At 32.7% G+C, this 115,343-nt stretch carries 92 protein-coding genes and 2 tRNA genes (1 of these 94 running past the window's edge); 37 read left to right on the top strand and 57 right to left on the bottom strand.

All coding sequences use genetic code 11. From position 1 onward, the window contains the following. On the top strand, window positions 1-388 hold the 3' portion of the coding sequence (locus LBP67_00470; protein ID MDR2083460.1) for an electron transport complex subunit E. Its footprint begins 194 nt before the window's first position; the window shows 388 of its 582 coding nt (coding positions 195-582); the start codon falls outside the window, past its left edge; the stop codon is at window positions 386-388. A 12-nt stretch (window positions 389-400) separates the two neighbouring features. Next, window positions 401-976 carry an electron transport complex subunit RsxA gene (rsxA, locus tag LBP67_00465; GenBank protein MDR2083459.1) on the top strand — a complete coding sequence of 192 codons (576 nt, stop codon included), beginning with the start codon at window positions 401-403 and terminating at the stop codon, window positions 974-976. 150 nt (window positions 977-1,126) lie between these two features. Here rsxA and LBP67_00460 read toward each other — a convergent pair whose 3' ends face one another. The 15 genes from LBP67_00460 to LBP67_00390 all read right to left on the bottom strand — a co-directional run bounded on the left by LBP67_00460 (window position 1,127) and on the right by LBP67_00390 (window position 16,719). Further along, window positions 1,127-1,738, bottom strand: a complete 612-nt coding sequence (locus tag LBP67_00460) for a lipoprotein signal peptidase (protein MDR2083458.1) — start codon at window positions 1,736-1,738, stop codon at window positions 1,127-1,129. 4 nt (window positions 1,739-1,742) lie between these two features. Continuing rightward, on the bottom strand, window positions 1,743-2,132 hold the full coding sequence (locus LBP67_00455) for a TraR/DksA C4-type zinc finger protein (protein ID MDR2083457.1): 390 nt from the start codon (window positions 2,130-2,132) through the stop codon (window positions 1,743-1,745). Between the two features lies 1 nt (window position 2,133). After that, a complete protein-coding gene (gene ileS, locus LBP67_00450; protein ID MDR2083456.1) occupies window positions 2,134-5,592 on the bottom strand; it encodes an isoleucine--tRNA ligase in 3,459 nt (1,152 codons plus the stop codon). 252 nt (window positions 5,593-5,844) lie between these two features. Further along, the gene (locus LBP67_00445) at window positions 5,845-6,741 is read right to left on the bottom strand and encodes a glycosyltransferase (GenBank protein ID MDR2083455.1); all 897 of its coding nucleotides are present in this window, start codon (window positions 6,739-6,741) and stop codon (window positions 5,845-5,847) included. Between the two features lie 200 nt (window positions 6,742-6,941). Further along, window positions 6,942-7,373, bottom strand: a complete 432-nt coding sequence (locus LBP67_00440) for a DUF3788 domain-containing protein (GenBank protein ID MDR2083454.1) — start codon at window positions 7,371-7,373, stop codon at window positions 6,942-6,944. Between the two features lie 64 nt (window positions 7,374-7,437). Beyond that, on the bottom strand, window positions 7,438-7,773 hold the full coding sequence (locus tag LBP67_00435) for a tRNA-binding protein (GenBank protein MDR2083453.1): 336 nt from the start codon (window positions 7,771-7,773) through the stop codon (window positions 7,438-7,440). 16 nt (window positions 7,774-7,789) lie between these two features. After that, a complete protein-coding gene (locus LBP67_00430) occupies window positions 7,790-8,191 on the bottom strand; it encodes a VOC family protein (protein MDR2083452.1) in 402 nt (133 codons plus the stop codon). 302 nt (window positions 8,192-8,493) lie between these two features. Next, window positions 8,494-9,594: an alpha/beta hydrolase gene (locus LBP67_00425; GenBank protein ID MDR2083451.1), complete on the bottom strand. Its 1,101-nt coding sequence runs from the start codon at window positions 9,592-9,594 to the stop codon at window positions 8,494-8,496. A gap of 115 nt (window positions 9,595-9,709) precedes the next feature. Further along, window positions 9,710-10,366 (bottom strand): hypothetical protein, encoded by a 657-nt coding sequence (locus LBP67_00420; GenBank protein MDR2083450.1) that lies wholly within the window; start codon window positions 10,364-10,366, stop codon window positions 9,710-9,712. A gap of 211 nt (window positions 10,367-10,577) precedes the next feature. Next, on the bottom strand, window positions 10,578-12,977 hold the full coding sequence (locus LBP67_00415; GenBank protein MDR2083449.1) for a hypothetical protein: 2,400 nt from the start codon (window positions 12,975-12,977) through the stop codon (window positions 10,578-10,580). A gap of 114 nt (window positions 12,978-13,091) precedes the next feature. Next, window positions 13,092-14,117, bottom strand: a complete 1,026-nt coding sequence (locus LBP67_00410; protein ID MDR2083448.1) for a hypothetical protein — start codon at window positions 14,115-14,117, stop codon at window positions 13,092-13,094. A gap of 141 nt (window positions 14,118-14,258) precedes the next feature. After that, window positions 14,259-14,720, bottom strand: coding sequence for a preQ(1) synthase (gene queF / locus LBP67_00405; protein MDR2083447.1), 462 nt, complete (start codon window positions 14,718-14,720; stop codon window positions 14,259-14,261). Between the two features lie 54 nt (window positions 14,721-14,774). Then, window positions 14,775-15,437 carry a 7-cyano-7-deazaguanine synthase QueC gene (gene queC / locus LBP67_00400; GenBank protein ID MDR2083446.1) on the bottom strand — a complete coding sequence of 221 codons (663 nt, stop codon included), beginning with the start codon at window positions 15,435-15,437 and terminating at the stop codon, window positions 14,775-14,777. A gap of 197 nt (window positions 15,438-15,634) precedes the next feature. After that, entirely contained in the window at window positions 15,635-15,799 is a 165-nt protein-coding gene (locus LBP67_00395) for an Arc family DNA-binding protein (protein ID MDR2083445.1), read from the bottom strand. 14 nt (window positions 15,800-15,813) lie between these two features. Further along, a complete protein-coding gene (locus LBP67_00390) occupies window positions 15,814-16,719 on the bottom strand; it encodes an SPFH domain-containing protein (protein ID MDR2083444.1) in 906 nt (301 codons plus the stop codon). A gap of 284 nt (window positions 16,720-17,003) precedes the next feature. On the opposite strand from LBP67_00390, the gene LBP67_00385 reads away from it, so the two are divergent. Then, complete coding sequence (locus tag LBP67_00385; GenBank protein ID MDR2083443.1) at window positions 17,004-19,532, top strand: T9SS type A sorting domain-containing protein; 2,529 nt, start codon at window positions 17,004-17,006, stop codon at window positions 19,530-19,532. Between the two features lie 180 nt (window positions 19,533-19,712). Here LBP67_00385 and LBP67_00380 read toward each other — a convergent pair whose 3' ends face one another. From LBP67_00380 to rbfA, 8 genes are all read right to left on the bottom strand, one after another. Beyond that, window positions 19,713-22,433 (bottom strand): DNA gyrase/topoisomerase IV subunit A, encoded by a 2,721-nt coding sequence (locus LBP67_00380; GenBank protein ID MDR2083442.1) that lies wholly within the window; start codon window positions 22,431-22,433, stop codon window positions 19,713-19,715. A gap of 39 nt (window positions 22,434-22,472) precedes the next feature. Then, window positions 22,473-24,512, bottom strand: a complete 2,040-nt coding sequence (locus LBP67_00375; protein MDR2083441.1) for a BatA domain-containing protein — start codon at window positions 24,510-24,512, stop codon at window positions 22,473-22,475. Window positions 24,513-24,526: 14 nt separating this feature from the next. Next, window positions 24,527-25,117 carry a ribosome biogenesis GTP-binding protein YihA/YsxC gene (yihA, locus tag LBP67_00370; GenBank protein MDR2083440.1) on the bottom strand — a complete coding sequence of 197 codons (591 nt, stop codon included), beginning with the start codon at window positions 25,115-25,117 and terminating at the stop codon, window positions 24,527-24,529. A gap of 16 nt (window positions 25,118-25,133) precedes the next feature. Then, window positions 25,134-26,060, bottom strand: a complete 927-nt coding sequence (locus LBP67_00365; GenBank protein MDR2083439.1) for a GNAT family N-acetyltransferase — start codon at window positions 26,058-26,060, stop codon at window positions 25,134-25,136. A gap of 147 nt (window positions 26,061-26,207) precedes the next feature. Next, window positions 26,208-27,077 carry a 1-acyl-sn-glycerol-3-phosphate acyltransferase gene (locus tag LBP67_00360; protein MDR2083438.1) on the bottom strand — a complete coding sequence of 290 codons (870 nt, stop codon included), beginning with the start codon at window positions 27,075-27,077 and terminating at the stop codon, window positions 26,208-26,210. Between the two features lie 210 nt (window positions 27,078-27,287). Then, a complete protein-coding gene (locus LBP67_00355) occupies window positions 27,288-29,117 on the bottom strand; it encodes an ABC transporter ATP-binding protein/permease (GenBank protein MDR2083437.1) in 1,830 nt (609 codons plus the stop codon). Between the two features lie 35 nt (window positions 29,118-29,152). Then, complete coding sequence (locus LBP67_00350; GenBank protein MDR2083436.1) at window positions 29,153-30,373, bottom strand: ABC transporter permease; 1,221 nt, start codon at window positions 30,371-30,373, stop codon at window positions 29,153-29,155. Further along, window positions 30,370-30,708 (bottom strand): 30S ribosome-binding factor RbfA, encoded by a 339-nt coding sequence (gene rbfA / locus LBP67_00345; GenBank protein MDR2083435.1) that lies wholly within the window; start codon window positions 30,706-30,708, stop codon window positions 30,370-30,372. Before rbfA ends, LBP67_00350 begins: the two co-directional genes overlap by 4 nt. A gap of 148 nt (window positions 30,709-30,856) precedes the next feature. Between rbfA and LBP67_00340 the strand changes: the two genes are divergently transcribed. From LBP67_00340 to LBP67_00300, 9 genes are all read left to right on the top strand, one after another. Next, window positions 30,857-32,980 (top strand): peptidylprolyl isomerase, encoded by a 2,124-nt coding sequence (locus tag LBP67_00340; protein ID MDR2083434.1) that lies wholly within the window; start codon window positions 30,857-30,859, stop codon window positions 32,978-32,980. A 206-nt stretch (window positions 32,981-33,186) separates the two neighbouring features. Further along, complete coding sequence (gene dapF / locus LBP67_00335; GenBank protein ID MDR2083433.1) at window positions 33,187-33,993, top strand: diaminopimelate epimerase; 807 nt, start codon at window positions 33,187-33,189, stop codon at window positions 33,991-33,993. Beyond that, a complete protein-coding gene (locus tag LBP67_00330; GenBank protein ID MDR2083432.1) occupies window positions 33,990-34,523 on the top strand; it encodes a GNAT family N-acetyltransferase in 534 nt (177 codons plus the stop codon). Before dapF ends, LBP67_00330 begins: the two co-directional genes overlap by 4 nt. Continuing rightward, window positions 34,507-35,553: an endolytic transglycosylase MltG gene (mltG, locus tag LBP67_00325; protein ID MDR2083431.1), complete on the top strand. Its 1,047-nt coding sequence runs from the start codon at window positions 34,507-34,509 to the stop codon at window positions 35,551-35,553. Before LBP67_00330 ends, mltG begins: the two co-directional genes overlap by 17 nt. A gap of 112 nt (window positions 35,554-35,665) precedes the next feature. Continuing rightward, on the top strand, window positions 35,666-37,036 hold the full coding sequence (locus tag LBP67_00320) for a trypsin-like peptidase domain-containing protein (GenBank protein ID MDR2083430.1): 1,371 nt from the start codon (window positions 35,666-35,668) through the stop codon (window positions 37,034-37,036). Window positions 37,037-37,166: 130 nt separating this feature from the next. Further along, entirely contained in the window at window positions 37,167-38,030 is an 864-nt protein-coding gene (locus LBP67_00315; protein ID MDR2083429.1) for an RNA polymerase sigma factor RpoD/SigA, read from the top strand. Between the two features lie 48 nt (window positions 38,031-38,078). Continuing rightward, complete coding sequence (locus tag LBP67_00310; protein ID MDR2083428.1) at window positions 38,079-39,683, top strand: CTP synthase; 1,605 nt, start codon at window positions 38,079-38,081, stop codon at window positions 39,681-39,683. 22 nt (window positions 39,684-39,705) lie between these two features. Continuing rightward, a complete protein-coding gene (gene yidC / locus LBP67_00305; GenBank protein ID MDR2083427.1) occupies window positions 39,706-41,655 on the top strand; it encodes a membrane protein insertase YidC in 1,950 nt (649 codons plus the stop codon). 55 nt (window positions 41,656-41,710) lie between these two features. Continuing rightward, entirely contained in the window at window positions 41,711-42,427 is a 717-nt protein-coding gene (locus LBP67_00300) for a DUF1573 domain-containing protein (protein MDR2083426.1), read from the top strand. A gap of 99 nt (window positions 42,428-42,526) precedes the next feature. Here LBP67_00300 and LBP67_00295 read toward each other — a convergent pair. From LBP67_00295 to LBP67_00285, 3 genes are all read right to left on the bottom strand, one after another. Beyond that, window positions 42,527-42,601 (bottom strand) — tRNA-Pro (locus tag LBP67_00295). 75 nt (window positions 42,602-42,676) lie between these two features. Beyond that, window positions 42,677-43,441 (bottom strand): hypothetical protein, encoded by a 765-nt coding sequence (locus tag LBP67_00290; GenBank protein MDR2083425.1) that lies wholly within the window; start codon window positions 43,439-43,441, stop codon window positions 42,677-42,679. Window positions 43,442-43,501: 60 nt separating this feature from the next. Then, a complete protein-coding gene (locus LBP67_00285; GenBank protein ID MDR2083424.1) occupies window positions 43,502-44,260 on the bottom strand; it encodes a hypothetical protein in 759 nt (252 codons plus the stop codon). Window positions 44,261-44,628: 368 nt separating this feature from the next. Here LBP67_00285 and LBP67_00280 point away from each other — a divergent pair, with 368 nt between their 5' ends. The 6 genes from LBP67_00280 (at window position 44,629) to LBP67_00255 (ending at window position 50,220) form a co-directional block, all read left to right on the top strand. Then, window positions 44,629-45,891 (top strand): U32 family peptidase, encoded by a 1,263-nt coding sequence (locus tag LBP67_00280; protein ID MDR2083423.1) that lies wholly within the window; start codon window positions 44,629-44,631, stop codon window positions 45,889-45,891. A 99-nt stretch (window positions 45,892-45,990) separates the two neighbouring features. After that, a complete protein-coding gene (mce, locus tag LBP67_00275) occupies window positions 45,991-46,401 on the top strand; it encodes a methylmalonyl-CoA epimerase (GenBank protein ID MDR2083422.1) in 411 nt (136 codons plus the stop codon). Between the two features lie 23 nt (window positions 46,402-46,424). Beyond that, window positions 46,425-47,984 carry an acyl-CoA carboxylase subunit beta gene (locus LBP67_00270; protein MDR2083421.1) on the top strand — a complete coding sequence of 520 codons (1,560 nt, stop codon included), beginning with the start codon at window positions 46,425-46,427 and terminating at the stop codon, window positions 47,982-47,984. Window positions 47,985-47,995: 11 nt separating this feature from the next. Beyond that, window positions 47,996-48,358, top strand: coding sequence for an OadG family protein (locus LBP67_00265; protein MDR2083420.1), 363 nt, complete (start codon window positions 47,996-47,998; stop codon window positions 48,356-48,358). A gap of 24 nt (window positions 48,359-48,382) precedes the next feature. Further along, a complete protein-coding gene (locus tag LBP67_00260; protein ID MDR2083419.1) occupies window positions 48,383-48,802 on the top strand; it encodes a biotin/lipoyl-binding protein in 420 nt (139 codons plus the stop codon). 218 nt (window positions 48,803-49,020) lie between these two features. Next, window positions 49,021-50,220 (top strand): sodium ion-translocating decarboxylase subunit beta, encoded by a 1,200-nt coding sequence (locus tag LBP67_00255; GenBank protein ID MDR2083418.1) that lies wholly within the window; start codon window positions 49,021-49,023, stop codon window positions 50,218-50,220. Between the two features lie 191 nt (window positions 50,221-50,411). Here the strand turns inward: LBP67_00255 and LBP67_00250 are convergent, their stop codons facing one another. The 3 genes from LBP67_00250 to LBP67_00240 all read right to left on the bottom strand — a co-directional run bounded on the left by LBP67_00250 (window position 50,412) and on the right by LBP67_00240 (window position 55,606). Continuing rightward, the gene (locus LBP67_00250) at window positions 50,412-53,294 is read right to left on the bottom strand and encodes an insulinase family protein (protein ID MDR2083417.1); all 2,883 of its coding nucleotides are present in this window, start codon (window positions 53,292-53,294) and stop codon (window positions 50,412-50,414) included. A 219-nt stretch (window positions 53,295-53,513) separates the two neighbouring features. Further along, window positions 53,514-54,047 (bottom strand): acetyl-CoA carboxylase biotin carboxyl carrier protein subunit, encoded by a 534-nt coding sequence (locus tag LBP67_00245; GenBank protein ID MDR2083416.1) that lies wholly within the window; start codon window positions 54,045-54,047, stop codon window positions 53,514-53,516. 11 nt (window positions 54,048-54,058) lie between these two features. Next, entirely contained in the window at window positions 54,059-55,606 is a 1,548-nt protein-coding gene (locus tag LBP67_00240) for an acyl-CoA carboxylase subunit beta (GenBank protein MDR2083415.1), read from the bottom strand. 477 nt (window positions 55,607-56,083) lie between these two features. On the opposite strand from LBP67_00240, the gene LBP67_00235 reads away from it, so the two are divergent. Then, window positions 56,084-58,750: a calcium-translocating P-type ATPase, PMCA-type gene (locus LBP67_00235; protein MDR2083414.1), complete on the top strand. Its 2,667-nt coding sequence runs from the start codon at window positions 56,084-56,086 to the stop codon at window positions 58,748-58,750. A 397-nt stretch (window positions 58,751-59,147) separates the two neighbouring features. On the opposite strand, the gene LBP67_00230 is transcribed toward LBP67_00235, so the two are convergent. The 4 genes from LBP67_00230 to LBP67_00215 form a co-directional block, all read right to left on the bottom strand. Beyond that, window positions 59,148-60,245 carry a Nif3-like dinuclear metal center hexameric protein gene (locus LBP67_00230; GenBank protein ID MDR2083413.1) on the bottom strand — a complete coding sequence of 366 codons (1,098 nt, stop codon included), beginning with the start codon at window positions 60,243-60,245 and terminating at the stop codon, window positions 59,148-59,150. 52 nt (window positions 60,246-60,297) lie between these two features. Further along, complete coding sequence (locus tag LBP67_00225) at window positions 60,298-62,754, bottom strand: AMP-binding protein (protein ID MDR2083412.1); 2,457 nt, start codon at window positions 62,752-62,754, stop codon at window positions 60,298-60,300. A gap of 151 nt (window positions 62,755-62,905) precedes the next feature. Beyond that, entirely contained in the window at window positions 62,906-68,887 is a 5,982-nt protein-coding gene (locus LBP67_00220; GenBank protein MDR2083411.1) for a hypothetical protein, read from the bottom strand. Window positions 68,888-68,947: 60 nt separating this feature from the next. Continuing rightward, the gene (locus tag LBP67_00215) at window positions 68,948-69,475 is read right to left on the bottom strand and encodes an SPOR domain-containing protein (GenBank protein ID MDR2083410.1); all 528 of its coding nucleotides are present in this window, start codon (window positions 69,473-69,475) and stop codon (window positions 68,948-68,950) included. Between the two features lie 227 nt (window positions 69,476-69,702). Between LBP67_00215 and LBP67_00210 the strand changes: the two genes are divergently transcribed. The 3 genes from LBP67_00210 (at window position 69,703) to LBP67_00200 (ending at window position 72,203) form a co-directional block, all read left to right on the top strand. Continuing rightward, window positions 69,703-70,905, top strand: a complete 1,203-nt coding sequence (locus LBP67_00210; protein ID MDR2083409.1) for an SUMF1/EgtB/PvdO family nonheme iron enzyme — start codon at window positions 69,703-69,705, stop codon at window positions 70,903-70,905. Window positions 70,906-71,013: 108 nt separating this feature from the next. Continuing rightward, window positions 71,014-72,039, top strand: coding sequence for a Holliday junction branch migration DNA helicase RuvB (ruvB, locus tag LBP67_00205; GenBank protein ID MDR2083408.1), 1,026 nt, complete (start codon window positions 71,014-71,016; stop codon window positions 72,037-72,039). 92 nt (window positions 72,040-72,131) lie between these two features. After that, window positions 72,132-72,203 (top strand) — tRNA-Arg (locus LBP67_00200). A 199-nt stretch (window positions 72,204-72,402) separates the two neighbouring features. Here LBP67_00200 and LBP67_00195 read toward each other — a convergent pair. The 10 genes from LBP67_00195 to LBP67_00150 all read right to left on the bottom strand — a co-directional run bounded on the left by LBP67_00195 (window position 72,403) and on the right by LBP67_00150 (window position 78,284). Beyond that, the gene (locus LBP67_00195) at window positions 72,403-72,765 is read right to left on the bottom strand and encodes a hypothetical protein (protein MDR2083407.1); all 363 of its coding nucleotides are present in this window, start codon (window positions 72,763-72,765) and stop codon (window positions 72,403-72,405) included. 6 nt (window positions 72,766-72,771) lie between these two features. Next, window positions 72,772-73,050, bottom strand: coding sequence for a hypothetical protein (locus LBP67_00190; GenBank protein MDR2083406.1), 279 nt, complete (start codon window positions 73,048-73,050; stop codon window positions 72,772-72,774). A 268-nt stretch (window positions 73,051-73,318) separates the two neighbouring features. After that, a complete protein-coding gene (locus tag LBP67_00185; protein MDR2083405.1) occupies window positions 73,319-73,576 on the bottom strand; it encodes a hypothetical protein in 258 nt (85 codons plus the stop codon). A 240-nt stretch (window positions 73,577-73,816) separates the two neighbouring features. Then, a complete protein-coding gene (locus LBP67_00180; protein MDR2083404.1) occupies window positions 73,817-74,332 on the bottom strand; it encodes an ImmA/IrrE family metallo-endopeptidase in 516 nt (171 codons plus the stop codon). Continuing rightward, a complete protein-coding gene (locus LBP67_00175; GenBank protein ID MDR2083403.1) occupies window positions 74,319-74,888 on the bottom strand; it encodes a hypothetical protein in 570 nt (189 codons plus the stop codon). Before LBP67_00175 ends, LBP67_00180 begins: the two co-directional genes overlap by 14 nt. 4 nt (window positions 74,889-74,892) lie before the next feature. After that, window positions 74,893-75,321, bottom strand: a complete 429-nt coding sequence (locus LBP67_00170; protein MDR2083402.1) for a hypothetical protein — start codon at window positions 75,319-75,321, stop codon at window positions 74,893-74,895. 307 nt (window positions 75,322-75,628) lie between these two features. Next, window positions 75,629-76,636 (bottom strand): hypothetical protein, encoded by a 1,008-nt coding sequence (locus tag LBP67_00165; protein MDR2083401.1) that lies wholly within the window; start codon window positions 76,634-76,636, stop codon window positions 75,629-75,631. A 106-nt stretch (window positions 76,637-76,742) separates the two neighbouring features. Next, window positions 76,743-77,114: a hypothetical protein gene (locus LBP67_00160; protein ID MDR2083400.1), complete on the bottom strand. Its 372-nt coding sequence runs from the start codon at window positions 77,112-77,114 to the stop codon at window positions 76,743-76,745. Between the two features lie 396 nt (window positions 77,115-77,510). Continuing rightward, on the bottom strand, window positions 77,511-77,897 hold the full coding sequence (locus LBP67_00155) for a hypothetical protein (protein MDR2083399.1): 387 nt from the start codon (window positions 77,895-77,897) through the stop codon (window positions 77,511-77,513). A 30-nt stretch (window positions 77,898-77,927) separates the two neighbouring features. Next, entirely contained in the window at window positions 77,928-78,284 is a 357-nt protein-coding gene (locus LBP67_00150; protein MDR2083398.1) for a hypothetical protein, read from the bottom strand. Window positions 78,285-78,819: 535 nt separating this feature from the next. Here LBP67_00150 and LBP67_00145 point away from each other — a divergent pair. Continuing rightward, complete coding sequence (locus LBP67_00145; protein MDR2083397.1) at window positions 78,820-79,776, top strand: alpha/beta hydrolase; 957 nt, start codon at window positions 78,820-78,822, stop codon at window positions 79,774-79,776. A gap of 165 nt (window positions 79,777-79,941) precedes the next feature. Here the strand turns inward: LBP67_00145 and trpS are convergent, their stop codons facing one another. The 3 genes from trpS to LBP67_00130 all read right to left on the bottom strand — a co-directional run bounded on the left by trpS (window position 79,942) and on the right by LBP67_00130 (window position 82,984). Further along, window positions 79,942-80,943, bottom strand: coding sequence for a tryptophan--tRNA ligase (gene trpS / locus LBP67_00140; GenBank protein MDR2083396.1), 1,002 nt, complete (start codon window positions 80,941-80,943; stop codon window positions 79,942-79,944). Window positions 80,944-80,945: 2 nt separating this feature from the next. Beyond that, window positions 80,946-82,505, bottom strand: a complete 1,560-nt coding sequence (locus LBP67_00135) for an Rne/Rng family ribonuclease (GenBank protein MDR2083395.1) — start codon at window positions 82,503-82,505, stop codon at window positions 80,946-80,948. Window positions 82,506-82,699: 194 nt separating this feature from the next. Beyond that, window positions 82,700-82,984: an integration host factor subunit beta gene (locus tag LBP67_00130; GenBank protein MDR2083394.1), complete on the bottom strand. Its 285-nt coding sequence runs from the start codon at window positions 82,982-82,984 to the stop codon at window positions 82,700-82,702. Between the two features lie 263 nt (window positions 82,985-83,247). On the opposite strand from LBP67_00130, the gene ssb reads away from it, so the two are divergent. Together ssb and LBP67_00120 are read left to right on the top strand one after the other, a co-directional pair. Continuing rightward, window positions 83,248-83,679 (top strand): single-stranded DNA-binding protein, encoded by a 432-nt coding sequence (gene ssb / locus LBP67_00125; GenBank protein MDR2083393.1) that lies wholly within the window; start codon window positions 83,248-83,250, stop codon window positions 83,677-83,679. Further along, the gene (locus LBP67_00120; protein ID MDR2083392.1) at window positions 83,660-84,256 is read left to right on the top strand and encodes a hypothetical protein; all 597 of its coding nucleotides are present in this window, start codon (window positions 83,660-83,662) and stop codon (window positions 84,254-84,256) included. The genes ssb and LBP67_00120 overlap by 20 nt, the downstream gene beginning before the upstream one ends. A 2-nt stretch (window positions 84,257-84,258) precedes the next feature. On the opposite strand, the gene LBP67_00115 is transcribed toward LBP67_00120, so the two are convergent. The 3 genes from LBP67_00115 to LBP67_00105 form a co-directional block, all read right to left on the bottom strand. After that, entirely contained in the window at window positions 84,259-85,350 is a 1,092-nt protein-coding gene (locus LBP67_00115; protein MDR2083391.1) for a bifunctional 3-deoxy-7-phosphoheptulonate synthase/chorismate mutase type II, read from the bottom strand. A 1-nt stretch (window position 85,351) separates the two neighbouring features. Next, on the bottom strand, window positions 85,352-86,272 hold the full coding sequence (locus tag LBP67_00110; GenBank protein MDR2083390.1) for a magnesium transporter CorA family protein: 921 nt from the start codon (window positions 86,270-86,272) through the stop codon (window positions 85,352-85,354). A 147-nt stretch (window positions 86,273-86,419) separates the two neighbouring features. Beyond that, window positions 86,420-87,010 carry a DUF308 domain-containing protein gene (locus LBP67_00105; GenBank protein ID MDR2083389.1) on the bottom strand — a complete coding sequence of 197 codons (591 nt, stop codon included), beginning with the start codon at window positions 87,008-87,010 and terminating at the stop codon, window positions 86,420-86,422. 194 nt (window positions 87,011-87,204) lie between these two features. Here LBP67_00105 and asnS point away from each other — a divergent pair, with 194 nt between their 5' ends. The 3 genes from asnS to LBP67_00090 are packed head-to-tail and all read left to right on the top strand — an operon-like array spanning window position 87,205 to window position 90,772. Continuing rightward, window positions 87,205-88,650, top strand: a complete 1,446-nt coding sequence (gene asnS, locus LBP67_00100) for an asparagine--tRNA ligase (protein ID MDR2083388.1) — start codon at window positions 87,205-87,207, stop codon at window positions 88,648-88,650. A 12-nt stretch (window positions 88,651-88,662) separates the two neighbouring features. Further along, window positions 88,663-90,147, top strand: coding sequence for an RNA polymerase factor sigma-54 (gene rpoN / locus LBP67_00095; protein MDR2083387.1), 1,485 nt, complete (start codon window positions 88,663-88,665; stop codon window positions 90,145-90,147). 1 nt (window position 90,148) lies between these two features. Further along, on the top strand, window positions 90,149-90,772 hold the full coding sequence (locus LBP67_00090) for a hypothetical protein (protein ID MDR2083386.1): 624 nt from the start codon (window positions 90,149-90,151) through the stop codon (window positions 90,770-90,772). 146 nt (window positions 90,773-90,918) lie between these two features. Here the strand turns inward: LBP67_00090 and LBP67_00085 are convergent, their stop codons facing one another. Next, window positions 90,919-91,632: a PorT family protein gene (locus LBP67_00085; GenBank protein ID MDR2083385.1), complete on the bottom strand. Its 714-nt coding sequence runs from the start codon at window positions 91,630-91,632 to the stop codon at window positions 90,919-90,921. Between the two features lie 140 nt (window positions 91,633-91,772). Between LBP67_00085 and LBP67_00080 the strand changes: the two genes are divergently transcribed. The 5 genes from LBP67_00080 (at window position 91,773) to LBP67_00060 (ending at window position 104,524) form a co-directional block, all read left to right on the top strand. Beyond that, complete coding sequence (locus tag LBP67_00080) at window positions 91,773-94,055, top strand: lamin tail domain-containing protein (protein MDR2083384.1); 2,283 nt, start codon at window positions 91,773-91,775, stop codon at window positions 94,053-94,055. Between the two features lie 128 nt (window positions 94,056-94,183). Then, a complete protein-coding gene (gene kbl, locus LBP67_00075; protein ID MDR2083383.1) occupies window positions 94,184-95,374 on the top strand; it encodes a glycine C-acetyltransferase in 1,191 nt (396 codons plus the stop codon). A 7-nt stretch (window positions 95,375-95,381) separates the two neighbouring features. Then, window positions 95,382-96,026, top strand: coding sequence for an isoprenoid biosynthesis glyoxalase ElbB (gene elbB / locus LBP67_00070; GenBank protein MDR2083382.1), 645 nt, complete (start codon window positions 95,382-95,384; stop codon window positions 96,024-96,026). A gap of 54 nt (window positions 96,027-96,080) precedes the next feature. Then, window positions 96,081-100,130: a C25 family cysteine peptidase gene (locus LBP67_00065; GenBank protein MDR2083381.1), complete on the top strand. Its 4,050-nt coding sequence runs from the start codon at window positions 96,081-96,083 to the stop codon at window positions 100,128-100,130. A 38-nt stretch (window positions 100,131-100,168) separates the two neighbouring features. Beyond that, on the top strand, window positions 100,169-104,524 hold the full coding sequence (locus LBP67_00060) for a C25 family cysteine peptidase (GenBank protein MDR2083380.1): 4,356 nt from the start codon (window positions 100,169-100,171) through the stop codon (window positions 104,522-104,524). Between the two features lie 11 nt (window positions 104,525-104,535). On the opposite strand, the gene LBP67_00055 is transcribed toward LBP67_00060, so the two are convergent. Then, complete coding sequence (locus LBP67_00055; protein ID MDR2083379.1) at window positions 104,536-105,078, bottom strand: CvpA family protein; 543 nt, start codon at window positions 105,076-105,078, stop codon at window positions 104,536-104,538. Between the two features lie 226 nt (window positions 105,079-105,304). Beyond that, window positions 105,305-107,059, bottom strand: a complete 1,755-nt coding sequence (recJ, locus tag LBP67_00050; protein MDR2083378.1) for a single-stranded-DNA-specific exonuclease RecJ — start codon at window positions 107,057-107,059, stop codon at window positions 105,305-105,307. A 200-nt stretch (window positions 107,060-107,259) separates the two neighbouring features. Here recJ and purH point away from each other — a divergent pair, with 200 nt between their 5' ends. The 4 genes from purH to mreD are packed head-to-tail and all read left to right on the top strand — an operon-like array spanning window position 107,260 to window position 111,183. Next, window positions 107,260-108,786 carry a bifunctional phosphoribosylaminoimidazolecarboxamide formyltransferase/IMP cyclohydrolase gene (gene purH, locus LBP67_00045; GenBank protein MDR2083377.1) on the top strand — a complete coding sequence of 509 codons (1,527 nt, stop codon included), beginning with the start codon at window positions 107,260-107,262 and terminating at the stop codon, window positions 108,784-108,786. 8 nt (window positions 108,787-108,794) lie between these two features. Further along, window positions 108,795-109,817, top strand: a complete 1,023-nt coding sequence (locus tag LBP67_00040) for a rod shape-determining protein (GenBank protein ID MDR2083376.1) — start codon at window positions 108,795-108,797, stop codon at window positions 109,815-109,817. A gap of 15 nt (window positions 109,818-109,832) precedes the next feature. Then, a complete protein-coding gene (gene mreC, locus LBP67_00035; GenBank protein ID MDR2083375.1) occupies window positions 109,833-110,675 on the top strand; it encodes a rod shape-determining protein MreC in 843 nt (280 codons plus the stop codon). Continuing rightward, window positions 110,668-111,183, top strand: a complete 516-nt coding sequence (gene mreD, locus LBP67_00030) for a rod shape-determining protein MreD (protein ID MDR2083374.1) — start codon at window positions 110,668-110,670, stop codon at window positions 111,181-111,183. Before mreC ends, mreD begins: the two co-directional genes overlap by 8 nt. Before the next feature lie 196 nt (window positions 111,184-111,379). On the opposite strand, the gene tsaB is transcribed toward mreD, so the two are convergent. The 5 genes from tsaB to LBP67_00005 all read right to left on the bottom strand — a co-directional run. Then, window positions 111,380-112,072 carry a tRNA (adenosine(37)-N6)-threonylcarbamoyltransferase complex dimerization subunit type 1 TsaB gene (gene tsaB, locus LBP67_00025; protein ID MDR2083373.1) on the bottom strand — a complete coding sequence of 231 codons (693 nt, stop codon included), beginning with the start codon at window positions 112,070-112,072 and terminating at the stop codon, window positions 111,380-111,382. Between the two features lie 171 nt (window positions 112,073-112,243). Then, a complete protein-coding gene (locus LBP67_00020; GenBank protein MDR2083372.1) occupies window positions 112,244-112,327 on the bottom strand; it encodes a T9SS type A sorting domain-containing protein in 84 nt (27 codons plus the stop codon). A 215-nt stretch (window positions 112,328-112,542) separates the two neighbouring features. Beyond that, window positions 112,543-113,238, bottom strand: a complete 696-nt coding sequence (locus LBP67_00015) for a hypothetical protein (protein ID MDR2083371.1) — start codon at window positions 113,236-113,238, stop codon at window positions 112,543-112,545. A gap of 83 nt (window positions 113,239-113,321) precedes the next feature. Next, on the bottom strand, window positions 113,322-114,848 hold the full coding sequence (locus LBP67_00010) for a T9SS type A sorting domain-containing protein (GenBank protein MDR2083370.1): 1,527 nt from the start codon (window positions 114,846-114,848) through the stop codon (window positions 113,322-113,324). A gap of 30 nt (window positions 114,849-114,878) precedes the next feature. Next, on the bottom strand, window positions 114,879-115,343 hold a 465-nt coding region (locus tag LBP67_00005; GenBank protein ID MDR2083369.1), incomplete at its 5' end, for a hypothetical protein.

The following is a 115,343-nucleotide window of genomic DNA, read 5'->3' as shown; positions in this document are numbered from 1 at the left end:
TATTAGAATTCCGGCGTACATTGTTGTTATTGCAACTTTCGTTACTGTGGTTGATTTAATGATGAAGGCATATATTCCTGATTTACACTCACAACTCGGATTATTTATTCCTCTTATTGTTGTAAACTGTATAGTTCTTGGCCGTGCCGAAGCATTTGCATCAAAGAACAATGTTCTTTCATCTGCGTTTGACGGTTTGGGAATGGGACTCGGATTTACTCTCGCACTTGTTGTTTTAGGTTCGATAAGAGAAATCTTAGGTTCGATGTCAATCTTCGGATGGAAATTTGCGGCCGGTGACGGTGCTTTATTATTCGTATTGGCTCCGGGAGCTTTCATTTGTCTTGGCTTTTTGATGGCATTAACAAATAAATTGGTTAAAAAGTAATTGTAAAATATTATGGAATATATAATTATAATAATAGCTGCAATCTTCGTTAATAACGTTGTTTTAGCACAGTTTTTAGGAATTTGCCCGTTTATAGGAGTTTCCCGCAAAGTTGAAACTGCTTTGGGCATGGGCATGGCGGTACTTTTCGTAATGACTTTAGCTACCATTGTTACATGGGTTATCAATACTTATGTATTAAAACCTTATGGCTTGGATGCTTTTCTACAAACTTTGAGTTTTATTCTTGTTATTGCCGCTTTGGTTCAAATGGTAGAAATCGTTTTAAAGAAAGTTGCTCCGGCTTTATATCAGGCACTCGGAATCTTTCTTCCTTTAATTACAACTAATTGCGCCGTACTTGGTGTTGCACTTTTAACCGTTCAAAAAGAATATACTTTGGGGCTCGGTGTAACTTATGCAGCAGCAACTGCAATAGGTTTTGCCTTAGCACTTGTAATTTTTGCCGGTATCAGAGAACAGCTTGATAAGTCTGAAGTTCCCGAAGGAATGAAAGGCACACCTATAGCCTTAGTTACGGCAGGATTGCTTGCAATGGCTTTTATGGGATTCTCCGGATTAGTTTAACAAGAGAAGTTTTATGAATTAGTATTTCCATGTTGTTAATAGTTTATTCAACAATATGGTGAGTTGATTGATCTAAATGAATAACGAATCCGTATAATGTTATTTAAAATCAATTAAATATTTTAATTCAGAAAAATATTGTATCCTATTCTATTCTTCTTCGTTTCTAGGAAAGAATCTTCTATAACCGATAAACAACCAAATGCATCCGATAGTTATTGCAGAATCGGCAATGTTGAATATAGGACGGAAAAATATAAAATTATCACCTCCGACAAACGGAAACCACTGTGGATAGGTACCCCGTAATATGGGACAATAAAACATATCTACAACTTTTCCGTGCATTAAAGAAGCATAACCGCCACCGTCAGGTAAGAAAGTTGCTGCTTGAAAAGGAGTACTTTCACTAAACAAAACTCCGTAAAAAACACTATCGAAAATATTTCCCATAGCACCGGCTATAATTAATGATAATGAAATTATTAATCCTATTTTTATCTTATTGTTTTTTGTGAGTTTATAAACCAAAACAAAAAGAAGTATCACCGCAACAATACGTACCAATGTTAAGATGAGCTTACCCCAGTCCCCTCCGAATTGCATGCCGAACGCCATGCCTTCATTTTCTATAAAGTAAAGCTGAATACGGTCGCCAATAATATTTATTGATTGACCCAGACGCATATTAAGCTTTACCCATATTTTTAATATTTGATCGGCTAAAACGACCAGAAATACTATTAAAATAGATTTTTTCATCAACTTATTTTGACCCTTGACTTTTTTTGGCTTCAATACTTAATGTAGCGTGAGGAACGCTTCTTAATCTATCTTTGGAAATTAGTTTTCCGGTTTCACGACAAATTCCGTAAGTGCCGTTTTCAATTCTTATCAAAGCCATCTCTAATGATTCTATGAACTTTTGTTGTCTGAGAGCCAATCTTCCGTTTTCTTCTTTTGAAAGAACCGATTGTCCTTCTTCCAAAACCTTGAAGGTAGGCGATGTATCGGCAGTGTCATTATCACTTGAACCGATAATAGCTTCTCTTAACATATCAAGGTCTTTTCTTGCTGTTTCAAGTTTCTCTTCAATGATGGTTTTGAATTCATCAAGCTCTTCTTTACTATAACGTTTTTTTTCAGTTTCTTCCATATTAAGCCTCCTGACTTCTTTTAATTAAAATGCTAATAATTAGTCCATTTGTTAAATCCAGCTCAATCTTATCATGATTTTCTATAGATTTAACAAATGTCAAACTATCTGTTAAAGTTTCCGAACAAATGTACGAATTATATTTATTATTTACAAGCTCAAAGGTATCCGAATTTTCAACAATAATTTGTATTCTGTCGGTAACATTGAAATCATTTTCTTTTCTAAGATTTTGTATTCTGTTAACAAACTCACGCGCATAACCTTCTAATAATAAATCTTCGGTAATGTTAATATCTAAGGCAACAATCAAAATACCTTCGCTGAGAACAACCCAGCCCGGAATATCTTCGGTAAGAATTATAACATCTTCTTTGTTCAATTCAATATTATTTCCGTCAATAACAAAATCAATGTTTTCTCCTTTTTCCAATTTGTTAATTTCATTTTGAGATAAAAGATTGATATTATCTGCAATTGACTTCATGTTTTTTCCGTATTTAGGACCTAAAACTTTGAAATCCGGTTTTACCTTTTTAGTTAAGATATTTTCATCGTCTTTAAGATAAATAATTTCTTTGATATTTATCTCGGAGAGTATCAAATCTTTAACCTTATCAATTTGCTCAATGAAATCTTCTGAAATTACCGGAAGCATGATTTTACTCAACGGCTGACGAACCCTGATGTTGGTACGTTTTCTTAACGATAAAGCCATTGACGAAATATTTTGAGCCATTTGCATTCGCTCTTCCAGTTTACTATCTATATAAGAATTATTTGCAACCGGAAAATCTGTTAAATGCACACTAATATAATTTTCAGCTCCGGAAATATTATTTAAATCGCAATAAAGTCTTTCTCCGAAGAAAGGGGCTATCGGACTAATCAGTTTCGCTACTGTAGATAAGCAAGTGTATAAAGTTTGATATGCCGATATCTTATCTTCATTATACTCACCTTTCCAGAATCTTCTTCTGCATAAGCGAACGTACCAATTTGAAAGATAGTCGCATACAAAAGTTTGAATTTCTCTTCCGACTTTTGTCGGCTCATAATCGGCATAACATTCGTCAACAAACTTTATTAATGAATTTAATTCCGATAAAATCCATCTATCAATTTCGGGACGGGAATTAAAATCAATATCTTTTTCTTTATAAGTAAAATTATCCAGATTGGCATATAAAGAAAAGAAAGAGTATGTATTATAGAGAGTTCCGAAGAATTTACGCTGAACTTCGGCGATACCGTCTATGTCAAATTTCAGATTATCCCAAGGCTGAGCGTTTGTTATCATGTACCAGCGAGTAGCATCGGGACCGTATTTTGCAATTGTTTCGAAAGGATCTACTCCGTTACCGAGGCGTTTAGACATTTTATTTCCGTTCTTGTCCAAAACTAACCCGTTTGATATACATGTTTTAAAGGAAACAGAATCGAAACACATTGTTGAAATAGCATGCAAAGTATAGAACCAGCCTCTTGTTTGATCAACGCCTTCTGCGATGAAATCGGCAGGATATGAACCTTTTAACGGTTCGATATCAGTTCCGAGAGGAGCCTTTTCAAAAGGATAATGATATTGAGCGAAAGGCATAGCTCCGGAATCAAACCAAACATCTATGAGATCGCTTTCCCGTTTCATCGGATTTCCACTTGGAGAAACCAAAATAATTTCATCGACATACGGACGGTGAAGATCAATTTTATCATAATTCTCATCAGAATAATCTCCCGGAACGAAATCTTTGTATGGATTTTCTTGCATAAATCCCGTTGCAATAGATTTGTTGATTTCATTGCAAAGATGTTCAACCGATGAAATACAGATACGTTCTTTACCGTCTTCAGTACTCCAAATCGGTAGGGGAGTGCCCCAATAACGGGATCTGCTGAGATTCCAATCTTGAAGATTTTCCAACCAATTACCGAAACGCCCTGTTCCGGTTGCTTTGGGTTTCCAATTTATTGTATCATTAAGTTCGATCAACCGATCTTTTACAGCGGTTGACTTGATAAACCAAGAATCCAAAGGATAATATAAAACAGGTTTGTCTGTACGCCAGCAATGCGGATAATTGTGAATATGTTTTTCTATTTTGAAAGCCTTGTTCTGCTGCTTCAACATGACGCAAATATCAACATCCACAGTCGGATCATTATCTGTCAAATTTTCCGAATACGAATTCTTTACATAACGTCCGGCAAAGCTCTTGTAAAGATCAACATTCACAAAATCTTTTACAAAATTATCATCAAGATCTTCAATTCTGTAGAAACGTCCGGATGTATCAACCATAGGGCGTTTATTTCCGTCTTTATCCATTAATAACAACGGAACTATTCCTGCGGATTGACCAACGCGGGCATCATCGGCACCGAAAGTAGGAGCAATATGAACGATACCTGTTCCGTCTTCAGTAGAAACATAATCACCGAGAATTACTCTGAAGGCATCGCCATTTGGCCTGATCCATGGGATAAGTTGTTCGTATCTAACACCTTCGAGCTCTTTTCCTGTGAAAGAATCAATTACTTTATAAGGAATAATCTTTTTCTCGGGATCGTAAGAATCTAATTCTAAACCTTCGCCGTTGGAGTTAAAATATTTCGGCAGCAAATCTTTACCTAAAATCAAACAAACTTTTTCTAAAGTATAAGGGTTTAGAGTTTCAACCTGATAATAAGTTATATTTGCACCGACGGCCAGAGCGGTATTGGAAGGCAGAGTCCACGGAGTTGTAGTCCAGGCCATAAAAGCAATCGGAAGACCTGTTTTGCCGAAAAGAAATTCCGATTTTTCGTTGCGGATAGCTTGGAATTGAACGGTTGCGGTAGTGTCTTTAACATCGCGGTAGCAACCGGGTTGATTAAGCTCGTGTGAACTCAATCCGGTGCCGGCAGCAGGAGAATACGGTTGAATGGTATATCCTTTGTAAAGATAACCTTTCTCATAAATCTTAGCGAGAAGATACCACAAGGTTTCAATATATTTACTTTTGAAAGTGATGTACGGATCATCAAGATCAACCCAATAGCCCATTTTGACTGTAAGGTCGTCCCACATGTCTTTATACTTCATCACTTCCTTACGGCACTCTTTATTGTAATCGGCAATACTTATTTTTTTGCCGATATCTTCCTTAGTAATACCGAGACTTTTCTCCACACTGATTTCCACAGGAAGCCCGTGCGTATCCCATCCGGCTTTACGTTTTACATAATATCCCTTTAATGTTTTATATCTGCAGAAAATATCTTTAATAGCCCGCGACATCACATGATGTATTCCCGGTTGTCCGTTTGCTGAAGGCGGTCCTTCGTAGAATACAAACGACTCTTTTCCTTCATTTTTTTTCAAAGATTGCTCAAAAACATTATTGTCTTTCCAGAAATCGAGTACGTTATCTGCGATATCTGTTAAGCTAAGATTTTTATATTCAGGATATTTCTTCATCGATTTGAATAATTTGTATAAAAATAAAATTAAGTGCAAAGTTAGTAATATTTAGCGGAATAGCAAAATTAGTTGAAGGTTGAAAATTGTAAATCGGAAGAGAAAAAGTTGAATATGATGAGTAGGTTGTTTCTTCGAAAATCTTAAGATTATTCGGTCGATAGATACTGATTGATATATAAGTGATTAGAAGGTAAAATGGATGAAATGGATGAAGTAAATCGAATCATTAGTGATAAGTGATAAATCTCATTAATGATGCTTGGTTTTCTGGAAACCGGCTCTTATTCTTTTTATTTTTTGTATTAATCTCTCTGTTTTTGACAGATGTTTCTCCGGCAAGATTTCCATGGCTTCTTTCCCGATGTGAAGATAATCTTTCATGAAGGTTTTTGAAGAAATACCCCATTTTAGTATAAACATTTGTCTGCCGTTATTTTTTTTAATTCGTTTCGTTGATTTACATCCGAAATGATAAACTACACTATTGCCTTTTCCTTTAAATATTTTTACACCTGTTTCCCATAATTTACGTGATAGATCGGGATCCGAGTACATTCCCGGACTGAATTCAATACTCATTCCTCCGATTAAATCCCATGAATCTATATGTAAAATGTTTGGTGGCCAAGTGCTTCCGCTCCAATCTTCTTTGTATAGAGTTTTATATTCCTTCAGCAATTCTTCCTCGCGAAAAGAGATAATATCAGTTCCGTAATCTGCAATAATTACGGCAGGATTATTACCTTTTGCTTCAATCATAGTGGCCGAAAGCATAAACTTGTTATGCCCGATTCCTTTTATCTCGTCAAATAAAACTTTATCCCAATCAGGAAGAAAATACATATCGTCATTTACATAAACAACGTATTCCGTTTTTATTAACTTTCGACAACTATTAAGTGCGTAACAAATACCAAGATTCTCATTTGAATAAATATAATCAATTTCTTTCTGATTTTCAATCCATTTCAAAGTTCCGTCACTTCCTTCATTTACTATAACAATTATTTGATGAGAAAAATGAGAATGCTTTTGAATACTTTTGATGCAAAGTTGTAAATAAGAAAGGTTATTCCATGATGGAATTAGAATTGAAAAGGTGTTATTAGCAGTATTTCGTTCGTGATATTCAATATTGTTAAGCATAGCTGTAATTATAGTTGCTTGATTTGCGAAGATAATATTTAATTTCAATCTGAAAAATCATGAGTAAGGATGGATAAAAATCAAGTAAGTTTTTACATATTTATAACAAATGTAATTTTTCGTTAAAATACTTATTATGAGAACTTTGTTTGCTTTGTGAGATAATCGATAATTTGTTATAAATAGAAAGAGTGATTATTTTATTTCAAACTCATTTTATATTTCACAATCACTTCAAAATCTTTCAACTGCTCCTTTTTATTAATATCAATAATTAAAGGAATTAGTTTTCCGATGGTTTTTACTTTGTTGAAATTTTCCTTGATTTCCTTGTTTATTGACAATTCGGAAATTCCTTGACGGTTTTTCTCTGTGAAATAAAAACTTGTTTTAATTAATCCTTCCCAAAGCGAAAGCCAGAAAACGGTTTTCTTTTTGTATGTTGCTTTGAAAAGCCATGACTTTCCGTCATTATAATATCTCCATTCGTACTGAATGTCAAGTTTTGAAATAGTATTGAGTATGTCTGTATAAATTTCGAAAATATTTTTTCCTAAAACATTTTCAATAACCTCATTTGTAGGTTCAATTTCGGGATTGCTCAGAAGTTTAATTTGATTTTCAGTGTTCATTGGTTAGAATATTTTCACAAAGGTAATGTTTATATTCATTTAAAGAATTGATGTAAGTGATATTTTATCCGATTCTTAATCCGTTTTTTACTTTTTTATCAGGGGTTAGCAATGTAACTTCATCTTCATTTACTGCACCGAGAATGAGGCATTCGCTTTTTATATTGGCAATTTGTTTTACAGGAAAATTTACTACTGCAATTACTTGCTTGCCTATTATTTCGTTCGGAGTGTAAAGTTTTGTTATTTGTGCCGAAGATTTACGTATCCCGAACTCACCAAAGTCGATAGTAATTTTGTAAGCAGATTTTTTTGCTTCTTTAAATATTTCCGCATTAATAATCGTTCCGACACGCATTTCGACTTTGGTGAAATCATCCCAATTAATTAAATTTTCCATTTGCTTAAATTTAGATTTATTCCGTAGCTAATGGCGTAAATAATTCAATTAAATTTTCTTCAGGGTCCCGCAAGTGAACGGTTCGCATTCCCCAATCCGGCATATCGGTTGGCGTATTAATAAAATCGACTCCTTTCTTCAGAAGAGTTTGATAGGCCTCATCAACATTATCTACTTCGAAAGAAACCATCATTTTTTCTCTATATCCTGTAGGTTGAGTTTTATCTGAATTACCTACAGCAGGAGCCATAAAATCAGAAAGAAACAAAGCAAATCCTTCAATGCCGTCAGCAACTTTGAAACTTGCGTAACAGTCGTCTTCATCTCCCCAAACAGGTTCTAAACCAATCTGTTCGGAATAAAATTTGAAACATTTCTTAAAATCTTTGACTAATAATCTTACATTACTAAAGCGCATATTAATATATTTATGGTTAATTATTTTTTACGTATGACTATGATTTGCAAATATAGTTTCTTTACTAAAATTAATCCATATTTTCAGATATAACTATATTATTTTTTCAATAAAATTTACATCATTTTTTACGGAAATGAATACGCTTTTACTCAGTTTTGATAATAATCGTTAAGATAATTATTATCATTTCTTTCAGTTCAAAACCAAATATAAGATTCAGAAGAGTGGGAAATATGTTATAAGAAAATTATTTTTTTCTTTTTCAATAATATGAAAAAAGATTCGCCTAATTGATCTGATTACTCTATTTTATTTTTTTCAAAGATTTCTCTTACTACTTCAACAAACTTTTCCGGTTCTTCTGTATTTGGCGAATGGGCAGAATTTTCAAAAGTGTATAATTCCCTGTCAGGTGCTTCAATAAAATTAATCCATTCTTTTGCCAATTTATATGAAACCTGATAGTCATATAATCCGTGAATTATATAAATAGGGACTTCAAAAAGTGTGGAAGATTCAAAAAGATTATCATTTATTACATAATAAAAAACATGTTTCAATGAAAATATGCTTCCTTTGGCGTATCTTACCTTTTCGGACAAAGTGTAACCTTTAAATTTTACAAGGTCTTTTACAAAAGTTCTCATGGAAAAATTGTTGTGTGTGATTCCGATTCCGTATTTGTTCATGCTGCTCGTTCGGGTGCTGATAAGATATTTCTGAGTCGGAAAATCCTTTGCGTTGGGATCATATTTGTTTAAGGCCTTAATAACTTTCTTATCGTTAATTGCTTTTGCATGTTCCATCATATAATGATACGCAAGTTGTTCGGAAAGATGTTGGTTTGTAACTTGTCCGATTCCGATGAAAGCATGATAATATTCCGGATATTTCTCTACAACCTTAATGCCCAGATAGGAACCCCAGGAATGTCCCATAATGTAAATCTTTTCTTTGCCGAAACGATTTATCAGGTATTCTGTTATCTCGCGAGTGTCTTCAACGAATTGAGAAACAGTAATGTCTGCAGTGTCTATATCTTTGCTGTAAGTCATTCCCGCTGCACGTTGATCCCAATAACAAACCGTGAAATATTTTTCAAGGCGATTGTTTTTTTCGCTAACTTCAATCATAGGTAACTCCGGACTTCCCGGTCCACCGTGTAGAAAAAGAATTACAGGATTATCGGGATTTTCACTTCTTATGAAAAATCCTTGTTTTATATGACCGATTTGTAACCCGTTTTTTTCAGTTAATGAACCTTCAATTACCTTTCCGTTATTATCCGTAAGAGGGTTTAATCTTCCCGGACTATTGATGCGGATTACAAAGATTAGAATTATGAATATTGATAGAATTATTCCTAATACTAACAGAATTATTTTTGTGACATTTTTCATATAAATATTGGTTTATATAAACATAAGTGTGTAATTGAGGTCAACCGGCTAAGAAAAACAATCTTTATCGTTGATGATAAAAATTAGTATTAATGATATTAGAATAAAATTTTTTTCATTTTTTAAAATTACTTGAAAGCACTTCTTCTATCTGAGTTTTAACACTTTTAGTAGTTGTTTCCATTCCGCTGTTTAAAGCGTGGAAATTATACAGATCATTTAAAAAAACGGATGTAATATCAAAATTATTACCAAAGATAAGTTTTTTATCTAATTTATATACTTCCTGAAATATCAATAATTTTGTGAATATGTATTGGTCATGTTCCTGTTTGAGTTCTTCCAACGATGAATAACATTTACTAATATCCAAAAGCAAATTGTTATTTGATAATATTTTTGTGCCGTCACTATTCACAAAAACTGTATATGCGTCTTTTTTATAATTGAAGCTTGCAGTAAATAGAGCAATGTCTTGATATTTTAGTATACTGTCTTTTGAAGTATGCTCGGGGTCAAGCATGTTTGAGTGTATATTTTTTCTTAACCGGCCAATCTGATCGTAATAATTTACAACTTCATCAACTTTTTTCAAATTTTCTTCTAATTCAAGATAAATTGCCGTTAATTGAAATTTAAGATCTTTCTTTACTTTTATATTACCGATTAAATTTCCGGCATATAACGTAACGGCAATGCCTATTATTACAATAGATAACTCTCGAAGATAATCTTTGAGTTTTGTTTTTTTTAAAGATCTCGGTTTACTCATTTTTTTAATATTTCGTTTTCAGCAAAATAAATAATGAATTCGTTTTATTTTTATTTTGCATTTTTAACAGAATGGGAAGATGAGGTTTATCTGGGTTAAAAAGGAATAAAATATCATTTTTGTCATTATCAGTGACTTATTCAGTTTTATTTATCTTATCCCATCAGCGGAAGTTTTATTAATCATTCGCAGTTTCGACAGCATTGAACAATTACTCCGTTTCCAGAATCTTAACCACGCCTGTAGTACCGTTTACCATGATTCTGTCGCCTGTTTTGATGATTAAGGTTGCTCCTTTTACATTGGAAACTAACGGCAGAGTGTATTCTCTGGCAACAACAGCACCGTGTGATAATACAGAACCAACTTCAGTAATCAAAGCTTCAATCTTGCAATAATACGGAGACCAGCCTATGTCTGTGAAAGCCGCAACCATGATTTCGCCTTTTTGTAATTTGTTGGCATCTTGTACTGATTTGACAACTCGCGCCTTACCTTCAGCCATACCTCTGCTTATAGGTGTTCCCTTCAGCTCGGTACCAGGAACTCCGCTAAGCAAGTCTATTATTTCCGGAACTGGGCGATCAAAATGAACATCGGTAAAAGTGAGATTTTTCTGTTCCTCATAAAGTCGCTTACGTTGTAATGCTAATTTTACCAATGTTGCATTACGTGTATTTGCTAATTCGGCTATTTCGTGATGTTGAAGGAAATAAATTAGTTCTTCATCCTGCAAAATTCCTTCTTTATTTAATAAATGAGCTAAATGACGATAACCCTTTTTGACTTCGTTTAAAATTTTTACTATTGACGATTTTGAGGATTCTCTATTGACAACGCCTACTCTCGCTTGGTTTACAAGATAACGGAAGATTTTACGTTTCGCACCTTTGTAACGAGTATCTATTTCTTTGTACTGGTTGTATTTATTGTTGCTTTTCGGAGGTTCTATTCCACCGGAAGAAAGTACTGTCGAAAGATAATCCATAAATCCCTTTTCATCGTCAGCCCAGCCTTTGCTGGACATTTCCGCTTCACGCACCGCACGATGCCCGTGTCTTTTTATAAAGTAGAGATAACTTTCATGAGCTTTATTATTGCTCGTTTTTAAATAATGCAGAATTTCCTCTTGAGATTTGTTTTCCCAGTCAGGCATTTCTTCAATCAGGTCTCTCGCAATTTTTCTTAAAGAACGTAGAATATCCACACTTTCAATTCCGTCAATATTTTCTAAGGCTTCGGCAATGATAGCCCTGACTTCTTCCGGCGGAATGTTCTGCGATAATGCAATATTAAGTGCGCTGCTCATTGCTCCCGAATGCGCTGAAGTTATATAATGATAAAGAAAAACTTCGTTAACAACGTCTTTAGCTTTTTCTAATGCCTCAACTTGTTTTTCGATAGTATTTTGATTTGTGAATTGATATTTACTTACTAAGTTTGTAAGTTTCTTTCTGGCTTTATTGCGTGAAAGAATGAAACCACCGTATTTAATACCGTTTATCATCCCTTTTAATGCTCCAACTTTACGCACCTGTTCTTTATAATCTTCCGGATGTTCGAGGATTCTTCCGCATAGACTTAATTCTATAGCGTCTGAACTGCAACCAATTACATGTTCGGAAAGCTGTCCAATAGTACTCAAATTTAAGAAAAGATGATTTCCTATGCTGAAAGCGGCTCTTCCTTCGGGAACATCCTCCAATCTTTTGTAAACACCGGAACTTACCATCATTTTACGTAAACCCCAGTCTATTGCATAAACGGATGTTGAAAGAGTCAACGGAGTTACGGCACCCGGCATCATTTCGCTAATATTACAAGTTGTCGTCAACTGTCCTTTGAAATCCCATTTCGGATCTAATTCGTGAATATCAGCTTCGTTTAATGTAGTGATCGGGCGGGCTTGCAACCAAAGCACTTTTCCGTTCTTGTCGATTGCCCATTCCAAATCCAGATGAGTATCAAAATGTTCGCTTGCTTTTAAGGATTCTTTTGCAATTTCCTTGAGTTCATGTTGGGAAAGTAATTCGTCTTCATTATAAGTGCAAATACTTTCCAAGTCGGTTTTATCCACAGTATATTGCTTGGCACTTTCATATCCCGACACTAAAGATTCTCCGACACCTTTTACCGCTTCAATAAGCAAAATATTTTCACCGCTGTTCGGGTCTATTGTAAAGCAAACTCCGGCTTTAGTTGCATTAACCATCTGCTGTACAACAACAGACATTTTGCTGCTTTTAGCCTGATTGAAAAATGCTGAGTAACTTTCCGCCTCAAAACTGTGCAGTGACGATAAGCATTCTAAAACGGATTTTTTAAATTCTTCTTCTCCCGAAACATTTAAAAAGGTTTTATATTGTCCGGCATTGGAGAAATCGCCTCCGTCTTCGGCATTTGCCGACGAACGAACCGCAACCGTGCTCAATCCGCTACTAAGATAATGTTGTGCGGCACTTTCCAAATCTTCACTGCTTTCTATATTCATCAAAACAAAACCTGGGGCAATATTTATTCCGGATTGAGCCATAAGGCATAATCCTTTTGCTTTTCCACCGACTTCGTTAAGTTTTTCTTTTGGTATCTCGTTAAGTTTGTATATTTCCATAAAATTAATTTAAAGTTTTATTAGTCAAAAGTTTTGATTCTGAGTCTCGGATTTTTAACTTACTGTATATTATCTCATAACTCATATCTTATAACTCATAACCTTTTTCAACTGTTACCGTGTCCAACGGTTCTTATCACCGTTATATCCTATTTCAATAATTCCGCGGCCCTTGATACCATCAACAGATAGTTTGCCAATGCCTTCGAAAATAGTATAAGCTCCGTTATCAAACGGGAAAGCAACTTCGATTTCCTTTTCGCAAATCATTTTCATATTTCTGCCGTCAACTAATTTGATTTCGCAAGTAAAGCTGTCGGGAGTTTTATCAGAAAGCGTTATTTTATCCATTTCCGTACAAGAGAACACATTAATATACTTTCCGTCTTTTTCATAGTAGCCGTGCTGCATTTCGAAGATAGCGGGATACCGTACCATGTTTACATTCATTACTTCACCGTTTTCCAGCAAAGCCATGAGCCAAATGTGTCTGTCCATATAATTCCAATCTCTTTTACCGAAAGAATGGTCGCGCATTGCACGCATATCAAAAGAAATATTTTTATCGTCCAATTGTAAAGTACCGCTGGCTTTTCCGGCTTGTTCGTAATGTACCTGATGATTTTCGGAAAGTTCTTTTAAGAATGCTTTACTTAATTTTTCCTTAGCCAATGCTTTTGCAGTAGCGCCTGAATCGGAATGTCTGGAAAATTCAAAAATAGGAGCTGTAGATGTAAAAGTAGCATTTAAACTTGCTTGTATAGGAGTTTTATTTTCGGAATTGACTTCAATTACTGGGCCATTGAATTGGAATTGCCATTCTTCGCCTACTTTCAAACATTTTACTGATGCCTTAGATTCGTTATTTGCCAAAGGATCTCTGTTGCGATAAGATTTTCCGTCAACATCATGATAAACCAGCCAGAGTTCGTCTCGATCTCCGCGTTTTGCCAATCTGAAAAGAATGCTTTTGCCTGTTAAATCATGTAAAGAAAAGTAGTAGCTGTTATTTGGATGATTTGTTGCACCTTCCGGAATTTCGTATTTTTCAGCATATTCGAAATCGAAAGGGCGATTTTTTTTACGTTTTTCTATTTGATTTTTAATGATTGAAAATTTGACTTTTTGAAATAAATTCATATTAAAAGGATATTTAAATTATTATTTTTCAGAGGTATAAATTTTGACTGCTTTTTGAAAGGCGTTTCAAAATTTGATGCAAAAATAATATTATTTATTTAATATGAAGAAAAAAATGATTTGATTTTATAGTAAGAGATATTATACCGTCTTGTAATTATGAACTCTCATCCTTGCCATTTGTTCATATTGAGTGTTTGGTTTTCCGTAATTACAGTAAGGGTAAATACTGATACCGCCGCGCGGAGTGAAAATTCCTTTAACTTCAATATATTTTGGATCCATCAGTTTTATTAAGTCTTTCATGATGATATTTACGCAGTCTTCATGAAAAGCTCCGTGATTTCTGAATCCGAAAAGGTATAATTTCAAACTTTTACTTTCAACCATTTTAACATCGGGGATATAATCAATATGAATTGTTGCAAAATCGGGTTGACCGGTGATCGGACATAGGCTTGTAAATTCGGGACAGTTGAAACTAACCCAGTAATCGTTTGCTTGATGTTGATTAATAAATGTTTCTAAAACTTCCGGTGTATAATCTTGTTTGTATTCGGTTTTGTTTCCTAATAACGTTAAGTTTTCAGTTTGTTTATTCATTTCAATTTTTATTTAATGATTGTCAATAAATATATTATTGATACAAAATATTTCTTAGAATTTTTTTGTTTCTTGAAATTTTTTCCATCCGGCATTCCTCAGAGTACAAGCCGGACAATTTCCGCATCCTTCGGCAATAATTCCTCTGTAACAAGTGAGGGTTTCGTTTTTAATGATATTCAAAATGTTTAATTCATCGGCTAAAGCCCAAATATCGGCTTTGTTCAAATGCATAAGAGGTGTGTGAATTGTGAAATGTTCATCCATTGCAAGATTCAGGGTTTCATTGGCGGATTTAATAAAGTTTTCTCTGCAGTCCGGATATCCGGAGTAATCTGCTTGAGAGACGCCTGTTATCAAATTGTGTATTCCGTGAGAGTGAGCTACTACGGCTCCTAAACTTAGAAAGAATAAATTTCGTCCCGGAACAAAAGTATTAGGGTAAGAATTTTTAGGTTTTTTGTTGTCCATAATAATTTCATCATTCGTCAAAGAACTTTCCGAAATCTTACCTATAAACGAAGCGTCCGTAATCCGAATCGGAATTTCCGCTGTTTGTGCAATTTTTTTTGCTATTTCTATTTCAATAGAATGTTTTTGTCCGTATGAAAAGCATAAAGCCATAACATTATCAAAATGCTTTTTTGCCCAAAACAAACAAGTTGTAGAATCTTGCCCTCCGGAAAACAATACAAGTGCGGAATGATTGGTTTTCATAATTCTCTGTTTTTAAAGTGGTTAATCTGAGATACACTATTTGCGATTGCAAAGTTAATATAAAAAATTACAATAAGTAGTTGGTGTTTATTTTTATTTGACATAGAGAATAAAAAATAAGCTATTCAAATCCGAATAGCTTATTTTCTCGTTAACTATTGCCATTACTTTAGATTTAGTAATTGTGTTTTCGTCTCTTACTTTTTTATCCTTTTTCCTTTTTTTAAAGCTTGATCAAGTATCCACAAAATCTGCCCATTAGTGCTGCGAAATTCATCTTGCGCCCACTTCTCAATAGCTGCTAATTTTTCTGCATCTATTCGCAATACAAATGCTTTTGTTTCGTTTTTCTTTTCAGACATTTTTGTAATTTCTATTAATACAAGGTTCCTGCGTTGATGATAGGTTGTGCGGCTTCATCTGCACATAAAACAACCATTAAATTACTTACCATACTCGCTTTTTTATCTTCATCAAGAGAGATTACATCTTTTTCCGATAATTTTTGTAATGCCATTTCAACCATGCTTACAGCACCTTCGACAATCTTTTCGCGAGCGGCTATAATTGCTGATGCTTGTTGACGGCGAAGCATTGCGCTGGCAATTTCAGAGGCATAAGCCAAATAATTGATTCGTGCTTCCACAACTTTTATTCCTGCCATTGCTAATCGGTCAATTAATTCAAGTTCCAATTTATCATTTACTTCATCGCTGCTGGAGCGTAATGTTGCAGAATGATCGTGTTCTTCGTCAAGATTATCGTAAGGATACATTCCGGCAACTCTTCTTAAGGCCGCATCACTCTGAACTTTAACAAATTGCTCATAAGCAAACCTGCTTTTACCGTCATTTTCAATATCAAACATAATCTTATAAGTATCTTCGATTTTCCAAACCAAAACCAATCCGATCATAATAGGATTTCCTATCTTATCATTGACTTTTATCGGGTCTGTATCAAGATTACAAATTCTCTGTGAGATTTTTTTCTTTTTGTATAAAGGATTTAACCAAAAAAATCCATTATTCTTAATAGTCCCTTTATAAACTCCGAAAAATAGAAGCACGCAGGCTTCATTAGGTTCAATTAAAACATAACCTAGAGTAAAAAAGAGGAATAAAAGAATTAATGCAAACCCCGGAATAAACCACAATTCGCTATTGCTTTTGTCAACTTGAATAAAACATACTATTGCTGCCACTAATAACAACAATTCGATGAATACCATTAATAATCCGTTAATAGTTACACCCTTGAATTTCATTTCTTTATCCATAATCATTAAAAATTTAATTTGATATTATTTTAATATTGCAAATATATCACTTTTTTTTTATATGGACAATATAAAAATGAAATTTTTTATTTAAAAATTTTCTTAAGAAAAATAATTTGAGATTCATAATTCGGATAACTTGATAAAGTTATTTATATTTGCAGAGTTTTGCATGGTCAATTGATTTCTCCGGCGGAGACAATTTTTATTATCATATAAAAATACAGTTAAAAAATATGGTAAAACGGTGGGTTAAGTCTGTAAAAATTAAAAATAAATTATAACATATGAAAAGTTTAATATCAAGATTATTTATTTTGACTAAATATTTATTAATGATTATGGGACATCCTATCTTAAAAAAAACAGTTTTCATATTTTTTGCGTTAGTTCTATCTAATTCACTTTTTGCGATAAAATATTATGTTAAACCTGCCGGAAATAATTCTAATGACGGATTAAGCTGGGCTACTGCGAAAGCCAATATTGCCGGTGCACTTACTCCTGCGATTAATGGAGATACTATATTTGTGGCTGTGGGAACCTATACTTCTTCTGCCGGTATTGCCATGAAGAACGGGGTTTCGGTATATGGAGGGTTTATTGGAATTGAATCGAGCCTTACTGAACGTCCAGCAATGAGTTATGGAGTAAATGATTATGGGCAATCTTCAATGTTGATTGGTTCTGCAAGTTATGTTGTAGATATGCAATTTAATTATAATAGCCTTGTTACTTTAGATGGTTTTACAATACAAGCCTTAGGTAGTTCGGGAATTATTTTTTCAAGTAATACAAAAGTATTTAATTGTACAATATTTGAAGCCAGTGTGTCTGGATTAAGGATTTATGATCCGGTTTCATCGATTGTAAATTGTACAATAGAAAATTGTATTATAAAAAATAATGGAACACGTACTAATAGTAATAGTTATAATGGAGGCGGTATTTACATGTATAATGCAACGGCAACATTTATAGATTGTATTATAAATGGTAATTATGGTCAGGCCGGAGCAGGTGTATTTGTAAATAATAGTTCTTCGGCTATTTTTAGAACATGTTCCATAATCAACAATGAGGGATATAGTAGCGGTGGAATAGAAATTTATGGCACAGTTAATTTAATAAACTGCTTCATTATGAATAATAGGGCTTGGCATAATTTGGCAAATTATCCTTCAGATGTTGTTGGAGGAATTTATAATGCCGGAAGTACTACGATTACGGGTTGCATTATAGCTAATAATACGGCTACAAGTACACATAGTACCGGAGCTAATGCTATCGGAGGAATATTTTGTACAAGCGAAGCAACTATACTGGATATTATTAATTCCAATATTGTTAATAATTTAGCGGAAACAAATTATAGTATTTATGCGGGTGGTATTTCTTGTTCCAATAAAACTTATTTAACAGATTGTATATTATGGGGCAATAAAAAAGATACTCAATTTTCGCAACTTTATAGTTCGCCGAGCATAGTAAATTATACAGCAATACAGGGAACGCTTTATACCGGTGTTGGTAATATTAACTTAATGGCTGATAATACCGGTAGTGAAACCGGTAGTTTTTACCCATATTTTATAACTCCATCTCCAATTGTGGGTTGCGGAGTCAATAGTGCCGATAGTTTACAAGTAATGCAATCAAATTGGTCTTTGTCAATTGGTTCTGCATGTATCAATATGGGAATACCGAATACTTCGGGATTAAATCTTCCGGAAACTGATATTTATTATAATCCTCGCATTTTTAACGAAAGAATCGATATTGGTGCTGCTGAATATTCTTATTTATCTCAATTAATTGAATGGGATCAAACTTTAAATTTTTCCGTAAATGATGGTAGTGCGGAATTAACTGCAACTGCTACCAGCGGATTGCCCGTGACTTATATGTCAAGCAATACTGATATTGCAACTGTAAGCAATAATATTTTAACTTTTCATAATGTTGGCGAGGCTATAATTACTGCTATACAGGGAGGTAATGAATTATACGAACCGGCACCGGATGTAAATAAGCCTCTTACGGTAACTAATTTGACAAGTCAAACGATTATTTGGAATCAGGATTTACAAGCTTTTGTAGGAGATACTCCGATAACGCTTACGGCAATGGCAACCAGCGGGCTTCCTGTGAGTTATAGTTCCGATAACACTGATGTGGGAATCATCAATGGAGATTTACTCTATATTGTAGGCACCGGAATAGCAACTATTACTGCTATACAGAGTGGAGATGCAAATTATAGTCCGGCACCGGAAGTAAATAAACCACTTACTGTAAGCAAGCAGGATCAGGTTATAATTTGGAATCAGGACCTGCAAGCTATTGTAGGAGATGCTCCGATAACGCTTACGGCAATGGCAACCAGCGGACTTTCTGTTAGTTATAGTTCGGATAACAATAGTGTTGGAATCGTTAATAATGATTTACTCTATATCGTAGGTCCCGGAATAGCAACTATTACTGCTATACAGAGCGGTAACGGCAACTATAACCCTGCTGCGGATATTGAAAAGGAATTGCTTGTAAATAATGTAGGCATAGAAGATTTTGATGCAAATATCGAAATCAACCTTTATCCGAATCCTACTGAAGGCGAATTGTACATCGAAAATCAAAAATTAAATATTAAGAATATTGATGTTTTTGATATTACAGGAAGAAAATTATCTTTTCATAATTATATTAATTCATCAACTTATTATAAAATTGATATCTCAGATCTAACTTCCGGTACTTATTTTATAAAAATAAGTACCGATTCGGGCGAAACAATAAAAAAAGTAGTGAAGAAATAGCAGAAGAAAAGGATAAACTTCCTAATTTATTCACAAAATGAAAAAGTTAGATTAAGGTTTTCGGATTTACAATGCATTTCTCTAATTAATTATGTGATTATTTTATAGAAATGTCCTAATGAAAGATAAATATAATTTTATCTTTTAGTTTGAAATGATATAAAATCCGGAGTCGAAAAATTAAAACAACGATAATTGTACATCATCATCTTCTTCTAAACCTTCGGGAGCAACTAATGGAGGCAAATTATCTCCATTATTATCACTAGAATTATTGATGTCCGTATTATTTTTCAAATTATCATCATTATCAGTGTTCTCCGTATTTTCAGAAGTTTCATCTTCAATATTATCTTCCTGATTTCCGGCAATAATATCTTCATTAAATATTGTTCTGTCGGGATAATAAGGTTTGAGTATTAAAATCTCTTCAAAGTCTTTGTCCGTCAATCTTTTCCCTTTGGCTGTGTAGCCTTTCGGTTCGATGAAAGTATCCAGTTCAACCATTTCATAGTAATGCGGAACTTTCTTGTTTTCAGGATAAACAAGTGCAATCCTCGGATGGTCTTCATAGAAGAAATTCAGTAATCTTGAGTCGGGATGGCCGTCGAGAAGCGAACCGAATACCTCAATATTTTCGAGCTGAAATCTCTTTACATAAGTTTTTCTTTTCTCTCCGGAGTAATAAATCACGGAGTAAATTCTCAAAGGATGATGCTTCTCTATATAAATAGGTATATCGTCAAAATGATTTGTTATATCGAAATTGATAATTCTGAAAGTGCCGTCGGCGAACGCGCACATAATTTTATCATCACCTTCAAAACCGCCTATAAAATTTCCTCTGCCATCCGTGTTAAGTCTTTTAACCGAATCATCAAACCAAACTTTCAAAGCTTCGAGAGTGGAAACGCCTTCATCTTTAATCTGAATTTTCTTGACACTGTGTTTGGTTAATATATTCCCTTTCGAATTTTTACCTTTGATTGCCAAATCTTTAAAATCATATTCAAAGTTGAGGTTTCTGAGTTTAGGTTTGGGACGGAGAGTGACTTTTATTGTCTCAGCTTCACCGTTCGGTCTAACATTGAGGTAAATGATTTTGGAATTGGATTTTCCGTTTGTGATGTAATATTCCTTATCGCGAGTAATTCCGGTAATCGGAAATCTTTTTACAAAATACGCTCCGTTTGGTCCGTCTTGATAAACGCAATTATAAATGGTACGATTATCATTCTTTCGGAATACGTTAACATAAATTACATCTTTACCCACGAAAAATTTATCACTGACTTTGGATACCTGATATGTTCCGTCTTTTCTGATATAAATAATATCGTCAATATCAGAGCAGTCGCAAACATATTCCGCCTTTTTCAATCCGGTTCCGGCGAAACCTTCTTCTATGTCAATATACAACTTGCAGGAAGTAGCTACAACTTTTACAGCATCAATGGAATCTATATTTTCAATCTCGGTTCTTCTATCTTTACCTTTGCCGTATTTTTCTTTTATCTTTTCAAAATATTTTATCGTATAAGGAATTATAGTCGCAAGATTTTTCTGTGTTTCTTTCAGGGCTTCCTGCATGTTTTTTATACGCTCTTCAACTTTGCTGATGTCGTATTTTGATATTTTCTTAATCTTTAATTCCGTCAGCCAAATGATATCGTCTTGAGTTATTTCTCTATAAAACTGTGCTTTGTACGGTTCCAATCCTTTGTCGATTGTTTCAATTACCGATTCCCAAGTTTTACATTCTTCGATCTTTCTATATATTTTGTTTTCAATAAAAATTCTTTCCAAAGAAGCATACAGCAACTGCTCCATCAATTCTGCCTGCTTTATTTCAAGTTCTTTTCTTAATAGTTCAACAGTGTTATCCGTAGAAATTTTAAGAATATCGGTAACACCCATAAAAACCGGTTTCTTGTTGTAAATCACACAAGAATTTGGAGAAATAGAAATCTGGCAGTCGGTGAAAGCATACAGAGCGTCGATTGTTTTATCCGGACTTACGCCGGTTGCAAGTTGAACAATGATCTCAGCTTTTTCCGCCGTATTATCGTCTATTTTTTTTATTTTGATTTTACCTTTATCGTTTGCAGCAATGATAGAATTGATAACTGTTTCTGTAGTTCTGCCGAAAGGAATTTCGGTAATTGCAATTGTTTTGTTATCTATTTTCGATAATTTTGCTCTTGAAATCACTTTTCCGCCGCGAAGTCCCTCGTTATATTTGGAGAAATCAGCTTTTCCGCCATTCGGAAAATCGGGATACAGTTCGAACTCTTCGCCTTTTAGATATGCCAGCGAAGCGTCGATCAGTTCATTGAAATTGTGCGGTAAAATTTTGCAAGCCAATCCAACAGCTATACCTTCAATTCCCTGTGCGAGCAATAAAGGAAATTTTACCGGCAATTTTACCGGCTCATTATTTCTGCCGTCGTAAGAAGGTGTCCATTCGGTTGTTTTGTGGTTAAACGCAATTTCCTTTGCAAAAGGAGTCAGTCGGGCTTCAATATAACGCGGCGCGGCGGCGCTGTCGCCGGTAATAGTATTTCCCCAGTTGCCCTGAGTGTCTATTAACAACTCTCTTTGTCCCAATTGTACAAGTGCGTCGCCGATGGAAGCATCGCCATGCGGATGGTATTTCATGGTTTGCCCGATAATATTTGCAACTTTGTTGTATCTGCCGTCGTCCATTTCATCCATTGTATGGAGAATTCTCCGTTGCACAGGCTTTAAACCGTCAATGACTTCAGGAATTGCACGCTCTAAAATAACGTAAGTAGCATAGTCGAGAAACCAATTTTCATACATCTCGGAAACTTGTAAAGTCGTATGTTTGTGAGTTTTCTCGTTCTTTTGCTCGTTGTCCAAATGCAAATCTTCTGTCATAAAAGTACCTTCTGAAAAATTTTTTGCAAAATTAGTTTTTTACTCCCATAAACGCAATAGTATCATTTCGGTAATTATTAACAAAATGCAAACTAATAAAAAGAGTTTCCATAAATTGCTCGCGTTTATTATTGCCGCCAGGTCTTTCTCGAATATATTATCGGAAGCACTTAATACAGTGCAGTTTTCGAGTTTATATTGTGATAAAAGCTCTTTGATTGTGCTTTGATCGTAAAATTTGAAAACTGATTCCTCACGACTGTTATTAATTGAAAATCCGTCGACAGAAATGTTGTTTTGGTTAACAATGTAATTGCTTGCGGGAGCTTCTAAATCGTCCTTAAATCTTAATAAAGTGTTATTATTGATAGCTTCAAAGACATAAGAAGCGAATGTCGAGTCGCTTCTGCAAATCAATTTTAAATTATCTACGGATTTTATTGAAGGATTTAGTCTGATGACTTTTTCGTTCTGAGAATAACTTGATATGCTTGCTCCAGATACAGTGAAGGCGGCTTTGTACATTATAGGCACGAAAAGCGCATTTATATGAATATCCGTATAATCTTTGTCGAAAGGAACAGCGAAAACGTAAAGAGTTGCATTGTCGAATTTCTTATAAGAGAAGATGTTGGAATTATTTGCCGAAAGTTTGATTAACGGAACAACATTTTCCTCTTTGTCAATCGGGAAATACAAATTGATTACAGGCAGTTCCAGGTTTTTATTCGACAGAGATTCTATATCGTAAAAAACATCGGTGAAGAATCCGGATTCAAAAGAAATGTTTGTATTTCTGTCGTTTGTATTTATCAAAGGATTTATTCTTCCAAATGAAAATTTATCAAGAAAAGCATTATAACTTTCTAAATCTAAAAAGTCATTATTCGGAATTAACATTATACTTTTTCCAAGTTCAATGTTTCTGAATAATTCTTGAGTCAAGCCGTCGGGAATTTCCGCTAAACCGTCTAATATTACGAGATCATAGAATGACAATTCGTCGTATTTAATAAACTTTCTGTCGGTTAGGCGGAAGTTAAAAATGCTGTCGCTTGAAAACAAAGTACGGATATATCTGTTTGGTGTGCCGTCGTAAATATTCAGTACCGAGATTTCATTTCTCAATTTGTAAGTAAAGTAAAAGATATTGTCGAAAGTAACGGAATTATCTTCGATTTGCACGTAAGCGCTCTTAATTCCCGCAATATTGTCGGGAAATGCTATCGGAAGCGTAATCGACGAATTTGCAGAAACATCAACAATTGTGGATGAAATGAGCTTGTCTTCAATGAAAAGGCTGACAGGAACTTTTTCAAAACCGAGATCCGATTTGGTTTCAATAATAACATCGATTTGATGCAAGTTTGAAATTACTGATGCGGGATTTGAAAATATTACGTTTTTAATATATAAGTTGTTGGCAAATTTACTTTCTACGGGAATGAAGAAAATAGTTTGATTATCAACTTTCAGGTTTTCAAAATCGGAACTTGTAATCTGGAAATCGGAAATATAATAACAGATGTTTTTTTCTTTTTCGTTACTGCTTTCAAAATTAAATGCGGCAACTATTGATGATAAGTTTCTGGTTATAAATGATATTTTGATATTGTCGATTGCTACTATCGCGTCATCTTTATTGAGTAATGGCGGATTTAAAGGCGAATTATTGGAATAAATTTTATATAAATTATTTGTTCCGTACATCATAACAATTTGTTTCGCTTTCTTTTTAGCATTATCAAGCAAGGAAATAGATTCCTGTTCTTCCATACTTGCCGAATTATCAATGTAAATATTAATGATATTAGACTTATTCGCCTCGCTTTGATATGTTTTAGGAATGTAAGGTTTTGCAAAAACGAAAACAAGGCAAGTTATGGCGAGTAGTCTCAGACAAAGGATTATCAATCGTCTTAAATTAGATATCCTTCTTTTTTCAATATTAATCTTTTTCAGTAATTCGACATTGGTAAAATATTCCGTTTTAAATTTTCTGAAACGGAAAAAATGAATGATAACCGGAATTATCAGAGCTAAAAGCAGCCAAAGAAATTGAGGATTATAGAATTTCATTATTTAGGATCTTTCTACTTTTCTGTTGCATTAAAAATATTTTCCAATAATTCTTCTTTTCCGAGACCGTTAGAAGAAGTTGTAATTATATCAAAATCGAGTTCGGGCGCAAATTCTGTGATTTTATTTTTGAACAATTCAATATGTTTTTTTTGTTTTGGTACCGAAATCTTGTCACATTTTGTAAGTACGAGTGCAAAATCAATATTTATATCATAAACATTCTCAATAAAAACAAGGTCGATATTCATTGGTTCGTGCCTTGAATCAACAAGAATGTAGAGTTTTTTAAGATTTTTATCATTGATGATAAAAGATGAGATCATCATTTCCAATTTTTCTCTTTCTTTCTTGCTGACTTTTGCGAAACCGTAACCGGGAAGATCTACAAAATAAATTGAGCTATTGATAATAAAATGATTTATCAATTTTGTTTTTCCCGGCGTTGATGAGGTTTTGCAAAGGTTTTTCTTGTTAACGAGCATGTTAATAAGAGAGGATTTCCCCACATTAGACCTGCCTATAAAAGCCACTTCCGGTAAGTTGTTGGGACTCTGGGAGATGTTTGTTGAACTGATTACGAATTCTGCTGTTTTTATTGTCATTTCTTACTATTAATTACTATGTTATTCTTCTTCGGAGTCCGTAACGTTCCAATTTTGCCGGAACAATTTCATCAATAGGAATTAAGATTCCTGTTTCTTCAACATTCCCGAAATGGTCGTTTATAGCTGTGCCGAAAACTTTCATGGAATGTGATAAGTTCATATAAGAATTTACAAGAGGAGGAATTATTTCTCCGTTTTCTTTAAGAACTCTAATTAGAGTTTTGTAATCTTCCTCGTAATTATTCCAAACGAAAGGTTTATTTAATTCTTCAATTGAATATTTTAGTTTAACCGGAATTCTCGGTTTACAGAGATTTTCATCTCCGGGAAAATATCTTTCAAGAAAATTTAAAAGTATATCTCGGGCGAAAGCATTGTATTCGGGATACATTGTAAATTTTCCGAAAGTATATTTAAGGAATTCATTTTCAAAAACTATAGAGCCAAGTCCCATCCAAAGATTTTCCAGTACGAAAATACCCTTTTTTATTTCGCCGCTTGCCTGATACTCCGGAATAACGAAAGATCTGCCTAATTCTATCATATACGGTGTAATTTCCTTGTGAAATTTGGCAGTACATTCAAAAAGTTTACCGGTAGGAGTGAGAAGTTTGTTATTTTCGATTTTAATTTTATCGCCGGTTAAATATCTGTAACCGCCCATAATTTCTTTTGTTTGCGGATTACATACAATTAGTTGTGTAAATTGATTTTCCCCGGTGTCATATTCGTCTATATCAACGCTTTCTCCTGTTCCGCCGCCGGCGTGCCTGAATGTTATTTCGCGCAATCTGCCGATTTCCCGCATAAGAATCGGGGATTTTTCATTAGTAAAAATATATATTTCATGATTGCCGTAGGGTGAAGTTTTAAACAATCTTACTTTTTCTAATTCATTTTTGATAATTTCTTTATCGTAAGCTTCAATAATTTGTTTCATGTTTATTTTGCGTAGAATCGTTTAATGATTTTGAGTTCTGTATTTTGATTTAATCATTACAAGGATGGTATTTAAAACGGCCGGTTGTTGAATTAATTCTTTTTTATTAGCTGTTTTGTTTCTATACTTTTTGTAATGACATCAGACTCATTTTTTATTCAATTTATCTATTTTATTAACATTGTCCATAAAAATCGCATTATTATTTTTTTGAAGTTCATATACGTGTTCTCTCAACAAACTCGCCCATTCGTTATCCGATTTAGATTTGTCGAATGTTTGCCATGGAATCGGTTTCCCGATTATTAATTCAATAGTTTTTCCTTTTTGTTTAAACATTTCGCTTGGTAGTAACATCATTTCAATATTGAACTTGATTTTGAAAAACTTTCTAAGATTAGCCGTATTATAGAACAAGTTGGAGTTTTTTCCGTTAATAAAAACGGGAACAATATCTCTTTGAGTAGCAACTGCTTGTTTTACAAATGTCTTTTTCCATTCAAGGTCAACAATCTTTCTCTTAATTTTTCTAGAACATAATCCTGCCGGAAACATCAATATAGTTCTATCCGATTCGAAAGCTTCCTGTATAAATTTTATTGCTTCTCGCGAATTCGAACCGACTTTGTTAACAGGAATAAAAAATTCATTGAAATTAGGAATGAAAGTAAGAAAGTCATTGACGGGAAAGGTAATATTTGGTCGTTTTTTATAGACAACATGTATAAAAGCCAATCCGTCTAAACCACCAAGCGGATGATTTGATGCAAAAACAAGTTTGCCGTTTTCAGGAATATTTTCTAATCCTGTAGTCTTTATTGTTGCTTGCGAAAGATCGAAAAGCACACTATCCACAAATTCAATCCCATACTCATGACCGTGTTTGTTGAGAAAAGCATTAATCTGCTTTACGCACAGAATCCTGTTTATCAATTTGAATATGAAATTCGGGATTTTCTTAGCTTTTTCAGGAGCTTTAGATTCAACAATATTTTTGATATTAATATATTCTTCCATTATTTTTGACCTCTAAACGAAACCAAGAAACAAAGATAATATAAATTATGTAGATTGGGGGGATTGAACTTGGATAAATTTTTATATTTTCAAGTCTTTATATTTTATAGTTATTATTATTTGTTCACTTTTTCAATCTTGTCTTCCAGATTATACACCATTCTGCGTCACTTAATTCAGGAGAAGTAAAAACGAACATTCTTTTTTACCTTATATCGTCTGCATATCACACAACTTTTTGTATAATCCGTTAAGTGCATATAATTCTGCATGTGTGCCTTCTTCTGCAATTTCTCCTTTATCAAGAACAATGATTCTATCGCAATTAGTTATGGTTGAAAGTCTGTGTGCAACAATGATTGATGTTCGTGATTGCATAAGCAACTCCAATGCTTCTTGGACCGCTTTTTCCGATTCTGTGTCAAGAGATGAAGTGGCTTCGTCGAGTAATAGTATAGGCGGATTTTTCAGTAAAGCCCGTGCAATACTGATCCTTTGTCTTTGTCCTCCGGAAAGCTTAGTGCCGCGATCGCCGATAATCGTATCATAACCATTAGGTAGTTCCATGATAAAATCGTGAGCATTAGCAATTTTCGCAGCCCTGATAATATCATTAATATTATAATTGTCGATACCAAAAGCTATATTTCCCGCAACGGTATCATTAAACAATATTGTATCCTGATTTACTAATCCGAATAAATTCCTCAAATTATCAATATTTAAATCGGGAATAGGAATATTATCAACACAAATTACACCGGAAGTGCAGTCGTAAAAACGGGGAATCAAATTGATGATAGATGTTTTTCCTGCACCTGACGGGCCCACAATAGCAATTTTTTTACCTTTTTCAATAGTGAAGGAAATATGTTTTAAAATATAAGCCTCTTCATATTTAAAAGAAACATCAATAAATTGAATATTGTTATCGAAACTTAATTTTGAAATTGCATCCGGTTTTTCGGTAATAACTTCTTCTGCTCTTAAAATAGCATCAATACGATCAAGTGAAGCCGCCCCTTTTTTTATGTCATAATATGATTGAGTAATATTTTTTATCGGAGGCAAAAGTTGCGAAAAAATTGCAATATATACAATTAATACTGGTGCGGAAAGTGAGCCGCCGGATAGAATAAGTTTTCCTCCGAACCAAATTGCTAAAACAACAACACATACACCAAGAAATTCACTTAATGGGGTAGCAAGATTTCTAATTCTGTAAATCTTATTCATCAATTTAGTATATTTCTGGTTTTCCTTTTCAAAGCTGGTTTGTGCATGATCAATTGCGTTGAAAGCCTTAATGACTCTTAGTCCGTCGATGCTTTCCTCAATAGATGAAATTAAATTTCCTAAATGAATTTGTCCGGTGTTAGCTGTTCTTTTAAGTGAACGACTAATTTTCCCGATTATAAATCCGCTTACCGGTAAAAGAATAAAAGAAAACAGTGTCATTTTCGGACTAAGTATAAGAAGTGTGGTAACATATAGTATCAATGTTACAGGTTCTCTGACCAACATAACCAATGAACCCATGACCGAAACTTCTATTTCTTGAATATCTGAGGTAAGTCGTGTTATAATATCGCCTTTTTTCCTTTCAGAATAAAATGATAATGGCAGTATTAACATTTTATTATATAACTCGTTTCGCATCCTTTGAACAACGCCGTTTCTTACAGGAGCAGTAAAAAACGATTCTAAATATCTGAAAAGATTTTTCAGAAAGAATAATAGTATAATAATAAGTACAATATATAGAAGCGCTTTTTGTGAGCCTACATTATCAATCATTGAATTTGAGTAATAATAAAAATTATCTTTCAGTGCCTGAATATTAAAAATATTATTAAAATTAATTGGGGCAGGTGATGCCGTCTCTATTGTTTTCGTTTTAAATAAAATTTCAAAAACGGGGATGAAAAAAGCAAAAGAACATAAGGAAAAGATTACGGATAATATTGTAAAAACGAAAACTAGAACTATGTTTAATTTGTAAAACCCTAAATAGCGTAAGATTCTCTTAAAATTTGTCATTTCTATTAAATATAAGTTGCGAAGATATAAAAAATCTACTTTCGATTATAATTAATATTAATTTTTATTTTCATTACGGGGATTAATGATGTTATAATACTAATGACTAAAACGGTAATAAATACTAAAGCAAAATCGCCGAAAACCATTGTTACTGGATAACTGTCAATTATAAACGAGCCGCCGTTGCCGAATTTTATTAAGTGAAAATGTTGTTGTAATAAACATAAAATAAATCCTAAAAATAATCCGATAATCGCACCGCTAAGCGATAAAAGCATACTTTCGTAAAAGAAAATTTTCTTTATGGTTTTAGTACTTGCTCCCATGCTGTGTAAAATTGTAATGTCTTTTTCTTTATTTATAATTAGCATTGATAAAGAGCTGATTATGTTGAAAGCGGCAATTAAGATGATAAACGACAATATAATATATACGGCAGTTTTTTCGGAACGCATTACTTTGTAAAGCGTTTCTTGAAGTTCATAATGATTTTTTACATAGAAATTATCCCCGACGATTTGTGAAATTTGCTTTTGAATGTCTTTGTATTTTAATTCGTTGTCAATTAAAACTTCTACGGCGCTTATCTCATCTTTATAATTCAATAATTCTTGAGCTAATGATATCGGAATAAATAAATATTTGTCGTCAAGTTCTTTTTGAATTGAAAAAATAGCGCAAATAGGAATTGTCTTTGTGTTGAAAGCGTTTAGCGGATTAAGAAGGTTAGAAGCGCTTCTCTTGGGAATCATTATTGTTAATGGCTGCGGGAAATTATTTGTATGAATATTAAGGTAATATGCAATTCCATATCCGATGACGGCCTGATTATGACGAATCCCGCTTTCATCACCGAAAACAATAAAATCATACAATCTTCCGGAGTCAAAATAATTTTCGTCAACACCCTTAATAGTTGCAATTAATTGTTGTTTATCGTTTTTCAATAAAACATTTTCCTCAATAATTTTATTTACCGCAATAACATTAGGAAGGTTTTCAATTTTATTGAAATCTATATCGCTTATAGAAATTGTTTTTCCTTTTTTAGGAATGATTTTTATATCGGGATCAAAGGATGAATACATTGAAGTAATTAATCCTTCCAGACCGTTAAAAACGGAAAGAACGATTATAAGAGCTGCAGTAGAAATACAAATACCTATTACCGATACCCATGATATAATATTTATTACATTATGGGTTTTCTTAGATTTTAAGTATCTGAAACTTATGAACAGCGGGAGATTCATTCTTTAAGAAGCTTGTCAATATTATCAATATAATCCAAAGAATCATCTAAAAAATATGCTAATTCAGGTATGATTCTCAATTGTTTTCCAATGCGCGACCCAAGTAGGTATCTTATTTCTTTTGAATGTTCTTTTATTATATTTAAGATTTTTTGGTTACTTTCTTTGCCAAAAATACTGACATAAACTTTTGCTACAGATAAATCTTTAGAAATAATAACCTTTGTAACTGTCAGCATCATTCCGGGAAACCATTCAGGGGTTTGCTTTCTGAAAAGTTCTCCAAGTTCTTGTTGAATAAGCGATTGTACTCGCTGTTGTCTTATTGTTTCCATGCCGCAAAAATAGTAAAAATGTATTGAAAATCATTGAAAATACACTAAAGAAATTTTATTTTCAAAAAACTTTTCAAAAAAAGTTTGATACTTCATCAATAAGTTGTAAATTTGCAGCCTCAATTTTTTAATAAATTTTTTAGAAAAAATGGCAGCAATTGGAAAAATAAGAAAGTACTATGTGCTTTGCATGATAGTAATTGGTGTAGCTCTTTTAGCATTTATTATCGGAGATTTTAGTCGTGGTAATACAGACCCGTCTGAAAGAGCGGTAGGTATTGTTGATGGAGAAAAAATCTCATGGTATGATTTCGCTAAAGAAGTGGATGTTCAAACTAACATGAGAGCTAATAATACAGATCCGCAGACTCTTTCTGGCATGGCATTCTCTATTAGAGAAACAGTTTGGAATGAGATGGTTAAGGAAATCATTCTGGGCAAGCAGGCCGATTATCTCGGATTAACAGTAACTACAAAAGAATTGAACGACCTTGTCAGAGGTGCTAATCCACATCAATATATTGTGTCGAACTTCACAAATCCTCAAACAGGTACTTTGGATCACGAACAATTGGATTATTTCCTTTTGAATCTTAATAATCCTAATGTTATTCCTGCCGAAATAAAAAATAATTATCTCTATATTGAATCTCTTATCAAAAAAGAAACTTTAGAATCAAAATTCAACAACCTGATTTCTAAAGGTTTTTATGTTCCGTCCGCACTTGCATTGAAGGAGCATAATGATAAATTCACTAAATATGATGTTGAATTTGTTGCAAAGAGATACAGAGACCTTCCGGATTCATTATATACTGTTACACAAGCCGAACTTCAAAAGTATTATAGTGAACATAAGGAAGAATATAAAGTTGATGAAATTCGCGAAGTTGAATATATTGAATATCAAGTTGTACCTACAAGAGAAGACAGAGAAAGAACAGTAGAGGATGTTAATAAATTGTTTCAACAATTTGAGACTACAACAGACGTTAGATCTTTCTTGACTTTTGAATCGGAAACTCCTTATAGCGATTTATGGCTAAAATCTGATGAAATTAGTCCTAATATGCTTGCAAGACTTAACGGTTTAAGCGAAGGTGATTTTGTTGCTCCGTTTGAAGAGGACGGACAATTATTGTTTGCTAAAGTTGAAGGAATCCAAAGTCGTGCGGATTCTCTTAAAGCTTCACATATTTTGTTATCATACCAAGGAGCATATAATGCTGCCGAAAGTATTACCCGCACAAAAGCAGAAGCCGAATCGGAAGCTAAAAGATTATTAGGATTAATAAAAGCTTCTCCAAGCCAATTCGGAGTTCTTGCTAAAGAATTTTCGGATGATCCGTCTAATTCCGGTAACAATGGTGAATTAGGTTGGTTTACAGATGGAATGATGGTTCCTGAGTTTAATGAATTTGTTGTCGAAAATAAAGTCGGAACTATTGATGTAGTTGAAACGGTTTTCGGTTACCATATTGTGAAGATAGAAGATAAAGCAGCATTTACACCGAAATATAAATTAGCATTATTTTCACGTTCAATAATTCCAAGTACAAATACACATACAGCTGCTTATTTTATGATGAGTGATTTTGCCGCTAATGTGAAGAATTATGACGATATGATTGCTGTAGCAAGAGAAAAAGGTTTAAATGTTAAGCCAACCAATTTTACAAAAAACTCAAGCGGTTTGCCGGCTGTTCAAAACTCACGTGAAGTAGTTAGATGGGCTTTTGATAAAAATACTAAAGTTGGAGCCGTATCCAAAATTTTCGAGTATGATGGTAATCTTTATGTAGCTTCTTTAAAATCTGTTAATAATGAAGGATATAGATCACTTGCTCAAATGGAAAGTGAAATCAAAGCATTAGTGATAAGAGATAAAAAAGCAGAAAATCTTTTGAAAGAACTGAACGATATAAAAGCAACATCAAACAATATTAATGATATTGCTAATAAGTTGAGTACAACAGTTGCAAATGCGGAAATAACAAATAATATTTCTAATATTCCTGCTTACGGAGTTGAACCATATGTTATTGGTGCAATGTTTGCTGCTCCCGTGAATCAATTAACAGGTGCAATTAAAGGTGAACAAGCGGTTTATATCTTCACAAAGACTTTGAAAGAAAATCCGCAGGAAAAAACGGATTTTGCTGCAGATCAACGCAGGTTAGAATCTCAAACCACATCACGTCTTACAAGAAATGCACTTAAGGGCATTCAAGATAATGTTAAGATAGTTAATAATACCTTAGATTTTTATTAATAGTTGACGGGTATAAAATAACTGAAGAGCGAAAGTTGGTTTGCCGGCTTTCGCTCTTTTAGTTTATGAATTAAAATTTAAATTCCAATTCACTATTGGGGAGAGGAACTTGGTAACAAATCAATGAAGATTCGTTATAGTATAAAAACATAAATTTTCTACATTATTAATAATTTCATACCTTTGTAAAATCAAAAAGTTTATAAATGAAGTTTTTTAAATATCAATGTTGCGGTAATGATTTTATTATTACCGAAATTCATATCAGTGATGCTAATCTTATACATAAGTTATGTGACAGGCGTTTTGGTATCGGTGCGGACGGATTAATATTCATAAAACCGGAACATGAAGAAGGGTTTAAAATATTTTTTTATAATTCGGACGGATCAACAGATACATTCTGCGGTAACGGTAGTTTATGTGCGGTTGATTATGCCGTCAGGTTTTTAAATATCGAAATAAATTCATTCATTGCATCCGACGGAAATCATTCTTTTGAAAAAAATAATGATGGGTCATTTAGAATCTCTTTGAGCAATACCGACAGTCCGTATGAAATTTTTCTGAATAGTGCCGATAAAAAGGTTGCTGCCGCTGAGAATATTTCCAAAGGTTTTTTTTGTAATACAGGTAGTCCGCATTTCGTTATTTTTGTTAACGATGTTAATAAAATTGATGTAGTAACTTTGGGAAAATATTTCAGAAATAATATTAATAAAATAGAAGGCGGATCTAATGTCGATTTTGTGACGATAAAAGAAGATGAAATATTACAAATCAGAACTTTCGAAAGAGGTGTTGAGGATGAAACCTTCAGTTGCGGAACAGGCTCTGTAGCTGCTGCAATAACATATTCCGAGATATTCAATAATGATATAAATAATGTTGTTGTGAACAACAATGGCGGTCAACATATCGTTTCCTTTAATAGAGAAAACTATGTGTATGAGAATATCAAACTTCAGGCAAGACCCGAATTTGTTTTTAAAGGCGAAATAGATTTGTTATGATTGGGAAATATGTATATCTAAGAGCTTTGGAACCATCCGATTTAAATATTCTTTATGATTGGGAGAATAATATCGAGTTGTGGAAACACGGTGTCACTTTAATGCCTTATTCTAAAGATACTCTTTCGCAATTCATAAATCAATCAATGAATTACGATATATACACTTCAAAACAACTTAGACTAATTGTTTGTAAGAAAGATGATGATATCCCGATTGGTTGTATCGACCTTAGCGATTTCGAACCTTTACATAGAAGAGCGGCGGTTGGCATAATGATTGTTAAGGAAGAAAGAAATAAGGGTTTTGCTAAAGATGCTCTTGAGATTATAATAAATTATACATTCAATATTTTAAACCTTAGACAATTGTATTGTAATATTGAAGTTGATAACACAATAAGTATAGAATTATTTACAAAATTGAACTTTACTAAGTGTGCCGAGAAAAAAGATTGGTTAATGATAGAAAATTCATGGAAAAATGAATTAACATTTCAACTAATAAATAATTATGACGAAACAAGATAAAAAATCAGTACTTGGAATTATTATAATTGTTGTAATAACACTAATTCCTCTCGGATATCATTTTGCAACAAAACATGTAAATAGTCCAAATGTTGATCTTAGAGGTGCAGAGCAATATTCACTTTATATTCGTGATACAACAAATTTTGATCAAATTGTGGAAAAATTAGTTTCGGATACTGTTTTGATTAACCCGAAAAAATTTATAAAACACGCGGAGAAAGAAAATTATATTGATAATATTAAACCGGGAAGATATGTTATTAAGGATGGTATGACTGATAAAGAGTTAATTCACAAGCTGAAACTTGGTGAGCAAACTCCTGTAAGGGTTGTTTTTAATAGTACTCGAAATATACAGACACTTGCTTCAAGAGTTGCAACGCAAATTGCGGCGGATTCGGCTTCTTTAGTTGATACATATTTTGATGAAGAGTTTCTGAAAACTTTAGAAATGAATTCTAATAATGCTTATTTGATGTTAATACCCAATACTTATGAATTTTACTGGAATACAGATGCTCAATCTTTTTGGAAAAGAATGAAAAAAGAAAGTGACAAATTCTGGAATGATAAGCGTAAAGGTCTGGCAGACAGTATTAATTTTACGCTTGAAGAAGTAGTTATACTTGCTTCAATTGTAGAGCGTGAAACTAATGTGAATGACGAAAAGGCTACAATTGCAGGTGTTTATGTAAACAGACTGAATAACAGACAAAAACTACAGGCTGATCCTACTTTGGTTTATTTGCTCGAAAATCAGAATGTAAGGCGTGTTTTGAACAGGCACAAGCAGATAGACTCACCTTATAATACATATAAACATGTAGGATTACCGCCGGGACCTATTTGGATTCCTTCAATAAGTTCTATAGATGCAGTACTTAACTACGAAGATCACGACTATATTTTCTTCTGTGCATCTCATGATTTTTCGGGAAGACACCTTTTTGCGAAAACATACAAACAACATAAAGAAAACGCACGCAAATTTCAAAAAGCATTAGACGAAAGGGAGATATACAGATAAAAAGTTGCTCCGTTAATAATTTATAATTGCCGGCCATTTTGGCAGTTGATAATCCGCTTTGGTATATTTGTTGATATACACATAAATCTGAATTATATTAAATATTAGCATTATGAAGAAAAATTTTTTACCACTGCTTATATTAGCAGTTGCATTTGCTGTTATACCCCCGAAAACAATGAATGCCCAATTAGGAAATGTCGATTTTGTTGAAGCTTCCGAAAAAAGTACTCAGGCGGTTGTACATATTAAAACCGAATTTGCACGTAAAAATAATCTTTACGATTATTATTTTGATCTTAGAGATTTATTTAATTATCCTAATAGAGGATCTGCACCGGTTATTGCCACTGGCTCCGGTGTAATAATTTCACAGGATGGTTATGTTGTTACAAATAATCATGTTGTACAAGATGCTATAAAGGTGGAAATAACTTTAAATGACAAGAGGTCCTATATTGCTGAAATTATTGGAACAGACCCGTCTACAGATTTGGCCTTGCTAAAGATTGATGATACGCGTTTGCCTTATCTTACTTTCGGCGATTCCGATAAAGTTAAGGTAGGAGAATGGGTGCTTGCAGTTGGTAATCCTCTTAATTTAACTTCTACTGTTACTGCCGGTATTGTTTCTGCAAAAGCAAGAAATATTAATATTTTACCAAATACACAAACAGCTTCTGCTGTGGAAGCATTTATTCAAACGGATGCGGCCCTCAATTCCGGAAACAGCGGAGGAGCTTTGGTTAATACCAAGGGCGAACTTATTGGTATCAACACTGCGATTGCAAGCGGAACAGGTTATTTTGCCGGTTACTCCTTTGCAATTCCGGTTAACATTGTGAAAAAAGTTGTTGAGGATTTGAAAGATTACGGAAAAGTTCAAAGAGCTTTGCTCGGAGTTAAAATAGGGGATATTAACAGTTCATTTGCAAGTCAAGAAAATTTACATGTATTACAAGGTGTATATGTGAGCGAGGTTACTGATACCGGAAATGCTAAATCGGCAGGTATTAAAAAAGGTGATGTGATAGTTGCTATTGATGATAAAGGTGTTTCTTCTACTTCCGAATTGATGGAAAAAGTTAGTCAATACCGACCCGGCCAAACTGTCAGAGTTACAGTCGATAGACAAGGTAAGGAAATGAAATTTAATGTGCTTCTTGCCGGTGAAAACGGAGTGTCTAAGAAGACGGAATTAACGGCGGATTATAATAAATTGTTGGGTGCGGAAATAAAAAATGCAACAAAAAACGATTTGACAAAATATAATTCCACAAATGGCGTTATTATTTCTAAGGTGCAAGATGGCATCCTTAAATCTGCCGGAATAAAAGATGGTTTTTTGATTACTAAAGTTGATCATGCCAGTGTTAGAAATGTAGATCATCTTATTGAAATACTGTCTAATAAAAAAGGCGGAGTCTTGGTTGAAGGCAGATATCCTAACGGCGTTAAAGCTTATTACGGTTTCGGTATGTAATTTTTGCATACAAAACATATTTTAAATTTTGGTTTTCGACATGCAATTTTTGTGTGTCGAAAACCGTTATTATTTTTGCTTGAATAAATTTAGTATTAACAAATAATAAATTATGTAAAGGAAATTTACAATGCGACAATTAAAAATTTCAAAATCTATTACTAATCGAGAAGTTGCAGCTCTCGATAAATATCTTTCTGATATTAGTAAAGAACAACTTATCACTCCGGAAGAGGAAGTCGAACTTGCACAAAAAATCAAAACAGGCGACGACAAAGCTCTCGAAAGATTGGTGAATGCTAATCTTAGATTCGTTGTTTCGGTTGCTAAACAATATCAAAATCAAGGACTTAGTTTGCCTGACCTTATAAATGAAGGAAATGTAGGCTTGATAAAAGCAGCAAGAAAATTTGATGAAACAAGAGGTTTTAAATTCATTTCTTACGCTGTTTGGTGGATTCGTCAATCTATTTTACAAGCTCTTGCCGAGCAATCAAGAATTGTGCGTTTACCTTTGAATCAAGTTGGTACAATAAGCAAAATCAAGAAAGAATATTCTCGATTAGAACAAAGTTTGCAAAGAGTTCCTTCTGCGGCTGAAATAGCAGACAGTTTGGATCTTCCAGATAATAAAGTTGATTCCGCTTTCAGGATGAATCTTAAAACCGTATCGGTTGATGCCCCTTTGCCGAATGAAGAAGGAAATTGTCTTTTAGATGTTTTGAACAGTAATTCGAACCCTGATCCGGATGCATTACTTATGGATGAATCTTTGTCGTTGGAAATTCAGAGATCTTTATCTCTTCTTAATGATAAGGAAAGAGAAATACTTATGCTTCACTTCGGAATCGGTATAGGATATAGCCTGACTTTAGAGGAAATAGGTACAAAATATGGCCTTACCCGCGAAAGAGTTAGACAGATCAAAGAAAAAGCACTTAGAAGATTAAGATCAAATCTTAGATGTAATAATCTGAAGCCGTTTTTAGGTTAAACTTAGTTTTTTTACTACCTTTGTCGTTTGTGTTTTATTGATAAAAAAATGAATCAAACTAAGTATGTTTTTGTAACCGGCGGAGTTGCTTCTTCTTTAGGAAAAGGGATTATTTCCGCTTCATTAGGTAACCTCTTGAAAGCAAGAGGTTTTAAAGTTGCTATCCAAAAACTTGATCCATATATTAATGTTGATCCGGGAACGATGAACCCTTATGAACACGGGGAATGTTATGTTACTGAAGATGGTGCGGAAACAGACCTCGATTTAGGTCATTACGAAAGATTTCTCAATGAACCGACTTCAATGCGTAATAATGTTACAACTGGTAAAATTTATAAAACTGTAATTGAAAAGGAAAGACGCGGAGATTTTCTTGGAAAGACGGTTCAGGTTATACCTCATATAACCGATGAAATTCAGTATTGGATTAAAACATTGGCTAAAACCGGTAATTACGATTTCGTGATTACGGAAATAGGCGGCACTGTTGGTGATATTGAGTCTTTACCATATATAGAGGCAGTTAGACAGATGAAATGGGAACTCGGCGATCGCTGTGTTTCTATTCATCTGACTTTGGTACCTTATTTAAAAGCTGCCGGCGAACTGAAAACGAAACCTACGCAACACTCCGTAAAAACTTTGCTGGAACAAGGACTTCAACCTGATATAATTGTTTGTAGAACGGAACATGATTTGGATGATTCCATCAGAAGGAAAATCGCCTTGTTTTGTAATGTTTCGCAATCTGCTGTTATTCAGTCGATAGATGCTGATACCATTTATCGTGTACCCTTGCATATGCGTAAAGAAGGACTTGATGTTGAGGTTCTCAAGAAAACCAAATGCGATAATTTTAAGGAGCCGGATATGAAAGAATGGGAAAATTTTCTCAATGAATTGGATAATCCGAAGCACGAAGTAAATGTTGCATTAGTAGGTAAATATACTGAGCTTAAAGATGCTTATAAATCTATACTTGAGGCATTTACGCATGCCGGTGCTGTTCAGTATTGTAAAGTTAATGTTCATCGTATCAGCTCGGAAATGATTGAAGACGGAAATGTTGAAGATTTTTTATCCGAAATGGATGCTGTACTTGTTGCTCCCGGTTTTGGCGAGCGTGGCATTGAAGGAAAAATAAAGGCAATCAAATATGTCCGTGAGAATAATATTCCATTTCTGGGAATTTGTCTCGGTATGCAATGTGCTGTTGTTGAATTTGCAAGAAATGTTATAGGCTTGAAAAATGCGCATTCAACGGAAATTAATCCGAACACAAAATTTCCTGTCATTGATATGATGGAAGCGCAGAAAAAAATTGCCGGACTCGGCGGTACAATGCGTTTGGGTAATTATGATTGTCATTTAATTGAAGATACTCGTGCTCATTCTGTTTATAATGCTGATGATATAAAAGAAAGACATAGGCACAGATACGAGTTTAATAATGAATATATGGATAGCTTTTTCGAAAAAGGTATGATTTTTTCCGGAGTTAATGAAAAAGATAACTTGATGGAAATAATTGAATTACCAAACCATCCATGGTTTATAGGTGTACAATTTCATCCCGAATATAAGAGTACTGTTTTAAATCCTCATCCGCTTTTTGTCGGATTTATCAAAGCAGCTATCGAAAATAAATAATAATATAATTTGAATAGATTAGATGAGTAAAAATAATATAATAGGGTTGATCGTAATTTTTGTACTGATAGCTCTTTATTCATGGTGGAACTATAAACCTCTTACGGAAGAAGAGAAATTTGCCCAGGAACAGCGTCGCGATTCGATAATGAAAGCACAACTCAGAGCAGATTCAATCAGAATTTTCCAAGAAATACAGGAAGAAATCATTAAATCAAGTAATGATCATTTACCGGCAAATGTAACAGTTGAAGAAAAGAATGCAATTTTAAATGATAAATTTGGTGTTTTTGCAAGTTTTGTAACTGGAAAAGAAGAGTTTTATACGATTGAAACAGATAAATTAAAATTGATTTTTTCTAACCTCGGAGGTAAACTCTATTCGGTTCAATTAAAAGAATTTCAAACTTACGATTCATTGCCGTTAATATTATTTGAAGGAAGCTCAAATAAATTCGGCATTAATTTTTTCTCAAATAATAGATTAATTGAAACCGAAAAGTTGTATTTTACACCGTCTGAAAACAAATCGGAAATTATTGTTAATGATGAAAGTGGTTACGACTTTAATTTTAGAGTATATCCTTTAATTAATGATTCTGTTGATTACCGCCGATATATAGAATATTCTTATCATGTTCCTTATGATGATTATATGATAGATGTAAGTCTTAATATAGTTGGAATGAAGGATTATGTTTCATCTCATCATGGATTTGTAGATTTCTTGTGGTCGATTGATATGAGGCAACAAGAAAAGTCGAAGGAGAGCCGTTTGAACGGAACAAATATCTATTATAAATTTACCGGAGATAAGGATGTAAATAATATTACGGAGAATAAGGACGGAAGTAAGAAATTACCGGTAAAAACCGAATGGGTTTCATTTAAACAACAATTCTTTACATCATCATTAATTGCAAAAAATGATGATGCCTTTGTTTCCGGAGAAATAACTTCTGAAGTTGATAAAAATAAAGCCAATAACATTTCGCGATATATTAAAACCATGAAAGCCGAGATGGTTATTCCTTATTCGGGTGATCCTTCGGAATCTTTCGATATGTCGATGTATTTTGGTCCTAATAAATTTAAGGAGCTGAAAAAATACGGAATACAACTCGAAGATCAGATTAATCTTGGTAATTTCTTTCTGGTAAGATGGATAAATAGATATGGAGTTCTAACAGTCTTTAATTTCTTGGAACAATTTAACTGGAATTACGGATTGATTATTTTGGTTTTAACATTATTGTTGAAATTGATTCTATTCCCGATTACATATAAATCATATTTGAATGGCGCAAAGATGCGGGCAGTTAAACCTGAGATGGACGCAATTAACGAAAAATATCCTAATCAGGAAGATGCAATGAAGAAACAACAGGAAACGATGGCTATGTATAAGAAATTTGGTATTAGTCCGATGGCCGGTTGTTTGCCTCAACTTTTACAGTTTCCGATATTGATTGCGATGTTCCGCTTTTTCCCCGTATCTTTTGAGTTAAGACAGCAACCTTTTCTTTGGGCAGACGACTTATCAACTTATGATTCTATTCTTGATTTGCCGTTTAATATTCCATTCTACGGCGACCATGTAAGTTTGTTTACACTTCTAATGACAATATCTACAATAATTTATACGAGAATAAATAATAAAACAATGGGACAGGCTAATCAGCCCGGAATGAAGTTTATGCTTTATGCTATGCCCATTTTATTCCTTGGAATTTTTAATTCTTATTCAGCCGGATTGAGTTATTATTATTTATTGACAAATTTAATTACTTTTGCACAAATGTTTATAATAGGTAAGATTGTTCCTCCGGAAAAATTAAGAGAAAAAATGTTACTTAAAGCTGCAAGTAATAAAGCTAAACCTAAGAAAAAATCAAGTTGGCAGAAGAAACTTGAAGACCTGCAAAAGTCGCAACAAGCTCAAGCACGTGAAAATGCCAAAAGAAAAAAATAGTAAAGAATTATAGTTTATAAAGAGGATAAGTAAAAATATAAAAAGTTAATTAATTATGAAAAAATTCATTGCATTAATTTGTTTAGCAGTAATTTGCTTAACAAGTTTCGGACAAAATAAAGGTCCAAAAATAGAATTTGAAAGTACCAATCACAACTTTGGTGAAATATTAGTCGGTGCAAAAGATGTTACTCATGATTTTGTATTTACAAATACCGGAGATGAACCATTAATGATAACTAATGCAAAAGCTACGTGCGGATGTACTGTTCCTAAATGGACAAAAACTCCGATTATGCCGGGTGAAACAGGTGTGGTATCCGTAACATATACTTCTACAAGAGCAGCTACTACTAATCCTTTCGGTAAAACCGTAACAATAACAACAAACGGAACTCCAGACAAAGTAGGTCTCACTATAAAAGGTCATGTTGTTAGCGAACTTACGAAGTTTTCCGAAGGAGTAATTGAGAAGAGTGTTGTTGATTTAGGCGACTTTAAAAATAATCGTGTTTATGACAGAAATCTTATTGTCCGCAATAACGGAACGATAGATTTGATTCTCACAAATGTTGTTGTCGACAATGAAAATGTTACTGCAATACTTCCCGAAAGTCCGATCGGTCCAAACTCAACAGGTGAGGTTATATTGAGAATTAACACAAAAGGTTTAGCTGATAAGAATGAAGAAGTTGAAATTAATGTTACAATTTCCACCGATTCTGAAAAAACTCCGGCTATCAAAGCTATTGTGAAAGGAATAAGAAAGTAATAATCATTAAGTCGAATTTTACTGATTGACAATGTAAATATTCAGATTTTCGAATAATAAAAAAAGGTGTTCATTAAGAACACCTTTTTTTATTTGTTGTCGGAGTGGCGAGACTCGAACTCGCGACCTCTTGACCCCCAGTCAAGCACGCTAAACCAACTGCGCCACACCCCGAACTTTTGGGATTGCAAAGGTAGTTAATTTAGTTGGAATTTGAAAGTTGATAGTTAATTTTTTTAAATTTTCAACTTAGAAAGACACAATCAAAGATGCGCCGACGGGCATAACAAAATTGTTACCAATGGTTAAGTAATCAATGTAAGGAGCAAGTTCAATATTAATAGCTGTCATATTGCGAATATCTCTTGTGTACATATTTTTAATTTTAGCAACCTTAACGGCGTCAATTATACTGCAAATATCAATTGCTGCACAGCCAATTAATCCACAGGTAAATATCACAAGCCCTGCTGGGTTAAGAAATGCCGCTGTTATTGCCATTCCTGTGACCGAAACTGCAAAGCATCCGACAGTGCCGCCAAGATATGCAAAACCTCTTCCTACTTCGCCGCAAAGCATTTGTCCCAAACCGGGAATAAAATACGAACAAACACCTGCTATTGCAGGATTATAGGGGTCAGAGTAATGACTGACATAAAGGCTTGGTTGATATAAACCTTTATATTCATTATATAGCATATTTGGATTTATCCCTTCAGGCGCTTTATGGGAAGAAGCGGCAAATGGATCATAGTATGAGTAAGGAGTTTGAGCTTGTTGTACAAAAATCTGTTTCTCTCCGTCTTCATATCTAATCATTATTATGTCTGAAGTTGAGATTGTGTAAATGGGACCGTTCATATAGCCGTATTTTTTGTATTTGACTTCGGCTCTGCTGGTTTCCAATATAACCGCTTGAATATCCTCTCCGTTTAACTTTGTTATTATGTCTTGTGAGAAACAGATTGTAGATACGAAAACTGTTAATGATAGAAGTAGAAATAAATTTTTCATATAAATCAATTATTATAAAATCCGAAGGTCGAATTTAAAATTCGACCTTCGGAGCATAAATTAAAACGATACAATCATTGAAACACCAACCGGCACAATAATGTTGTTGCCTACAGCCATATAATCAATATAAGGAGCAAGTTCTATATTAAATGCCGACATATCACGCAAATCTCTTGCATACATATTTTTGATTTTTGCAACTCTAACACCGTCAACAATGCTGCAAATACCTACTGCCGTAGCTCCTAAACCACCTCCAATGAACATAATAAGTCCGCCAGGACTGCCATAACCAACGAGCATTGCTGAGCCAATTCCTGCAATAATGCCACAACCTATAGTCCCGCCAAGGTATGCAAAACCTCTTCCTACTTCACCACAGATCATTTGTCCCAGACCGGGAATAAAGAATGAACACAAACCCATAATAGGAGGATTATACGGATCAGTATAATGTCTTATATACATACTAGGTTGATATAAGTCTTTGTATTCTTTATATAACATATTTGGTCTGATACCTTGTGGCGTTTCATGGCTTGGGTATATAGTAGTACTTGTTGTTACAACCTCTTTTTTTGTGGAAAAAACCTCATTCGAGCCATTCTCATATCTAATCATTAAAATTTCAGAAGTAGGTATTGAGTATATGGGCCCATCCTGATTGTCGAATTTCTTGTATTTAACTTCATTGGAACCAATTTCCACTACCTTGGCTTGAATGTCTTCACCGTTTTGTTTTGTAATTACATCTTGAGCATAACATAATGTTACTCCGAAAATTGTTAGAAATAATAATAAGCTTAATTTTCTCATAATAAATAAATTTTAGTTTTAACCTACTCTTATGGCTTTTCGGTTAATTACGCCCCGATTTTATTTTTATATGGTTTCCGGTTTCCATTTATCTTTAACAAAAAATTATTAAAAAAATATTTGCAAATTTATACTTTTTTGCAGAAAAATAAAAGAACTGATTAAAAATAAAAGATGAAAAAATAAAAATGTATTATTTAATATTTAGATGTTATGATAAAAACTTCATGGATATGCTTATGACAGTGAAGTAATGATGATTTTAAACTCCCGGATTTGGAACTCATAATTACAAAATAACCTCAATTCTTAACTTTAATTATTAATTCTTCCGTACCTTTGCAATCTGAAATTGTTTTTCTTTATTTATGATTAATAACAAAATTGAAATAATGTCGCCGGTTGGTTCATTTGAGGCTTTAGCTGCTGCAATTCAGGCTGGTGCGGGTTCTATCTATTTTGGTGTAGATAAACTTAACATGCGGGCAAGAGCCTCTGCACAAAACTTTACAATTCTGGATTTAAAAGCTATTTCGGAAATATGTATTGCTAATAATGTAAAATCATATCTGGCGCTTAATATCGTAATTTACGATGAAGAATTAGAAGAAGCTTATTCAATCATAGATGCGGCAAAAGAAAATAATATTTCTGCAATTATCGCTTCTGATTTGGCGATTATCAGATATGCCCGCAAGGTAGGTGTGGAAGTACATATTTCAACTCAATGCAATGTATCCAATTTCGAAGCAGTGAAATTTTACTCCGAATTCGCTGATGTAATAGTTCTTGCGCGAGAACTTAATATCAAGCAAATAAAAAGTATTTGCGATAAAATAAAAGAAGAAAATATTTGCGGACCATCCGGGAAACTATTACAAATGGAATTATTTGTGCATGGGGCTCTTTGTATGTCAATTTCCGGGAAATGCTACTTGAGTTTAGATACTTACGGAAGTGAAGCTTCGGCTAATCGCGGTAGTTGTTATCAGTTGTGCCGCCGACAATATACTGTTTATGATAAAGACAGAGAAATAGAAATGGATATTGATGGCGAGTATATTATGTCGCCAAAGGATCTTAAAACAATAGAATTTCTTGATCAAATCTTGTCTGCCGGAGTCACTGTTTTAAAAATTGAAGGAAGGGGTAGGGGGCCGGAATATGTTAAAATTGTCACCCAATGCTATAAGGAAGCAGTTGAATCATATTTCGAAAATACTTTTAATCAAACAAAAATTAATGACTGGAATGAGAGATTAAGTACAGTGTTCAATAGAGGTTTTTGTTCCGGTTATTATTTGGGAAAAGATTTTATTGAATGGACAGAATTATATGGGAACAGAGCAACTAAAGTGAAGAAATATATTGGTTCGGTAACAAATTATTTTACTAAGTTGAAAGTGGTGGAACTTACTTTAGATGCGGATGACCTTTCGGTGGGAGATGAAATTATGATTATCGGCCCTACAACTGGTGTGGAACAATTTATTGTTAAAGAATTATATTTTGATAATAAACCTGTTGATAAAGTTACAAAAGGTGAAGCCTGTTCAATATTCTATCCCATTTACTTAAGACGTTCCGATAAGATTTTCAAGTTAATAAAGCCAAGTGAAATTGATTCCTAAGATTTATTCGAAAGGTTTAAAAAAAAACAAAAAAAAGAATATGTTATTGTTATAAAAACCTTACCTTTGCAGAATAAATTGAAAAAATAAGTTATTATCATGAAACTCAATCACATAGAGCATATCGGGATTGCCGTTAAAAGCATTGAAGAAAGCTTGCCTTATTATGAAAATATTTTAGGTTTGAAATGTTATAATATTGAAGTTGTAGCAGACCAAAAAGTAAAAACTGCTTTTTTCAAACTGGGTCAAACTAAAATAGAATTGCTTGAACCGACAGATGAGGAAAGTACAATAGCTAAATTCATCGAAAAAAGAGGCGAAGGTATTCATCATATAGCATATAGCGTTGATAATGTTAAGGCTGCCTTAGAAGAATTGAAAGATAAAGATGTTAAGCTTATTGATGCCGACCCTCGCAATGGCGCCGAAGGTTTACGTATTGCTTTTTTGCATCCGAAGGCTACCGGCGGTGTCTTAACCGAATTGTGTGAAAATCCGAATAAGTAATTGATCAAACAACAACTATAGATATGACCAATCAAGAGAAATTAAACCAACTTATTGAGCTAAGACAAAAGGCTCAACTTGGCGGCGGAGAAGACCGCATTGAAGCTCAACATGCAAAAGGAAAAATGACTGCAAGAGAGCGTATTCTGATGCTTCTTGATGAAGGAAGTTTTGAAGAATATGACATGTTCGTAACTCACAGATGTACTAACTTCGGATTGGAAAAACAACTCATTCTGGGTGATGGAGTTGTTACCGGAAGAGGTACTATCGACGGGAGAATCGTATATGTTTTCTCTCAGGATTTTACTGTAATGGGTGGCAGTTTATCTGAAACTTTTGCTCAAAAAATTTGCAAGATTATGGATCAAGCCTTAAAGGTAGGTGCTCCTATTATCGGAATTAACGATAGCGGCGGTGCACGTATCCAAGAAGGTGTTACCAGTTTGGCAGGTTATGCCGAAATTTTCCAGAGAAATATTATGGCGTCAGGTGTAGTACCTCAAATATCGGCTATTTTCGGTCCTTGTGCCGGCGGAGCAGTATATTCACCCGCTCTTACAGACTTTGTTATCATGAGTGAGAAAAACTCTTACATGTTTGTTACCGGTCCGAAAGTTACAAAAACCGTTACCGGAGAAGATATTACAACTGAAGATCTTGGCGGCGCTACTGTACACGCAAGTAAATCAGGCGTAGCTCACTTTAAAGTTACAGACGAGGAAGAAGGTTTAATGCTCATCAGAAAGTTGATGGAATTCGTCCCTAATAATAATATGGAGGATCCGATACTTACTCCTTGTGATGACCCAATTGATCGTTTGGAAGATTCATTGAACGGAATTATTCCGGATAATCCGAATCAACCTTATGATGTTCTTGATGTAATTCACGCGGTAATTGATAATGGCGACTTCCTGGAAGTTCATGAAAATTATGCGAAAAACATGGTAGTAGGTTTTGCAAAATTCAACGGTATGCCCGTTGGTATTGTTGCAAATCAACCGAAATATCTTGCAGGAGTATTAGATATTGGAGCATCTCGCAAAGGTGCCCGTTTTGTTCGTTTCTGTGATGCTTTCAACATACCTATAGTCACTTTTGTTGATGTTCCCGGTTTCTTACCGGGTTCCGGACAAGAGTATGGCGGCATAATTATTCACGGAGCGAAATTATTATTTGCTTTTGGCGAAGCTACAGTGCCTAAGGTTACTATTACTCTAAGAAAATCTTATGGCGGTGCCCATGATGTTATGAGTTGCAAACAACTTCGTGCCGATGCTAATTATGCTTGGCCGTCTGCAGAAATTGCGGTTATGGGAGCTAAAGGAGCTATCGAAGTTCTTGAAGCTAAAGCTTTAAAAAGTATTACTGATCCTGTCGAAAAAGAAAAATTCTTTAAAGAAAAAGAAGCGGAATATCAGGATATGTTTGCCAATCCTTATCAAGCAGCTATGTACGGTTATATTGACGATGTTATTGAACCTCGTAATACCCGTTTTAGAATTATCAGAGCTTTATGTACGCTTTCAACTAAGAAAGATTCTATGCCGCCGAAAAAACATTCTAATTTACCATTATAAAAATTTGTATTATGAATATTTTAGCAATAACTTGGGATTGGTCGGCATTTGATTCTTTAGCTATAACAATTGGACTTGTAGGGATTATTGTTGTGTTCGTAGCTTTATTGTTTTTATCTTTTATTTATATGCTTATTCCTAAAATTTTGAATATCAAATCTAAAAGAAAAATCAAAAAAGAAGATTCTGATGTTGTTAAAGAAAATGTTGATGCAAGCGGAGAAGCCTGTGCAGCTATTTCGGCAGCATTGCATATGTATTTTAATGATCTTCACGATGTTGAAAGCAATGTTTTAACTATTAATACCCAAGAGGTTAAGCGACAATCACCTTGGTCCGATAAGCATCAATTCCTTAATCAAAAAATAAATTAGTTTTAAATAAATATAAAATAAAATATGAAAGCATATAACTTTATTATAAATGGTAATAAATATCATGTTGAAATTCAGAAGCATGAAGATAAAGATATTACTTTGGAAGTAAACGGAATGCCTTATGTAGTTACTACCGAAAAAACAGCTACAGTAAAAACTGCACCAAAATCATTTGTTCGTAAAGAAACAAATGCTCCAAGTAATACAGGTAGCTCTCCATCAGGTACAGCTCAAATTATCAAAGCACCTTTGCCTGGAAATATTATCAGCATTCTTGTAAGAGAAGGCGATACTGTTACAAAAGGCCAGAAACTCTTGGTTTATGAGGCCATGAAAATGGAGAATGACGTTTTAGCCGAAGGAAATGGTACTGTTGCGAGAATTCATGTCAATATTGGCGACTCTGTATTACAAGGAGCTAATTTAATTGATATTAGATAGTTGAACCCTTTTATTTGATTAATATGAGAAATAAACTTAAACAAACGTCTCCTATAAGACGAGCCTGTACAATGGTTTTTCTGATTATTGTTGTACTTTTCGGATCGGCTTTTGTAACAGGAAATAATAATGTAAGTGAAAAGGTTAATACGGAAATTATACAGTCTGAAGGTGAACAAACTCAAGGTGTTGCTATTGGAACACAGAGTGATAAATCAATGACTGCCGTTGAAGGAATAAAAGAATTTATCAAATTTTCGGGCTTTGCAAATTGTACATGGAGGCATCTTGTTATGATTTGTATAGGATTGTTATTTATTTTCCTGGCAATCAGATTTGAGTACGAACCTTTGCTTTTAGTGCCAATAGGAGTCGGTATCATTATAGGTAATATACCTTTCCTTGAGGGGGCCGGATTGCAAGTCGGTATCTATGAAGAGGGTAGTGTTTTAAATTATCTTTATTTCGGAGTAACAAAAGGTATTTATCCCCCTCTTGTTTTTCTGGGAATTGGTGCAATGACAGACTTCTCGTCATTAATTTCCAATCCAAAATTGATGCTTTTGGGAGCCGCAGCGCAAGTTGGTATATTTATTACTTTCTGGAGTGCTTTAATGCTTGGCTTTGCACCTCCTGAAGCAGCTGCTATCGGTATTATCGGTGGTGCTGACGGACCAACCGCGATATTCATGTCGTCAATGTTGGCCAACGGACAAAAGATGATGCATACAGGAGCCTTTGCAGGTCAAACCGTACAAAATTTAATCGGGCCGATTGCTATAGCCGCATATTCATATATGGCTTTGGTGCCAGTTATTCAACCACCTGTAATGAAGCTTCTTACAACAAAAAAAGAGCGCAGAATACGCATGAAACCACCAAGAGTTGTTTCTAAAACCGAAAAGATATTGTTCCCTATCATAGGTTTAATCCTTACTTGTTTTATTGCTCCGAGTGCTTTGCCTCTTTTGGGAATGCTTTTCTTCGGTAATCTCCTTAAAGAAAGCGGCGTAACAAAACGTTTAGCAAACACCGCAAGTAATGCTCTTATTGATATTGTAACGATTATCCTTGGTATGACGGTTGGTGCATCTACTCAGGCCACTGTATTTCTTACGGATAAGTCTATGATGATATTTGTATTGGGAGCGCTTTCATTTATTATTGCTTCTGCATGCGGAATTCTTTTTGCTAAATTGATGAATTTGTTCCTTAAAGAAGGAAATAAGATTAACCCTTTAATTGGTTCGGCAGGGGTTTCTGCTGTTCCGGATAGTGCTCGTGTTTCTCAAGTAGAAGGTTTAAAAGCAGATCCTTCAAACCATTTGTTAATGCACGCCATGGCACCTAACGTAGCCGGAGTTATTGGCTCGGCGGTAGCTGCAGGTATCATGCTCAGTTTCTTACTGAATTTTTAAATTTAAGTTTTACAATAAAAAAAGGTGTCTCAATTTTTGGGACACCTTTTTTGTTTAGATAGTTTAAGAAGTTTTGAATTGAATATATTATAGCGATGATAAAAATTAATATCAACTTTACAATAATGTCAAATTAATACTACATTCTATAAATTTTTGTATTTTGATATTTTTCGATTTTTATATACTTATTACTCACAAAAAATATCACTCATCTTTACTTTATTCACTTTTCCGAATTTACTCAAATCATTTTTCTTAAACCTCTTGCTATTTCCGGATAAAGAAATTATTACAGGTTTATTTTTAATAGCTTCATCGTAAAAATCCAAAACATCATTAAATTCAACGCTTTCAATGACTTTAATCATTTCTGCCCGCGGGTCTTCATCATATTTTTCCAATCTCCATAAATAAACCTGATAAGGAAGTGTCCTGAAGTCAATATAATTGGATCTTTCTACGGCAAGTAAAGATTCTTTTGCAGTATTATACTTGTCTTCCTTTTTGGGAATATCAACAATTAAAGAGTGCATCGCATCAATACCTTCAATTGTCTTGTCCGATTGAGTTCCCAGATATCCATATAAATAGCTCGGTTTTCTATTCATAATATCATAAAGATATCTTGAATAAGCAGAATAACCTAAAGAACGAAACTCGCGTATTTCCTGGAAAACAATTGAGTACATATCGCCGCCGAAATATTGGTTAAAACATTTACTTAATATCTTGTTTCTATCTTGTGTATTCATTTGTAATCCGGGTACAAAAAAATGGATATTACTTTGCAGGAATTTTTTACCGTGAACATAATATACCGCATCTTCCGTTACATTTTTTTCAATAGGGATAGATTCTCCCGGATATTTTTTGTAACCTTCCTCACGAATGAAATTATTCTTCTTAAGAATGTTATAAATTGTTTCAGGGTTGATATTTCCCGAGTAGGTAACAAATCCTACATAATCAAATATTTCACGAACATAATTAATTAATTCTTCACCAGTATATTTTTCTATTTCGGAAGAAGTAGGCATTCTTAAGTATTCGGAATCATCACCGAATAAAGCATAATTATATACTGCATCAGCGCAACTTGAAGCATCTCTTTTCATCAATCTGATATTTACCTGATGATTTTCGAGCAATACACTCAATGTTTTCTCATCATTACCTGTATTAAAAAACTTCTGATTACATAGCTCCATTATTTCTTCAAAATCTTTGTCAAAACCGGTGATATTAATATATGATCTGTCTAATTCGGTATGTAGATTTATTGAAGCGCCTAAAAGTTGTAATTTAATATGGAAATCTTGGAATTTAGAGTCTTCGGTTCCCTGAAGATTAACATACTCAGCTGCATTGCTGAGGTGTTTGTTATAATAATTGCCGTAATTATAGTATATTTTCATTGTGAAAATATCATTATATGGATTTTTTGTGGAATAAACCTTATAAGCTCTATTGGTTTCGTTAATATTAACGTCTGAATTAAAATCAATTACTTGAGGAATTATAGGCTCAACAGTTTCATTGTCAATCATCTTTGCAAAATCCGATTGAGCATCGGTATTCTTAATTTCAATAGGTTTCCAATCGGGTTTATCTATTTTATCCTTATCGGCGCTTCCCATCTTTGAACGATAAAGTAGATAATCATCGCCGAAATATTTATTTGCAACCTTTTCTATATCGTCTTTTGTAAGGGCTTTTATTTTATCAAGATCTGTATAATAATCTTTCCAACTTTTGCCATTCATCTGATAGCCAAGAATCATATTGAACGTATTTGCATAACCTTCAACTTTTCTAATTTCAGATGTTATCTTTTCCATTTTTACAGCCTGAAATAGATCATCGTTGAAATTACCGGTTTTCAATGAGTCTATACAGTTGAAAATAAGAGCTTCGGCTTCCTGATGTGATTGCCCCAAAATTTTAGGAATATACATAAAGGCAAAAACACCATGTTGTTTCATTGCTAAAGGAATAGGCATTGCAATTAGCAGTTCGTAATTTAGACTCAACTGATCCAATAATCCGGTGCTTGTACTATTGCTTAGTATCTCAGACATGATATCTATAGCCAGATTATCATCATGATTAACAGGTACTGTATTAAACCCGATGATACCCAATTTAATTGGAGTTTGTCGTTTTTCAACAATAGTTGCTCCTGTAAATGTCGGTAATTTATATTCAGGAAAATCCGGGATCTGGCCAAAGTGCAGCTCTCCAAATGTTTCTTCAATTAATTGCATAGTAGGTTCAAATTCAAGATCACCGACTAAAATTAAGGTCATGTTATTAGTAACATAATATGTATTAAAAAATTTCTGCATTTTAGAAATTTGAGGATTTTTTAAATGTTCCGTATAGCCTATAACCGGTCTGCCGTAAGGATGTTCACCGAAAGTTTCCTTTAAAATATCTTCCATAAAAATGCTGATAGGATTATCTTGATACATATTTTTCTCTTCGTAAACAGTCTCAAGTTCAGATTGAAATAGTCTGAATACAGGAGTTCTAAAACGTTCGGCATATACTTCCAGCCATTTATGAAGTTGGTTTGAAGGAAATGAATTTAGGTAAACAGTATTTTCCAAACCGGTGAAAGCATTAATACCCTTACCACCCATCTTACTCAAAATAGCATCTGTTTCATTAGGAATAGCGTATTGTGCGGCTTTCTGACTCAATTCATTTATTTTTAACTGAATCTTATTTCGTTCTTTCTTGTTATTGGTATCATGAAGTCTATCATAATAATAACTGATACTATCAAGATAAATTTTTTCTTCTTCCCAATTTAATGTACCAATTTTATTGGTTCCTTTAAACATTATGTGTTCAAAATAATGGGCCATTCCGGTAGCATCTGCAGGGTCGTTTATGCTGCCCACATTAATACTTACGGCACCATAAATTTCAGGTTTTTCGGTATCCCTGCATAGAATTACTTTTAACCCGTTTTTCAATTGATAATTTTTTGCATCAATGTATTTCTGTTGAGAAAATGAAATTAATGGAAATACAACAGCTGAGAGAATTAATAATAATCGTTTCATGTTTTTATGTTTAATTTTTAATTATTTAACTTACAATTTATCTGACGAACATTTTAATAACGGTTACAAATTTATATATGCAAAAATAGTAATAAATTTATTCACTTATTTGTTAAAATTTAATCTAAGGTTGCGTTTTCAATAATATAAAATATAAACAAAAATAGCAGATTGTCGATAATCTGCTATTTTTAATTTTTATGTAAATAATATAATATTTTAAGCTTGCATCATCTCTTCTTCGAGATATGTATCATCAGTTTCTACATCACTTTGCAAGTTTTCACTTGAAATTTTGAAAAGTAATACATCTTTAGCAATAACTTGTCCCGGTTTAATATTAATTTCGATAATAGTTCCTTCACAAGGAGCTAATATCTCATTGTTCATTTTCATAGCATCAAGAATGCAGAGCAATTCGCCTTCTTTAACATATTGTTCAGTTTTTACTGCTATGCTCTTAATTGTACCCGGAATTTTGGAATATACCGTCCCCGCTTCATGAGGATTGTACTTAGGTCTTTGTAAATATTTATCGGTTAAGCAGGTTTTGTAAGTTAATCCTTCAAGAGGAAGATTACCGAGATGTTGATTCGTTGCAGAACATACTTCCGGTTTATTTTCATTCTCTTCCAAGGATTTCTTTGATGATTTATTTCTTCTCCAAACCGATTTTCTTTCTTTCACTTCAGTTTTTACTTCTGCTTTTGCTTCGGTTTCTACTTTAGTGTTTTCCGATTTATTTTTAGCCATAATACTTAATTTTAAAATGGAGGAATACCATGTTTTTTCTTAAATACATGAACTGATTTCTGACCGGAAATACTTAGGGCATGAACAAGCATATCACGTGTGTCATTAGGATCAATTACCGCATCAATATAGCCGTAAGCAGCTGCTACGTATGGATTTGCGAATTTTTCCTTATATTCTTTTATTTTCTGTTTGCGAACCTCGTCAGGATTTTCCGCATTTTTAATTTCGCTACGGAAAATGATGTTGGCAGCGCCTTCAGGACCCATAACTGCTATTTCTGCGGTAGGCCAAGCAAAAACAAAATCGGCTTTCAAGTGATGAGAACACATTGCAATATATCCGCCACCGTAAGCTTTACGAAGGATAACTGTAATTTTAGGAACAGTTGCTTCGCTGTAAGCATATAGTACTTTTGCACCGTGTCTGATAACTCCGCCGTGTTCTTGGTCAACTCCCGGTAAATATCCCGGAAGATCGACAAGAGTAACAAGCGGAATATTAAAAGCATCACAGAATCTGATGAAGCGCGCGGCTTTATCAGATGAATCAATATCCAGAACTCCAGCAAGTACTAATGGTTGATTTGCAACGAACCCTACAGTATTGCCGTCGATTCTACCGAATCCCACTACAATATTGGGTGCAAATCGTTCATGAACTTCAAGAAAAGTAGATCCGTCTGCAATAGATCTGATAACATCGCGCACATCATAAGGCTGACGAGGATTTGTCGGAAAAACATCATCAATCTTATAACGTTTTGTTAACGGAGCCTTTGATTGAAACCTTAGTGCTTTCTGAGTATTATTCCAAGGAATATAGGATAATAATTCCTTAATCTGTTCAAAACATTCTTGTTCGCTTTCGGCATAAAAATGCGCATTACCTGTTACTTCCGAATGAACTTTAGCACCGCCGAGATTTTCCATGCTTATATCTTCGCCCAAAACGGTTTTAATAACTTCAGGACCCGTAATAAACATTTTGGAAATCTTATTAACCACGAAAACAAAATCTGTGAGGGCAGGGGAATAAACCGCACCGCCGGCACAAGGACCAAGGATGACAGAGATTTGAGGAATTACGCCAGATGCCTGAGTATTACGGTAAAAAATTTCGCCGTAACCCGCAAGAGCGTTAACACCTTCTTGGATACGCGCACCGCCCGAATCATTAATACCGATAAGAGGCACATTGAGTTTGGTAGCAACATCCATTATTTTCGTGATTTTTTTAGCATGCATCCATCCGAGAGAGCCGCCCGCAACAGTGAAATCTTGTGCAAAAATGCACACCGGATAACCGCTTACAGTACCCGTACCCGTAACTACGCCGTCTCCTGGAAGGTACTTTTTGTCCATGTCAAAATCTTTTCCGGCATGTTCAACAAATAAATCATATTCGTGAAAAGAATTAGGATCAAGGATAGCTAAAATACGTTCTCTGGCTGTCATTTTACCTACAGCCTTTTGTTTCATAACAGCTTCTTTTCCGCCGCCTTCGGCTGCTGTTTTTGTCCGTTTCTTAAGATCGGACCGCTTTCTGGTTAGACTCATAATAATTAAATTATGTTATAACACGCTCAACTTTGCAAAGGTAAATAAAAATTAATAATGAGTAATGAATAATTAAAAATTATTTGAATGTTGATGTAATTGTTTGATGATGTGATATTTTTTGATTAAGACTCTTTAGCTTTTCATCTGAATAAATATGAAAATCCTGAAATTATAATGATTTTGTATAGATAAATATTTAGTTGGCAAAAATTAATTAGGTTAATACGGCTAAGCCGGAACATTGATCAATTTAATCTTTTAACTATTTCAATATTAATACGCGTTTGTCAGATAAATATCTTTCGGATTCTCAAAAATAATATTTGTCTTTTATAATTTTTTTCTCACCTTCTTTGTTTTCTTCTTTATAAATTTTCTTAAAATCCGAAGTTTAAAACATCTTTTTGGAGATATCAATCATATTTAATCTCTAAAAAATAGCTTACTTTGCAACGTAATTAATTTTTATAAAAAATGGAGACTGAAGAAAATGATTTTTATAATCAATCGATTGAAGAAACTGAACAGTTTCTGAAAACTAACATTGAAGCCGGATTAAATTCCGAAGAGGTTAAGGAACGCCTGGAGAAAAACGGTTATAATGAATTTGAAAAGAAAAAGCACAAGAGTATTATTGTAAAATTCTTCGAACAATTTAAGAGTTTTATGATTCTTGTATTGATTGTTGCGGCAATTATTTCGGGAGTTGTCGGAGTTCTCAATGGAGAAGGTTTCTCCGATGCGATTATTATTTTAGTAATTGTTGTTTTAAATGCAGTAATTGGTGTTTTTCAAGAATCAAAAGCGGAAAAATCCTTAGAAGCTTTAGAAAAACTTTCGGCGCCACACTGTAAGGTTATTCGTAACGGTGAAGTTCATGTAATAGAATCGCGTGAACTTGTTGCCGGCGATATTGTTATTCTGGAAACAGGGGATGCCGTGCCGGCTGATTTACGCCTTGTGGAAGCTGTTAATCTCAAAATTCAGGAAGCTGCTTTAACCGGAGAATCCGTTCCGACAGAAAAAAATACCGCTATTATAGAAGGTAATGTTTCGATTGGCGATAGATATAATATGGCTTTCGCTTCTTGTACCGTAACTTACGGTCGGGGAAAAGGAATTGTTACTGCTATTGGAATGCATTCGGAAGTAGGAAAAATAGCTTCGATGATACAATCTGTTCCCGACACAAAAACGCCAATGCAGAAGAAATTGGATAAACTCGGAAAGATTTTGGCAATTGCTGCAATTTCCATTTGCGGTTTAATTTTTATTATAGGTTTACTTTACGGCCGCGATTGGTTAACGATGTTTATGACTGCTGTTAGTCTTGCCGCTGCTGCAATTCCGGAAGGATTACCTGCTGTTTCTACTATAGTACTTGCTGTTGGAGTGCAACGTTTGGCAAAACGCAACGCCATCGTCCGCAAACTCCCTTCGGTTGAAACACTCGGCAGTACACAAGTCATTTGCTCGGATAAGACGGGAACTCTAACCCAAAATCGTATGACTGTTGTTAAAATCTATTCCAACGAAAATATTATCGATATTAATGATATTAAAAATAATCTTAATAAAGATTTAGAAAATTTGATGGTTGTTTCAATTCTTGCTAATGATGCTAAAATAAGTAGCGAAGACAATAAGAGTAAAAGTATTGGTGATCCTACGGAAACCGCTCTGATTGATGCCGGATTGAAATTAGGTTTGGATAAAGATGAATTAGATGAGAAAATGCCGAGAATGGCAGAAATACCTTTCGATTCCGAAAGAAAATTGATGACAACAGTTCATAATGTGGAAAATAAGCTTTTGGTAGCTGTAAAAGGAGGATTGGATGAGTTGCTGCAATGCTGTACTAATATCTATGATAACGAAACAATTCGTCCTTTGACGGATAAGGACAAAGAAAATATCTCAAAAGCTAACCTTTCGATGGCCGAACAAGCTTTACGCGTTTTGGCAATCGCATCGAAAAATATTGATAAACTTCCTGGTGAGCTAACTCCTGATGTTTTGGAGAAAGAACTTACATTTATCGGAATGGTTGGAATGATTGATCCGCCGAGGGAAGAAGTAAAAGCAGCCGTTGAGAAATGTCGCAACGCAGGAATTAAACCGGTTATGATTACCGGTGATCATAGGATTACTGCTATGGCTATTGCTAAAGCTTTAGGAATAATGAAAGATGATGATGAAGCGTTAACCGGTACGGATTTGGAAAGTATGTCTGATAAGGAATTAAAATCGAAAGTAGAAAGTGTTGCTGTTTACGCACGCGTTTCGCCGGAGCATAAAGTTCGAATTGTGAAGGCTTTTCAAGGAAATCACAATGTAGTAGCAATGACCGGCGACGGTGTTAATGATGCCCCGGCGCTTAAACTTGCAGATATAGGTATTGCTATGGGAATCACAGGAACGGATGTTTCAAAAGAAGCTGCCGATGTAGTTCTGGCCGATGATAATTTTGCTACTATTGTTTCTGCTGTTGAAGAAGGTCGCAGAATCTATGACAATATTCTTAAGGCTATACAATTTATGCTATCTACAAACATAGGAGAAATCTTGGTTCTTTTTGTAGCAGTTCTTGCTAATTGGGTTTCTCCATTGCTACCGATTCATATTTTATGGATAAATCTTGTAACGGATAGTCTTCCGGCACTGGCATTAAGTGTTGATCCTGCTGAGAAAGATATTATGGAACGTAAACCTCTTGATGGACGAAAGGGAATTATGACAAAACCTTTTACTATAAGGATTTTCTTACAAGGAATTATGATATCTCTTTTAAGTTTAGGGGCATATTATATCGGATTACAAACTGATATTGAAACCGCACAAACTATGACTTTTGCAACGCTTGCATTCGCACAATTAACTTTTGTGTTTACAGTACGCTCACAATCGCGAAGTGTTTTCAGAGGATTATTCAGCAACAAAAAATTACTTTTAGCAATTGCATTAGTATTCGGATTGATGGTAATTGTTTTATTCATCCCAGCATTACAATCTATTTTCCACATTGTTCGTTTAGAAGGAATTCAATGGCTATGGGTTGCTCTATTGTCACTTTCTCCGATACCGATAACTGAAATTTCAAAATTGATAAGGAATTTTATCAGCAAGAAAAAAGGAAATTAATTTGATAATTTAAAGATTGGAGTATTATCTAATCTTAATGTGTAATATTGGTTTGTTGTCACCGGTACGTTGCATAGCAACGTACCGGTGACTGTTATTTAGCTTCTTTCAATTATCTGTAAATCCTGAAAAAATCTTGAAACTGCGATAAATAATCGGATTCCATTAAGTACAATGGGTAGTGTGCAAAGAGCGAATAATTTGATTTATTATAACTAATTGATAAAAATTGATTTAGTTTACAATCTTCATAATGAGAAACCGACATAAACTTATAAAAATTATGGTAGGTTTTCTTGAAATAAAAAATAAGTTTGAATGATAGCTTTCAGATTATTATTCGTAGACTGTTTTCAACATTTTCAATTAATTTATATTTTAAGTTGTGAAATATTATTTACACCCAGTATCCAATCGGATTTCCACCTTTTTCCGAAACTTCAATATCAAAATCATTAAATTTACTTTTGATGATTTCTACGAACCATTCTTTTGATAATTGCTCGGTTTCGTAGTGACCGGCATCTATCAACAGAAGTTTTCCGTCGGGACTATAAAAATCGTGATATTTTACATCGCCTGTAATAAAGACATCCGCATCTTTCCGTATAGCCTGCGGAAGTAAAAATGCTCCCGATCCGGTGCAAATTGCAACTTTGGAAATCATTCTGCCGGTTAATTTAGAATGACGTAAAACCGAAGTTACTAATAAATCTTTTGTAAGTTTTAGAAAATCTTTTTCATTAATGGGTTGTGCCAGCTTTCCGATGACGCCGCTTCCGGCACTGTAATTATCATTATCAATAGCTATAATATTATAAGCAGGTAACTCATATGGATGTGATTGCAATAATGCTTTTATAACATTATCTAAATAATGTGCCAGTACTATTACGTCATATTTCTTTTCCTCTTCAAAATGCAATTTGTTTATATCACCAATAAAGGGATTTGCCCCTTCTTTAGCTTTAAAAGTACCTATACCTTCGCTCGCAAAACTGCATGAATCATAATTTCCAATACTTCCGGCTCCGGCATCAAAAATAGCTTTTAATACCTTTTCGGCATAATCAAGAGGAACATAATATGTTAATTTATAAACATTAGCTTTAGTAGGTTCAAGAATAAAACAATTTTGCAATTTGAATTTCTCCGCAACTAAATAATTTAATCCGCCTTTTACATTATCAAGATTTGTATGTGCCGCATAAATTGCTATATCATGTTTTATAGCTTTGATTATTAATCTTGTTGTGAAATCATTTGTAGTAATCTTTTTGATGGCTCCGAATATAGCAGGATGATGCGTAATTATCATTTCCGCATTTTTTTCAATAGCTTCGTCAAGAACTTCTTCGGTAAAATCCAAAGCGGTTATTATTTTCTTAATCTCTTTATTTGGATCTCCGACTAATAATCCTACATTATCCCAATTTTCGGCATAAGCATGTGGTGCGGATTCCTCGATAATTTTTGCAATGTCTTTTATTTTCATAAACTTTATTTAGTTCTGAATCTTGAATTCATTTTTACATATTTTTATTCTCTTATCCTATTTTCTCAGAGATTAATCTCTGTATCTTTTCACGTAAATGAATATAATTTTCATTTTCTGAAGGGAAAACCGGTTTTAGAAATTCGATGGTTACTTTTGCTCCTAAGCGAGGAAGATTATGTTTTGTAACGGCGAAATCCGTTCCTTGTATAACTATCGGCACAACAGGAACTTTTAACTCAGTACTTAAAATTGCAAAAACATCTTTAAAGTCGTTCATTCCGGTTTTAGAGCGTGTGCCTTCCGGATAAATGGCTATATTTTTATTGTTTGTCAATACGTAAGTTAACTTCTGCAAAGATTCTCGTAGATTGTGATTAATATCCATCAATATTATATTATTTCTGTTTGCTAAATACTTCATAATCGGATTCTTAAAATGCTTTTCTTTTGCAAAGAAATATGTCTTTTTACGGATTTTCTTTTTTAACTGTGTGAACAAAACAACACCGTCGAGCATACTTTGATGGTTGGAAACAAAGATACAGGTATCCTCAGGAATGTTTTCTTTTCCGATACTTTTGAACTTATAACAGAGCTTTATTAAACCGCGGCAAATTCCAAGTAAAAAACTATTCAACCATTTTGCATGCGGAAGTTTAATAGGAGGAATGTCGGAAGATAAAATATCTTTCCACGACATGTTGTCGTTTTGTTGATTAATAACATTACTGCTTCTCTCAATAAAAGCGCTCATTTTACCTAATGTGTCAAGTTCTTCGATATCCTTTTCATTCAAACTTACTCCGAAATTAGTTTCAACAAAAGCCATCAAAGCTATGCGTGTTAACGAATCCATTCCGAGATCGATTTCGAAATGATCATTTTCTTTCGGGTTTTTGCCGGTTTCTTTTGCAATGAAATTTCTCAGAAGAATATATTGCTCGCTTCTGTTGGCATCGTTCTCAACAGTAGTATCCTCAATGACTTCAATAAGGTCTGCAAATTTGAAGCGTTGTAGCTTTCCAAGTCTATTCTTAGGTAGTTCAGCAGAAATTATATGATACTGCTTAATTCTTTTGTATTGTGAAACCGATGAATTGAAATTAATAATATCTTGTTTTATTAATGAGTCGATATCTCCTAACGACGCCACACGAATCTCCTCCATATCAGGAACTATCAATGCTTGCAAAATTCCTTCATGCATGAAAACTCCGATCTCTTTTGTGTATGGCGACATTTTCTGAAACTTGTTTTCCAGTTCATCAGGAATAATATTTTTACCATTGGAAGTAACAATAATCTCTTTTATTCTTCCTGTCAATTTAATTCCGTATTTGTCGATAATTCCCAAATCGCCGGTATGTAACCAGCCGTCAATAATCACTTCCGCAGTTTCTTTCGGACGGTTATAATATCCCTGCATCACATTATCACCTCTGACACAAATTTCTCCGTCGATTGTTTTTACTTCTGCTCCGTCTAAAGGTAAACCGGCATATCCTAATTTCCATTTTCCCGGATGAGTAAAACTTATCATAGGTGAAGTTTCGGTCATTCCATAACCTTCTAAAATTTCAAATCCCAAAGTTTTGAAAATTTTGCCGGTTTCGATAGGTAATGCTGCTCCTCCCGAAACAAGATACTCCAAATGTCCGCCGAACTTTTTATGAACGGAAGAGAAAATCATTTTGGAGAATGCTCGTATTTGAAGTCCTTCCGCAATTTTGTAAATTATCTTAGTGACTTTCTTTGCATTGATTTTTTCCATGACTCCCTTGGAAAGCAATGTATACAAACGCGGAACGCCAATCATCAGGTTAATTTTGCCCTTGCCTAAAATTTTTAGGATACTTTCGCTATTCATCCCTTCGGCAATAAAAATACTTTCACCTATATATAATGGTGCCATCAAAGAGCCCAAAAGTGGGAAAACATGATGTAGCGGTAACAAAATCATCATTGTTCTTTCTTGCGTGATAATCGGAACTTGCTTACAAACCGCATTCAGGTTGAAAAGAATATTTTTGTAAGAAAGCATCACTCCTTTCGAGTTTCCGGTTGTTCCGGAAGTATAAATTATCAATGCCGTTTTTTCAATATCCTCAATATTGAAATCAATAACCGGAAGCATGTTAACTTCGGAAATATCAATATCTTTTGCAGTTAAGACCTTAGCTGTAAGTTTTTCTTCTTCAACAATGATGGAAATGCTTTCCTTTTTTTCTTCCGACGAAAAGATAATGTCGGGCTGACAATCTTTCAGAATGTAAGCAATTTCATCGGGTGTTGACTGTACGTCAATAGGAATTGAGATTGCATCTGCGCGTAATGCTCCGTAAAAAGCATAAATCCATTCTAAAGAATTTTCGCCTATGATGCAAATTCTTTCTGGTTTGTCTTTAGCAAAAGTTTCGGCATAAGCCAAAGAATATTGTAAAAGTTTCGAGTAAGAAATTTCAGTGTCTTTATATGATAAAGCTAATTTTTCGCTTTGTTTGATCATGATTATTTATATTTTATTTTTAACTTAATAAGTTTTTAAGGAGAATCTTCTATTAAATTTTGGTCATATCATTTAGAAGATTTAAAGATTTTAGCATAAGAATAGCTATCGATATTTTAAAATTTCATTTAATGTCATAATTATTAACTGTTTAGCGTTTAATATAGATTTTGATGCCGTCCGATTGACCGCCAAATTCCGGAGCATACATAGATTGAATTTTAGAGATACCGCCGGTAAATTCACCGCTTTGTTGGATATTGACTTTGTATTCAATAATATGCGTACCTTTCGGAAGGTATTCTATGAAGAAATTCATGGATTCATCTTTAATACTGGTGTAATACATCAAATTACCTGTGAATGAATATCCGGAAAGTTTCTGTTCGGGAATAAAACATGCAGGCAGAATATCTTTTAAATGAACATACTCATATTCTCTATCGCTGTTAATAATTATTCTCACAACGATTTTATCGGTATTATTTACTTCTTCATCTTTCCCGATTTCAGTGAAATTTATTGAACTATCGCTATAAGATGATTTCAATATTTTTCTATTAACGGATAATCCTGCTGATGCTGAGGTTACATTTTCGTAATCTGTTGTGTATTGCCAGTAAGCAGCGCCCCATGCGGTTCCTTCCGTTGCTTTGTTGATGGAAATATCAGCAAAATCTTTTGTAATTTCAGGAGCGGAAAAACTTTCTTTAATATATCCCGAACCGGCACTAACTTTTGAAATATCAATATTCATATTGCCGATTGTAATTTCATCTTCGCATTTTACTGTAATCTTTGAGGAATTATTGATCAGGAGTGCATATATTGCTTTGCTTGTTGTAGGACCGCTTTCCCATGAATTAGTACGTTTTTGGTTCAGTAGCCATCTCTGCATTTCAGATATAGATTTACTGTCGCGGGAAATTGTATTATAACATTCAATCAGTGCCGCCATTGTAGCTATTGATGAACTATATGCGTATGAATTTTGCAAATCCCTCCAATACATTCCCAATTCATCACTGTGTAAGGCTCTTTCATTTATCGATTTTAAAATGAGCTGTGCAACCGATTGCTTTCCCGTATTGTGAAGTATTATTGCCGTCATTGCCTGCATTTCCAATCCGTGAGTATTCCAATTATTTGGTAAACAAGAGATGAAAAATTCATATGCCTTAGAATTTTCCTTAGAAATAGAATTATCTGCTGCAAAAATATGTCGTGCATAAAGATATTTAATTATATCCGAAGAAATTACATATTTATCCAAAGAATTATTCTTTTCTAGATTATTATAAGTCTTTGTAATTTCAGTATCAAGATAATTTATAGCCGGATTTAATATAGATTTTATTTCATCGTTAAATTCAATAATATCAAGTGTATATAGGTTTGCAAATCCTATAACAATATTCAATGTTATGTAATAGCTCGGATAATTACTATTTTCAATCCAAGTGAAAGCACCTGAAGAATGTTGCATGTTTTTCAATTTGTTGAACATTGAATTTTTAGTGTAACCTATCTTATTTTCATCGAATAAAGAAGCCATGCGCTCTCTTTGTAATTCTTCATTTTCGGCATCCAGAATCCATGGCGTTTCCGATAAAAGAATATTTTTCAATTCTTGGTTTTGTGCCAATTGTGAAGCAAAGCTTTCAGGATTTGTAATTTTAACTTGTTTATAAACTTCTTGAATTTCCGGATTGGTTTTTACTATATATTCCGAAACTAAATTAGAATACAATTTGTTGAATACGGTTAATGAGAACATTTCATCGCCTTCGGATAAAAACGGTAAGGATTGTATTGCATACCAAACAGGATTTGCCGAATACTCAAAAGTCATTGATTGGGTAGTGTATTTTGAATTTCCGAATTTATTTTTAAAACTATCGAATGTAAATTTATTCAACCCTTTTTTGTTTATACTAAGCGGCAGAGATTCGGTTATTAAAATTTTTGTAGTAAGTACGGGAATAATGTGCTCTTCAATATCCTTATGCGCTATCGTTTCCGCACCGCAACGTATTTTCAGTATTCCTGTGTTTTCCGGAACAAATAATCGCCAGCTTACGTAAGTTGAAGAATTTTCATTGATGTCGAAATGGATTTTGTTTGTTTCAGTGACTTGATTTGTAATATCGTTTCCGAATAAATCATAAACTTCAATAAATGCGGTTCCGTAATGATTCTCCGAAGTGAGGTTAGAAATTTTTGCACTATAATCGATTATGTCTTTTTCGTACAAAACTTTAGGAGTATTAGCTTGAATAAAAATATCTTTTTTAGAAACAATTTCCGTTTCGAAATATCCCGTTGACATATCTTTCGTGTGCGCCCAAGCTCTGAATTTCCATTTTGTCATACTTTCAGGCACAATAAATTCAAATTCTACATTACCGTCTTTATTAGCTTTCAATTGAGGATAGAAAAACGCTGTTTCCCTAAAATCACGCCTGATACTACTCTGGTTTTGATCACTTCCTATATCTTGTCCTGTTTCAAGAATTACCTCTTCATTAACAATAATTCCATCGGAATCAGACATTTCATAAAATTCGGCTTCATCCTCAATAAGTTCTCCTTTCCCCGACAAAGCGCTTTGTTTCATCATTCTTGTATTTGTAGCATTCGGATATATTCCGCCATAATAAACCGGAGAATAAATATTTGCAAGTTTGAAATCATCATACACAACGGGTTTTACATTTTTCGTCTTAAAATTATAATTATTCAATCCCCATTGGCGGGACAAACCATTAATATTTCTGAACGAAAAATTGTATTTTGATTTTACTGAGCGGTATAAGTTAAATCTTGAGGAATTATCTTTAGTGAAGTAATCCAATGACATATCGTACATTGTTGCAAGTAATTCCGCATCTGTAATATTATTCTGGTAATCCGTTAAGGAAAGAGACCAATTTTCCTTAGTACCCGGAATAATGTAATTTCTTTCTGTTAATAATTTAATATTGATATTTTTATTATCGAAGAGAACCTCAATACTTTGTGAATTATTATAAACTCTATTATTGAAAGTTGCCGAAGCAACAATTCTGATATTTCCTCTGTCTTCTTCATTAATATCAAAAGAAAAAGATTTTATTCCGTTGATACTTATATAATCATCATAAATAATTCTTTTCGGGGAATAAACCAGCAATCTGACATTAGTTTTCTTATGTGATGATGAAAGATAAATATTGAATTTTTCTCCCGGTTTTCCGGAACTTTTCGATGTTAGCAAAGATATTCCTTCACTTGAAAAAGTATGTTGTTTTTCTTTGTCGAAAGTGTAAAAATAAAAACTTTCTTCAATATCATTTCCGAAATTATCATTGGTCGATGCATCAATAACATAAAATCCTGCTGCAAGTTTTAAATCCTTAATGTTTATCTTTCCGTCAGAATCATTGATAGTTACAATTAAATCTCCTTTTTCCCAGTTTGTGTATGAATTTTCATTTTTATATGCATCTTTAGGAAGTTTGTTTTTATATTCTTTTTCCGAATAAATAAAGGTATCCGGATCGCTTGCCCATAAACGGGGTCTTGCAATATCGTTGGGTTCAGTGAGTTTGTATATTTTTATTTGAAGTTTTGCCTTTACAGGATCATTATCAGTATTTGTTGTATTTATGATAAATTCGTCGCTGACAAATTCCGGATTTTTTGAACTAAGAATAATACTTTTGTCGGAAATTCTGATTGAATAATTACCTGATATTGTTTCTCCTGAATTATCCGTAACATCAACATTTATGTTAAATAGATATAAAGGCTGGATGAAATATTTTTTGTTTGTGGGGCAAATTGCATTGAAGCATATTATTCCGTCGCCGTTTTCATCTAATGTTATTGTTCCGTTGTCTATTGCTGCATTATTCGAATTGAAGAATCTGAAGTATGAGCTTCTGTTAACAGAATATTTTACTGTGGCATTATTTAAAGAAATTCCGGTTAATGATTTTGCATTAATTTTTATACAAACTTCTTGGTTGGCAATATTTTGTTCCGAAGTTTTTTCAAAGTTTATTTCAAAAGACGGGCGTTTGTATTCTTCAACATTGAAGAAAATTGTATTATTTCCGTCGTCAATAGTGTAAACTCCGGGTTGACAGTCATTAGGTATAATAAATTCTCCGTTACAAGAACCGAACTCATTAGTTCTTAAATTTAATGTTTGAATATTTTTATAATTGCTGTCTTTAAAGTTGATTTTTATGGTTTTATTCGGTACAACAGAAAAATTTTCTTCAAATCCGTTATGAGCTATTGCTTTAAAATAGACGGTTTGCCCCGGACGATAAATTGCCCTGTCTATGAAAAATGAAGTTTGTTGCCTTTCATAACTGTTATTTGAGTATGTATCTATATAATTATCAAATAAAAACTTATCTTCGCCATTACTTATTATAATTGAATAATTCATATAATGCGATGATTTCCCGGATAACTTTTTTAATTCATTTTTATTTACGGTCAGTTTACCTTTATCATCAGTAGTTTGCTTGCTTACCAAAGTTTGTTTTCTGTTTCCTCCCCAGCCTTCTGTAATATAAAAAGATATATTACAATTCTTTAAGTTGTGTCCTGAGTTTCTATCACTTACAATAAATTCCATATTATTGTCGGTATCCAATAATAAAGAATTTAATTTGGTGATTTGAAATGTTGCAATAGTAATTTTATCGTTCTTTTTATTAAAAGAATCTTTATTGCAGATAATAACGGCATAAGCTCCAATTTTAAGAGGCGGTAGAATTATTTCGGCAGTATGTGTTCTGTAATCAATGTTTTCAGGAATGTCAAGTTTAAATTCCTCAACGGGTTTCTTTGATAAAAGTATATCTGAAGTTTTATCATTTTGCAGATTAGAATAAATATTTTTCGATATGAATTCGTCATCAAAATCAATTTGAACAACCCGCACATAAAGTTCTTTCATATTCTTGAAAGAAATACTTGCCGGAAAATATTCGTCAGGATAATTGCAACCGGCAATAACAAGATTGCTGATATCTTCATTTTCAATTTCCAACATTAAATTATAACAATTTATTCCACCTTTGGTTTCAGGAAATTGTCCGTAGTTTTTTTTGCAATATGCCAAGGCTTTTACAAAATAATCTTTATATTCATCAGATATTTCAGGATCATATTCCGAAGCTTTATTATAATAATAATTTGCGATAGCAAACATTATATCGGAGGCGGATTCGTGTTGTGCGAAATTCCTTTCAAGAGAAAATAATGCTTCCAAATATTTTTCATCTTTCCCGTCGAAATCGGTAATATTGTTATAAGCGAATTCAAGTCTCAGTAATTCAGCATCAATAAAAGGCGCCGGATCATTATAATGAAATTTCAAAATATCCTGAAATAATTTCATGCTTAATTCAAGATAGTCGTTTGTTTCGGTGTTTTCTGGTAATACTAATCTTGTAAATGTATTGTAAGTTGAAAGGTAATCTTGGTTATTCAAAGTCTTTCCCAGCAAATTATTTTCCGAATCCGACAAAAATGTTAGTGTTCTGAATGCAAGAATGTCATATAATGTGGGGCGCAGATTTCTGTCAGGATTTTCTTCTTGTTCTAAAATAACCTTATAATCATCAATTGGAATCTTTTGTAATTTTGATGAATTATCAAGCGATTTCAAATAATAATCATAGGCTTTTTCCAGTAAATTTTCTCTGCTCCAGGTGTTTATATCATCTGATTTTTCTGTTGAATTGCTTAGATTTGAAATTTTCCAGAAATTACTTCTTAAATATTGTGTATATAATTGAGCCGTAAGAGAATAATAAATATTTTTCTCCGGGAAATTACTGGTTGTAATTATTTTCTCAAAATCATTAATGGCATTAATCTGAAAGTTTTCCTCATATTGCGATGCAATTTTTACCTTATATATTGAAACAGCAATCATTTCTGGCGAATTGTTTTCTTTTTTTGCATGCTGTTCAATCTCTTCTATAATTTTCAATGCCGATTCGGGTAATTGTTTATTGAAGAACTCATCAACTTTGTTCCATTTACTTTTATAATCATAAGGAGTTTGTGCGTATGCGCCTAATATTATAGAACTTAATAATACAATAAGGCAAAATCTTTTAGGCATATTGATTTAAATTAATTTGTTTATACAAAGAGCGTTGGGATATCAAAAATCATTCCAAAGCTATCTGAAGAAATCCTCATTGATGCTTTCGGAATCATGTATGTTTTTCGGAGAAACGTAAATAGAATCTTGCCAATGAGAAGTAGGAGAGTATGGTTCATCAAAAATAGATATAAACTCTTTTACAACAAAAGATCCTTTAAAATTCTTATTTAAATTGGTTAATAATTTGTCGGCATCAAGTTTACTTCTAAAATCTCCGACACGGACTCTGTAATATGGTTCTTTAAAAGTTATATATGCCGGAATATCTTGATGATTTTTGTAAAACTCATCTGCCATATTGTAAGCACCTTGTTTTGAGTTATTACCCGCATCCCAATAAATTTGTACTCTGTATCCCACATATCCGGAATTATAGACATCGTATGTGAGTTTTTTGTTTAAAATAGAATAAAATTCAGGCTCGGCAATAATATTTACTTCTCCCTTTTTTTCCGAAGTATAGTTTTGGCCATGTAATGAAAAATAAAAGCTCAAGGCAAAAAGTATCGAAAAAATATTTTTATAATTCGAACATGAATTCATAAAATTGAATATAAAAAATCTTATGCTGCAAAGGTATATTAAAAAAATAATATTGATTAGTGAAAAAAAAATAAAAAAAAAGTTGCATTAATAAAATAAAGAATTATTTTTGTAGTAATTTTTGTAAAAGATAGTATAGAAAGAGATTTAAATTTTAACAATTTGATTTACTGTGCTTTTTGTATTATTGTAGGTGTGTTTGTAAAAATAATTAAAATTATATTAGTATGAAAAAAATCTATTTTTTATTGTTATCAGTGGTAATTCTCTTTGCCGCGTGTAGTGAAGGGGGAATACCGGAAGTAATGACAGGTGATATTACCGATATAACTTCCAGTTCAGCAAAAATTAAAGGCGCAATCTTGGATACCAAAGGTTTGGATATCTTGGAAGCTGGATATTGCTGGGGAACGATGGAAATGCCGACTTATGAAACAAATGACGGTATTGAGAAACATGCTTCGGATGCACGTGGGAGATTAGATGAGTATGTTATGACAAATCTTTTTGCAGGTGAAGTATATTATGTACGCGCATTTGCTCAAAACGAAGAAGGTGTAGGCTACGGTATTGTAAAACAATTTACTGTTGGAGTAACGTTGCCGGGAGTAGATATAGCTGTGGCTGAAAATATTACTCCTACTACAGTGACTTTAAAAGGAAAAGTATTTTCCCATAACGGTCATATCGTTAATAAAATCGGATTTATTTTATCTACATCACCGAATGTAACAGAAGGTGCGGATAAATATTATGCCGATAATTATAATTTGGAAACTGGAGAATTTGATGTAGTAATAGAAGGACTTATCTCAAATACTAGTTATTATGTTAGAACTTTCGCTACTAACCAAAGCGGTTTCGGTAGCAGCACCGAAGATACTCAATTTACTACTAATACTTTTTTGAATGAGTTTACTAATAATATTGTTAATTCAAATGGTATCTATATCTCCAAATATGAAATTACTGTAGGTCTATGGAATGAATTAATAAACGGAACAGCTTCTAGTACAGAAGGTTTATACCCGAAAGTAGATATAGCGTATACTTCCATGCAAACTTTTATCAACAGAATTAATGAAAAGAGTGTAGGTGTATTTGATTTACCTACCATAGCTCAATGGAGAGAAGCTGCAGGTACTGGTACATATAGCGGTAGTGAAAATATTGATGAGGTTGCTTGGTATAAAGGAAACAGCAATAATAAAGTACATGCTGTCGGAACAAAGAATTCTAACAGTAATGGTGTATATGATATGAGCGGAAACGTTTGGGAAATGACTAAAGACACAGATGAACACGGAAATCGTATCATCGTTGGCGGTTGTTGGAATAGCACAGCTGATCAGTGTGAAATAAACTCTACTTTTGCATATGCATCTACCTCTTTAGGAAATGTTGTAGGCTTTAGACTCGTTCGTGAATAAAAAACTCTATTGTTGAGTGTAGTTTTCATATTTTTTGTGTTGTGAATTAAGGCGAACTTTTGGTTCGCCTTAATTCTTTATCAAAATCATTAAAATAATTTGCAGAGCATGAATGATAATTTGAACCCGGATTCAAACATATTATCTCAGAAAGATCAAAAATACGAAGTTGCTCTAAGACCTGTTGATTTCGAAAGTTTCGCCGGTCAGGAAGCAATTCTTGATAATCTTAAAGTCTTTTGTGCTGCTGCAAAACAGCGTAACGAACCTCTTGACCATGTACTTTTGCATGGCCCTCCCGGATTGGGAAAAACAACTTTGTCATATATAATCGCTAACGAACTCGGTGTTAATCTTAAGGCAACTTCAGGGCCTGTATTGGAAAAACCGGGTAACTTGGCCGGTCTCCTAACCAATCTTGAGCCGCATGATGTTTTGTTTATTGATGAAATACACCGGTTATCGCCGATTACGGAAGAATATCTTTACTCCGCAATGGAAGATTATAAAATAGATATTATGATTGATACCGGTGCCAATAGCAGAAGTATTCAGATCAGTTTGAATCCGTTTACATTGGTAGGAGCTACAACCCGTTCAGGATTACTTACAGCCCCGCTTAGATCCAGATTCGGAATAACTTCAAGATTAAACTATTATGATTCGAAAACATTATCTGAAATTTTAAAAAGATCAGCAAATCTTTTGAATATTGCAATTGATAATGACGCCGCCTACGAAATTGCCCGTCGTAGTAGAGGAACTCCGCGTATTGCTAATCTTTTACTTAGAAGAGTACGCGATTTTGCGCAGATTATCGGAGACGGATTTATTGATATTGAGATAGCTCAAAAAGCGCTGCTGGCTCTTAATGTAGATCTTAATGGTTTGGATGAAATGGACAATAAAATCCTATCTACAATTATTGAAAAGTTCGGCGGCGGTCCTGTTGGACTTACAACTATTGCAACTGCTGTGTCGGAAGATGCAGGCACAATTGAGGAAGTTTATGAACCTTTCCTTATACAAGAAGGTTATCTTATTCGTACACCTAGAGGGCGACAAGCTACGGAGTTTGCTTATACGCATTTCGGAAAAAGTCCTTTTAACCGTAATGACGGAGGATTATTTTAGCTTGAATATTATTTATTATTGAATCTAGAATATAGTAAAAGCTTAAATTTTCATGAATTATAGAAAATGATTATTTTTGCAATTCGAAATTAGGCTCCATAGTTCAACGGATAGAACGGAAGTTTCCTAAACTTTAAATCCAGGTTCGATTCCTGGTGGGGCTACGAAAGATAAAATTATAGAACTGTTTATTAATTGATTAGGATTTTGTGTGTTTAAATTTGCACAACAATTGCACGACAATAATAAAAAAACGCCTTAAAAGTAAATTTTCTAAGGCGTAAGGTGCATTTAAAAATACCTCATCTATTGAGGATTTTCAGCACAAAGATAAGACTTTTTTATAAAAATACCTCATCGGAGTTATTCAAGTTGCTTATCGGCTTGTTCAAATAAATATTTATAATCACCGTGCATATTATTAATATTATCGTGGTAATAAATTATTTTGGTAATAAGATTTATCATTTCAGAAAATCGTTTAATATCTTCTTTGTCCTTTTCATTAACAAGTCTTGTTATTGCTCTGTTAATAGTCTCTATCCATTTAACGCCGTCAAAATGTACCCAACTTAATGAGAATGCTATATCTCGTCTTATCTTCATCTCGGTGGCAAAACAACTTAAGCTAGTACCAGGATATTTTTCAATGTTATCGGATAAGAATTTTTCAAATACCGTTTGAAAATAGTTGCTTTGGGAATTTTCTTTTACTTCTGTTCTCATAATAAATTAATTTTGATTAGTAGTTTCAAGAATATCTAAACATAAAGCATCTGGGTTTAGATTTGCCTTTCTTACTTCTTTTGAAAAATCCTTGAAGTCATTAAATAGTCCTTTGCTTAAAATAAAGGCATAAGCCGTGTTTTTAGCGTTTTTTTTAATATCAAAGTGTTCTTGTATAACTTTGAGATAATCCTTAAACAGAGGGATAGAATGAGCATTTGAACACTCAATTTGAATTGTCGTAAAGCTCGTTTCTTTGACCTTTCCTTTAATTTCTTTTTCCATGATAAGTTAATTTAAATAAAAAACCCTCTGTTACGGTGTCCTGCGTACATACATACGCTCCGGGTGTTTCCACTACCGGCACCGACAAAGGGCTATAATGTTTTTATTATAATCATAATTTGTATGTTTTAGGAATTACAAAGATAAGATAATGCAATTTATATTGCAAGAGATTTAATGATTTTTTTACCTTTTCTTTTATGGAGTTCAATAAATCTATTAAATCCTCACTCTTCTTAATGGTTTAAGAAAAAAACAATTTTGAATGTTAACTTTTGACAACAATTCTATAGGGAAAATCACTCTTAAATGTCTCCTCAGTCAATACCTCGTCTTTTATCTTTTCTTGCTTCTGTAGGCGTGTAGTATTGTATTCTTTGGCTTTTTTGATGTATCTATTAATAGTTCGTTCGGTTTTCTGAAATTTACTGCAAAATACTGAAATGTTATCTGAAATTTTTTTCTCAGGATATGAAAAAATATAATCCGCAATTTCGATAATGAGATTCGATAGTTTAAGTATCACTTTTTTTAATTGACTCAGAAAACTCAACATTTTTCAACAAATATGAAATTTTCTGATAATGAATTTGTTTTTTATTAGATTTTGAGACGAATTATCTTGTATTGTTTGTACTGCGTGTACAAGTATCATGAAAATAACGGATATTTATATCAAGAAAGATTTTTCATTGATTTGGGAAGCTAACAGGAAAGTTTTGGATTTGTTGAAGTGGAAGAATTAGAAATACAATAAATACTTTAATCAGAATTGTATAGTAATATATTTATAATTAGAATTAGAATAACGAATTTTATTAAGCCAATATCCAACAAATAATTCATCTACATCATATTTCTCACTTAATTCTTTAGGAGAAATACATTCCCTATTAGATATTTTAGCAAAAATCTCTTTTCTTAATTTATCACCATTAAATAAATATTCATAAGAAAATTTATTTGCTTCTATCTCTTTGTTATTCTTGTTTGTTTTTGTAGTATCAATATCTAAATCAAAAATTTCTTCATTTTCATGTAAAATAGCATGACCTATTTCATGAAACAAAGTAACCCAACATACTGCTAAACTTTTATTTCTATCTGATATTTGTATTAATGGATTTCCGTCGATCCATCTGATTGCACCATACACAGTTTTAGGCAAATATTTAACATAGACAAGTGCAACTCCAAACTCACTAAACAAATTAGGCAAATTTTTAAAATATTTAATTTTTTGAACCTCTTTCCCCCATTCATTGCTTTCAATCCAATCCATTAGCATATTTATTGTATGTTGAAAGATTTTCATTTTTTTTAAACTCTAATTCGCCTCTCCTTAACCATCCATGTAAATTAATTAAATTACATTCAGAGTTAACTTGCTCTTTAAACATGGCGTGAGGAGAATTATATTGAAAATTAAATATATCATCTATAGATTCTACACCAAAGAAATCAATAATATCATCTAATTGATCTATTCCTTCATTAAACTCATTGTTTAATAAGTTTTGTATATCTTTAAGTTTATGAAACTTTGATTTAGCATCCTTAAAACTCTTTTTTGATTTTTTTTCCTGTATAGCATAGTCTTTTTGAAATCTTGTTAAAAAGTTTATTAAAACCTCGCCTAATTCAAGATAATCTGATAATATTTTTAATTCTTTAGTTTTAACTTTAGTTATTGACCCAAAATCTGACCAAGATAATATATCTAATAATGCTTCTTTATCTCTATTATGAGCATCAACAATTTCTTCAATCTCCATTCCTACGGTATTGAATAAATCTATTGAATTAAATACTTCTGGCTTTGTAGTAACTTTACTCATGATATTATTTTCTTAATATGCTATAATCATGTTTGTTTATATCAAAAACATGTATCTTATTAATTTGATTAAACTGATTGTCGCAATTCTTTACAAGAATAAATTCATCTGTATCTAAATTATCTTCGTTTTTAGTAATTAACATCGGATTCACAAATTTTCTGTAAGCGTCATTAATCCGAACTTTTATTGCTAAGTTTTCATTTTTGCTTTGACCGACTACTTTTTCAAAGCAATTATTACTTTTGTATAACGCATTATATTCACCAATATTGTTGACTTCTTTAAGTCTATTATGCACTCTTACTGCCTGTGATTTTATTTCTATAGGATAAAACTTGCAGAACTTTTTTTGATATGATCTGTTTTCCGGCTCTTCTAAAAAATTTTTATAGCATTCACACCGCTTAGTATCAGCAAATGTAATAATCATTTCTATATTTAATGTTTTCAGTTACTTTTTTGCAAAAGAAATCATTTTTTACGAGAAAATGTAGTATTTTAACACTTTTAACATTTTTTTACCGAATTGTACTCTATAATATTTAGTGACTAATTACTTTCTGTTGCATTTTCCGTTTCACATTCCATTGCCTGTGCAAACTCCTTAAATAATCTATCTGATTCTCGCAAGCTATTTGATTTGTGTAATACAAAAAATAAAAACCTATTAGACTGCAACATCCATTTTATAAAGATAAATAAGACCACTTTACCAAAAAGAGCGAAAAAAGATAATATTAACGAGGTGTAAACATATATATTATAAAGGACTTCAAGATTACCAGTTGCAATACTATGAGAATAAGGAGATTCTTTATTACTAATTGGTTCAAATAAACTATTGTCAAATAAAAAAGGATAAACCATTTGAATAGCGGCATAAAAAACAAACAGAAAACTATAAATGTAGGTATTTTAAGAAAAGAACTGTTCAATTTACCAATTACTGCTACTAGAGCAATAGTTGCAAAAATAGCAACAGATAATTTTATACCAAATTGAAAATAGTAATACAATGGGGCGTGTAAATGACATGTAAAAGCTTCTGCAGTAATGATTATTAATGAGAAAATAATAATAAAAATTAATCCATTTCTAGACAAACTCGTACTCTTATCTATCATAGTACTTTTGACACTTGACGCTGATATGGTAAAATAAATATAAAAAAAAGCTATGCTATTTAATAGGTTTAGAAAAATATGAGTAGCCTCATAAAATCTATCAAAATTCTGTGCATTAATTGACTTTTCAATACCAGTTACAACAGAAAGGTTACTAAAAAAAGAGAAAAAATACATTAAAAACCATAAAACCCAAACAAACATCCACGCCAAATAAAACTGTCTGAATATTGTTTCACATGATTTCGATAGTGTATCTTTATCAAAATTTCCCAACATACTATTACTGCTAAATGTATTTCTAACATAATTATGCAATTTGTTTTTCTCTTTACCGTTTCGAGCAATAGTTATCCTTGCTAATTCAATTATTACCCAAGTAATAAATAGGATATGAATAATATCAAAAATCAAAGCCCAATAATCTATTTCTATCATCACGCTACCTAATTTATCAGAAATAAATGACAATAACCATAGAACAATTGGCACCAATATGGCTGCGTAGGCTAAAAACAAGTCTCCTTTGTCAGTTTTAAACCATTCCCAAAATGGCAAATTTGAATTTCTCGTTGCTGCTGTTGTTTTCTTATTCTCTTTTTGTAAAAAATCTGTTTCCATAGTTCTTTATTTTGTTTGTTTATTTTTTTCTTCTAGAAGTTCTCACTCCCTTTTCCAACAAAAGTGCTCGTTTTGAGGGCTTTTGATTAATATAATAGCTTATTTATTAATAATAAACAGTCCAATAAATTGGGTGTAATGTCCTGCTCATTACAGTTGCTAACCCCGGATAAACTCCTAAATGTTTTTCATTGTCGTATCCAACAATTACCCTTGTTTCTACTATAGGATAAAAACCGCTAGGAATTTTAGTTGCTGTCGATGAAATATTAACTCCAACAGCTAATGCACCTACAGTAGTCCAAAGAGTTGGTGTTTTAGCTACATATCCATTTGTGCCTACCCATTCAACTCTCACATCAGCCGGAGCTGCCATGGCATCATTGTAGCTCTCCGATGATAGAAGAAAAGGTGTGTCTTGAACAAAAGTAGTAACAGGAATAGTTTGTCCTAGGACATTAGTTGAGATAAATAGCATAATGATTAATGCTCCTAGGAGTTTGATCTTTTTCATAATATTTTTTTATTGGTTAATAGTTCACAAATGTAAAAATAATTAAATTATTAAACAAATTTTTGTTTAATAATTTAATTTATAATTATTACTTTTTTACAACTCCGGGTGGGGCTACAAAGAATATTTTCAGTTAATTCTTTATCATGTGATTGTTGCGAGTTAAATATTTACACAACTCATAACAAATATTACCCATAAACGGTGCGAATTATAGAATAGCAAGTACGAGATTTTGTTTATATTGTTTGAGAACATAAATTAAACAAAGTATTATATTGAATCGTATAAAAAATGCCCTCATTATGAGGGCATTAATAAGTGTTCATGTGTGTAATATATTTCCTTAATTTAAGATTTTTATTTCTCTTCAATCAACCAAGGTATGGGATCAATAGATCTTATCGCATAAGGAACGTATAATCGGTATTTTGTTGAATGAATCTCTTTTGTAAATTCAACATAAATATGAGTTTGTGTAACTGGTAATGAAAAATTACTTGAATTAAATATTTGTATAACATCTATTCCCGCCGTAATACCGGCAACTGTCGTAGTAACTGTTCTTTTAACCGAACCGGTTACTCCAAACCATTCAACATTAACTACAACTTCTGAACCTGAGAAATGTTTGAATAATTCTGGTGTATCCTGCACAAAAGTAGTAAGAGGAGTTGTTTGTCCAATTGCAATTGATGATACGAAAAGCATTAATAAAAATGTACTTAAAACTTTAAAATTTTTCATAAATAATAGTTTTAATTGATTAATGATTTTTTATCTAAAATCAAATGTTACATTTTGTATAGCATTGTTAAAAATCTGTTGGGAATATCTTCCTGAATCTGTAATTACGGTAATTGTAACCCTTACCGCATTAGAATTTACCCAAAAGAAATCACTTCCTACATGTGCCATGTAATTAAGATCACCATATCTAACGTCAATTTCTTTTGTTTCCAGATGTAGTTTTCCGGTAACACTAAGATCTAAGGTATATCCAACAGTAACAGTTGCTATAGTTGTCTCCGGGCAGATTATTTTAACATTAGTTGAAACGTAATTTTGTCCGTATGTCATACCGGAAATCATAAATAGCGTAAAAAACACTAATAAAATTTTTACTTTTTTCATAAAATTAAATTTTAAATAAAAGTTGATTAATTTTTACAAAAGTACAACAATAAAAAAGAAGATAGAATGAGTCGATTAACACTCCATAAAATTAACTATTATAGATATTCTTGTAAATAAATGTGTTGTTGTCAGATGTTTATATTAACAGTTATTGCCTGAGAAAATATAATTAAAAATCTTTTTTGTTAAAAATACGCTCAGAAACCTTAATGAATGTTAATAAACAAAATTTAATGATAAATTTGAGAAAAAAATAACTGTGAAAAATATGATTGATTATCTCAGTGATTAAATTTTTTATGTAAAGACGAAATAACATAAATCAATTTATTCTGAATATTAATTTTTAAATTAACAGGAATCTACTTAAAAAAGAATTTTATAATTAATTTAATTTTATTTTGTGAGGATAAAATCCGATAGTATTTTAATAAAAAATATTATTTTTGCGAAACTATAAGGTGACATTTTTTATAAACGAAGTTTAAGATTAGGTTGTTAAATAATTCTATATCATAAAATATAATTTATCATGAATATTCTTAAAAATAAATTTAGCTTATTAATATTAAGTTTTTTCATCTTTAATCAAATTTTATTTGCTCAAAGTGAGGTTGTAAAAGAAACTTATATATTCGCAATTAAGGAGAATGATACGCTTAAACTTGATAAGTATCATATTCCTTCTAATGAAATTAAACCCTGCTTAATGTTTGCTTTCGGCGGCGCCTTTTATACTGGTACGCGGGATGCAAAATATTACAAGGAATTCTATGATTTTTTTGCCGAACAGGGATTTGTAGTCGTTGCAATAGATTATCGCTTGGGATTGAAAAGATTGGAAGGGCGAGATGATATAAAGGTAAAAGAGATGTTGAATATTTTTGAAAATACTATTCTTATGGCTGTAGAAGATCTTTATTCTGCAACAAGTTATATTTTGCAGAATAAAGAAGAGTGGAAAATAAATCCGGAACAAATTATTATTTCCGGTTCGAGTGCTGGAGGAATTACGGTTCTACAAGCGGAGTACGAACTCTGTAATCGTTCCGAAATAACTAATATTTTACCGAAAGATTTTAAATATTCCGGAGTAATTTCATTTGCAGGAGCTATCTTTAGTAGTAAAGGACATTTGAAATGGAATGATATTCCTGCGCCTATCCAGATGTTTCATGGAGATGCGGATAAAAACGTTCCGTTTAATAGAATAAAACTCGGAAAATACGGCTTTTTCGGCTCAAAATACATTGCAAAGAAATATGATAAAAATAATTTCCCGTATTATTTTTATATCGCGGAAGATAAAGACCACGCTATTGCAGGTACTCCCATGACCGATAATTATTATGAAATTTTGACTTTTATTGAGAAGTTTATTTTTGAAAAACAGGAGTTGAAAGTTAATTTAACCGAGACGCCGTTAAACAAGGAAAAGATTAAGAAGAACTTTGGAATAAAAGATTATATTAAGTCTAATTTCAATTAGTTAAAAATGAAAAATGAATATTTAAAAAGTAGATGGCTTACTGTTGGTAAATAAAAAAGCGAGAAACCTTACCAATTAGAATTTATTTTCTTATCGGTAATATTTCTCACTTTTAGAGATATTACATTTTTTGAACATTGAAATGTTCAAAACTATATGTTAGAACTAAAACAACGACTTTATCCCAATCAACCTTCTAACCTCTTTCATCGTTGCGTTTGCACTTTCACGAGCTTGCTCGGCGCCTTGTTTTGCAACTTTTGCCAAATAATCTTCATTAGCCCGAATATCTTGAATGCGTTCCCGAATGGGAGTTAAGAATTTATTTACATCTTCAAAAATCTGTTTTTTGAAATCACCGTATTTTATTGTGCAATTATTCCACTGATCTTCAAAATATTGTACAGTATCCAACGATCCGACAGCTTTGAGTATAGTGAATAAATTCTCTATATAAACAGGTTTGTCCTGATTCATCTGAGTAGGGCCGCTATCAGTAAGAGCTTTCATAATCTTCTTCTTCAAAGCTTCAGGCGAATCGGAAAGTAACAAACAATTATTTTCTCCTTCCGATTTTCCCATTTTTCCACTGCCATCTAATCCGGGAATCTTTACAAGTTCCTGTCCGAAATTATATGCAGTAGGTTCAGGAAAAAGGTCATAATTATACATTCTATTAAAACGATTTCCGAAAGTACGTGCCATTTCAAGATGTTGTTCCTGGTCTTTCCCGACAGGAACCTTTGTTGCACGATGTATTAATATATCCGCAGCCATTAAGGTCGGATATGTTAATAATCCGGCGTTTATATTATTTAATTGCTTGCTTTTTTTGTCTTTATATGTTGTTGTTCTTTCAAGTTCACCAACATATGCATTCATATTTAGAAACAAATAAAGTTCAGCGGTTTCAGGTAAATCGCTTTGAATATATAATGTAGATTTTTCAGGATCAATGCCTGCAGCTAGGTATTCTGCTAAAACCTGTTTAATGTTTTCATGCAGATGTTCGGCAAGCGGATGAGTCGTTAACGAATGATAATCAGCTACAAAAAAGTAGCATTTATTGCTTTCCTGCATTTTTACAAAATTAGTAACCGCACCCATATAGTTTCCTAAATGTAACGGTCCGGTAGGTCTAATTCCGCTAAGAACAATTTCTTTCATAACTATAAGTTTATTTCTTCCATTAAATTATTGAAAAATCTGTAATCTAAGAAGCTAAAATCAGGCATAGACAATATTTTCAATTTGATTTTATACTTCTTTTGCCATTTCTTTCTAATAGAATAAAATCCTTTTGTGAGATAGGCATACACGTAAGGGTGAACGCCAAGGTTCAAATGTTTTTCGTTTTGTTCTTGAACAAGATATTTTAATGTATCTTCAATATCGTTTTCAAGTAGAATAGAAGATTTAATTACTCCTTGTCCGTTACACGACGGACACTTTTCAAGAGTTTCAATTGAGATTTCAGGGCGTACTCTTTGTCTGGTTATTTGAATTAATCCGAATTTAGATTGAGGTAATATTGTATGTTTGGCTTTATCCTTAGCCATCTCGGTTTTAAGACATTCGAACAATTTCTTTCTGTTTATTGCAGAATGCATGTCTATAAAATCAACAACAATAATGCCACCTAAATCTCTTAAACGTAATTGTCGTGCAACTTCTTTGCACGCTTCCAGATTTATGTTTAAGATATTTTCTTCTGAGGGGCCATCTGCATTTGAATTTATACGTGAGCCGGAATTAACATCAATAACATGTAGGGCTTCCGTTTTTTCAATAATCAAATATATTCCGCCTTTAATTGTAGTAATTTTACCAAAAGAGCTTTTTATCTGCTTATCAATACCGAAGAAAGTAAAAATATCGCCTTTACCTTTATATAACTTTACTATATCAAGTTGGTCTGGTGCAATATGTTTTAAATTTAATTTAATTTCCTCATATATTCCGGTATCATTGACTTGAATGCTGTTGAAAGATTCATTTAAAAGATCTCTCAAAATGACATTAGCTCTATCCGCCTCGCTCATTAGTAGAGTTGGAGGTTTTGCAGTTTTAAGTTTACTTGCAATTTTGTCCCACTTTGCCTTAAGGTCTGCCATATCCGAATAAAGATCGGCAACCATTTTATTTTCGGCAATAGTTCTTATGATTACACCAAAGTTTTTAGGTCTGATACTTTTAATCAATAACTTTAAACGTTCACGTTCTTCGGCGTTCTTAATTTTTTGTGATACGGATATTTTATTTGAAAACGGAATAAGGACCATATATCTTCCGGCGAGTGATATTTCGCTTGATACTCTTGGTCCTTTTGTGTTGATAGCCTCTTTAATTATTTGAACAAGAAGATACTGATTAGGTTGAAGTACAGAAGAAATCTTTCCTGTTTTATCGATTTCGGATTCTAATTTAAAATCTTCAACCTTGAGAGGTTCTTTTAATGTCGGATCATTAACTTGTTTGGTAAATTTCAGCAAACTCTTTATATTGGCACCGAGGTTCATATATAATAAAAAACCTCCTTTGTCATGTCCAATGTCAAGGAATGCTGCATTTAAGCCCGGTGAAATCTTTTTAACTCTTGCCAATAGAATATCTCCGGTAGAAAAACTGCTGTCTGTCCTGTCTTTATGTAGTTCAACAAGTTGTTTTTCCTCCAGCAGAGCAATGTCAATATCTCTATTCTGTTTTCTTATGACAAGTTCTCTATTCACAACTTCAATATTTAAAATGAAAAATCTATCGATGATTAAAGTCTTTATAGACCATCGATAGATTTTTCATAAATTAAAATTAAACACATTATTTCTTTTTATGTCTATTTTTGCGTAAACGTTTTTTACGTTTATGAGTAGACATTTTGTGTCTTTTACGTTTTTTTCCGCTAGGCATACTATTTTATTTAAAATTATTTTACTTTTGTTTTAATAGTATTAACGAAAGATTTAGCTGGTTTGAAAGCAGGAATTTTATGAGCAGGGATTTGAATAGGAACATTTTTAGAAATATTTCTTCCTGTTTTAGCTTTTCTTTCTTTAATGATGAAGCTGCCAAAACCTCTTAAATAAACGTTTTCACCTTTTTCCAAAGATTTTTTTACAGTTTCCATGAATTTTTCAACAGTGTCTTGAACTGCATTTTTTTCGATACCAGTTTTACTAGCTATTTCAGCTACGATTTCTGCTTTTGTCATAGTTTTGTTAATTTAGTTGTTTATAATTAAATGAATTAATAATTAAATTTTCGATTTGCAAAGTTAATTAATTTTATTAATAACAATGGGTTTTTTCGAAAAAAAAATGATTTAATTCATTCAAAATTAAACTTATTGCAAAAAAATGACTTTATTTTTGAATTTTCTTTATTAATATTAGGTAACATTTGATCTTTTTCAACAATTCTATTATAGAATATATTCGATAAAATTATTACTTTTGTTAATTAAAAATTATTACTATGGCAAATTCATTAAACAAAGTTTTCCTAATTGGAAATTTAGGAAGAGATCCCGAAATTAGAACCTCTGAATCATGGAAAAATGCTAGATTCTCTATTGCTACTAATGAAGATTATAAGAATAAAAACGGCGATAAAATAAGCCATACGGAATGGCATAATGTAATTGCATGGCGCGGATTAGCCGAAATTGCGGAAAAATATCTTCACAAAGGAGATAAAGTTTATGTAGAAGGTAGAATAAGAACCAGAACATACGAACAAGAGGGTGTAGAAAAAAGATTTACGGAAATTGAAGCGGAATCTATAATAATGCTTGATAAACTCGATTCAGCGCAATCGCAACCACAAAGCATGCCTCCACAAGATTTTTCCGATATTAAAGTTAATCTTGAACCACCAACAAGTGCCGATGATGACCTGCCTTTCTAATAAAATAAAATTGGTAATTTCTATACTGAGTGTTTCATTAATTGGAGCAGCGTGTAATAAAACACCTGCTCCAAAGCCTTTCGGTTATTTTAGAATAGATCTTCCTGAAAGAGAATATGTGGAGTTAAAGGGAGATTATCCTTTTACTGCCCTTATACCTGATTATGCACAGATTATTACAGTTCAAGATACGATAGATGATGCGGAATGGTATAATATGGTTATGAGAAGTTTAGATGCAACTATATATCTTTCTTATCATAAAATGTTACTTCCATTAAACCAATATATAGAAGATGCTCGAAAGCTTGCCTTTAATCATATGCAGAAAGCTTCGGCTATTAATTATTCGGTTATTGTGAAGCCTGAATATAAAGTTTACGGATTATATATCAGCATTGAAGGTAATGATGCGGCAACTCCTTTCCAATTTTATCTTACGGATAGTGTTAATAATTTTTTGCGAGGAGCGCTTTATTTTGATCACGTACCTAATAATGATTCGGTTGCCCCGATTATCAAATTTATTAAGGAGGATATTGAAGTTTTTGTAGAAAGCTTTGAGTGGAGTAATTGATGTTACTGTCGTTTTAAAGCTTCATAATGAATTATTTCCATTAACTTTTCAACAAATTTTTCCGGTAGGTTCAGATTGTTGCCTATATTAATTCTATTTTCTATTATTTCTTTCCATCTTGAAACTTGTAGAGCAGGAATATTGATATCTTTTTTTAGTTTTCCTATTTCTTCTACGGCTTTTAAACGTTGCGAAATTGTTTTCAACATACTTTCATCAAGAGAGTCTATTAATTTTCTTAGAGTTTCTATTTGTCTTACGGATTCGTCAATTTGTCCTATACCGGAATTTATAATATTATTTTGTGACGAATCAATAGATTTTAGAAGTTCGTGTAATTCACCCGGAGATAATTGTTGTGCTCTATCGGAAAGGGCATCTTTAGGTGAAATGTGTGTCTCGATCATTAATCCCGACATATCTAAGGATAAAGCCTTATTGACAATTTCTTCTATATATTCGGTTTTACCGGCAATATGACTTGGGTCGCAAAGTATAGGTAACGATGGGAACATACATTTTAATTTGATAGGTATTTCCCAAATGGGTTCGTTTCTATAAGGCGCGGAATACATTGATTGAAATCCGCGGTGTATAGCTGCTATTTTGTTTATTCCTGCGTTATTAATACGTTCGATTGCTCCCATCCATAAAGAAATATCAGGAACCATAGGGTTTTTTATAAAAACCCGCATATCACTACCCGCAAGAGCTAAGGCTATTTCTTCTGTTAAATAAGGATTTACGGTTGTTCTTGCGCCGAGCCAAACATACTTTATATTATGATCAAGAGCATATTTCACATGTTCGGGAGATAATACCTCAATCATCGTCGGAATGTTGAAAAGTTCTTCAACTTTTTTCAACCATTTCAGTCCGGATTTACCTATTCCTGTAAAAGTTTTAGGTTGTGTACGCGCTTTCCATATTCCTACGCGAAATATATTTATATCATTTACAATTGCTTCGGCTGTATTAAGAACTTGTTTTTCGCTTTCGGCAGAACAAGGTCCGGCAATTATCAATTTCTTATCAAAAGAAGGGCTCCAAGAAGAAAATTCCTGAATATTATATTGATCTATAGAATTATACATTTTATAACCAACGTTTCCTTTTAAAAAATAAAAGCATTCCGACAATAGTAACTATCATTACGCCAATTAATAATATAAACGCATTTCTGGATTCACCGAAAGGCAGGTTAACATTCATTCCGTATAAACCGGTAATAAATGTTAAAGGCAAAAGTACGGAAGAGAAAAATGTGAGAATCTTAATTATTTCATTAGTTCTGTTTGCCTGCATAGAGTCAAATGTTTTGGATAAACTTTCAATTAATTCGCCGAAATCTTCAGTCATATCCCAAATCTTTTGAACGTAATCGAGAATATTACTCCAGTATTCTTCCATATTATCGGCATAACCTTTTATTTCCCCGGATTCGAACTTATGGAATAATCGTACTTGAGGTTTGAAAGTCGTATTTAGAAGAATTACATTTTTTCTTGATATTGAAATATTTTCGATAGATCTATCAGCCTTGTTATCAAACATTTCGGTATTAATATAATCAATTCCTATTCCAATGCGTCTTACAAGTTTATAGGTTTCTTCCATCATTTTCTGCATAATTCTATATAGTAATTGATCGGAAGAACCGAACATAAAATCTTCATTATTATCTTCAGAAAGAGTCGATTGTTTCGCTTCTTCAAACATTTCAAGTACTGTCCAATGCGCCTTTCCTATAGTTATTATATAATTTTCTCCCCAAAAAATTTTCACTTCACGTATGCGTAAAAATTTATTTTGTTTGTCTAAATAAGGGAAATGTAATATTAGAAAATAATAATCATCATAGACATCTATCTTAGGTCTCTGATTTGTAGAGCTCATACAATCTTCGATAGCGAGAGGATGGAAGTGAAATTCATCAAGTAAAAAATCAATATCATCGTCAATAGGATTTGGAATATTGTGCCATTTTAATGTTCCAAATTTTAGAGTTTCAACCATAACACTCAATATCTAAGTTAATAATTCTACATGCATGCAAATTTTTCGATTTTAATCGGACAAAGATAGGAAAAAATATTCAATTGTTTTTACTTTCATGAAATAAAAAAGCCTCTTAATTTAAGAGGCTTTTTTATTTTTTCGAGTTTATTTTTCGATTTCTATTGCTTTGTCAATCTTATTTTTCAACTTCTTAAGTTTTATAGAAGCGTAAATTGCATATATACCCATTACAATAAAACCAACGCCTGTAAAAACAACAAGTGTTAATGCTGATAACATCGGATTGAATAATAGAATAATACCTAAGATTAATGTAATAATACTCAATGCCAGTAAATATCCCCAACCACTAATTCTGTATTGACGGAGATCTATTGAAAGACCGATTAAATAAATTGATCTGAAGACGATTAAAAATCCGACGAAAAGCGGTAGTGTTGTAAAAGAAATTACCGGATGAATCATCAGGATTATACCTAAAATCACACCCAATATTCCGGAGGCTAAAGTCCAACCCCAACCGTCTATTTCATCCTTATTGGAAATTGAAAATACAATGTCAATAATACCGATAATGAGAAACGAAATGCTGAAGAGAATTGCTAAAGATACATAGGCTTCAGACGGAGTAAATAGAACCCAGATCCCTAATGCAATGAGTACAATACCTGCGATTAATGCAAGATACCAATTCTTAATAGAATTTTTTACAGTTTTAAAAAAAGTACGTGCCATAAATAGTAATTTTAGTTTTGCCTACTCTATAAAGTTTTCGGCTGCTCTTTTAATTTAGCAAAGAACTGAAAAAAAAATTATTAAAGCAAACTTTTAGTCATAAATATTTTAAAAAAAATTAAAATGAAAATTCTCTATTCTCTGTTTTACATTCTCCATTAAAAGAATTATCTTTGCAAAAATGTATTTTTAATATGAGTAAAACTAAAAGAATTAAGATTGTTGATTTGTTGGTAAACGAAGATTATAACTCTATAGTTGTTGTAAAGGGTTGGATTCGAAATAAAAGAGTGAGTAAAAATGTTGCTTTCTTAGCAGTGAACGACGGATCTACCATAAATAATTTACAAATAGTTATTAATGATCCGGATGATGAGTTAATATCGAAATGTTCGGTTGGTTCATCAATTTCGTGTATTGGTAAATGGGTTAAATCACAAGGAGATAAACAAGCCGGCGAACTTATATCTGAAAAATTAGAAGTAACAGGTTTTGCTGATCCGGAGTTATATCCTCTACAACCGAAAAAACATTCTTTGGAATTTCTTAGAGAGATAGCACATTTGAGATTTAGAACAAATATTTTCGGAGCTGTTTTCAGAATTCGCCATGCGATGGCTTATGCAATTCATAAATTTTTTAATGATAAAGGATTCTTTTATATTAATACTCCGATAATTACGGCTTCCGACTGTGAAGGTGCCGGTGAAATGTTTAGAGTTACTACTCTGGATCTTCTTGATTTACCGAAAAACGATTTGGGAATGATAGATTATTCTAAAGATTTCTTCGAAAAAGAAACAAGCCTGACAGTTTCCGGTCAACTCGAAGGAGAACTTGCTGCAATGGCTTTATCGGAGATCTATACTTTCGGTCCGACTTTCAGAGCTGAGAATTCGAATACAGCAAGGCACCTGGCAGAATTTTGGATGGTTGAGCCGGAAATGGCTTTCTGTGATATCAATGATAATATGGATCTTGCGGAAGAAATGCTTAAGTATTTAGTTAAATATGCTTTAGATAATTGTGCAGATGATCTGAGATTTTTGAACGACAGACAGGTTAATGAGGAAAAAGATAAACCTCAAAACGAACGTTCGGCGATGCAACTGATTGAAAAATTGGAATTTGTATTGGCTAACGATTTTGTTCGTATTAAATATAGCGAAGCAATAGATATCCTGAAAAATTCAAATCATAATAAAAAGAAAAAATTTAAATACCCCGTCGATGGTTGGGGTGTTGATCTTCAATCGGAACACGAAAGATATCTTGTTGAATATCATTTTAAAAAACCGGTGATTCTTACGGATTATCCTAAAGATATTAAGGCTTTCTATATGAAACAGAATGATGACGGCAAGACGGTTAGAGCTATGGATGTTTTATTTCCTCAGATTGGTGAGATTATAGGCGGTTCCGAAAGGGAAGCCGATTATGATAAGTTGTTGACACGCATGAAAGAAATGGGTGTCCCCGAAAAAGAAATGTCTTGGTACTTGGATACCCGAAAATTCGGAACCGTTGAACATAGTGGTTTCGGACTCGGCTTCGAACGTCTGTTACTTTTTGTAACGGGAATGAGCAATATTCGTGATGTTATTGCTTTTCCGCGTACGCCCGGCAATGCTGAATTTTAAAAGATCAAAATCATGTTAAATCAAAAACTTCAATTAAAACAACAACAAAAACTTTCGCCACAGCAAATTCAGTTGATGAAATTGTTGCAACTGCCAGTTATGGCACTTGAACAAAGAATCAAAGAAGAGATTGAGGAAAATCCGGTTTTAGAAGATGTTAGTGATATTGGAACGACTGATGATTATGAAGAAGGCGAAGCTTCTGCGACAAATGATGAATATGATGAAGCAAGTGATTATGAGAGTGATGAAACCGATTCCGATAATGAATTTTCCTTTGAAGATTATATCAGCGATGATGACGATGAAATTCCTGCTTATAAGTTATATACTAATAATGTAAGTAAAGATGATGAACGGAAGGAAATTCCGATTGCCTCAAGGAAAAGTTTTTTAGATTTTCTTCAAGAGCAAATATTGATGCTTGATCTTGACAGTGAGCAATATATAGTTGCCGAGTACATTATTGGTAATCTGAATGAATCAGGATATCTTAATCGTGATTTGACTTTTTTGTCTGATGATTTGATTACAACGGAAGGGATTGAAGTTTCGACGAAAGAAATTGAAATGGTTTTGTCTAAGATTCAGACCTTGGATCCGCCGGGAGTAGGAGCAAGAAATCTTCAAGAATGTTTGTTGATTCAATTGAAGAGGTTGCCGCAAGATGAAAATGTTGTCTTGGCAACGGCAATTATTGAAAAATGCATTGATGAATTTACAAAAAAACATTACAATAAAATTCTTTCAAAATTAAAGATTAACGAAGAACAGTTAAAAGATGCTGAAAAAGTTATTTTGAAATTAAATCCGAAACCGGGTAACTCGATGAGTGAAACGGCAAAAACTATCGGTTATATTATTCCAGATTTTATTGTTAATATTGTTGATGGGGAACCTGTACTTAGTTTAACATCTCAGAATGTTCCCGAATTAAAAATTAAGAATAGCTATATTTCAATGCTCCGAAATCTTAATAATTCTTCTGAAGAGTCTAAAAAAGAGGCCGTTGCATATATCAAACAAAAAATCGAATCGGGAAAAACTTTCATAGATTTAATCAATCAAAGACAAAAAACTTTGATGAATACAATGCAAACAATTATTGAGTTGCAGTATGATTTTTTTGTTACCGGAGATGAAATCAAGCTTAAGCCGATGGTTCTTAAAGATATAGCTGATAAAATCGAAATGAATATTTCAACTGTATCTAGAGTTATTAATAGCAAATATGTTAGGACACCTTATGGCACATTTCTTTTGAAATATTTCTTTTCGGAAGCAATGGAAAATGATTCCGGAGAAGAAGTTTCTACTAGAGAAATAAAAGCTATAATGCAAGAGTGCGTTAATAATGAAGATAAAAATAAGCCGATGACCGATGATGAGCTTATGGAATATTTGAATAAAAAAGGTTATCCCATCGCCAGAAGAACTGTAGCTAAGTACCGCCAGCAGCTAAATATTCCTGTAGCAAGATTACGCAAACAAATATAATATGTCGGTGTTTGAAAAAAATATCGCATCAGTTATAAATACAATTTTCCATCCGCTTTGTATTCCTACTTATATTATTATTCTGTTCTTTTATTGTAATATATACACTTCCAATGTAATAAATGCAAACATTAAATTATATGTTTTGTTGTTTATGATTTTAGTATCGATAATAATTCCATGTCTATGTTTTTTTGCGATAAAGAAAGCACGGATTTATGTTCCATCGGAAGAAAATAAGAAATTGTGGACAGGAATGTTTGCTTGTATGATGGCAGTGGTTTTTTTCGCTATAAGTCGTTCTTTCACAGGAATTAACCTGCCGTGGATAATGATTTTGTTCTTTATGTGGAATGCGATGTTTATTTTTTTATGCGGACTCGTATCAATATTTGCTAAAATTAATTTTTATGCAATTGGAATAGGAGAAATTATTGCTTTGTATATTTGGTTTATGAAAAACGGATTGGCTTCGAATCAGTTGTTTCTGTTCATTCTGATATTTCTTTTTGGAATTATCGGATGGGCACAAATTATTAAAAATAAATCACTTGCCATTAACTATTGTTTGGAAACACTGATAAGTATCTTGTTTGTGCTTATTGCTTTGGGATTTAAATATTAAATAAAAGGAGTTTGTAAATAATATTCTACATTTTATTTGATAGGATAAGGATACAATAAATTATACTAATATTGCAAATTATAAAGAATTTTCATAATTTCTAAATATTGACTTTGTGTACTGTGTCAGGGAGTGTTATACAGGTTTTAATATTCAGGAGTAAATGATATTCCTACAGTAATAGGGTTTAATTTACTTCCGGCGCCGGCATCATAGACCGGTGTTAACGAGTATGTTGCATAAGCATTGAACCATTTCCAACCGATTCGAACAATAGGTCCGATTTGAAAAGCCGATAAATGATCTAAATTATATTTCTTGATTTTAATATCCCCTTCGGTTCCATATAAGTAATCAGTTCCTTTAAATTTAAAATATGAATTTATAAGAAAGTCGATTTTTGCTCCTACAGAAACTTTAAAACCTTTATTACCGCAATATCTAAATTCGAAAGGAATATCTATGTATGTTAAGGTCATTTTGTTACGAGAATAAGTTATCGAGGGGTCAGTTATAGAATCTATTTTTAAGAAATAAAAATTATCACCCATTCCTTCCAATTGCAATGATGAAGGTAACATATCTTTCGGTAAAGCATCAATATAATAATTTTGAAAACTGATACCCGCGCCTATACTAAATGAGAAATTAGATTTTCCGAAAGGAATAACATAAGAAGCAGAAAGTCTGAATCCCTGATTAATAGCACGTGGGTTAAAATTTTCCGGTTTGTTTGTTGAAATGATCGTGAAAACATCAAAAGAATTGGTATAATGCCTCTTAATATTTTCCGGAATCTGTGCTGTTATTGTTGTGCTTATTGATAAGATTAATATTAATATGGGGAGAATCTTTTTCATAAATTTAATTTTATATTTCAATTTTAGAATAATTTGGTTGCAAAGGTAACAAAGAAAAGATAAAAAAAACTTTTTTTAGAAAATTTAATTAATGTATGGTTATGTCTGGATGTTTTTGCAATATAATATAAAAAAATATTATGAAGATTTCTTGTTTATTTATCCTATTGTTTATTGCTTTGGTAAACTTTGTTCATGCCCAGTTTAATGATAATTTTGATGATGGAAATTTTGCTTTAGAGCCCCAATGGCAAGGACACCCTCATCTTTTTTGTATAAATGATGATAATGTTTTACAACTTTGTGCCGAAAATGAAAATGAAGCATTTTTATTTACTGAAAATAAAATGTTAAATAAAACGGAATGGAATTTTAATATAAACCTTAGATTTTCTCCCTCAGCAAATAATTTTCTTATTGTTTGGTTGGTGGCAGATACTTTAATCCCTGAATTAATTTCGAAAGGATATTATTTGAAATTTGGAGAGGCAGGACAAAATGATGCGATAGAATTATACTCCTATTCAAATTCTGAGCATATAAAAATTCTTCGGGGAGTTGATGCCAATATCGCATCATCTTTTAATAAAGACATTAAAATTGAAAATGATAACGGGAAATGGACTCTGTTTTCCAAAAATGCAGAAAATGAATATTATATAAAAGAAAATGAAGGGTTTTCATATTTTGCCTTTCAGCCTAAGTATTTTGGATTGCATTGCGTATTTACGTCGTCTAATTCGAATAGATTTTATTTCGATGATTTTCTTATTTGCGAACTTAATATTGACACAAGTTTACCTGAAATCTTAAATATAATTTATAAAGATATAGGCTCATTAATCGTAGAATTTTCCAAAGCGGTCATAAATGCAGATAACAAATATAATTATATGTTGAACGAACGGTTTCAATATCCTAATCAGATCATTAATATTGGTAATAGCAGTAGATATTTTTTGTTGAACTTTGTTGGATTTAATAATGAATTTGCCGATCGACTCTGTGTGAAAAATATTGTTGATTATAGGGGTAATGTTATGATTGACACTTGTTTGCATGTTTTCGTTCACAAACCGGAATATAGAGATATTGTTATTAACGAAGTAATGTTTGATGTTAATCCTGCACCGAATCTGTTACCGGCGCACAGATATATTGAATTGTTTAATACTAAAAATTATGTTTATGATATTTCCTCTTGGCAATTGTTTTCTTCGGATAAAATATTTGAACTTCCAAACAAGGAGGTTTTTATTTCTGATTATTTATTACTAACTGTAAATAAGTCGGATTATGACGTTTATGATGGCGTATTTAATTTTACTTCTCTTACTATAAAAAACTTGGATACGTTGACTTTATTTGATTCACAAAATAATTTAATTGATAGAATTGATTATAGTTCGCAGATGTTTTTCTCTGATGAAAAATATTCCGGTGGCTGGTCGTTGGAGCTAATCGATCCTTATGATAAAGAATCCGATTATAAAAATTGGCATGAATGTATTAATGAATCAGGAGGAACACCTTTGGCGGAAAATTCGGTTTATCAATTAGATATTATTTTCGGAGAAAAACCGGAAGAAGGAGATTTGCTTATAAATGAAATTTTATTTAATTCTTCTGAAAATACTTCCGATTATGTTGAGGTTATTAATGTCTCCAATAAAATAATAAGTCTGCGCGATATTGATTTTTGTGTGTATTCCGAAAGTTCAACCAAAGTATATTCCATTGGGTATGCAAATACTTTGATTTATCCTGATGAAATCAAGATGTTTAGTTCGAATCTCGAAGGACTTGATGTAACTTATCCTTACCATAACGCTGATAATTTTATTATTTCGAAGAATTTCCCAAATCTTAATAATGAAGAAGCGTGTGTCGGTTTACAAAATAAATATGGAAAAATAATAGATAAATTGTGCTATAATTCAAACATGCACTTTGTTTTTCTAAAAGATAAAAAAGGAGTTAGTCTGGAAAGGATTTCTGTATTTAGACCTTCCGAAGATAAAAGCAATTGGCATTCGGCCGCGCAGACTTATGGTTTTGGCAGCCCCGGTGTTGAAAATTCTCAAACAATCTTAACAAATAATAATGACTTTGCATCTGCAATTGAAATCAACCCAAAAGTTTTTTCTCCAAATAATGACGGAATAGCAGATGTTATTGAAATATGTTGTAATTTTAGTGATCCGGAAAATTTAGTAACTGTAATAGTCTTCAATGTTAAAGGATTTCCGGTAAAGTATTTAGCTAAAAATGAATATATTATTTCTTCGGAATGTCTTTATTGGGATGGGGTGGGCGATAATGGAATGACAGTGCCGCAGGGAAATTATATAATTGTTGTTGATATGTTTAGCTCGTCAGGCAGAATCGGAAAATATAAAAAAGTATTTTCAGTGAGATACTAAGTTTCATTAATGTTTGTATTAAAATTAAAAATTAAGACATAAATTTATTAAGAAAAATTAGGATAAGTTAATAAAATATTTTACCTTTGCGAATTGTCTTATCAAAAAAAATAATTAATAATAATTTTATGTATAAAGATTTTAAAAATTTTTTACAGACTGAAATAGAGGAAATTAAAAACGCTGGTCTGTATAAAAATGAAAGAGTTATAGTGTCACCGCAAGGGGCAGTGATAAAATTAGAAAATGGAAAAGAGGTGCTTAATTTTTGTGCGAATAACTATTTAGGCCTTGCTAATAATAAACAACTTATTAATGCTGCAAAGGATGCTTTAGACACTCATGGTTACGGTATGGCATCTGTTCGTTTTATTTGCGGAACATCGGATTTGCACAAAAAATTAGAAACAAAAATTGCCGAATTTTTCGGAACTGAAGATACCATTCTTTACGCAGCATGTTTTGATGCTAATGGCGGAGTTTTTGAACCCTTATTAAGTGAAGAAGATGCAATTATTTCCGATGCATTAAATCATGCCTCAATAATTGATGGAGTTCGTTTGTGTAAAGCGCAGAGATATAGATATGCTAATGCTGATATGCAAGATCTTGAAAAACAATTGCAAGAAGCTCAAAAGAATCGATTCAGATTAATTGTTACTGACGGTGTATTTTCAATGGATGGAAATGTAGCTCCTTTGGATAAAATTCTTGAGCTTGCCGAGAAATATAATTCAATGGTAATGGTAGATGAATCTCACTCTGCGGGTGTTGTTGGTGATACGGGGAGAGGTGTTACGGAACTTTTTAACAAAAGAGGTGAAGTTGAAATCATTACAGGTACTTTAGGTAAAGCTTTTGGTGGTGCAATAGGTGGGTTTACAACTGGTAAAAAGGAAGTCATCGAACTGTTACGTCAACGTTCGAGGCCTTATTTGTTTTCAAATTCTATTCCGCCATTGGTTGCAGCGGCCGGTGTTAAAATGGTAGAAATGATGAGTAGTACTAATGAACTTCAAGATAAATTACATTTCAATACGAAATATTTTATTGAAAAAATGAGTAAGCTTGGCTTTGATATTAAACCGACTCAGTCTGCAATTTGTGCCGTTATGTTATACGATGCGAAATTATCTCAGAACTTTGCAGCCGCATTACAAGAAGAAGGTATATATGTTACAGGATTTTATTATCCGGTTGTCCCTAAGGACGCTGCGAGAATAAGAGTTCAATTGTCGGCTGCACACGAAGTTGAACACCTTGACAAAGCGATTGCCGCTTTCGAGAAAATAGGTAAAAAGTTAAATGTATTAAAATAGTGAGATTATGAAGAAATTTGCAGTAATACTTGCAGGTTGCGGAGTAAAAGACGGTTCTGAGATTCATGAGGCTGTTCTTGCTTTATATGCTATAAAAAAACTTGGTGCCGATTATTCGATTTTTGCACCTGATGTAGAATGCAAAGAAGTAAATCACCTGACTATTCAGGAGACAAATAATGTGAGAAATGTACTTGTTGAATCTGCACGAATAGCACGTGGAAATATTAAAAATCTTTCCGAATTTAATGAAGGAGATTTCGATGCTTTAGTTATTCCGGGCGGTTTCGGGACTATGAAAAATCTTTGCAATTATGCCTATGTCGGAATAGATTTCGCAGTAAACAAAGACGTAGAGAAAACAATAATGAGCATGTATAATGCCGGAAAACCTATGGGCTTTATGTGTATCTCTCCTTTAATTGCAGCTAAATTAATTCCCGGAAGTATTTTAACAATAGGGAATGATAAGGATACTGCTGAGGTTATAGAAGAACTTGGCAGTGAGCACATAGTTACAGAAAGCGGCGAGGTTTGTATCGACCGTGACAACAATATTTTTACCACAGCTTGTTACATGCTTGATGTTGATATTTCACAAATAGGAATCGGTGCGCAAAATTTAATTGAAGCAATGCTTGAGAGTTTGTAAAATATTGCCTGTTCCTAATATATAAAAAATTAATCCCAATAAATATATTATGTTATGAAGAAATTTTTATTTTATTTTTTAGCTTTAATATTAAATGTATCATTTTGTTTAAATATTAATGCTCAAGAATTATCATATTCCGATTTAAAGAGCGGTAATGGTATTTCAATAAATATGACTATGAAGTCTTATGATATTGTTACATTAAACCATAAAGGAGAAGAAATGCACCAGATTTCTGTTTCCGGAATAGTAATTCCTAATGATGAAGGTATGCCGAATATACCAAGACTTTCACGTTTAATTGCTATACCTCAGGGGGCAACAGCCAGTTTCAATATTAAAAACATTGAAACTGAAACTATTAATAATTTAAATATTGCTCCGGCATTACGCTTGCAATCGGAAAATGAAGAACCTGAATTTAATTATACTAAAAATAAAGATATTTATGATAATAATGCTTTCTACCCTGTTTCTCCTGTTGAAATTTCCGAGAGAACTTCTTTAAGAGGTGTAGATGCAATAGTTTTAGGAATCACTCCATTTCAATATAATCCGGTTACAAAAGAGTTGATTGCTATAAAAAAAATAGATATTGAAATTATTTATGAAGGTGGTAACCACCATTATGGTAATGATAAATATCGTTCCAGATGGTTTGACCCTATTCTTAAAAATGCACTATTTAACTATGATGTTCTTCCTGATATTGACTATAATAAAGTGATGGTTAATGAAAGTAAAGATAATGTCGGTTGTGAATACTTGATTGTAATTCCAAATAATGATATTTGGTTACCTTATGCCGAACAATTAAAAGATTTTAGAACAAAACAAGGCATACTTACTAAAATAATGAGATTAGATGAGATGGAAGTAACCACTCCTGCACAAATGAAAACATTTTTTCATAATGCCTATAATACATGGGATATACCACCTGTTGCCGTTTTGCTTATGGCTGATCATAAAACTGATATGACTCAAGGTATTCCGGGAGAAACAATTTCTCACCCTTTGGGTAGTTGTATTACTGATAATCAATATGCCGATGTTAATGGTGATTTACTTCCTGAAATGGTTTTTGCACGTATGACAGCGGAAACCGAACAACATTTGCAAACAATGGTCAGTAAAACTTTGGAGTACGAATATACCAATCCGTGCATGGATGAAGCATATTATAACAAACCGATTACTGCTTTAGGTTGGCAAACGGAAAGATGGTTTCAAATATGCTCTGAAGTTGTAGGCGGATATCTTAGACAAAACGGTAAAGATCCTGTTAGAATCAATGAAATTTATGACGGAATACCCGGAAATGTTTGGTCAACAGCTCAAAATACTAATACTGTTGTTAATTATTTTGGGCAGAATGGATTAGGATATCTACCTGCATCTCCTACCGATTTGGGAAACTGGTCCGGCGGAACTGCAGCTGATGTAATTTCTGCAATTAATAATGGTGCTTTTATGTTACAACACCGTGACCATGGTTATGAACCAGGATGGGGTGAGCCAAATTTTACAACTTCTCATGCACCACAAATTAATAATCAAGGCAAACTTACATATATTTTTACAATAAATTGTTTAACAGGCAAATTTAACCATACCTCGCCATGCTTTATTGAAGTATATCATAGATTGGCTACCGGAAATCAAAATAGAGGTGCTGTCGGATTATTAGGACCTACTGAAACCTCATACTCATTTGTTAATGATGTATATATTTGGGGTGTATATGATTTATTTGATCCTGATTTTATGCCTACTTTCGGACCTTATGCAGAAAATTCCGGAAATTGGCTGCCTGCTTTTGGAAATGTTGCCGGAAAATATTTCCTATATCAAAGCAGTTGGCCGTATAATACTAACAATAAAAATATTACATATCAAATGTTTACTGCACATGGTGATGCCTTTTTGCGTTTGTTTACAGAGGTCCCGCGTGAAATTGAAATATCCCACTTAAATGAAGTTATGATGGGTACACCATTGTTTGTTACTTGCGAAGAAGGTGCGCTCGTAGCTCTGACAGTAGGCGATGAAATAATATCTGTATTTGAAGGAACAGGCTCTGAACAAGAAATTCAATTGCCGATATACGACCCTCAAACAGAGATAACAGTGGTTGCAACAAAACAGAATAGACTTCGATATGTTAATACTGTATTAATTATTCCGGCTACCGGTCCGTATATCATTAGTAATGGTTGGAATATTTATGATGAAAATAATAATGGAAAATTAGATTATGCAGAAACTGCTGATATAGGATTTACTGTAAAAAATATTGGTGCAGATGCTACTAATGAGTTAACGGTAGAGTTAATAATTAATGATGATTTTGTAACGATTGAAAAGTCTGTGGCAGATTTTGGTACTGTTCAAGTTAATGAAGAAAAAACAATTGACAATGCTTTTTCAATAAATATCGCTAATAATATTCCTGATAACTATGTTTTTGATGTACGATTTACTATGACAAATAATAGTAATAGTTGGTCGGTACAAACAACATTTACGGCTTATGCTCCGGTTATACAACTTTTTGATTATGATGTAGTCGGTGATATTATCCCCGGTGCAACTGTTACTATTACGCCTATATTTATTAATGAAGGTGGTTCTGGTGTATTTAACCCCAAAGTAAATATAATCATAAATAGTGATATTGCTACACTTAATACTGGTAATCCTATTAGTTTTAATAATTTTGATTCGGGAGAAACCTCTTCAGGTAGTTTTAATATGACAGTTAATAATAATGCAAATTATGGAGAATATATCCCAATTACTGTAAATCTCGCCGCTGATAATGAAATAAGTAAAGTTGCTGAAATAGAGACCTTATTAGATGCTTGTAATATATCAATAAATAGTTTCCCTTGGCTTGAGGATTTTGAAACAACTACTTCTATTCCGGAATGTTGGACTCAAGAGTTTGATGATAATAATTACGATTGGTATACATATAATGGAGGAATAACACATAAACCCTATTCTGCGCATAGCGGTAGTATTAATATGATTCTTGCCGGATACGGTTTAACAAAATTAATATCACCAAGTATAAATGTACCGTCAAATTATATTGCTACTCTGAGTTTTTGGCATGCACAAACAGCAAAGAATGAAGATCAAGATATATTAAGAGTTTATTATAAAACATCTAAAGCCGGAGAGTGGATCTTACTTCAAGAATTTACTGAAAGTATTTCAGATTGGACGAAAGTAACCATTGAATTACCTGATACTAAATATACTTCTAATTATTACTTTGCTTTTGAAGGCGAAGCAAAAGGTGCTTATGGTGTTGTTATTGATGATGTTGGCATTACATTGGAACTGAACCCTTGTATGGATGTAATTGATTTTAATGCCGATTATCAAGAAAATACAGTTAATTTAACTTGGACACTTCCTCAACCTTCAAGTGATTTGTTGGGGTATGATGTTTATTTCAATAATAATCTGCTTGAAAGAAGCATCTCTAGTGAATATGAGCATACAAATATTCCATATTTAAATACTTTGAATTATTGTGTCGTATCTGTTTTTAATGAATGTACGGGAGATCCGGTTTGCTTGCAAGTAATTACATGTCCTACCCCAAGTGATTTATCTGTTGATTATATTGATAATAATATAATTCTCGAATGGAGTGGTGCTATAGATACTAAATATTTTAATATTTATAAAAATGATGTATTAATTGCTGCTGAAGTTACCGAAACATCTTATTCCTATTATGATGTTGAAATAGGAGAACATACATTTAAGATTACCGCAGTTTATGAAAATTGTGATGAGTCGGAAGGAGCAGAAGAAAAATATAATATTGCCGGTATCAATAATATAGAAAATAATCTTATGGTATATCCTAATCCTGCAACAAATTATATAAACATTGAGGGTAAAGATATTGCTTATGTTACCTTATTCAATTCAATAGGTCAAATTATTAATAAAGCAATTGTTAATGGTGATTTTATCTATTTGGATATAAATAATTATAATTCAGGAATATATTTCTTGAAAGTAAATTTTCTTGATAATACATCAAATAATATAAAAATAATAATAAACAATAATTAATATAATAACCTATGAAAAGAAATTTAATTTACCCACTAATGTTAACACTAATTTTTGTGTTAACATTAGTTAGTTTTACATCTTATTCCCAGCAAATAACATATTCTGATAATCAGGATGGAAATGCTGCTACTATCAGTTTGTCTGTCGATAGTTATAGGATTGAAAACCTCACGTATAAAGGAGAAGAAATGCATGAGATAGGACTATCCGGAATATTTATTCCAAATGATGAGGGAATGCCGAATCTTCCTCGAATAAGCAGATTTGTAGCAATACCCGAAGGTGCAGAAGTCAAAGTTTCCATTAAGAGTATGGTAACCGAAACATTAGAAAATATCAATATAGCACCGGCATTAAGAATCCAAGCTATTCCAGAAGAACCAGTTACTGATTATGTTAAAAACGGTAAAGTTTATTCAACAAAAGAATTCTACCCGAGTAATCCTGTAGAGATTTCAGAAGTAACATCATTAAGAGGTGTTGATGCGGTTGTAATAGGTATAACACCGTTTCAATATAACCCTGTTACTAAAGAATTAATTGTTATCAAAGATATCGAACTAGATATTAATTATATCGGAGGATCAAAATCATATAGTGATAATAAGTATCGCTCTCCTTGGTTTGACCCTATTCTTAGAAATGCATTTTTGAATTACGAAGCGCTTCCTGAAATAGAATATACTGGTAAAAGTGCTAAAGACGGCGAAGGCTGTGAATATTTAATTGTAATTCCGAATAATGAAGATTTTAGACCTTATGCGGAACAGATTAAGGAATTTAGAACAAGACAAGGCATTTATACTAAAATAATGAGTTTGTCGGAAATGGGAGTTACAACAACAGCTCAAATGAAAACATTTTTTCATAACGCATACAATACATGGGATATCCCACCTGTAGCGGTATTGCTTATGGGAGATCATAACACAAATATGTCTCTTGGTATTCCCGCGGAAACAATACCTCATTCATATAACGGTAGTTGTATAACAGATAATCAATATGCGGATGTTACAGGTGATTTATTACCTGAAATGGTTTTCGGTAGAATGGCAGCAGAAACAACTGCCCAATTAAATGTATTGGTAAGTAAGTTTTTAGAATATGAAACTCAGCCGTGTATGGATGCAAGCTATTATCAAAATCCTATTACTGCTCTCGGTTGGCAAACAGAACGTTGGTTTCAAATATGTTCTGAAGCTGTTGGCGGATATTGGCGTAATCAAGGCAAAACTCCCGTGAGGATAAATGCTATTTATTCCGGTACTCCTGGTAGTTCTTGGTCTTCTAATCAAAATACTTCTATGGTTACAAATTATTTTGGACCGAGTGGTACAGGTTATATTCCTGCTAGCCCATCAGAATTGGGTGGTTGGACAGGTGGTACTGCTGGACAAGTCGTTACTGCTGTTAATAATGGTGCTTTTGCTTTGCAACATAGAGATCATGGGTTTGAAGATGGTTGGGGTGAACCTGATTTCACATCATCCAACATTAGTCAACTTACCAATGTTGGAAAGATGACCTATCTTTTTACTATCAATTGTTTAACGGGTAAATTTAATAATAATACACCATGCTTTGGAGAAGTTTTCCATAGATATACTTATAATGGACAAAATGCTGGTGCTGTTGGGTTTTTGGGCCCTACAGAAGTTTCTTATTCATTTGTAAATGATGCGTATGCATGGGGAATGTACGATTTATATGATCCTGAATTTCTACCGACTTTTGGCCCATACGCTGAAAATTCAGGTAATTGGATGCCTGCATTCGGAAATGTTGCTGGAAAATATTTTTTATATCAAAGTAGTTGGCCTTATAATACCGGTGATAAACAAATTACTTATCAAATGTTTACCGCCCACTCCGATGTGTTTTTAAGATTATTTACTGAAGTGCCGCAAACATTGGCTGTTACACATAATGATGTTACTTTGGCGGGAAATACCAATTTCCTTATAACTGCCACTGAAGGAGCAACAATTGCTCTTACTGCAAACGGAGAAATTCTTGCTGTTGCTACTGCTACAGGAAGTCAACAAACAATGATTATTCCCGGAACGTTAATTCCTACAACTGAAATATCTGTTGTTTGTACAAAACAAAATTATTTGAGGTATGAAGCTGTTGTAACTGTTGTTCCTGCTGAAGGCCCTTATATTATTGCAAACAGCTGGACAGTTAATGACGCTAATGGAGATGGAATATTACAATATAATGAAACGGCTGATATAGATATGATTGCTAAGAATGTTGGAGTTGAAACAGCTACAAATGTTGTTATGACTATTTCTTCAAGTAGTGAATATGTTACTATTACTAAGAATAATGCAAACTTCGGAACAATTAATGCTGATGCTACCGCTTCTGTTGATGATGCATTTACTATATCGGTATCACAAGATACTCCTAATAATCAAACTATTTCATTTGATGTTTCAAGTACAGACGGAAATGATGTATGGGAAAGCACAATGTCTGTTAGAGCTTATAGACCAATTTTGGAATATAAAAATTTCTCATGGCAAGGCTCATATCAGGCGGGAGAAACATTAAACTTGAATATAGTTTTTGAAAATAAGGGCGGAGCTCCGGTTAATAATGTAGTTGGTGTGCTGACATCTAATAATCAGTATGTTGTTATTAATACCAGCGAGCAAAACTATGGATTGATCGAACCAAACGGTATGGGTTTGTCTACTTATTCAGTAACTATTAGTAACGATATTCCTGCAGGAGAAGTTATAAATTTTGAAATTACTGCTTCAGGTGACAATGGTCTTATTACAGCTGAGGCCGACTTCTTCATTTCTAATAGTTGTATTGTAAAGTTTGATTTAAGTGATTCCTATGGTGATGGCTGGAATGGTGCTTCACTGAACGTTTCATTTGATGACGGTACACCAACTGTTAATTATACAATTCAAAATGGTAGTGTTGCTTCTTTCGAGAAAGAAATTAATGTTGGCACAACTGTCACTGTTTCTTTTGTAAGTGGAGCATGGAATAGTGAATGCTCATTTGTAATTTCTTATAAAGAAAGCGGTGATGTTATTTATCAAAGTTCAGGCACCCCTTCCGCCGGTGTTGTAACTACTTTTGTCTGTGATTGTGGTTTTAGTTTACCGGAAATATGCGATCCTGTTGAAAATCTTATGGCAAGCTTAAATAATAATGTTGTTACTTTAACTTGGACTGCAGATGCAAGTAGTTATATTGTCAAAAGAAACGGCACCCAGCTTGGAACTGTAACAATTCCAACTTATATTGATATGACTCCTGTTTACGGACAATGTACATATTCAGTTATTGTGGTATGTGATCAAGGATCTACTTCAGATGAGAGATCAGTAGAAATACTTGTGGAAGAACCATGTGCTCCAATTACTAACCTAGTTGCCAATAACACAGGTAATAATGTTTATCTTACTTGGAATGAGCCTAATACGACTACGATAAATGTTGTTGAATATAAGGTTTATAGAAATACAGTATTAATTACAACTGTTTCAAATACTAATTATGATGATATTGATCTGATAAATGGAGATTATATTTATTGTATAGAAGCAATATTTGATAATAGTTGTACTTCCGAAAGTGTATGCAGCGAAAATGTTAATATTAATATTGCATGCGGAACTCCAACAGGTTTATCTGTTATGTTAGTTGATAATAATATTAGTTTAAATTGGATTGCCCCGAACAATTTTACTCCCCTAAGTTATAACATCTATAAAAATGACCAATTTATTGATAATGTAATTGGAACAAGTTATTATGATTCTAATCTTCCTAATGATAATTATCATTATTGTGTTGAAGCAGTGTGCGATGAAGATCTTTTGTCTGAAATGGCTTGTTATGATATTGCAGTGATTGTTTGTCATATTCCTGTTGATTTTAATGCTGTAGTTGTAAATCAAAGTGTTGTCCTTAGTTGGATCAAACCTGAATTTGCGGATCCTATAAGCTATAACTTATTTAGAAATGATGTTCTACTGACTGAAAATATTACTACTACAACTTATACTGATGATAATCCTGAAGGAAATATTATAATATATAGTCTATCTGCGAACTACGATTTGGATTGTGAAGTTTCAGTAGAAAATACTTTTGAAATATCTTATTCTGGTATCAAAACGTTAAATAATGATGTTAAGATATACCCTAATCCTGCTGATAATATTATAAATATTGAGACTGATGAAATGTCGAGAATTTTATTATATAATAGCGTTGGTCAATTGGTTTTAAGAGTTGATGTTAGCGGAAATAATGCGAGCATCAATGTATCACAATTTAAAACCGGTGTTTATACAGTTGACATTATTGGAAAAGATAATTCTTCAATAAAATCAAAAGTTATAATTACAAAGTAAAACAAATCCTATTATATCTGAAGAGTATCGTCTTTATCAGGCGATACTCTTTTTTTTGTCATGAAATCACTAAATGTGGGAATAACTTTCTCTATATAAGTGTATAATAAAGAGTTCTCTCTAACTTCTTCTTTTATAATTGGATTAATAATATTAAACATATTTAATATATAAATAATTACTCCTGTGATTAATAATCCTTTAAAAACACCAAAAGCTCCGCCGATAAATTTATTTATAGTTGATAACGAAACCATATTAACCAGTTTATCTATTAAATTCCCAATTAAGTTAATAAGGATTATTACTAAAATAAAAATCACTACAAATGCAATAATTTTTATCATCTGCGGAGATAAACCGGCAGTATGTTCATGTAGTTTAGGAAATTTCTCAAAACAAAATGTTAAGACGGCGTCTGAGAATTTTATCGAAATCCAGATGCCTAATATTAAAGCTATTAACTGAGAGATGCTTTTTACAAAACCATTTTTAAAACCCGTGTAAAAAAACCAAATACAAGGGATTAAAATTACTATGTCTAACCAATTCATTTTATCAATAATAAATTTTTGCTAAAATATATAATTTTTTCTTACTAGAACGTTATATTTTTAATCTTCGTATCTTAAATTGGTTTATATGAGAAAAATATTGTTTTTATGTGTGTTGATTTGCTCGTTTACTCTTTCTTCATGCGCTTCTAGCCAGAAATATCCCGGAAAGAGTAAAGTAAAAAAGAAATGTGATTGTCCCCGTTTTTCTCAAAATAACGATGAATTACTCGATGATCTTTATATCTTTAATGTTTAATTGAAGAGAGATTGTATTATTCCATTCATTTTCCTCAATGTGATAAACAATATTAAATGGTAATCCACCCGTAATCTGATCAAAATAATCTCCTTGCTGAAAAGCAATTGCCGAAATCGGGTAGCCGCCTTTATTGAGTTGTGTTACGGTAAGTTTGATGTGATTTTTTCCGACAATCCTAGCCAATCCTGTATCTACAACACCTGTTGTTCTAAAAACAGGTGATTGGTTGCCCGGTCCGAAAGGAGCAAATGATTTTAATGTTTTGTAAAACTTTGTATTAATATCTTTTAGATCCAAATCGGTATCATAATCTATGACCGGAATCAGCATTTGATCATCAATAGTTTCGGTTACAATTTGCTCAAATCTTTCAATAAATATTGATAGGTTTTCTTCTTTTAAAGATAAGCCAGCCGCATAAGTATGCCCACCGAAATGTTCCAATAAGTCACTGCAAGCATTTATGGCATCATAAATATCGAAATTCTTTATCGAACGTGCCGAACCGGTTATTAAACCGTTTGATTTTGTAAAAACTATAGTAGGGCGGTAATATTTTTCAGTTAAACGTGAAGCAACAATCCCAACAACACCTTTATACCAATCGGGATTATAAACTACTGTAGTTTTTTTGTATATTGTTTTAGGATCATTTTCCAAGTCTTCAATTGCATCTTGAGTGGCAATATTATCTAAATTTCTCCGCTCATTATTTATGTCGTTAATACGTTCGGCAATTATTTTGGCATCTTCCAGATTATCCGAGTTAAGAAGTTCAACAGAAGTTTTTCCGTTTTCTAATCTCCCGGCCGCATTAATTCTAGGACCAATTGTGAAAACAAGATCATTAATTGTCAGTTCCTTAGAGAAAATGCTTTTATTGTGCGTGTAAATTTGTCGCGGACGTCTTGTAACTTTAGCGCATGCAAGTATCGCTTCAATACCTGGGCGCGGTTTTGTGTTGATAATCCGTAATCCGTAATAAGCGAAAATTCTGTTTTCTCCTGTAATAGGAACAATATCGGAAGCGATGCTTATTACAACAAGATCCAAAAAATCATAAGCTTTTTCCATCGGAATTTTATTTTTTTTTGAAAAAGCTTGTATCATTTTATATGCAACACCGCAGCCGGATAAATCCTTGTAAGGGTATTGACATTCTGGTTGTTTAGGGTCTAAAACAGCGTATGCTTCAGGAATAGTATTGTCCGGTCTATGATGGTCACCGATAATAAAATCTATACCTTTACTTTTTGCATAATCAATTTTATCGGAAGCCTTAATTCCACAATCTAAAGCAATTATTAAAGTAAAACCATTCTCGTGTGCAAAGTCAATACTTTCGGTAGAAATACCATAACCTTCTGTATATCTGTCGGGGATATAAAAATCAATGTTGGAATTATAAATTTTGAAAAAAGAATATACCAAAGATACCGCCGTAGTTCCGTCAACATCATAATCACCATAAACAAGTATTTTTTCTTGTAATTTTATGGCTTGATTTAACCTTTCGACAGCTTTATCCATGTCTTTCATCAGAAACGGATCATGCAGATTCTTTAAGTCTGGACGAAAGAATTTTTTTGCTTCTACAAAATTAGTTATTCCTCTTTGGATTAATAAATTAGCTAAAGTATAATCAATGTTAAGTTGACTGGCTAATTCGCCAACAACTTTGGGGTCACCATCATCTTTAGGATTCCAGATTTTTACCATATAAAATACTAAACTAATTTCAACTGTAAAAATATAATAAAAATTTTAATTTTACAAAAAAAAATAAATAAATTTTTTTTCGAAATAATGTTGGTAATTATCAAAAAATTGCATAACATTGCAAATTAAAACGTGAAAAAAAGTAATAAAAAAATTGCTTAAAACACAATCAAATAAATAAAATTTATCCACTTTTCCGTATGAAAACCGTAAAAAAAGCGCTTATTTCTATTTTTAATAAGAATGGTATTGATGAATTATTGAGCGTACTGCAAAGAAATAATGTTGAGATTTTAACTACAGGAGGTACGTATGATTATATTAAATCGAAAAATTATTCGGCTCGGTTGACAAAAGTTGAAGATATTACAGGCTATCCTTCAATTTTGGGAGGAAGAGTAAAAACTTTGCATCCGAAAGTTTTTGGCGCTATTCTTAATAGACGAGATAACGAGAAAGATATGGCTGATGTTGCTGAGTATGAAATTCCGTCGGTAGATTTGGTTGTGGTTGATCTTTATCCTTTTGAGAATACAGTGAAAAGCGGCGCAAATGATGCCGAAATAATTGAAAAGATTGATATAGGCGGAATATCTCTGATAAGAGCTGCCGCCAAAAATTTTAATGATATTATTATAATTTCTGATGTTAATCAAGTTCCTGAGTTGGTTGAAGTACTTAATGATAATGATTGTCAAACTACTTTAGAGTATAGACGAAAAATGGCAACAAATGCTTTTAATGTATCTTCTTATTATGATTCTATTATTTTTAATTATTTTAATAAGAATAATGATGTTAATGCATTTAAGATTAATTATAAAAACGGTATTTCATTAAGATATGGAGAAAATCCTCATCAGTCGGCCGATTTCTATGGAAATCTTGATGAGATTTTTACTCAACTTCACGGAAAAGAATTATCTTATAATAATTTAGTTGATTTGGATTCCGGCATTAGATTAATTAATGAGTTTACGGAGCCTTCGGTCGCCATTATTAAACATACTAATGCGTGCGGATTGGCTTCAAGGGAGAATTTACTGCAAGCTTGGATTGATGCCCTTGCCTGTGATCCGGTTTCTGCTTTCGGCGGTGTTATTTTCCTTAATGGAGCTGTTAATAATGTTGAACTTGCCAATGAAATCAATAAACTTTTTTTCGAAATAATTTTAGCGACAGATTATACCAAAGAGGCTCTCGAAATACTTAAATCAAAGAAAAATAGAATTATCCTGAAAAGGAATAGTAATAATATTGAACAAACTTCTTTTAAATCAATTTTAAACGGATGTCTAACTCAAGATTATGATAATATAACGGATAATATTAACGACTTTAATTACGTTACAATTACTAGACCTGATGAACACGAGATTGAAGATTTGATTTTTGCAAATATTGCTGTTAAGCACATAAAATCTAATGCAATTACCTTAGTTAAAAATAAACAGTTGATAGGTAGCGGCACCGGTCAAACTTCAAGAGTAGATGCATTAAGACAAGCGATAATAAAAGCAAAATCTTTCGGTTTCGATTTAAACGGTGCGGTTATGGGTTCCGATGCTTTCTTCCCCTTTGCGGATTGTGTTGAAATTGCAAAAGAAGAAGGTATTATGGCTGTAATTCAACCGGGTGGGTCTGTTAGAGATAATGATAGTATAGAATTTTGCAATGATAATAATATGAAAATGATTTTTACAGGTCATCGTCATTTTAAACACTAAAAACGAATATGGGTGCATTTAACTTTTTCACAAAAGAAATAGCAATAGATTTGGGTACTGCTAATACCCTTATAATATATAATGATAAAGTTGTGGTTGACGAACCGTCAATTGTGGCTATAGAACAGAATACCGGAAAAATATTAGCTGTAGGAAAACGTGCAATGATGATGCATGGAAGAACGCATGAAAATATTAAAACGATAAGACCGTTGAGAGATGGTGTAATAGCAGATTTTCAATCGGCAGAACATATGATTCGCGAATTTATTAAGATGGTTAATATGAAACGCGGGTTATTTTCGCCGGCATTAAAAATGGTAATTTGTATTCCCTCAGGTATTACTGATGTTGAAGAAAGAGCCGTTAAAGATTCCGCAGAACAAGCCGGAGCAAGGGAAGTAAAATTAATACATGAACCAATGGCTGCTGCTATCGGTATAGGTATTGATGTTCTTGAACCGACTGGAAATATGATTGTTGATATTGGTGGCGGTACATCTGAGATTGCTGTCATTTCACTCGGCGGTATTGTAAATAATACTTCTATTCGTACTGCAGGAGACGACCTCAACTCCGATATTGTAGAGTATATGAGAATAGAACATAAAATAAGTATTGGGGAAAGAACAGCCGAGAGAATTAAAATAGAGGTAGGAGCGGCTATTAAAGATTTGGATATTAAACCGGAAGATTTTGAAGTGCACGGAAGGGATATGTTAACTGGTATTCCGAAAGCTATTAAGGTTAACTATTCTGAAATTTGTGATGCGATAGATAAATCGATATCTAAAATTGAAACGGCAATTTTAAATGCTTTGGAAAAAACCCCACCTGAGTTGTCGGCTGATATTTATAGAACAGGAATATATCTTGCAGGCGGCGGTTCATTATTACGAGGTTTGGATAAACGTATTACACGTATGACCGAATTACCGGTTGTTGTTGCAGACGATCCGCTTAGAGCCGTTGCACGAGGCACAGGTATTGCGCTTAAAAATTTCGATAAATTTACTTTCTTGATTAAATAATATTAAAACTAAATTATGCTCAACTTTTTTAGGTTTTTACTGAAGCATAATTTTATATTTGTATTTATTATACTCGAAGTAATAGCTTTGTGGTTAGTACTTAGTACAAACGATTATCAAAGAGCTGTCTCGGGATCATTTGTTACTTCTATAGAAGGTAAAGTTTTTGATATTTCTTCAAATATTACAGATTTCTTTAAACTGAAATCAACAAATAAAACCTTACAAGAGGAAAATGCCTATTTAAGAAGTTTGTTACCTGAATCTTTTAGAGATGATTTGAGAATTGAATTGCCAGCGGACTCATCAATTTTTACCCCTCATAGTAATTATCAGCAGTATAAATATATTCCGGCGAAGGTTATAAATAATTCGGTAAATAAAAGAAACAACCATATATTAATTAATAAAGGAAAGGTTGACGGAATAGAAGTTAATATGGGTGTAATATCCCCGATTAGTGTAGTGGGTGTTGTTGTAAATGTATCCGAACATTATGCTGCCATTATGCCTGTTCTACACTCTCGTTCGAAAATAAGTGCGAAACTTAATAATGATGACGAATTTGGTATTATTAGCTGGAATAGCAATAATTACAGAATAGGGGAGATGAGCGGAATTCCTCTCCATGCCAGAATAAATATAGGTGATACTATTGTTACGAGTGGACGAACACAAAGATATCCCTATAATATACCTATAGGAATCATTAGTAATTATTCTTACAATAATGGAAATGGTTTCTATAATATTGAAGTTTCTTTTATTGAAGACTATAGAAAACTTAATTTGGTTTATGTTATAGATAATTTGTTTAAACAGGAGACAGACTCTTTATTAATTAATTTAAATGAATAAAATATATCCGCACATAATACGATTTATTGTCTTGATGCTTCTACAAGTTCTGATATTTAATAATATAAGATTGTTCGGATATTATAATCCATACATTTATTTAATATTCCTAATATTATTACCAATTCACATTAAGAATTGGTTTTTATTGGTATTAGGATTTGTTACAGGGATTACAATAGATTTATTTTCAGGAGTTTTAGGTGTACATGCAGCTGCATGTGTATTAGCATGTGCTGTGCGTCCGTTCTTAATAAGGCTTTTTCACAATGTCAGAGAAATAAAACAAGGAGTTATTCCTGAAATACATTGGTTTGGAATAAGTTCATTTATTATATTTATGCTAATATTTGTATTTATACATCATACTACTTTGTTCTTTTTGGATGTATTTACTCTTAAACATTTCTTTACAACTTTATTGCATATTTTGATAAACACAATTATTACAAGTTGTTTTGTAATTATAGACCAACTCTTGTTTCATGCAAAAGGTAGGGGTAGTTGAAAAGGAGACGGAATAAAGCTATTAAAATTATAAAACAATCTTTGAATCTTAAATTCTGGAATGTATAAATTTTAATTATGAGAATCTTATTTAAAGATAATTTTCTTAGTATCGAAATTACATATTGAATTTCATAAAAAATTTCACTTCGTTGGAAATGAAATTCCTAAGATTGAAAACTAAAAACATTGGAGGCTTATTCATATAATGCTTTCACCGACGGTTTTCCGGCTATGAAATCTTTTAAGTAAAACGGCTCAAAATATGCAATGTCTTCAAAATCTTTAACCTCAAATTTATTAAGCGCCGGTTTAATTAAGGATTTTGCGGAAATGACATAATTATCATCAAATATTGCATTAGCTGATTTAATAAAGTTTTTACATTTAGGCATTCCGTCCCCGAAGAATAATATTTTATCATTTCTCAGTATATCTTGAAAAGAATTTTCATCAATAACTTTTGCTTCAATATTTGAAATAATATCTATATTAGAATCATATAAAGCGGTGTAAACCTCCATTCGTCTTGCATCAATCATCGGACAGTAGAAGTTAGTATTTATGTGCGGATTTTCGGCGCCATAAGCCATAGAACAAAGCGTGTCAACAGCAATTAAAGGAATATTTGCAGAGTAGCATAATCCTTTTGCGGCAGAAACACCAATGCGTAGGCCTGTGTATGATCCCGGGCCTTTGCTAACCGCAACAGCATCTAAATCATCAACTTTAAATGAATTTTCTTTCAGGATCTGATAAATGAAATCGGTAAGTAATTCGGAATGACTGTTACTTGCTTGACTCTCGCGAACTGAGATAATGCTTTCTCCTTCGGCTAATACAACGGAACATACAGACGTTGCGGATTCTATATACAATATTCTCGGCATTTGTTTTTTGCAAAAATAGCTTTTTTAATTGATAATTTACAATGAATAATTACAATAATAAATATCTTAAAAATTAATTTGTTACATTTACCTACTCTTAATCCCGAATAATTTTTGTGGATTCCAAATTTCATTATTAAATTTATAAATGTTGAAATTTTATTCGCCACTTTAATCCTTAATTATTTTCTTAATACAATCCCCAGCATCAGTTTCGACCTTAATAATATACATTCCTACAGGTAAATTGCTAATATTGATTTTGTTTTATTTTATTTCCCTTGTTTTACTAATTTCCCTGTCGGGCTATAGATTCTTGATTTCCTTTAACTTAAAAATATTTATTTGCTATGCAGTTGATTTAGACATAGGCACAATATGAGGTGTAAATAAAATTAGTAAAAACTTTTTAATAATATTTTGTTTTATTAATTTGGATATTTAGGGATTTGCAATAATTTATATTTTTTTTATTTAACTATTAATTTTACTTTATTTGATTGAATGGTTCCAAGAAATTGAGCTCCATTATCCGTAACGTCTATCCCGCATTGTCTTTCTTCTTTATTTAATGAATCGCCATAATACCAATTGATATTATAAAAGAAATACAAATAATACTCACCACGGGCTAATCTAGTATAACATGGCAAAGGTACACATCCATATAAAATTGGGTATAAAATAAAATCCTGTTTCTTATCATACATTATATTCTTACCTATTTTATAATTTAAAAAATCACACCCTGCATAATCTTCAATATAATTAGAAATAATTCTTAAATTACTTTTATCAACAGAAAAATATACATCCCATGGTATCTCCTCTATATGCCCAAATAATACATGGGGATTAGGAATAACCAAATTACCATTTTTATCTTCAATGAAAAAAGTTAATGTACTAAAGCGTGTATAGTCTTCAGGGGAAAGAATCATAAAAGGAGAATATGGCATGACATTTTCATTAAAATGATATAAAACTAAATTATCAATATCATCGGTGAATTCTAAGGTTACATTAACTTTCAGCGCATCTTGTTTTTTATTATCTAAAACCAATATACTGTCATTAATTGTAAGCCGTAATCCATAATCTGATTGAGCAGATAATACAATTGTATAGAATAGTGTTAATGATATATATATTAGAAATCTTTTCATAAAATAGAGTGAATTTTCGCTGTAAAGATAAAAATCATCAGGTTAAATAATTAAAGATTATTTAAACATGAGTTTATCATTCTTTAATCTTTAATAACTTTCTTAATACAATTTCCACTATCAGCTTCAATCTTAATAATATACATTCCTACAGGTAAATTGCTAATATTGATTTTGTTTGATTTCTCTTGTTTTACTAATTTACCGGTCAGGTTGTAGATTTGAACGTTTTCTATTTCATCATTTTCTACAGAGATATTAATATAATCTTTTGAAGGATTAGGGTAAATAGTTATTTCTGATGTAGATTGTCTTATTTCTTCTATTCCGGCGGGTTTGGGGGTTTTGGTGTAAGTGAGTTGTACTTTATAACTCTCACGATTAACATTGTAAATGCTCTGACTGTTATTGTACCATATATCAAATCTATCATTGGAATTTACCCATTGTTCTTCCGACCACACAAAAGATTGTCCATTAAAGCAATTGTGATTTTCATCATACTCAAAAGTATAGTTTTCTCGGTTTGACCATTCTGTAGTTAAGTATGTTTGATATTTAGTGTTTACTCTATTATTATAATCATCATAATCATATAAGTACCTATTTTTATTTTGCCAATAATTATTTTCCCATGCCTGATTAATGACAGATAATATGTTGTTGGTATCATCATACGTTGATAATTCTCTAGAACTATTTTGCCAAATATTATCATAAAAAACTTCTATGGTATATAATATTCGATTATTATTTGAATCATATTCATATAAACGACGAGACCAATCTTTCCAAATATTGCCTGTCCATTCTTGCTGTAATATTGTACTTAAATTATTGTTAATATCGTACCTGAAAATGATATAATATGTGTTTTTCCAATCACCATACGAATATATCTCAGATAAGCTTGTTGTTAAATTGTTTTTTTCATCATATGTATAAGTCTCTCTTCTGGCGTCTTTCCATATCTCGTTTCTCCATTCTTGCCACAACTCAGTAATCATATTATTATTGTTATAGGTATAAATATGCTGATATTCATTTACCAATTCATCCTGTTCCCACCATTCTTGATATAATTCCAACAGCATATTATTATTACCATCATATTTGTATGTGTATAAATAGTAATTTTCCCATACTTCAACAGCATTATTCCATAACGTACTTAACTCTGTTAAAAGATTATTTTTATAATCATAAGTGAATATGTCTTTATAGTTATTAATCCAACCGTTTATATACTCTTGATATAATTCCGACAAAACATTGTTTCTTTCATCATATTCATAAATATATTTATAATCATCAACCCATTCACTATTTGTAAACATTTGATATACGATGCTCAACACATAACCGCTATTATTATAAGTATATATCTTACGTATATCTAATTGGACCGGATTGCAATAATGTATTATTGTATCCGGTTGCCACCAGTCTTCACCATTTTCTATAACTAATTGTTGGTGTTGGATGTGATCTTTGTTTAATCTTTTGAAAGTTTGAGTTTTTGTTACTTGAGGAATTATGCTTTCCTGAGCCGACAAAAATGGCATGTATCCTATTATGAATATTGCTACAATTAATAAGTATTTTCTCATAATTATTACATTTATAGATTAAAATTAATTTTATTTATTTTTAAACTGTTTCATATACTCTTTCCAATCAGATTCGTTTTTCCAAAACCATTTTTGTTTCTTTATCCATCCATCTGAAGAGGGAAGAACGCTTGTTGCAATAAATTTTGCCGGTTCATATTTAAATGTTAATTGCGTATAATTATAATAAGTATCAATATCTGATTGTTGTTTAAATATAGGCCTTGTATAAATACGTTCAAGTGTGTTTTTATCAATAATCTTATACCATATTTCAAAAGAAATCCAAGGATAATCGTTTAAATTCATTGGCCTTTGTATCCATTGCATTTTTAGTGTATCATTACAAATTATATATCTCCCCCATTCATGTTCCTCATAAAAATAATTTTTTATATTGATACTATCATTTTTAACAACATATTCAATGTATTGAGGGATGGCAGTATTATATCTGTCAACAATATCTCCATGTATAGTATTTACAAGACCAAA

Source organism: Bacteroidales bacterium (assembly GCA_031276035.1).
In the GTDB taxonomy this organism is placed as follows: Bacteria; Bacteroidota; Bacteroidia; order Bacteroidales; family BM520; genus RGIG7150.
Note: the sequence above shows the minus strand (reverse complement) of the source record. Positions and strands in the feature narration are given on the sequence as shown.

What these genes read in the sequence shown, in the direction of transcription:
- rsxA (MDR2083459.1), top strand. Translation starts at nt 401, where the DNA reads ATGGAATATATAATTATAATAATAGCTGCAATCTTCGTTAATAACGTT.
- LBP67_00460 (MDR2083458.1), bottom strand. Translation starts at nt 1,738, where the DNA reads ATGAAAAAATCTATTTTAATAGTATTTCTGGTCGTTTTAGCCGATCAA.
- LBP67_00455 (MDR2083457.1), bottom strand. Translation starts at nt 2,132, where the DNA reads ATGGAAGAAACTGAAAAAAAACGTTATAGTAAAGAAGAGCTTGATGAA.
- ileS (MDR2083456.1), bottom strand. Translation starts at nt 5,592, where the DNA reads ATGAAGAAATATCCTGAATATAAAAATCTTAGCTTAACAGATATCGCA.
- LBP67_00445 (MDR2083455.1), bottom strand. Translation starts at nt 6,741, where the DNA reads ATGCTTAACAATATTGAATATCACGAACGAAATACTGCTAATAACACC.
- LBP67_00440 (MDR2083454.1), bottom strand. Translation starts at nt 7,373, where the DNA reads ATGAACACTGAAAATCAAATTAAACTTCTGAGCAATCCCGAAATTGAA.
- LBP67_00435 (MDR2083453.1), bottom strand. Translation starts at nt 7,773, where the DNA reads ATGGAAAATTTAATTAATTGGGATGATTTCACCAAAGTCGAAATGCGT.
- LBP67_00430 (MDR2083452.1), bottom strand. Translation starts at nt 8,191, where the DNA reads ATGCGCTTTAGTAATGTAAGATTATTAGTCAAAGATTTTAAGAAATGT.
- LBP67_00425 (MDR2083451.1), bottom strand. Translation starts at nt 9,594, where the DNA reads ATGAAAAATGTCACAAAAATAATTCTGTTAGTATTAGGAATAATTCTA.
- LBP67_00420 (MDR2083450.1), bottom strand. Translation starts at nt 10,366, where the DNA reads ATGAGTAAACCGAGATCTTTAAAAAAAACAAAACTCAAAGATTATCTT.
- LBP67_00415 (MDR2083449.1), bottom strand. Translation starts at nt 12,977, where the DNA reads ATGGAAATATACAAACTTAACGAGATACCAAAAGAAAAACTTAACGAA.
- LBP67_00410 (MDR2083448.1), bottom strand. Translation starts at nt 14,117, where the DNA reads ATGAATTTATTTCAAAAAGTCAAATTTTCAATCATTAAAAATCAAATA.
- queF (MDR2083447.1), bottom strand. Translation starts at nt 14,720, where the DNA reads ATGAATAAACAAACTGAAAACTTAACGTTATTAGGAAACAAAACCGAA.
- queC (MDR2083446.1), bottom strand. Translation starts at nt 15,437, where the DNA reads ATGAAAACCAATCATTCCGCACTTGTATTGTTTTCCGGAGGGCAAGAT.
- LBP67_00395 (MDR2083445.1), bottom strand. Translation starts at nt 15,799, where the DNA reads ATGTCTGAAAAGAAAAACGAAACAAAAGCATTTGTATTGCGAATAGAT.
- LBP67_00385 (MDR2083443.1), top strand. Translation starts at nt 17,004, where the DNA reads ATGAAAAGTTTAATATCAAGATTATTTATTTTGACTAAATATTTATTA.
- LBP67_00380 (MDR2083442.1), bottom strand. Translation starts at nt 22,433, where the DNA reads ATGACAGAAGATTTGCATTTGGACAACGAGCAAAAGAACGAGAAAACT.
- LBP67_00375 (MDR2083441.1), bottom strand. Translation starts at nt 24,512, where the DNA reads ATGAAATTCTATAATCCTCAATTTCTTTGGCTGCTTTTAGCTCTGATA.
- yihA (MDR2083440.1), bottom strand. Translation starts at nt 25,117, where the DNA reads ATGACAATAAAAACAGCAGAATTCGTAATCAGTTCAACAAACATCTCC.
- LBP67_00365 (MDR2083439.1), bottom strand. Translation starts at nt 26,060, where the DNA reads ATGAAACAAATTATTGAAGCTTACGATAAAGAAATTATCAAAAATGAA.
- LBP67_00360 (MDR2083438.1), bottom strand. Translation starts at nt 27,077, where the DNA reads ATGGAAGAATATATTAATATCAAAAATATTGTTGAATCTAAAGCTCCT.
- LBP67_00355 (MDR2083437.1), bottom strand. Translation starts at nt 29,117, where the DNA reads ATGACAAATTTTAAGAGAATCTTACGCTATTTAGGGTTTTACAAATTA.
- LBP67_00350 (MDR2083436.1), bottom strand. Translation starts at nt 30,373, where the DNA reads ATGAATCTCCCGCTGTTCATAAGTTTCAGATACTTAAAATCTAAGAAA.
- rbfA (MDR2083435.1), bottom strand. Translation starts at nt 30,708, where the DNA reads ATGGAAACAATAAGACAACAGCGAGTACAATCGCTTATTCAACAAGAA.
- LBP67_00340 (MDR2083434.1), top strand. Translation starts at nt 30,857, where the DNA reads ATGGCAGCAATTGGAAAAATAAGAAAGTACTATGTGCTTTGCATGATA.
- dapF (MDR2083433.1), top strand. Translation starts at nt 33,187, where the DNA reads ATGAAGTTTTTTAAATATCAATGTTGCGGTAATGATTTTATTATTACC.
- LBP67_00330 (MDR2083432.1), top strand. Translation starts at nt 33,990, where the DNA reads ATGATTGGGAAATATGTATATCTAAGAGCTTTGGAACCATCCGATTTA.
- mltG (MDR2083431.1), top strand. Translation starts at nt 34,507, where the DNA reads ATGACGAAACAAGATAAAAAATCAGTACTTGGAATTATTATAATTGTT.
- LBP67_00320 (MDR2083430.1), top strand. Translation starts at nt 35,666, where the DNA reads ATGAAGAAAAATTTTTTACCACTGCTTATATTAGCAGTTGCATTTGCT.
- LBP67_00315 (MDR2083429.1), top strand. Translation starts at nt 37,167, where the DNA reads ATGCGACAATTAAAAATTTCAAAATCTATTACTAATCGAGAAGTTGCA.
- LBP67_00310 (MDR2083428.1), top strand. Translation starts at nt 38,079, where the DNA reads ATGAATCAAACTAAGTATGTTTTTGTAACCGGCGGAGTTGCTTCTTCT.
- yidC (MDR2083427.1), top strand. Translation starts at nt 39,706, where the DNA reads ATGAGTAAAAATAATATAATAGGGTTGATCGTAATTTTTGTACTGATA.
- LBP67_00300 (MDR2083426.1), top strand. Translation starts at nt 41,711, where the DNA reads ATGAAAAAATTCATTGCATTAATTTGTTTAGCAGTAATTTGCTTAACA.
- LBP67_00290 (MDR2083425.1), bottom strand. Translation starts at nt 43,441, where the DNA reads ATGAAAAATTTATTTCTACTTCTATCATTAACAGTTTTCGTATCTACA.
- LBP67_00285 (MDR2083424.1), bottom strand. Translation starts at nt 44,260, where the DNA reads ATGAGAAAATTAAGCTTATTATTATTTCTAACAATTTTCGGAGTAACA.
- LBP67_00280 (MDR2083423.1), top strand. Translation starts at nt 44,629, where the DNA reads ATGATTAATAACAAAATTGAAATAATGTCGCCGGTTGGTTCATTTGAG.
- mce (MDR2083422.1), top strand. Translation starts at nt 45,991, where the DNA reads ATGAAACTCAATCACATAGAGCATATCGGGATTGCCGTTAAAAGCATT.
- LBP67_00270 (MDR2083421.1), top strand. Translation starts at nt 46,425, where the DNA reads ATGACCAATCAAGAGAAATTAAACCAACTTATTGAGCTAAGACAAAAG.
- LBP67_00265 (MDR2083420.1), top strand. Translation starts at nt 47,996, where the DNA reads ATGAATATTTTAGCAATAACTTGGGATTGGTCGGCATTTGATTCTTTA.
- LBP67_00260 (MDR2083419.1), top strand. Translation starts at nt 48,383, where the DNA reads ATGAAAGCATATAACTTTATTATAAATGGTAATAAATATCATGTTGAA.
- LBP67_00255 (MDR2083418.1), top strand. Translation starts at nt 49,021, where the DNA reads ATGACTGCCGTTGAAGGAATAAAAGAATTTATCAAATTTTCGGGCTTT.
- LBP67_00250 (MDR2083417.1), bottom strand. Translation starts at nt 53,294, where the DNA reads ATGAAACGATTATTATTAATTCTCTCAGCTGTTGTATTTCCATTAATT.
- LBP67_00245 (MDR2083416.1), bottom strand. Translation starts at nt 54,047, where the DNA reads ATGGCTAAAAATAAATCGGAAAACACTAAAGTAGAAACCGAAGCAAAA.
- LBP67_00240 (MDR2083415.1), bottom strand. Translation starts at nt 55,606, where the DNA reads ATGAGTCTAACCAGAAAGCGGTCCGATCTTAAGAAACGGACAAAAACA.
- LBP67_00235 (MDR2083414.1), top strand. Translation starts at nt 56,084, where the DNA reads ATGGAGACTGAAGAAAATGATTTTTATAATCAATCGATTGAAGAAACT.
- LBP67_00230 (MDR2083413.1), bottom strand. Translation starts at nt 60,245, where the DNA reads ATGAAAATAAAAGACATTGCAAAAATTATCGAGGAATCCGCACCACAT.
- LBP67_00225 (MDR2083412.1), bottom strand. Translation starts at nt 62,754, where the DNA reads ATGATCAAACAAAGCGAAAAATTAGCTTTATCATATAAAGACACTGAA.
- LBP67_00220 (MDR2083411.1), bottom strand. Translation starts at nt 68,887, where the DNA reads ATGCCTAAAAGATTTTGCCTTATTGTATTATTAAGTTCTATAATATTA.
- LBP67_00215 (MDR2083410.1), bottom strand. Translation starts at nt 69,475, where the DNA reads ATGAATTCATGTTCGAATTATAAAAATATTTTTTCGATACTTTTTGCC.
- LBP67_00210 (MDR2083409.1), top strand. Translation starts at nt 69,703, where the DNA reads ATGAAAAAAATCTATTTTTTATTGTTATCAGTGGTAATTCTCTTTGCC.
- ruvB (MDR2083408.1), top strand. Translation starts at nt 71,014, where the DNA reads ATGAATGATAATTTGAACCCGGATTCAAACATATTATCTCAGAAAGAT.
- LBP67_00195 (MDR2083407.1), bottom strand. Translation starts at nt 72,765, where the DNA reads ATGAGAACAGAAGTAAAAGAAAATTCCCAAAGCAACTATTTTCAAACG.
- LBP67_00190 (MDR2083406.1), bottom strand. Translation starts at nt 73,050, where the DNA reads ATGGAAAAAGAAATTAAAGGAAAGGTCAAAGAAACGAGCTTTACGACA.
- LBP67_00180 (MDR2083404.1), bottom strand. Translation starts at nt 74,332, where the DNA reads ATGGATTGGATTGAAAGCAATGAATGGGGGAAAGAGGTTCAAAAAATT.
- LBP67_00175 (MDR2083403.1), bottom strand. Translation starts at nt 74,888, where the DNA reads ATGAGTAAAGTTACTACAAAGCCAGAAGTATTTAATTCAATAGATTTA.
- LBP67_00170 (MDR2083402.1), bottom strand. Translation starts at nt 75,321, where the DNA reads ATGATTATTACATTTGCTGATACTAAGCGGTGTGAATGCTATAAAAAT.
- LBP67_00165 (MDR2083401.1), bottom strand. Translation starts at nt 76,636, where the DNA reads ATGGAAACAGATTTTTTACAAAAAGAGAATAAGAAAACAACAGCAGCA.
- LBP67_00160 (MDR2083400.1), bottom strand. Translation starts at nt 77,114, where the DNA reads ATGCTATTTATCTCAACTAATGTCCTAGGACAAACTATTCCTGTTACT.
- LBP67_00155 (MDR2083399.1), bottom strand. Translation starts at nt 77,897, where the DNA reads ATGAAAAATTTTAAAGTTTTAAGTACATTTTTATTAATGCTTTTCGTA.
- LBP67_00150 (MDR2083398.1), bottom strand. Translation starts at nt 78,284, where the DNA reads ATGAAAAAAGTAAAAATTTTATTAGTGTTTTTTACGCTATTTATGATT.
- LBP67_00145 (MDR2083397.1), top strand. Translation starts at nt 78,820, where the DNA reads ATGAATATTCTTAAAAATAAATTTAGCTTATTAATATTAAGTTTTTTC.
- trpS (MDR2083396.1), bottom strand. Translation starts at nt 80,943, where the DNA reads ATGAAAGAAATTGTTCTTAGCGGAATTAGACCTACCGGACCGTTACAT.
- LBP67_00130 (MDR2083394.1), bottom strand. Translation starts at nt 82,984, where the DNA reads ATGACAAAAGCAGAAATCGTAGCTGAAATAGCTAGTAAAACTGGTATC.
- ssb (MDR2083393.1), top strand. Translation starts at nt 83,248, where the DNA reads ATGGCAAATTCATTAAACAAAGTTTTCCTAATTGGAAATTTAGGAAGA.
- LBP67_00120 (MDR2083392.1), top strand. Translation starts at nt 83,660, where the DNA reads ATGATGACCTGCCTTTCTAATAAAATAAAATTGGTAATTTCTATACTG.
- LBP67_00115 (MDR2083391.1), bottom strand. Translation starts at nt 85,350, where the DNA reads ATGTATAATTCTATAGATCAATATAATATTCAGGAATTTTCTTCTTGG.
- LBP67_00110 (MDR2083390.1), bottom strand. Translation starts at nt 86,272, where the DNA reads ATGGTTGAAACTCTAAAATTTGGAACATTAAAATGGCACAATATTCCA.
- LBP67_00105 (MDR2083389.1), bottom strand. Translation starts at nt 87,010, where the DNA reads ATGGCACGTACTTTTTTTAAAACTGTAAAAAATTCTATTAAGAATTGG.
- asnS (MDR2083388.1), top strand. Translation starts at nt 87,205, where the DNA reads ATGAGTAAAACTAAAAGAATTAAGATTGTTGATTTGTTGGTAAACGAA.
- rpoN (MDR2083387.1), top strand. Translation starts at nt 88,663, where the DNA reads ATGTTAAATCAAAAACTTCAATTAAAACAACAACAAAAACTTTCGCCA.
- LBP67_00090 (MDR2083386.1), top strand. Translation starts at nt 90,149, where the DNA reads ATGTCGGTGTTTGAAAAAAATATCGCATCAGTTATAAATACAATTTTC.
- LBP67_00085 (MDR2083385.1), bottom strand. Translation starts at nt 91,632, where the DNA reads ATGAAAAAGATTCTCCCCATATTAATATTAATCTTATCAATAAGCACA.
- LBP67_00080 (MDR2083384.1), top strand. Translation starts at nt 91,773, where the DNA reads ATGAAGATTTCTTGTTTATTTATCCTATTGTTTATTGCTTTGGTAAAC.
- kbl (MDR2083383.1), top strand. Translation starts at nt 94,184, where the DNA reads ATGTATAAAGATTTTAAAAATTTTTTACAGACTGAAATAGAGGAAATT.
- elbB (MDR2083382.1), top strand. Translation starts at nt 95,382, where the DNA reads ATGAAGAAATTTGCAGTAATACTTGCAGGTTGCGGAGTAAAAGACGGT.
- LBP67_00065 (MDR2083381.1), top strand. Translation starts at nt 96,081, where the DNA reads ATGAAGAAATTTTTATTTTATTTTTTAGCTTTAATATTAAATGTATCA.
- LBP67_00060 (MDR2083380.1), top strand. Translation starts at nt 100,169, where the DNA reads ATGTTAACACTAATTTTTGTGTTAACATTAGTTAGTTTTACATCTTAT.
- LBP67_00055 (MDR2083379.1), bottom strand. Translation starts at nt 105,078, where the DNA reads ATGAATTGGTTAGACATAGTAATTTTAATCCCTTGTATTTGGTTTTTT.
- recJ (MDR2083378.1), bottom strand. Translation starts at nt 107,059, where the DNA reads ATGGTAAAAATCTGGAATCCTAAAGATGATGGTGACCCCAAAGTTGTT.
- purH (MDR2083377.1), top strand. Translation starts at nt 107,260, where the DNA reads ATGAAAACCGTAAAAAAAGCGCTTATTTCTATTTTTAATAAGAATGGT.
- LBP67_00040 (MDR2083376.1), top strand. Translation starts at nt 108,795, where the DNA reads ATGGGTGCATTTAACTTTTTCACAAAAGAAATAGCAATAGATTTGGGT.
- mreC (MDR2083375.1), top strand. Translation starts at nt 109,833, where the DNA reads ATGCTCAACTTTTTTAGGTTTTTACTGAAGCATAATTTTATATTTGTA.
- mreD (MDR2083374.1), top strand. Translation starts at nt 110,668, where the DNA reads ATGAATAAAATATATCCGCACATAATACGATTTATTGTCTTGATGCTT.
- tsaB (MDR2083373.1), bottom strand. Translation starts at nt 112,072, where the DNA reads ATGCCGAGAATATTGTATATAGAATCCGCAACGTCTGTATGTTCCGTT.
- LBP67_00015 (MDR2083371.1), bottom strand. Translation starts at nt 113,238, where the DNA reads ATGAAAAGATTTCTAATATATATATCATTAACACTATTCTATACAATT.
- LBP67_00010 (MDR2083370.1), bottom strand. Translation starts at nt 114,848, where the DNA reads ATGAGAAAATACTTATTAATTGTAGCAATATTCATAATAGGATACATG.